The sequence below is a fragment of the Bradyrhizobium sp. USDA 4472 genome (genome assembly GCF_054058595.1).
Genome location: NZ_JBSSAM010000001.1, coordinates 54530 through 169872 on the forward strand (window position 1 = coordinate 54530; position 115343 = coordinate 169872).

A 115343-nucleotide genomic window follows, 5' to 3' on the forward strand; every position below is an offset into this window, starting at 1 on the left:
TGAGTGCCAGGCGAAGTTCGGCGCCGCGCTTGGCGGCGGACTCGATCAGCTTCTCCGATTCCATCACATCGAGCGTGGCAATGCCCGCGGCCATCGCGAGATCGTTCTTGGAGAAGGTCGAACCGTGCACCACCGCGCGGTCCATCTGGTTGAATATCTTGTCGAAGATGCTCTTGCGCGTCAGCACGGCGCCAACAGGCACGTGGCCGCCCGAGAGCGACTTCGACAGCAGCACCATGTCGGGTTCGACGTTCCAATGCTCGACCGCGAGGAAGCGTCCGGTGCGGCCCATGCCCGTCTGGATCTCGTCGGCGACGAACAGCGTGCCGTATTTCTTGCAAAGCGCGGCCGCGCCCGGCAGGAACTCGTCGGAGGGCATGTTGACGCCCTTGCCCTGGATCGGCTCGACGACGAAGGCCGCGACCTCGCGCGAGGCCAGCGCCTTCTCGAGCGCGGCGAGATCGTTGAACGGAACCGGGGTGCAACCCGGCAGCAGCGGCTCGAAGCCGGTGCGGAAGTTCGAATCCCCTGTCAGCGACAGCGCGCCGTAGGTCAGGCCATGGTAGCCGTGGGCGCAATAGACGATGCCCGGGCGGCCGGTGGCGCCGCGGGCGAACTTGATCGCGGCCTCGACGCATTCCGCGCCGGAATTGGCGAAGAACGCCTTGTCGAGATAGGGAACATACTTCAGGAGCCGCTCGGCGAGGACGCCGGCGAGCACCGAAACATCGAACTGGACGAGATTGGGCAGATCAGCGTCGAGCACGCTTTTCAACGCGTCCCGCATCACCGGATGATTGCGCCCGATCGCGAACACGCCAAAACCGGACAGCAGGTCGAGATAGCGCGCGCCCTCGCGATCGTAGAGGTACTGCCCCTGCCCTTTCTGGAACCCGACATCGTAGCCGATGGTCTTGAGAACCCGGACGAACTGCTCGTTCAGGTACCTATTATGCAGGGTGTTGCGCTGGGCCTGACGGTCCGCGAACAACTGGGACATGTCTGGATTTGGACTGTTCATCCGCTACATACTTCGGTTGAGGGCCGCTTCGTCAACTGAAAACGGTCAGCGAACGGAAAACGCTCTGTGCGGCCTTTTGCCCTTTTTCGGACCATCTTCGCAAGCACAGCTTTAGACCATGTTGCACTGCCGAGGAACACTCATGCGTTTGGCTATTTACACCGGACTAATACTGGCAGGCGGTTACACCGGCCTGACACCAGCGCTCGCGGCCGATCCTACCGGCGACTGGCGGGTCGCGGACGGCGTCGCCAATATCCGAGTCGCCCAATGCAATGGCAGCATGTGGGGCGCCGTTTCCTGGGAAAAGAAACCCGGCGGCCGCGACGAGAACAATCCGGATGTCTCAAAAAAGAACAGGCCTACGCTAGGCATGGCGACCCTGATCAACATGAAGAAAGTGGGCGGCGCCGAGCAGTGGGAAGGTCAGGTCTACAACGCCAAGGATGGCCAGATGTATAGTGCGACCATCACGCCTGTCGGCGCTGACCAGCTCGAGATCAAGGGCTGCGTGCTGGGCTTCCTGTGCGGCGGCGAGACCTGGACCCGCGTCGGTCCCCCGATTCCCTCGAGCCCCGCCAACGCCATGGCAAAGGGCGGGCCAAAAACCACGGGGGCGGCGCCGAAGGCCGCGTCGGGCGCCGCAGCACCTGCACCGATGACAGCGGCTCCAAAGAGTGCCGCCGCGGCCAAGCCCGGTCAGAAAGGTGCCCCCGATCCCGTCGGCGACATCTGCCTACTCCCTGAGATTGCGGGGTTTGCCCATTAGGGCCGGCTGAAACAGCAGCACTGCGGCAAGCGTCGTCACCAGCGAGAGTGCGAGCAGCTTGCCCATGCTGGACGTGCCCGGATGGCTCGACAGCCACAGGCTGCCGAATGCGGTCGCCGTCGTCAGTGCGCTGAAAAAGATCGCGCGCGTCAGGCTGGTCTGAAGCAGGTTTGTCCTGCCGGACCGCCACGCCACGACATAATAGATCTTGAACGCGACACCGACGCCGAGCAGCAGCGGAAACGCGACGATGTTGGCGAAGTTGAGCGGCAGGCCGATCAGCACGCAGATCTCGAGCGTGACCGCGCCTGCAACCAGCAACGGCACCAGCGTCATCGCAACGTCGACCAGGCGGCGCAGGGTGATCCACAGCAGGAGGCTGATCACCAGCAGCGCGTAGATGCCGGCATGGATGAACGCTCGCACTACGGTGTCACCGGATTTCAGGATGGAGACCGGTCCGCCGATCGCTGTCGGCTCCGCCTCGAGCACGGCCGCCGCGAACTTGCGCAGCGTGTCGTTGTCGTTGGGATCGCCCTTCGGCTGAGCTTCGACGCGGATGATGCCATCCTTGCTCTTCCAGGCGCTGACGAGATCGGGCGGCAGTGACTTCAGGGTGACAGGCTCGGCCTGCATCGCCTTCCTGAGCTGGTCGAACACGATCTTCATCGGCGTCACGAACACGTCCTGCGCCTTGTTGCGGGTCGATTCGTCGGCATTGGCGAGCTTTTCGAGCGCGTCCGCTAGGCGGCGCGAGGCGACCGCGCCAGGGCCCTTTGCGTCACCTGCCGTGCGGCGCAGATTGTCGACCGAGGATTTCAGTGAATCGACGTTCTCCTGATCCGACGGCGCCGCGTCGATCTGATCCGGATTGAGCGCGGGGTTCAGGATCTTGGCGCCCTGCGCGATCAGCTTCAGCTTCGGCTGCTGGTCCTCCGGCACGAAACTGTCGAGCGACATCACCCGCAGCACCTCCGGCACCTTCTCGAGCTTCGCTTCGACCTGCTTGGCCTGCTCTTCAGACGTGGTCATCACGTTGACCGCATTGGCGCCGGTGTTGGGATCCTTGCGCAGGTCGAGGAAGGTCGCGATCGACTCGGCGTTCGGGTTGCGCAGGTTCATCGGGTTGAAGTCGAACTTCATGAAGTAGAGCAGTGGCAGGCCGGCGACCGCGAGCAGCAGCGTGCCACCAACGACCAGCACGCGGTGCTTCTCCAGGAAGTGATCGAGCGGCGCGAGGAATGCGTAGCCGACCGGCTCCTTTTCGCCGGGCGGGTTCAGCAGCTTCAGCATTGCCGGCAGGACGGTGATTGAGGAGATGAACGCCACCAGCATGCCGACGCCGGCGATTTGCCCGAGCTCGGCGATGCCCTTGTAGTCGGTCGGGATGAAGCAGAGGAAGCCGGCCGCGGTGGCCATCGCGGCGAGCGACAGCGGGATTGCGGAGCGTCTGGCGGCAAGCACCAGCGCCTTGCCGAGATCATTGACCTTGTAACGCTCCGAGCGGTAGCGGACGCTGTATTGGATGCCGAAATCGACGCCGAGGCCGACGAACAGCACCGCGAACGCGATCGACAGCAGATTGAGTGAGCCGACCATCATCAGGCCGACGGCAGTGGTGACCGCCAGGCCGACGAAGAGATTGACGAATACGGCGAAGATGATCTTCGCTGAATGCAGCGCCAGCCACAGGATGAACAGCACGACCACAACGGTGCCGATGCCGTTGACGACGGCGCCCTCCTGGACGGTCGCGTATTCCTCGTTGGCAATCGGAACTGGACCGGTCAGCCGCACACGCGCGTGGTACTTGGTCGCGAAATCGAGATCCGCCGCCGCCTTGCGGATCGCGTCAGTGGCGTCCTTGCCGGGCTCAAGCGCGTTGTAGTCAAGGATCGGCTTGAATTCGATGAAGGCCCGCTTGTCCGAATCCTGCAGCGGCTGGTCGCTGACGAGTTCACGCCAGGAGAAGGTCGCGTTGCCCTTGTTGAGCACGGTCTCGACCGTCTGCGAGATCAGGTTGAACGGCCGCTCGGTGCTATCGAGCTTGACCTGACCACGCTTGACGCCGGCGAGCCCGGTCTCCAGCGCACCGGTCAGGCCGCGGATCGACGGATCGCCGGCCATGATCTCGATCAGGGGCGCCGCGGATTCGAACTGGCCGGTGATCTTGCCGACTTCTTCGGTCGGAAGAAACAGCAGGCCGTTCTTCTCGAAGAACTCGCCGGTGCCGAGTTGCTGAATGGCGACGAAATTGGCCTTGTCGTCCTTCAGCCTGGCATACAGCGCGTCCGCCGCCGCCGTCGTCAGCTCCGGCGTCGCGCCTTCAACGACCGCCAGGATCGTCGCATCGCGGTCGAAGGCACGGTCGAACTGCTGGTCGCGCTGACGCCAGTCGAGTTTCTGCGAGATCAGGGAATTAATGTCGGTATTGATGGCGAAGTGCCGGGACGTGTAATAGCCCGCCCCCACCGCCAGCAGGAGCCCGAGAACGACGACGAGAGAGGCAAACCGGGTACAGGCCCTGACGATGGCAACGACTACGCTTTGCAGCACTTCTTTTCTTTCTGCGGTTAACAGCTTGCCGGAAACGCCCGCTCTTTAGCGGAGTTCCCAGGCGAAACCTATTGCCGTTTGGGTCGTTCTCGCACGAACAAGGTTCGAGGCAGACGGCGAAGGACCATGGCAAAAAGCATGGGGGACAGCGGTATAGCCGCCGAGTTGAGGCGGTAAAGTGACGAAGGGGTGAGCACAGTCATCGCCGACTTGCTCACCCGGACGACCGCATTATAATACCCGCGCCCGGTCCCGCCCGAACCTGCGGGTCACCCACACTTCCCTTATTGCCGATTTTTTGACACAAAGTGCTGCGCCTGCATGCATCGGAACCCACGGGTGGGCCACCTGCCGAGGTCGCGAAACATTGGTGCGGATATTGCAGCACGCGCCCTATCAGAGTGCCCCGGGACAATTGAGCGGATTGGTGCAATTTGCGTGATGGACGTCCAATGGAAGTTTATCTGGCGCAGCCGCGAGGCTTTTGCGCGGGCGTGGTGCGCGCCATCGAGATCGTGGAGCGCGCGCTGGAGAAATACGGCCCGCCGGTCTATGTGCGCCACGAGATCGTGCACAACAAATACGTCGTCGAGAGCCTGAAGAACAAGGGCGCGATCTTCGTCGAGGAGCTGTCCGAGGTTCCGCCGAAGGCCGTGACGGTATTCAGTGCTCACGGCGTCGCCCGCAGTGTCGAGGAAGAGGCCGCCGCGCGCGACCTTCCGGTGCTCAATGCCACCTGCCCGCTGGTCACGAAAGTTCACAATCAGGGGAAGCGCTACATCACCAAGGGCCGTACCCTGATCCTGATCGGCCATGCCGGCCACCCCGAGGTCGAGGGCACGATGGGCCAGGTTCCCGGGCCCGTTCTGCTGGTCCAGAGCGTCGACGAGGCCCGGGCCCTGGCGCTGCCGGCGGATACGCCAGTGGCCTACATCACCCAGACCACCCTGTCGGTCGACGACACCAGGGATATTATCGGCGCCCTCCAGGCCAGATTTACAGATATTCAAGGCCCGGACATCCGGGATATCTGCTATGCGACACAGAACCGCCAATCTGCGGTAAGGGACTTGAGCAAGCTGGTTGACGTGATCTTGGTGGTGGGCGCCGCCAACAGCTCGAACTCGAACCGGCTCCGCGAGATCGGCACTGAGGCCGGTGTCGCGAGTTATCTGATCGCCGATGGAAGCGAGCTCAATCCCGAGTGGTTGAATGGTGCCAGGTCGGTCGGCCTCACGGCCGGCGCCTCGGCGCCCGAGGTGCTGGTTGATGACGTGATCGAAGCGCTGCGGCGGATCGGACCGGTGACGGTTTCGGTGCTCCCCGGCCGCGAGGAAAACATCGAATTCCGGCTTCCGGCCGAACTGGCTGCAAGCTGACCTACCCGAATTTGAAGCCCAGAAAGAAACGTGTAATGGCAATCCCCTTCTTCAAGGAAATGCGTATCGGCGGCTATTTGCTCAAGCAGAAACTGCTTGGCCGCAAACGCTATCCGCTCGTGCTGATGCTGGAACCCTTGTTCCGCTGCAACCTCGCCTGCGTCGGCTGCGGCAAGATCGATTATCCGGATGCGATCCTCAACCGCCGCATGACCGCCCAGGAGTGCTGGGACGCGGCCGACGAGTGGCGGCGCCCCGATGGTGGCGATTCCCGGCGGCGAGCCGCTGATCCACAAGGAGATCGGCGAGATCGTGCGCGGCCTCGTCGCGCGCAAGAAGTTCGTGTCGCTCTGCACCAACGCGCTGCTGCTCGAGAAGAAGCTCGACCTGTTCGAGCCCTCGCCATACCTGTTCTTCTCCGTCCATCTCGACGGCCTCAAGGACCATCACGACAAGGCCGTGTCGCAGCAGGGCGTGTTCGACCGCGCCGTCTCCGCGATCAAGGCGGCGAAGGCCCGCGGCTTCACCGTCAACGTCAACGCCACCATCTTCGACGGCCATCCGGCCGAGGAGATCGCGAAATTCCTCGACCTCACCGTCGAGCTCGGCGTCGGTGTCTCGATGTCGCCCGGCTATGCCTATGAGCGCGCGCCGGACCAGGAGCACTTCCTCAACCGCGCCAAGACCAAGAAGCTGTTTCGCGACGTCTTCGCGCTGGGCAAGGGCAAGAAGTGGAATTTCATGCACTCCGGCCTGTTCCTCGACTTCCTCGCCGGCAACCAGGAATACGAGTGCACGCCGTGGGGCATGCCCGCGCGCAACATCTTCGGCTGGCAGAAGCCCTGCTACCTGCTCGGTGAAGGCTACGCCAAAACCTTCAAGGAGCTGATGGACACCACCGACTGGGAGACCTACGGCACCGGCAAGTACGAGAAGTGCGCCGACTGTATGGCCCATTGCGGCTACGAGCCGACGGCAGCGACCGCAGCCCTCAACAACCCGATCAAGGCTATGTGGGTGTCGCTGCGCGGCATCAAGACCACTGGCCCGATGGCGCCGGAGATCGACATGTCGAAGCAGCGCCCGGCGCAGTACATCTTCTCGGAGCAGGTCCAGAAGAAGCTCTCCGAGATCCGCAAGGACGAGGCCGAAGCCGCCGCGGCGAAGGCCGCGCGGAAGGCTTCGACGGCCGCGTAAGGGCGTCAGCCGGCGAAAACGAACAAGGCCCGGTCGCCGATGGCGATCGGGCCTTTTCTTTTGTTCGGCGCGAGGGTCCGCCAGGACGGAACGATACGCGAAGCGATGCCCCTCGCCTCCTCGCACTTATGCGAGATGTGAAAAACAACCCCATGCACAGTAGAAGCGTGGTTGCTCGCCGCCGCGAACGTTTTCCAATCGTTCTGTTCTCGCATGGCGGAGGAACAATCAAAGCGGGGGGCACAGTGCGGATCGGTTCACATTCAAGCTGCCCGGCGGCACTGCGCAGACCACATGGTGCGTATGCCGCCCGCCTATGACGACGATCGCGCAGCTCAAAACAAAAGGCCCGATCGCACCGCGACCGGACCTTTTGTATTGTTCAGCTCGAAGACGCCCTTCAGGCCGCTTCAGCGGCGAGCGCCTCGCTGCCCACGAGCTCCGTCCCGATCAGAAAATCGCGGCAGCCGCGCAAGGAACGCAGCGCGCGGTTGAAGTCGATGCCGGTGGAGACCAGGGCATGCAGCGTCGCGGGATTGCGCACGATGCCGCGCAGGACGGCGGCAAGGTCGATCTGGCCGTTCGGCTTGATGGCTGCGCGGGCGATGGCCGGCAGCGCACGGTGGGCGGGGTCGCTGATGACGCGGACCGCGGCAAACGGCAGGCCGGCCTCGGCGGCGTAGGCAGCCGCGATGTGGCTTTCCATGTCGACGGCGAAGGCGCCGGTCTCGGAATGCAGCGCCGCCTTGCACGATGAACCGGTGACCACTTCCTCGGCACCGGCGAGGCTGCCGCGCACCACGCGGCGGCGGCCGGATGTCAGCTTCTCGATGAGGTCGTCGCTGAGCCACAGGCCGGCGCCCCAGCGGTCATCACCCGAGAGCACCTCAGTCGCCACCACGACGTCGCCGGAGCGCAAGCTCGGGTCGAGCCCGCCGGCCACGCCGAACGAGATCACGCCGCGAATCGAATCAGGATCCACCACCGTCAGCAGCGCCCGCAACTGGGCCGGGCTGCTCGACGAGCAAATGACGGCCATGCCGGGCCCTGCAGCAATGCGGGCCTCCTGCACCAGTCCGGTCACAATCAATATCGGGCGCGGATCAATGGCTTGACCCGCGGTCACATAGTCCCCCGTCCCCGTCGTCACATCCCGACCCCTACCACCCTGCTGTTGGTGTTCCGCAAGTTCCGATATCGCGCCAGCGCCCACAGCGGGAAGAACTTCGGGTAACCATGATACCGCAGATAGAACACGCGGGGAAAGCCTGTGGCGGTGTAACGCTGTTCATCCCACAGTCCTTTTTCGTTCTGTGTTGCAATCAGGTACTCCACCCCGCGGGCGACGGCCGGGTGATCAACCTCGCCTGCAGCCATCAGGGCAAGCAAGGCCCATGCCGTTTGCGAGGCGGTCGACGGGGCCGGCTCCCATCCCTGGTAGTCCAGCCGGTAGCTGACGGCGTCCTCGCCCCAGCCCCCGTCCTTGTTCTGGATCGAGGCCAGCCAGCCGGCCGCCTTGCGCATCATCGGGTCGCTGTGGGGAACTCCGGCCATGTTCAGCGCACAGAGCACCGACCAGGTTCCATAGATGAAGTTCATGCCCCAGCGGCCGTACCAGGACCCCTCGGGGTGCTGGGTCTTGCGCAGATAGGCAACGCCATCGGCGACCTGCTTGCTGGTCTTCTCGGTCTTGCCGAGTTGGGCCAGCATCGAGATGCAGCGCCCGGTGACGTCCTCAGTCGGGGGATCGAGCAACGCGCCGTGGTCCGAGAACGGGATGTTGTTGAGGTAGTATTCGAGGTTGTTGACGTCGAAGGCCGCCCAGCCGCCGTCGTCGCTCTGCATGCCCTCGATCCACTCGCGGCCGCGCTCGATCGCGGCATCATAGCCGGCGACGCCGTGCTCGCGGCGCATGCGGTCCATCGACATCACCACCACGGCGGTGTCGTCGAGATCGGGATAATGCGCATTGTTGTACTGGAACGCCCAGCCGCCGGGACGCACGTCGGGCCGCTTCACCGCCCAGTCGCCCTTCACCTCGAGCTCCTGCTTCGGGATCAGCCAGTCCAGGCCCTGCTTGGCGGCAGGCAACGCCTTGTCGCCGCCGGCCTCCAACAGCGCATGCGCGGTCAGCGTCGTGTCCCACACCGGGGAGACGCAGGGCTGGCAATAGGCCTCATCGCCCTTGACGACGAGCAGCTTGTCGATGCCCCGGCGCGTGATCGCGCGGGGCGGGAAGTTCTCGTCCTTGCCGAGCGCATCGTACATCATGACGATGTTGGCCATGGGCGGATAGATCGCACCCATCCCGTCCTCGCCGTTGAGCCGCTCCTCGGTAAAGGCAAGCGCGGCATCGATCGCGCGCTTACGCAGGCGCTTCGGAAACATCGGCTCGATCACGCGCAGGATGCCGTCGAGCGCGCGGAACAGCACGAACCAGGCCATGCTCTGGTGCGGCGCCTTGGCGGTCATCCCGATCGAGCACGGATCCTGCAGGAACAACTCGTCGATGCCGACGCCCTTGGGATTCTTCGCGCGCGGCTTCAGCGCGGCGATCACCATCAGCGGCACCATGGTGGTGCGCGCCCAATAAGAGATCTTGTTGAGATGGAACGGCGACCAGAACGGCAGCAGCACGATCTCGATCGGCAGCACCGGCACCGCGCGCCAGGTCACGACGCCGAAGGTTGCGAGCAGGAAGCGGGTGAAGACGTTGCTGTTGACGGCACCGCCGCGCGCATGGATCGCCTGCCGCGCACGCACCATGTGCGGGGCATCCACGGAATCGCCGATCATCTTCAGCGCGAAATAAGCCTTCACGCTGGCGCTCATGTCGAACTCGCCGTCATGCACCAGCGGCCAGCCGCCATGAGCACCCTGAACGCGGCGCAGATAATTGCCGATCTTGGCCTCGAGCGCGGTGTCGACCGGCTCGGCGAGATAATGGCGCAGCAGGATATATTCGGCCGGAATGGTGCAGTCGGCCTCGAGCTCGAATACCCAATGGCCGTCGGGTTGCTGGAAAGCGAGGACGCCTTGCGTGGCTGACGCAATGCTCGATTCCAAAGCTTCGCGGCTGGTCGCGTTCACGGAATCCATGTCGCTCGATTGCTCCTGGCGTCGATTGAAAATGACCGGGACATTGCCCGTCAGGGCCGCTTTGCGGCCAGAACCAGATCGGCAGCGCGATCACCCGATCGGACCGATCCCTCGATGGTTGCAGGCAATCCCGTAGCAGTCCAATCGCCGGCAAGGAACAGGTTTTTCAGCGCGGTGACCGGCCCTGGACGCAGGGCATTCTGCGCCGGCGTTGCCGCAAATGTGGCACGGCGCTCCCGCACGATCTGCCATGGGGGCAGCTCGCCGGAGACGCCGCCCGCCGCGCAGACGTCATTCCAGATCGCCTGCGCGAGTTCCTCGCGCGGCATATCGACGAGACGGTCGCCATTGCTGATGGTGACCGACAGCCGGTTGGGGAACGCGAACAGCCATTCCACCACGCCGCCGATCACGCCCAGGATCGGTGCCGAACCCGGCGGCGGCTCAAAGCGGAAATGCGCATTGACGATGGCGCGGAATTCGGTCGGCGCAGTCAGGCCCGGCAGCAGGCTCGTCGCCGCGCGGGGCGGCACCGCCATCACGATCACATCGCCCGCGGCAAGCTGGACCACGTCCTCGCCGCCGAAATTGAGCGCGCTGACGTTGCCGTCGGTGGTGACGAAGGAGCGCAGCTCATGACCGAGCTGAACGGTGTGCCCGCGCTCAGTCAGGAATTTCACGGCCGGTTCGATCAAAACGGTGCTCAGGCCATCGCGCGCGATCAGCGGACGGCAGGCCTGCCCGCCCGCGAGCAGCGTCTCGCGCACGATCGCGCCGGCAAGCCCGGCCGAGCCCTCGGGCGGATCGACGTTGAGCGCGGCGAGCAGCAGCGGCTGCACCAGGCGATGATAGAGCGTGCCTTCGCAAGGAATGGACTTGCCGACCGGCGTCTGCTCCGACGCCCAAATCAGCGGCGCCAGCTTGAGATAATCGGTCAGACCCGTGTCAGGGACGCGGCGGCTCTCGTCGAGCACCCAGGCAGGCCAGCGGCCATTGCCGAGATCGATCTGCCAGCGCTGTCCGGTCTTGACGTCGACGAAGGGAAACTGCGCACTGTCAGGCCCGACCAGGCCCGCCTCGGTGCCGATCGCGCGCGCATAGGCCCGGGCGTGGCTGTTGCCCGACAGCAGCAGATGATTGCCGTTGTCGATCATGAGATTGGTGGCGCCGTCGAAATAGGAGCGGCAGCGGCCGCCGGCCTGGTGCGTCGCCTCGTGCACGGCGACCCTGTAGCCGGCATTGCCGAGCCGCACAGCGGCGGAGAGGCCGGAAATGCCGGCGCCAATGATGTGAGCTGTGTTTTGCATCAGATGACAGCGTAACGGAGCAGGATCGCGAAGCGCGTGACCTTCGACACACGCACCGGCTCGCGCGGTGCGTTGAAGCCGCGCGCGATCAGGAGGTCCAGAATGGAATGGTAGTATTTCGACATGATCCTCGGCGCGCGCACCGCGCGGCGCCTGTTGCGGTTCATGATCTCGTCCGACTTCTCGAAATGCGCCTTCGCGCGCTGCGTCAGCGGCAGGCAGACTTTCGGCAGCGCGCGCTCGGCGATCACGCGGTTCGGATCGTTTGAGGTGATGCCGGCATGCAGCAACGCCTCGCGCGGCAGATAGAGGCGGCCGAGCGTCGCATCCTCGTCGATGTCGCGCAGGATATTGGTGAGCTGGAGCGCGCGGCCGAGATGGTGAGCGAGTTGGATGCCGTCATCCTCGGGCAGGCCGAATACCCGCACCGACAAACGTCCCACGGCGCTGGCGACGCGATCGCAGTAGAGGTCGAGCGTCGCCATGTCGGGCGCGCGGATATCCTGCGGCACGTCCATCTCCATGCCGTCGACGATGGCGAGAAAATCCTCGCGCTTCAGCCCGAAGGTCTTCACCGACGCGACATAGTCCTTCAGCCGCGGCGGCGGATTGCCCCGGTAGAGCGCGTCGATGTCGTTGCGCCATTGCTGAAGCGCGGCGAGCCGCACCTCGCGCGGACCGTCGGAATCGGCGATGTCGTCGACCTGGCGGCAGAAGCTGTAGATCTGGAACATCGCCTCGCGCTGGTTGCGCGGCAGGATGCGCATCGCAGCGTAGAAGGAACTGTTCGATGCGGACGAGCCATAATCGGCGCCGGGCGCGGTCGCCTCAAGCGTCATGGGCAGCCCCCGGATTGGAGAGGGCCTTGCGGCCGATCGCGCGGCGGCCGACTTCGCCGATCATGCCGGCGAGGCTGAACATGAGCAGTTCGAACTTGTTCAGATGCACGCGCTCGCGCAGGGGATCGCGTACCTTCAACAGGCGCACGATACGATCGGCGTAGGCCTGGATCACCGCGACATCGAGCCCGAGGCGGGCATCCCGGATCTCCGCAGCCAGCGACCTGCCCTCGTTGAGCAATGCTTCGTTGCGCACGGCGAGGCCATGAAGGCAGGCCAGCATCGCCGGCGGCGATTGTGCAAGCCCGAGTTGCTCGACCGTGGCGCCGTGTGCTGCCAGCGCATCGCGCGGCAGATAGACGCGATTGAGCTCGCGGAAATCCTTGCCGCAATCCTGGAGGTGGTTGTTGATCTGCAGGCCCGCGCACAGCGCATCCGACGCGGCCCAGGTCGAGGTCGCCTCGCCATGAACGTCGAGCATGAAGCGGCCGACCGGCATGGCCGAATAGCGGCAATAGTGGATGACCTCGTCCCAGGTCTCGTAGCGCAGCTTGCTCACGTCCATGCGGAAGGCGATGAGCACGTCGAGCGCATGGCGCGGCGCCATGCCTCGATCGGCCAGCGCGCGCCTCAGCGCGACGGCCTCGGCCTGGGTATCGCCCTTGCCGAGCAGTTCCGCCTCGAGCAGGTCGAGATAACGAAGTTTCTCCTCGGCCGGCAGGCTCGCGTGGTCGGCGATGTCGTCGGCGGTGCGGACGAAATTGTAATAGGCCAGGATCAGGGCGCGATGACGCGGGTGAATGATCCAGGACGCGACGGGAAAATTCTCGTCGCGGTCACCCTTGCCGGATCGCAATTCGCTCGCAGAGGTCATCGAGGGCTGATCAACAATCGTTTGGACAGGAAGGGCTTGTTCGCGCGCGCGGGTTCATGCCGGCGCTGCCGCGGCCCCCATATAGGGGAATACGGCCGCAAAACCAATCCTGTCTCGCGATGGCAGCCCCGCGGATCCGGCCTGAAAAAGGCGGCCCCTGGGGGCCGCCTTTGTGGGCCAGTGGCCGAGCTTATTGGTTGTGGTTCTTCAGGACCTGGTCGCAGGCCTGCGAGATCTTGGCCCGATTCTCCTTGAGGCAGGCCAGGACAGTGAAATCGCCCTGATCAATAACCGGACGGCAGAACTTCTGCACATCGCGCGTGCAGGCCTTCTGCTCGGCTTCGGTGCCACGGCCGCCCTGCTGGGCGAACGCAGCCGTGGACAGGGTTGCCGACAGCACGGTGAGAGCGACGAAAAGCTTACGCATTGTATTCCTTCATTCTAACGGCAGAATCGCACCAATCCCGCACAGCACAGGGCAGACGACGGGAACGGATTGTTCTGATGGCAAGTTACCGCGGGATGAGAGCGGCACCGGAGAAGGCCACAAGCGCTGGTAAATGCGGCCAAATTGGCGCCGCGCGTACCAAATCAGGTCTTCCCCCGATCTTCATTGGCAGAGGTAAGGGTTTGATACTACGTCGAAATTCTGAGGCACGGCGTTTTACGGCAGACCTGTTGCAGAGCTGCATCTGTCAGATCGGCCATTCCGGCCGGAAACACATGGAAACAGAGGGGATCCAGGCACGGACCGTTGCAAGACCGCTCGGCCCAGCCTCTTGAACCTGACCCCGCCTCACAACACTAAACGTTCGATGTGGCGAGACGATCTGCGATGAAGCAGGCGTCGTTCCAAAACGGGATATTGATGATGAAATTCTTTGGGCGATCTGAACTGGCAATCAAGGCGGCCGGCATTGGCGCGGCGCTGCTCTTCTCAGTTGCGGCAAGCCACGCTCAGTCGTCCGGTCCCTTCGCCGGTTTCGACGGGGCATGGACCGGCACCGGCACGGTGTCGCTGTCCGATGGCTCGACCGAGCGCATCCGCTGCAAGGCGGACTACAAGGTCGCCGGCACCGGCCTCAACCTCAAGCAGGCGCTGCACTGCGCATCCGACAGCTACAAGTTCGACCTCACCAGCGACGTGACCAGCCAGGGCGAGCGGATCTCCGGCAACTGGAGCGAGTCCAACCGCAACATCTTCGGCAATCTGCAAGGGACCGCCGGCGGCGGCCAGATCGACGTGTTCGTCGAGGCCAACGGCTTTGCCGCCAATCTGTCGCTGCGCACCAACGGCTCCAAGCAGACCGTGCAGATCTCGTCCAAGGGCGAGATCCGCGGCGTCAACATCACCATGACGAGGGGCTGATCGTCCTCTCTTCCTCGAAAGAAAAAAGCCCCGGCTCTCGCGAACCGGGGCTTTTTGCTGCCGGGAATTTGTTGACCTCGCTCAGATCGCCGGCTTGTCGGGGCCGTGAAGCCTGGCGTGCAGATTGATCAGCCACATCGCGGTCGGCCGCAGGATGAAGAGGTCGGCGACAAGCGCCGCCACCATCGAGAAGGCGCTGAGCCAGCCGAACAGCCGCAGCGACGGCAGGTCCGAGAACACGGTGACGACGAGGCCGCAGGCCAGCACCACCGTGGTCAGGATCAGCGCCGGGCCGACCAGCACGGTCGCGCGCTCCACCGCCAGCGCCGAGCCGACGCCGGGTTTGCTCTCCAATCGCAGACGATTGAGGAAGTGGATGGTGGCGGAGAGGCCCAGGCCGAACGAGACCGTGAGCGCGACGACGCTGGCAAATTGCAGGCCCTCGCCCATCGCCCACAGCACCGTCCCCGACATCACCACCGGGAAGATACCCGGCAGGATGCAGGCGAACATCACCACCCAGGAGCGGAAGGCGAGGCCAATGAAGAGCGCGACCAGCGCGAATTCCACGGTGAGGCCGCGGTTCAGCTTCTCGATCATGCCGGCCGAGTTCCGAGCGGCAATGGCGGCGAGACCGGTGACGGCGATCTCGTAGCCGGGATGCTTCTTGCGGACCGAGTCGAGCTCGGAATCGAGCTTGTCGACGATCGGCAGGAGCTGGCTGGAATCCTTGTCCGGCACGCGACCGGCCACGACCACCGCATCCTGCTGAGCATCGATGAACCGGCGCACCAGATGCTCGGGGATGACGTTCACATATTCCTTGAGCGTCGCGACGTCATCGCTGCCGGCCTTCTCCGCCAGCCAGCGGCGCAGCGTCTCCAGCGACCAGACGTTGCCGACGCCCGCCGCCTTCTCCACGGTCGCGTGCACGTCGGCGATGGTCTGCAGCGTCTCCGGCGAGTAGAGCGTTTCACCCTTGGGGAACTGGATCAGGACGTTGACCGGATTGGCGCCCGTCAGCTTGGCATCGAGCCGGTTGCTGGCGGCAACCGCCTGGCGCTTGTCCGGCACCTGATCGGCGAGCCGGTAGCGCGGCTGCAGATTGGCATAGACAACACCCAGGCCGGCGACGAACAGCAGTGCGATCAGGCTGAACAGGCCGGGCCGGCCGACCATGCGCACCGCGATCCAGTAGCAGAAATTGCGCAGCGCCTGCACGCCCGCATCCGCGCTCTGGAACTTGACCGCAAAGACCTTTTCGTTGCGCACGAACAACACGCCGAACACCGGCACCAGAGACAGCACCGTGATCAGCGCGATGATGGTGGCCGCCAGGCCCGCCTCGCCGAACTTACGGATCAGGTCGGAATCCGAGAATTGCAGCGCGATGAAGGAAATGCCGGCGGTGCCATGCGTCAGCACGCAGGCCGGGCCCACCACCAGCACGGCATTCTTGAACGCGGTGAATTTGTCCTGGCCCGCGATCAGCCGGTCACGGGCGGCGAAGGTCAGCTGCATCGAGTCCGAGAAGCTGATCACCATGATGAGCGGCGTCATCACGTTCAGGAACATGTTGAGATTGAAATTGGCCCAGCCGAGCGCGCCGAGTGCGATCAGGATCGCGATCATCGGCGGGAACGCCGCCACCACCATGAAGGAGATCTTGCGGAAGAAGATGATCGCGATGATGCAGCCGGCGAGAATGCCGAGGATGTTGTAGGTGAGGCCGTCGCGCTCGACCGCGTTTCGGATCTCGAGCTGCATCACCGGTACGCCGGAGAGCTGCACGCTGAGCCCGGTGTCACCGAGATCCTCCTTCATCAGCGCACGGATGTCGCCGACGACCTTGCCGAGCTTGCTGGAGGCGACCACCTCCGGATCGAGCGAGAGCACGATCAGCGCCAGCGTGCCGTCCTCCGACAACAGTTTGCCGCGGATGATCTCGTTGTTCTTGACGGTTTCGATGAACTGATCATAGGCCGCGCCCTCGGGCAGTTCGGCCGGGAACAGCGCGGCCGGCAGCTTGCCCGGCGCCGGCGCCTGGCGAGCCGAGAACAGCGAGACCAGACCGCGGGTACCCTCGACCAGCTGCATGTCGGTGACGAAATCGCGCAGCTTCTCGAGGTTGTTCCGCGCCAGCAGAGTCTTGCCCTCGACCACGACGAGGACGTCGAATTCCTCGGCCGGGAACTTCTTCGTCACCTCTTCGTACTGCTTGAATTCCGGGGTGTTGGAGCGGAACAGCTGCGACAGCGAATCGTCGATCTTGATGCGATGGATACCGAACACCGCGCCGACGATCAGCGCGAGCAGGATGATGCAGGAGACGATCGGCGCCCGGACCGCAATCAGGCCGAGACGCTCCAGCCCGAAGGCGATGGAGGAGGCAGGCCCCTGCTCGACCTTGTCGACATGAACCTCATTCTCGCGGTGCTTTTCGAGCATGCCTTGTCCAATTCCTCAATCGGCTCGGTCTATGAGCTTAGTGCGCGCGCCCTGCGAACGGCTTGAAAACGCCATACCAATCGGAGGCTTGCCAATGGGAGGCTTGCCCTTTGAAAATGCGCGGAAAATCGCCGGCAGCGGTTTAGCAGGTCAATCACCCTTCTCGCAAGCACGCCGGGAGGACTCCAGATCAATCAAGATGCGGCGATTTGCCGGAATTCCCGTTATTGCGGCAGAGCTGTGCCAATTCCACGCGGTCGGCGGTCGGCGCTTTCGTCCTTGAGCGCCACGCCTGTGACCTGGCGCGCCAATCCCTCGCGGACGAGCCAGGCGAGCTTGAGCGCGGCCTCGTCGTAGCTCAAACCGGCCTTGTGGATATTTGACACGCAATTGCGCTCCGCATCGGTCAGGCCGGGCTTCGGCGCAAAGGTCAGATAGGCCCCGAGGCTGTCGGGGGCGGACAGGCCCGGCCGCTCGCCGATCAGCATCACAACCATGCGGGCCCCGAGAATGGCCCCGATCTGATCACCGAGCGCGACTCGCGCGCCTGAGGCGACGACGGCATGGCCAATCGCGACGGCCTCGCCTTCCCCAAGCAGCGGCAGCAGGGTTTGCAGCAGCGCGACCGCATGGGCATGAACCGCGGCGGCCGACAATCCGTCGCCGATCACGATCGCAAGCTGGCACGGCGCGGCGGCAGCATGGGCCAACGCCGCGGCGGAGCCGGCATCGAGCTGCCGTCCCAGATCCGGCCGGCGCAGATAGTCCCTGCGATCGGCGACCCGGCTGCTGGCCTCGGTGACATCGAGACCAAGCGCCCTCACCGCGGCCGCCAGGCGCCGCGAATCGAAGGCGGCATGCACGGCATCGCGGGCGCGGGCATGGGCCAGCGTGAAATCGAGCAGCGGTCCGGTCGGCAGGCTTGCGCCGCTTCGCCCGAGCGCGACGCGCGCCGGCGTGAACGATCTGAGGTCGACGGTCGGGCGCGCCGGAACGGGCTTGTCGCTCATTCGGCGGGAACGGACGCTTCGCGCAGCCGGATCGAATAGTTCGATGCGTTCTGCTTGCCGCTGGAGGCCGCGCGGGCAAAGGTGATCAGATGATGCGCGATCAAGGTACAGCCGATCAGCCCCTCGATGTCGCCGCGCTTGAGGCGCCCCAGCGCAAACTTCCAGAACACGCGCCTGTAGTCGCCGCGCACGCCGACCTTCCAGAAGATGTTGCGCAGCATGACGAGGCCACGCCGGATGTTGGCCCAGGTCTTCATTTCCTCCGGCACCGGCGTCTTGAGGCGATGCACATAGACGTGGTCGCATTGATACTGGAAGCGCGCATAGACCTTCTCGGGCTCATAAGCCACGCCCATGGCGTGCTTCCAGGATGCGACGACCTCGTCATAGGGCAACAGGAAATCGACGTTGGAATCGCGGCCCTCGTCATCGATCAGGCGCCCTTCCCGCGCCAGCCGGTCCCATAGCGGGGTCTTCGGCAGCGCCTGAAGCAGGTTGATGGTGAGCAGCGGGATCCGCGATTCCTCGACAAAGGCGAGCAGCGCCTCCGAGGTGTTGGGCTTGTCGGTATCGAGCCCCATGATGATGCCCGACACCACCTCCATGCCGTAGGAGTTGATGGTGCGCACGCCCTCCAGGATCGGGACCATCATGTTGTGGTCCTTGTGCATGGCCTTCAGCGCGTCGGGGTCCGGCGTCTCGATGCCGCAGAAGATGGTGATGAAATAGGCCTCGCGCATCTTCTTGAGGATCTCGGGACGCTTGGCGATATTGAGCGTCGCCTCGCAGGCAAGCCGCATCACATAGCCGGTCTTCTTCTGCCATTCGATCAGATGCGGCAGCAGGTCCATCGCCGCCTTGCGGTTGCCGATGAAATTATCATCGACGAAATAGACAGTGTCGGTCATGCCGCATTCGCGCAAGCGATTGAGCTCGGCGATGATCTGTTCGGGTGTCTTGATGCGCGGGTTGCGGCCATAGAGGCCGGGGATGTCGCAGAACTCGCACTCATACGGGCAGCCGCTGGAATACTGGATGCTGCCGAGGAAGTAGCGCTTCACATCGGCGAGCTCGTAGGCCGGGATCGGAAACTCCGTCATCGGCACGCGCTCTCTGGTCGTCAGCACCACTTGGCGCTCGGGGCGTGCCGTGTCGCGCGCCAAAATCTCGATGAGCTGGTTGGTGGCGTCGCCGAGCTCGCCGACATGGAGATAATCGAACGACGGATAATAGTCCGGGCAGGCGCTGACCGACGGGCCGCCGAGCGCAACGGGCAGGCCGAACTCGTGGGCGCGGCGACAGATGTCGTTCATCTGCTGGCGCTGGATGTGCATGCCGCTGACGAAGACGGCCTCCGCCCATTCGAACTCTTCCTTGGTCGCGCTGCGGAGATTTTCGTCCACGAATTTGACTTGCCATTCCTTCGGCAGGTAGGCCGCGAGCAGCAGCAGGCCCTGCGGCGGCATGAAGGCGCGGACGCCGTCGGTCAGCGGATAGGCGTGCTCGAAGGTGCCGAATGACGAGGTGTAACGCGGAAAGACACAGAGAATATGCCGACTTGTTCCGTTGCTTTCAGCGCGCATCGAACTTCCCCCAACCACGTTCTACGAACGGTACTGACGAGGTCTCCAGAAACAGAGCGTAACGCTGCGGCCGGAATTCCTCAATATTGTGGCACCGAACTAATTCGTGAGACGCGCCAATGGTTTCTCCGGTTCACGCCGGCAGGAGGATGTTTTCGCGGATTTTCACGCTAGGCGATCAGCCGTGACGCAAAATCAGGCAACAGGCCTGCGTCACCGGCAAGCCGGAAATCGGCCCCGGCAATGCCGGTCTCAATCAGCCAGTCGTCGAACTCCGGCGCACGTGCCGCACCGAAGATGTCGCGCACATAGAGCGCATCGTGGAAGGAGGTCGACTGGTAGTTCAGCATGACGTCGTCGGCGCCGGGCACGCCCATGATGAAGGTGACGCCGGCAGCAGCGAGCAGCGTCAGGAGATTGTCCATGTCGTCCTGGTCCGCCTCGGCATGGTTGGTGTAGCAGATGTCGACGCCCAACGGCAGGCCGAGCAGCTTGCCGCAGAAATGATCCTCCAGTCCCGCCCGGATGATCTCCTTGCCGTCGTAGAGATATTCGGGGCCGATGAAGCCGACCACGCTGTTGACCAGCAGCGGGGCAAAGGCGCGGGCCACCGCATAGGCGCGCGCCTCGCAGGTCTGCTGGTCGACGCCGTGATGGGCATTGGCCGACAATGCCGAGCCCTGGCCGGTTTCGAAATACATGACGTTCTCACCGACCGTGCCGCGCTTCTGCGACAGCCCGGCTTCGCGCGCCTCCTTCAGCAAAGCGAGGCCGATGCCGAAGCTGCGGTTGGCGGCCTCGGTGCCGGCGATCGACTGGAAGACGAGGTCGACCGGCACGCCCTGCCCGATCAGCGACATCGTCGTCGTGACATGGGTCAGCACGCATCCTTGCGTCGGGATTTTCAGCCGGGCGATGATCTCGTCCAGCAGCCGCAGCAGTCGCGCGATTCCAGCCGGATCGTCGCTCGCCGGGTTGATGCCGATGCAGGCATCGCCGGCGCCAAGCAGCAGGCCGTCGAGGATCGAGGCGGTGATGCCCCTCGCATCGTCGAACGGATGGTTCGGCTGCAGCCGCGTGCTCATCCGGCCTTTCAGGCCGATGGTGTTGCGGAAGGCCGTCGTGACCTCGCATTTGCGCGCCGCCAGGATCAGGTCCTGGTTGCGCATCAGTTTCGACACTGCAGCCGCCATCTCCGGCGTGATGCCCGGCGCGAGCTTGCGCAAAGTCTCCGGCCTGGCGGCGTCCGAGAGCAGCCAGTCGCGGAAGGCTCCGACCGTCAGCGAAGAGACCTGCGCAAACGCCTCGCTGTCATGGCTGTCGATCACCAGCCGGGTGACCTCGTCGGTCTCATAGGGAATGACGGCCTCGTTGAGGAATTGACTTAAGGGGACGTCCGCGAGCGCCATCCGCGCCGCGATCATCTGCTCGGCGCTGCCGGCGGCAATGCCGGCCAGCCGGTCGCCGGAGCGCGGAGGCGTCGCCTTGGCGAGGAGGTCGCGGAGGTCGGGGAAAGTGTAGGTCGTGGCGGCGATGGCGTGGCGATAGACCAAAGGCCCCTCCGGGTACTGTCGGCCAGTGACCGAATCCAGGCGATCCTGAGGCTATGCCTTCGGATCAAGACGCTGAAATATCTTACCTTCCTTTGAGCGAGGGCGAAACGGGCCGATGGTCGCGTTAACGCTGCGTCCATCTTCATTCTGCATAGTTTTGCATCAATTTTAGACGATCGCGCACACCGGCCGCTCCAGGCCATTCGAGCCCCGAACATCATGCAAAACGACCGATCTGAGAACGCCGCCGCCCTGACAGGCCGTCTCTCGCTCGCAACCAAGCTCTACGCGATCTTCGCGCTGTTCGCCCTGCTCACGGCCGCGATCGCGATGCTGTCCGACTACAACAGCCGCCGCAGCACCGAGCTGACCAGCGCGATCGAGACGGCGAATGCGGCCGCGCTGAACGTCGAGCGCGTCAATTCGCTGGTCTACGCGGTCGTGATGGAATCGCGCGGCGTCTACATGTCGACCGAGCCGGCCGTCGTGAAGAAATACGGCGACGGCCTGCTCAAGTTCAACGAGCGGATTTTGAGCGTGGTGAAAGGCTGGGAGAGCATCGTCAGGGCGGACGACGCCGAGCAGTTCGCCACCTTCAAAAAGCGCATCGAGCAGTTCGTCGAATTCCGCAGGGAGCTGGTGCGCCGCGCCGTCGAGATCAATGCGGCCGCGGGTCGCGAATGGGGCGACAACGACGCCAACCGCGCCGTGCGCTCGGCACTGAACAAGGATCTCGAAGCGCTGTCCAAGGTCTATGCCGAGCGCGCCCGGCAGATCGCGCTTCAGACCGAGACCAACCGCATGCTGTCCTTCGTGTTGACCTGCCTCGCCGGCGTGGCGCTGGCGCTGGTCGTGATCGGCATCATCATCATCGCCCGCTCGATCGCCCGGCCGCTCGCTGCGATCACCGCGACCATCAAGCAGGTCGCCGACGGCGCCGAGAATGTCGTGGTGCCGCACTCCGGCCGCGCCGACGAAATCGGCGCACTGGCCCGCGCCATCGAAGTGTTCCAGGACGCGATGGGCCGCAACCGCAACCTCGCCGCGCAGGTCTCGCAGGATTCGGCGGCGCGCGAAGAGCGCGCGCGCCACATCGAGCAATCCGTCGACGAATTTCGCGGCGCGATCGGCGCGATCATGCGCGGCCTCAGCGACAATGCCGGTGTGATGCGCGAGACCGCGCAGACCATCACGCGCGTCACGGCCGACGCGAACAGCCGCGCCGGCACCGCCGCAAGCGCGACCGAGCAGGCCTACCACAACGTCACGGCCGTGGCAGGCGCGGCCGAGGAGCTGTCGGCCTCGGTCGAGGAGATCGGCCGCCAGGTCCGACAGAGCGCGAGCGCCGTCGAGCAGACCGGCCAGCGCACCGAGAAATCGATCGCCGAAATCGAGAGCCTTGCCGCTGCCACGCAACGCATCGACGGCGTGCTGACCCTCATTCAGACCATCGCCGAGCAGACCAATCTGCTCGCGCTCAACGCCACCATCGAGGCCGCCCGCGCCGGCGATGCGGGCCGCGGCTTTGCCGTCGTCGCGCACGAAGTGAAGGCGCTGGCCGGACAGACGGCGAAGGCGACCGCCGACATCAGCGAGAACGTCGCGATGATCCAGTCCTCCACCCGCAACGCCGTCGATGCCGTGCGCGAGATCGGCGGCGCGGTGCGCGAGATCAACGAGGTCACCTCGGCGATCGCAGGCGCCGTCGGCCAGCAGGACCAGGCCACGCGCGAGATCTCCTCCAACGCGCAAAGCGCAGCCCAAGGCAACGAGACGCTGGTCGCCAACATCACCTCGCTGCGCGATGCCATCGGCGAGACCGACACGGCGGCAACTTCGGTGCTGACGGCGGCGAGCAGCCTGACCGCAACGGCGGATACGCTGTCGCGCGAAGTGGAGAAATTCTTCCAGAACCTGCGCTCGGACAGCCGGATCGCCAGGGCAGGATAGTCCTCCAGTTCGCCGCCTGGCAAAGCGACGCGTCGGGCAAAACACCGGCGCGAGACAGCTCAGCGCTCCAGTCCCGGCTGGTCGACGAATATGCGGACACGGCCGACGCCCTCGACTTCACGATACCGGCGCAACTCCGTCTGGAGATCGGGGTCGGACTTGGCCCAGCCCAACCAATCGAATGGGACCGAACTCTGCAGCAAGGTGTCCACGAGAATGACATCCGGGCGGCCGTTCCGCACGTCCGCCAACACCTGCCGCCGCTCGAAGTTCATGATGTCGTTCAGCTTCGATCGCTCTGCCGCCGTCGTCTCTGGGCTGCTCCGGGCCAAAAGTGCGCCGGCCGTCAGCACCTGTGCGCACGAACCGCCAACCCATGTGCCATGGATTTGGCGGACGAGCGGATGCCCAAGGGCGAGGTGATCAGTCAACGTGAGCAGCCGGGGATGCTTTGCAAGCGTCTGCATACGCTGCTCCAGCGGCGGAAACTCGGGCAGCGACAGGCACAGGCAGAACCCGATGAGCGCAACACCGGCGAAGCCGCCGATCCTGACGGACATCGGCAACGTCCTCGTGCGAACATGCAGCAATGGCGCAGCAATCGCAAACACGCAAAGTGCGTAGAGCGTGTATGTCCAGCCCTTGCCCTGAAGAACGAAGCTCGCGGCTCCGCCAATGGCCGCCGCCAGCCAGGGGGTTGCGTCGCCGCCGAACTTGAAATCCCGCGGGGCCACCTGACGCAGAAACGCGATGGAAGCAACGATCACGACGACGGGGAAAGGAAGCAGGCCGGCCAAATCCCTCCTCATCGTGACATAGGTGGCGGCGACCATCGGTGCAAAGTCGAACAGATAACCGGGAAAGACGAAGACGAGCACCCCGGCGTAGCCGACGACGATCGCGGCGGCTGCACAGGCTTCAGGCGTGAACAACGGCCTGAGAGAACGCCGGTGGATGATGCCGAGGATAGTCGGCAGGCCGACCACCAAAGCAAGCTGCGGCTTGATGCTCATCGCGAGCCCTGCACTCAGGCCCGCCAGGATCGCAACCGGTCCGGGGGCAAGGCCGCGCCAGCGAATCGCCGTGATGGCGACAAAGGGGGTCAGTGCGACGACAGCAATGTGCTCTCGCTGTCCGAATACGGCGTTCGGAAGGACTGCCAACAGAAAAGCGAGCAAGCACGTCCAAAGGCTCCGCTCTCCACCCTCCAGCTTTGCAGCCGCAGCGGCGCGGTCGATGATGACAAGCGCGCCGGCAATCTCGATGATCACGAGAACTGCCACGATGATCTCAGGTGCAATGCCCGTCAATCGCCCGAGAAAAGCCGCCGGCGTGTAGAGATAGATCGAGAGCGGCGGATTCAGTTCGAAGAGGTCGACGCCCGGATGGCGGCCATCCAGGATCTCCTCTCCCTCGGACAGCAAGCAACTCAAATCCGGGTTGAGAATGGCCGGCCACTGAACAAGCAATGCCGAGACGAGAATCGCGGCCACGAGAATCCAACGCGTTTGATTTATGCCGTCACCGCCTTCCGGGCCAGCTCTGGGCGGGATGGCCCTCTCAGACGTCGGCAAAATTCTCTCCTCGGGTGGAAGCCTCCTGCTCTCTTTCAGCTCGCCCAAACCGGCAGGAATGCAGGTCCTGCCACTCTCAATCAATAGTCGTTACTATTGTACTACAATGATCTGAAGCGCCGTTTCATCGCCAAGGCGCAGGGCTTACCGCCTCACACACGGCCTCAAAGCACCGAGGGGGGAGGCCGCCGTCAAAGGCTTCGGCATCGCCACAGAAGTTCGCTGCCTTCAAAGTGATCGTCGAAGCCCTGCCTCGCACCGCGCGAAGAAAACGCGGGTAGCCCGCTCGAGCATGGTCGGCAACGAAAAGCCCCGGCACGAGGGCCGAGGCTTGCGATGCAGTCCGCGTACATCCGGCGAACCAATCGTTGAGCGGAAGACTAGCCGCGAATTTTGAACAGATGATGACGGAGTCCTGGCGCCAGCAAGATGTCGCGATTGGGGCGAGCCCAATCGCGCAATCGCGTCGCAATGGATCAATCGCAAAGCTAACGAAATCAGAGCAGCACGGAGATGACGGCAATCAAGCCGATCGCCGTCAGCCCCCACGCCAGTGAATGCAAAGCCCATGGCCGCATCGTTGCACTCCTTCGCATCTCCTGCCCATGACAGGAAACGCTCCGGCGCGGTGCATTGTTTGAGCCAGATCAATAGCCGAGAATGAGCAGGGATGCAGCGGCTACGGTGAAAGCACCGGCCGCGACGAGAACGACGCGTATGATCAACTCGCTGCCCATGCCCGAAGTTAACTTATGATAGGCAGCGAGTCTGTGCAGTTTGTGCCAGAATGGTCATTGAACCATTTGTGCGGCGCGGCGGGTTCGTCCGCGTCAGGACCAGGGCGAACCCATCGGCCTATTTCGGCAGGCGCGAACGTTCAGCCAACCGGCCCAGGAGTCCACTCGTCGCCGGACAGCGGTGTGACCGCGACGTCGGGAATGACCCCACGCTCCATGCTCGGATCGAAATGGCGCATCGTCCGCTCGTTCAGATCGATGATGCGGCCGGGCTTGAGCGGCCCCACATCGTTGATCTTGACGATGACCTTCTTGCCGACGGCCTCGACGAGCGCAAATTTCGGTCGCGCGCCGAATTGGACGCCGCCAAATTTCCGGCGCAAGCTCGTCTTGATCGCGGCGGTCCACACCGAGGGATCGTAGCGTTCGCCCGAGGCGGTTCTCGGACCACCCTCCTCCTTGCCGGGCTTGAATGGATTATAGGTGGATGCTGCGCCAACGATCACCTTTCCGCAGGCTGCATCGACGACGGCGCTTGAATGAACCCCACTTGCTTCACTACGGGTAACGGAACTGACAAGCACGACCAGGGCGCCGCAAACTGCGGCGCTCGAGCGGAACACCATCATATCTCCTTTGATTTTTCGTCCGGTTCCCGATGCCGCAGAACATGGCCAAGCGAACGCATCAGCGTTTTCGACTTGCGCCAGTCTCTTGCGGATTTCGCGCCAACCCCTGGCGGCGGAACCGTTGCGAGAACCTGAGCGGTCCCCGCATTCTGTTTTCGTTGTCGCCGTCTAAAACAGGGATTGCGTCAGCAACATGACCTCGGAGGTCGTGGGTTCTCGATCCCCGGAGTCTTACGCGCATTCAGCGGGGAGATTGATTGCGCAACGTCCGTGAAATCAGCGATGGCGCGGAACTCCGGAACATTTGCATCGGCTTGTTTTGGGTTGCTGGCGGGTTAGCCGCGGCGCTTCAACGCGAAGCCGAGACTGATCCAGCCCGCGCCCGCCATGATCAGATCGATGCCGAGGAACAGGCCGAGGATGTAGACGCTGTTGACCGGCCAGCGCGCCACGATCAACAGACCGAGCAGCAGCGTGATGGCGCCCGACAGGGCCACCCACACCCACGGGCTCTCGCGCTTCATGCTGAAGGCGAGAAACAGCCTGATCGCGCCGGATGCGATCAGCGATGCGCCCAGGAACAGCGTCAGCAAAACTGCCGCGAGCAGCGGGTTGTCGAAAGTGAGAATGCCGGCGACGACATAGAGCACGCCGAGCAATACCCAGATCAGGAACTTGCCCCAGCTCTTCATCTGGAAGGCGCCGATGATCTCGGCGGCACCCGCGACAATCATCATCGCGCCGACCACGATGACGCTTGCCACCGTCGCCATCACCACGCTGCCGAGCGCGACGAAGCCGGCGATGAGGTAGACGACGCCAAGCGCAACGATCCAGCCCCATTTGGCATGCAGTGCTGCAATGCCGGAGCCGAGGCCTGAAGGATGAGACGTATCGGACGCACTTGTCATGGCGGCTACTCCTGCATGCGAAGCCCCAGAGCGCATCTCAGAATAGCACAGCGCCGGGACCACGGCCAGCAGAGCAGCCCTGCCGACCGTCACGCTTGACGCAGATCAAGCGCCCGACCGCTCCATGTCGAGCTCGGCCTTGAGGTTGTCGAGATCGCGATAGATCGAGGCGACCGCCAGCACACGGCCGTCCTTGCGGTATTTCAGCAGGCAATCCCGGTCCTTGATGCTGCCCTCGATCGCGATGTCGTCAAAGCTCTCGGCATGGCCGACATAGTTGATCGGCACGTCGTAATGCTGGCTCCAGAAGAACGGCACCGCGTCGAAGCGCTCGCGCTTGCCCATCATGTTGCGCGCCGCGGTCTGGCCCTGCCGCTCGGCGACGACCCAGTGCTCGACCCGGATGGTCTGCCGCGAATGCGGATCGGGCCAGCGTGCGATGTCGCCCGCCGCAAAGATTCCGGCGACGCTGGTTTCGAGAAATTCGCTGACGCTGACGCCGCGGTCAGCCGCAAGGCCTGCCTGCTCGGCCAGCGCGAGGCGCGGCTTGACGCCGATGCCGACCACGACAAGATCGGCATCGATCACGCCGCCGCTCTTCAGCGTGGCGATGGTGCCGTCGAGTTTTTCCACGGTGTCCTTTAGGTGGAAAATCACGCCGTTCTCCTCGTGCAGCCCGCGCACGAAGTCGCCCATGTCAGGACCGAGCACTTTCTGCATCGGCCGCTCTTCCGGCGCCACCACATGCACCTCGATCTTGCGCGCCCGCAGCGACGCAGCGACCTCGAGGCCAATAAAACTCGCGCCGATCACCAGCACGCGCGTGGCGCTGCTCGCGGCCTTGATGATGGCGCGGCTGTCGGCGACGGAACGCAAGGTATGTACATGCGGCTGGTCTGCGCCGGGGATCCGGAGCTTCACCGGTTCTGCGCCGGTTGCGAGCAGCAGCCGATCGAACGGCAGCTTGTCGCCGTTGCCGAGCCTCACGCTGCGCGTTTTCGGATCGATCGCCGAGACTTCCGTGTTCAGCCTGAGATCGATGCCTGCGTCTTGATAATATTCCTCCCCACGCAGCGGCAGCCAATCCTCCGGCGCGTTGCCGGCGAGATAGTCCTTGGAAAGGTTGGGTCTGTCGACCGGCATCGCACCATCATTGCTGAGCATGGTGATGCCGCCGGCAAATCCCTCGCGACGAAGCGTTTCGGCTGCAGCGAAACCGGCGGCGCCGCCGCCGACGATGATGAATTTGTCCGGTGTCGGCGTGCCGCAATGAACGGTCGACGTCCCCGCACGCTTGCGCTGGACGATGATCCTGTCGTGATCGCGCGTGACGTCCCATACTGCCAACGCGTTCAGCGCCGGCGGACGCGTGGCCTCGCCCGACCGCAAGGAGAAGCAGGCGTGATGCCAGGGACAGCGGATGGTGTCGCCGACCACAAGCCCTTCGGCGAGCGGTCCATGGTAATGGCTGCAGGACGGCTCGATCGCGAAGATCTCGCTGCCGGCTTGGACCAGGAGGACGTCTTCCTCACCGACATGGCCAAGCAATTTGCCGTCCTTGAAATCGGAAAGCCCAACGCCCTTGGTCAGGTCCGGCCCGCTTGGCTTCTGGTCCTCGGTCATGGTCATCTCCCCGGCAGCGCAACACGCAGCTCAGGATTTGGACGGCGCCCGCGACGAAAAGTTCCCGCAATTGCGAAAATCAGGATCTGGCGGTGGCTTTCCGGACATCCAGCACGGCCTGCGCCCATTCGGCCGGCCGCTCCTGCGGCAGATTGTGACCGGCGCCTGCGAAGACCCGCCGCTCGAAGACGCCTTCAAACTTGCGCGCGTGATGCGCAGTTCCGGGATTGACGCCGTCGCTGTCGCCGTCGATCGCGATCGTGGGAACGCGGACCGGCGGCTGCGCAGCGAGCTTCGCCTCGATCGCCCCATAGGCGGGATCGCCTTCGACCAGCGCATAGCGGTGGCGATAGGAGTGAATCACGACGTCGACGAAATCCGGATTGTCGAACGACACCGCGCTCTTCTCGAATGTGGCGTCGTCGAATTGCCACGTCGGCGAACCACATCGCCCAGAGCTGGCGGGCGAAACCGCGGCGATTTTGCTGCAGCGCGCGGCGGCCGCGCTCATTGTGGAACAGATATTGGTACCACAGCGCCGCCTCCTCCGTCGGCGAGGCCGGCTCCATCGAACGGGCAATGTTTTGGATGTTGTAGGAATTGCCGGTAACGAGCCCGACGACGCGCTCGGGATGCAGCACCGAGATCACGCAGGCCGCGCGCCCGCCCCAGTCGTAACCGCCGACAACTGCACGATCGATGCGAAGCGCATCCATGAAGGCCAGGAGATCGGCGCCAAGCGCCGCCTGCTCACCTGAGCGCGGCGTCTCCGCGAAGCGAAAGCGCGTCGGGCCGTAGCCGCGCAGCCACGGCACCAGCACCCGCGCGCCGGCTTGCGCGATCAGCGGCGCCGTCTCGGCATAGGCGTTCACGTCATAGGGAAAGCCGTGCCCCATGATGCAGGGCCAGCCATCCGGTGCGCCGTAATCGAGATAGGCGATATCGAGGATGTCCGTGGTGATGGATTTCTGCTGCATGGCGGATACCTCCCGCTCATGCGGGCCACAAGAGCGCCGCTATTTCTGCGGACCGGACAAAGTGATGTGGCGCTCGGCGCGGAAGACGTTGCTGTAGAGATTGGCGATCCACTGCCGGCCGATCTCGGTCTTGTTGAGATAGCCGATCTCGGTCTGGATGTGCGGTGCGACGCTGTTCCAGTAGAATTGCGGATAGCGGTTCACGATGTCCGCGGGCGAGTCATAGCCGAGTTGGCGGTTCATGCCGACCTCCTCGAACTCGTAATAGAGTGCGTTGGCCTTGCGCAGATAGTTGGGATCGCCGAGCTGCCCGATGAAGTCGGCGGCGCGCAGGATCGAGGCCTCGTCGTCGTATTCCTGGCCCTGGCGCGCCGGGAAGCGCGTCCCTTCGATGGCGCGGGCGACGCGCTCGGAGTCGATGCCGCCGATCGGCGGCAGCCGGCGCCGCACAAAGAGCTTCGAGCGATCGACGTGATACATCATCAGGCTCGCATCCGAGGCCCCCCGCGGCAGCGACACCTTGGTCCCGGCCTCATCGATGATGAAGCCGTCTTCGTCATCCTCAGGAAACAAACCGCGGACGTAGCCGATATCGTGAGCAAGGCAGGCGATGAGGATATGGAGGTAATCCTCCGCCGCAAGGTGGGCATGGAGATTGCGTCCGGTCAGAATGGCCTGAGCGGCCAGCGTCACCAGCATGGTGTGTTCGATGTTGTGGTACAGCGCGTCGCTGTTGCCGATACATTCCATCGCGGTTCGCGTCGACCCTTCCAGCACCCTGGCGGAGGATTCGTCGTACCTGCGACGCATGAACGAACCCAGCATCTTCTCCAGGGTCTCAGCCGCCAGTCTCGGTAACGTCATCATGGATGCAGCCCCGTCTGTCGGTGGTGTCCCACGCCAACTCCCGACCTCTCGTCCAATTGTCGCCTTCGACGCAGGCCGAGCATAGCCCAATCTGGGGCGGCTGACCAAATGCCCGAGCAAAAATACGCAAATATGATCCTGCCCGCCGCGCAGCATCACGGTTGCGGACACAGTCCGACGCACCCCACGGCCATGCCATGCGAGGACCTCCCCGGTCCGGCCATTGGCCGGCCGTTCACCTTGCGAGAAGAGCCGGGACTCTGCCGCGGCCGGACCAGGACGCCGCCACCGCGCAGCGGGCCACAGCGTCAATTCCCTCGCGCCAAGCGCGCGAGCATCCCGTCGAAAGCGAGCTTGATCCTGTGGATGTACCGGTCCTTGTAAGGAAATTCCGGATTCTGGTCGTGCACGAGCATGGAGGCGTTGACCTCGAACACGACGAGATGGTCGTTCGTGTCGAGCCCGCAATCGATGCCGAAATAATCGAGGCCGATGCAATCGCGAATGACTCGCAACGCCTGATAATGGGACGGGCCGAAGATCTGCTCGGGCGCGCGAAGAAATTGCTCCTCCTCGTCCTGCATCCAGGTGTGATGGCCCATCTCGGTCGCATCCCGATGAAGCTTCCAGTGGTCTCCAACGGCGAGATGATAGGGCAGGATCTCATTGCCGACGAACAAGAACCTGTACTTGCGGAAGAAGCCGTCGGCGGAGCGATAGTCGATATAGTCGATCACGTAGCGATCATGGTCGGCATGAGCCGCGAGAAACGCGGTCAGCACCGCGGCGTCATCGAGCTTCTCGAAAACGTCGCCGCCATGCATGCCGGCCTGACGCGCCAGCACCGGGAAGACGAGCTCGAGCCCGCCCGCAAGCTCCTTGCCGGCCGTGACGCGGATGGTGCGTGGCACGCGGCAGCCTGCGACGTCTGCGAGTGCCAGCGCCGTGGCATCGCGCGTGGTATTCTGGATTTTTGCGGGATCGTTGACGACGGGTTTTCCGAGGCTTCGCGCGATCGTGATGGCGAGAGGAAGCAGTTCAGCGCCCTGATCGGCGTCGGAGAGGAGATTGATGACGACATCAGCCTCGCGCGCCAACAGCGCGATATCCGGCTGGCTAGCTGATAACAGCGACAGGATATTGGTCTGGTAGGCGCAGTCCTTGAAGAGAAATTCGACCGGCGTGTTGCCGACGAAGGGCGCAAACAAGGCCAGCGCCCGAAACGCCGGCGGCGATTGAGTTGCTTGCCGGCGCAGGATCGGATGCACGTGTGCGGCGTGGGCGTAAGCGGCCCGTGCCGCCTCCAACTCGCCGCGCGCCTGACGGATCGCTCCGACCCAGTAGAAATTCTGGGCCTGTTCGGGCGCGAGCGCGACCGCTCGCTCGAACTGTGCCACCGCCTCGCCGGTCTCGCCGAGCTCGAAGCAGAGCTTGCCGAGCTGGCTGCGCAGATCGGCATCCTCGGGCGTCTCCTCGAGCAATTCGAGCAGAAGCGTTTTCGCGATTCCGAACTGCCGCGTCGTCACCAGTGCCTGGACCAGATTCGTGCGCGAAGGGCGATGGCCTGGATTGCGCCGCAGCGCTTCCAGGTAAAGCGAGATCGCGTCCTGCGTCCGGCCGCCGCGCTGGTGTACGATGCCGAGGTTGCACCAGCAGGCAACGAGATGCGGCGCGATGCGCAAGGCCGCCTTGTAGTTCTCGGCGGCGGAGCCGATATCGTCGCAGAGCATGAAGGCATTGGCGAGTGCTGCATGCAACTCGGCGACGCCGTCGACCGCGACGCCGATCGACACCGTCGCCGCCAGCGCGAGCCCGGCCTGAAACGCAGCAATCGCGGGCTTGATCTCGCCGCGCCGGTAGTGCTCGCGCCCGGCGCGCAGCAGCTCGGCCATGCCCGGCGAGCCGGTGGGCGGCAGCTCATGAGCCATCGACACCGACGTCATGCGCTCTCCGAAGATGACGCCGTGAAGATGACACCGTGCAGATTGATCGCCGGCGCGATCCCGTAATGATTGCCGCCGAAGGCGCGCATGCGGTGCTGCAATTCGTCCCGGGAAATATCCAGCGGGATGTCGCAGGCGTCCTTGTATCTGCGGCGGGTGTTGGTGCGGCCGCTCCACGGCAGCGCACAGCGCGGCGTCAGTGCGGTCTCGCGCGCCAGCGGCTCGGCCCATATTTCGAACAGTTGCAGCAGGTGCGCATAAGCGAGCTCGCCGAGCCCCATGAGGGTGCTGGCCGGCGGAATCGGAAACGACACGACGTCGAGGATCGTACCGGAATCGACCCGCTCCGCCATGGCGTGAAAGGTCACGCCGAAGCTGTCTGCGCGGTCATAGAGCGCGAAATGGGCCGGGGCCCAGCCCGGATAGCTCGGCGGCCCCGGATGAAAATTGAAGGCGCCATGGCCGAAGCGCGCGAGCAGGTCCGATGGCACGATGACGCCGGAAGCAAAGGCGACCAATCGGGCATCGCGAAGGGCCGCGGCGTCGATCTTGCGAAGCTCCGCGATGCTCGAGGCCGGCCAGATCGTCAGGTTCGGCCTGAAGCTGCGCAAGATCCGCGACAGTGCCACCTGCTCGGCGGCGTCCGTCAGCAATGCAAGTCCCTCGACCATGGGTTCGGCTTCAGCATCGTTGAAAGTGAGCCAATATGTCGCGGGGCAGCGTTAATAGCGTGTTAATGAACCTGCGTTCGGCACATCCAGGAAACACGGAGAAACAAATTTCCCTCAGCTGTACGCATTCGTTCACAAAACGGGAGCGGTGAAACCACGTTCACTCCACCAGCAACACGTCCACGGCGACGCCGAGCTTCTGTTTGGGCGAGCCGACGATGATGCCGTCGACCGGCGACACATCGGAGAAGTCCCGGCCGACCGCCAGCGTGATGTGGTCATTGGCGACCAGGAGATCGTTGGTCGGATCGAAATCGATCCAGCCGAGATCGGCGCCGCACCACAGCGACACCCAGGCATGGGTCGCGTCGGCGCCCTGCAAACGCGGCTGGCCCGGCGGCGGAATGGTGCGCAGATAGCCGCTGACATAGGCCGCCGGCAGGCCGAGCCCGCGAAGTCCTGCGATCATGACGTGCGCAAAATCCTGGCAGACGCCGTGACGCTTGTCGAACACTTCGTGGAGCGGCGTCGAGATCACCGTGGCCTTGGGGTCGTAGCGAAACTCCGTGCGGATCCGATGCATGAGATTGACGGCGCCGACGAGGATGCCGACACCGGGCGCAAAGCTCTCGGCGGCATAGGCACTGACGGGACGCAGCACCGGCACCAGCGGGCTCGCAAAGACATAGCCGACCGGCGAGGCCGGCCCGAGGCTGGTCGCCTCAAACGCGACGTCCCGGATGCTCTCCCAGGACGGGCTGACGGCATCGCGCGCCGGCGGCTTGCGCGCAACGCAGACACGAGAACGTGAATCGATGCGCAAATTGCGATGCGCAGCCTCGATCACCACGCTCTCCGTCAGCGAGCCGAAGAAGTCGCGGCGGACATGGCGCTCGGACGGACGCGGACGGATCTCGAGCTTGTACGAGATCAAGTCCTGACCGTGACCGCTCTTCGGCTCGAGCCGCAGCGTGCAGCGCGCGAAGCTGACCGGGCTCTCATACTCGTAAGTGGTGACATGCCTGATGTCGTAGATCACGCCAGCCCCGTCAGCTTTTCCGGCCGGCTCGCATTAGGGCCGTGCGGGAAATAATGCAGCCCGATCGCCTCGGCGAGGCTGAGTAGATCCTGCTCCAGCGCGAACAGCGTCTTGGCCTCGAGCTTCTCGGCCTCGGCAGTGGCCAGCATCGCCTGCACCGCCACCGCGAGCCGCTGCGGCTTTTCGATCAGACCGTGCTCCTTCAGGCTCGGCAATGCCGCGATGTGCTCGTTCAGGGTCGCGACCTGGAATGCGACCGAGCGCGGATTGTAGCTGTCGAGCACCGCGAGGTCGCGAACCGGCGCCAGGATGGGCGCCAGCAAATAGCGCGAGCGATAGGTGATCTGGGAATCCACCAGTGTCAGCAGGATGTCGAGATCCTCGTCGCAGGCCTCGTCATAAGCAAACTGCCGGGCAAAACGCGTGGTGTTGATGGCGCGCTCGGTGCGGCGGCCGATATCGAGGAAGCGCCAACCGGCGGCGCGGTTCATGTTCTCCTGTGCGAGGCCCGCGAAGCTCGCAAGCTCCTGCAAGGTCAACTCGGCCGCGCTCAGCACGCTGTCGTCGTCCTCGACCTCGTAGGCAAGGCGCTCGGCCATCTCGGTGATGACCTGCCAGGCATCGGGCGACAGCCGCTCGCGCAAGGAGGTCGCCGTGCGCAATGCCGCGCGTACCAGCGACAGTGCCGAGCCGAACCGCGCCTCGCTCTGCAACGCTTCGGCGACGATCCGCCCCGGTGCGGCGCGCGAGGTCTGCGAGATCGCGCCCCAGGTCACCAGCAGGCGCTGGATGCGCTCGGCCGATTGCAGCGAGGCGGAGGTGCCCTTGTTGGGGCCGCTCGGCGAGCCCAGGGCGCGCACGAGACGCAAGGTTGCCTCCGCACGCTCGAGATAGCGGCCGAGCCAGAACAGATTGTCGGCGGCCCGGCTCGGCAACACGCCGGCGATCCGGCGGATGCGCACCTTGTCGGTCGCCGGCAGCAGGGACGCGGTCGCCACCTTCTTGTCCGAGACCACCCAGACGTCGGCAGCGCGCGCGCCGTCGCCCATCGACACCGCACGTGCATCCGGCCGCTCGGCGATCCGGCAGAAACCGCCGGGCATGATCGCCCAGCCGTCGGGCGTCGCGGCGGCAAACACGCGCAGCACGAAGGGGCGTGGCGTGAGCTGACCCTGCTCCCAGATCGGCATGGTGGAGAGCCGCACCACCTCCTGGCCGACATAATCCATACCGCGCGCGCTGATGGCATCGATCAGGCGCCGGTGTCCGGCCGCGTCGAGCTCGCTCGCCAGCACCGGGCCGCTCGTATCGAAGCCGGGCACGCCGCGCCGATAAGCGCCTTCGATCGCGACCTCGTCGAGCCGGGACAACACCTCGTCGCGCGCCGATTTCTGGCCGCACCACCAGGTCGCGATGTGCGGCATCTTCAGCTCTTCGCCGAGCAGGCGACGGCTGAGCGCCGGCAGGAAGCCGAGCAGCGCCCTCGCCTCCAGGACGCCCGAGCCCGGCATGTTGGCGACGACGACGCCGTCCTTGCGCAGCACGTCGATCAGGCCGGGCACGCCGAGATGCGAGGAGGCATCGAGCTCGAGCGGATCGAGCGAATTGGAGTCGACGCGGCGAAGGAGGACGTCGAGCCGCTTCAACCCTGCGACGGTACGGATGTGGATGCGATTGTCGCTCACGGCGAGATCGTCACCCTCGACCAGCAGGAAGCCGAGATAGCGCGCCAACGTCGCGTGCTCGAAATAGGTCTCGCTGAAACTGCCGGGCGTGAGCACGCCGATGCGCGGCTCGTCGCGATCCGCGCGCGCGCGAAGTGAATCGCGAAACGCCTCGAAGAACGGCGCGACGCGCGGCACGTTCATCGACTGGTAGAGATCGGAGAAGGCGCGCGAGAGAACCAGGCGGTTCTCCAGCGCGTAGCCCGCGCCTGACGGCGCCTGCGTGCGATCGCCGAGCACCCACCAGCGGCCATCAGGGCCGCGGCCGACATCGGCGGCATAGAGCGAGAGATAACGCCCGCCGGGCGGCGGCACGCCGCAGACGGGCCGGAGGAATTCGGGGCTGCCGGCGATCGCGCCCGCGGGCAGCGCGCCTTCCGCCACCAGCCGCCCCTCTCCATAGATGTCGCGCAGCACGAGCTCCAAGAGCTCGGCCCGCTGGGTGATGCCGGCAGAGAGCTGCGTCCAGTCGGCTTCGTCAATCAGCAGGGGCAGATGGCTGATCGCCCAGGGCCGGTCGGCGCTGTCGCCTGGCGCGCGGTAGGTGACGCCCGCCTCCCGCAGGTGACGATCGGCCATGCCGAAGCGCCGCTCGACCTCGTCGGGCGCGAGCGTGCCGAAAGCATCGAAGAACCGGCTCCAGACCGCGCGCGGGGCGCCGTCAGGCCCGAGAAATTCGTCGGGAATGCCGGGCAGGCGGCTGTAATCGCGGACCCACTGCGCAAGGCGGCGCTGGCCTTCACGCTGTCCTTGTGCCTGACCCGCCTTGTCCTGTTCGGCCGCGCCCTCGCCCATGCGCCTCTCCCTGCCCCACCCCCATACTCATTGCAGGAGCGGTGTCCGCAAGTCGAGGGTCAGCGGAAATTCATTTGTGCGTTCCTCGGGCGGCGGCTGCATCGGGCCGGGCGTATGGCCGTGGTCCTGGAAGCGCGCCAGCCGCCGCGCCTCGGCCTCGTACGTGTTGACGGGCTTGGTGTCGTAGTTGCGACCGCCGGGATGGGCAACGTGGTAGACGCAGCCGCCGAGCGAGCGGCCGTTCCAGGTGTCGATCAGGTCGAACGTCAGGGGCGCGTGGACCGGGATGGTCGGATGCAGGCCGGAGGCCGGCTGCCAGGCCTTGAAGCGGACGCCCGCCACGGCTTCGCCTGAGCGGCCGGTCGAGGTCATCGGCAGGCGGCGGCCGTTGCAGGCCACGACGTGGCGGCCCTCCACAAAACCCTCCGCCTTGACCTGAAGCCGCTCGACCGAGCTATCGACGTAGCGCACGGTGCCGCCGGCCGCCCCTTCCTCGCCGAGCACATGCCAGGGCTCCAGGGCCTGGCGCAATTCCAGCGTCACGCCACCATGGTGGATGCGGCCAAAGGCGGGAAAGCGAAATTCGAGCTGGGCCAGATACCATTCCGGCTCGAACGGATAACCTGATGTCTTGAGTTCGGAGAGCACGTTCTGGAAATCTTCCCAGATGAAATGTGGCAACATGAAGCGATCATGCAGCGCGGTGCCCCAGCGCACGAACTTGCCTTGTTGCGGCTCGCGCCAGAATTTTGCGATCAGCGCGCGGATCAAGAGTTGCTGCGCCAGTGACATGCGCGGGTCCGGCGGCATTTCGAGCGCGCGGAATTCGACGAGGCCGAGCCGCCCGGTGGGACCGTCAGGCGAATAGAGCTTGTCGATGCAGATCTCGGCGCGATGGGTGTTACCGGTGATGTCGACGAGCAGATGCCGGAACAGCCGGTCCACCAGCCATAGCGGCGCCTGATGGCCCGGCGGCGGCACATGCGAGAGCGCGATCTCGAGCTCGTAGATGCTGTCATGGCGAGCTTCGTCGATGCGCGGCGCCTGGCTGGTCGGGCCGATGAAGAGGCCGGAGAAGAAATAGGACAGCGACGGATGCCGCTGCCAGTACAGCACGAGGCTCTTCAGCAGATCGGGGCGGCGCAGGAACGGCGAATCCTGCGGGCTCGAGCCGCCGATCACGACGTGATTGCCGCCGCCGGTGCCGGTATGGCGGCCGTCGACGAGGAAGCGATTGGCGCCGAGACGCACCTTGCCGGCGTCCTCGTAGAGGCCGGAGGTGATCTCGACCGCCTCGCGCCAGCACTGCGCCGGCTGGATGTTGACCTCGATGACACCAGGGTCGGGCGTCACCTTGATCACCTCGATGCGCGGATCGAATGGCGGGGCATAGCCTTCGACATGGACCTGGAGCCGCATCTCCTCGGCGGTGGCCTCGACCGCCGCGACCAGTTCGAGATAATCCTCGATGCGCTCGACCGGTGGCATGAACGCGCAGATCACGCCGTCGCGAACCTCGATGGACAGCGCGGTCCGGACGGGAATCGACGTGTTGAGCTGCTCGGGCGCGACCCGCGGCGGCGCTTTCGGGCGCTCGGGGAGCGTGAACACCGGAAGCTTGCCGCGCGCCTCCATCGGGTCCTGCTCGACGACATAGGGATATTGATTGGGCGGCACGTAGCCGAGCGAGCCGATCGGCAGGCGCAGACCGAGCGGGGAATCGCCCGGCGACAGGAACAGGTGACCGCGCCGGAGTTGCCAGCGCTCGCTGCGCCAGCGCGGCGGCGCATTCCAGCGCTGCACGGGCAGCACGAAGCCGCGTGGCGCGCGGAGGCCCTGATTGAACACCCGCGCCATGCGCGCACGCGCTTCGGGATCGGACAATTGCGAGTTGGAGGGATCGACGTTGAGCGGAAGCTCGGCTTCCTTCTGAAGCCAGTAGACCGTGTCCTCGTAGGCTGGGATGATGTAGCCGGGATCGAGCCCCAGACGCGCGGCCATACCTTCCATGAAATCCTCGGCGTCCTCGGTCTGGGCCCGCCTGGGATTTTCGATCTTCGCGATCAGGTCGGCATTCTTCCAGATCGGCGCGCCGTCCTTGCGCCAGTAGAGGCCGAAGGCCCAGCGCGGCAGGCTCTCGCCCGGATACCACTTGCCCTGCCCGTAATGCAGCAGACCGCCCGGCGCAAAGCGCGTGCGCAGGCGGCGGATCAGTTCGTCGCCAAGGGCGCGCTTGGTCGGGCCCACAGCTTCCGTGTTCCATTCCGCCGCTTCGAGATCATCCACGGACACGAAAGTCGGCTCGCCGCCCATGGTGAGCCGCACGTCTTGCGCCGCGAGATCGCCATCGACCTGCTCGCCGAGATCGTTGAGTCGCGCCCACGACTCGTCGGAGAACGGTTTTGTGATGCGCGGCGCCTCGCGGATACGTCGCACGCTCATGTCGAAGGCGAACTCGACTTCGGCAAAACTGGCAGCGCCGGAGATTGGCGCGGCAGAGCGATAATGCGGCGTGGCGGCAACGGGGATGTGCCCCTCGCCTGCCAACATGCCTGATGTCGCATCGAAGCCGATCCAGCCCGCGCCCGGCAGGTAAACCTCGGCCCAGGCGTGCAGATCGGTGAAGTCGTTCTCGACCTCGGGCGGTCCCTCGATCGGGTCGATGTCGGGGCGGATCTGGACCAGATAGCCGGAGACGAAACGGGCGGCGAGACCGAGATGACGGAAGGTCTGGATCAACAGCCAGGCGGAGTCGCGGCATGATCCGGCGCAGGAGGTCAGCGTCTCCTCCGGCGTCTGCACGCCAGGCTCCATGCGGATGATGTAGTTGATCTTCTTCTGCAGTTCGCGATTGAGCTCGACCAGGAAGTTGACCGTGTTCGGCGCCTCGCGCGGAATCGAGGCCAGATATTTGGCGAACGCTGGATCGGGCTTGATGGTCTCGAGATACGGCGCCAGCTCGCTCTTGAGATCCCGGGGATATTCGAACGGAAAGCTGTCGGCGTAGGGCTCGACGAAGAAATCGAACGGATTGACCGTCGTCATCTGCGCCGTGAAGTCGACCTCGAATTTCAGCTCGGTGGTCTTTTCCGGGAAGACGTAGCGGGCGAGCCAGTTACCTTGCGGATCCTGCTGCCAGTTCACGAAATGATTTGATGGCGTGACCTTGAGCGAATAGCTCAGGATTGGCGTCCGCGTGTGCGGCGCCGGCCGCAGGCGTATGGTTTGCGGTCCCAGATCGATCGGGCGGTCGTATTTGTAGTGCGTGACGTGATGCAGTGCGACGTAGATCGACACGGGGTGCGGTGCTCCAGCAGCTTTTTTGAGCAGAACACCTGATGTGACCTCGATCAAGCACTAACAACGGGCAGTGCGTGCCTACGGCACGGGCGAGTGGTGAGTAGCGCACGGCGAATTGCCGAAGACTTGCTCTATTCGCTACTCCCTGTTGGCCATTCGCCCCTCTCACATGGTCGCCCCTAACACCCAGGGCGCGAACTCGGCGCCGCCGAAATCGAAGCTTTCGCTCTTGGTCCGCTGTCCCGAGGCGGTCTTCAGGATGAGATCGAAGATGCGCTGGCCGCACTCCTGGACGGTCTCCTCGCCCTCGAGGATGGTGCCGCAATTGACGTCCATGTCCTCTTCCATGCGCTTGTACATGGGCGTGTTGGTGGCAAGCTTGATCGAGGGCGCCGGCTTGCAGCCGAACACGCTGCCGCGGCCGGTGGTGAAGCAGACGAGATTGGCGCCGCCGGCGACCTGGCCGGTTGCGGCGACCGGATCGTAGCCGGGCGTGTCCATGAACACGAAGCCGCGCTTCGTCACCGGCTCGGCGTAGCGCAGCACGTCGACGAGATTGGTGGTGCCCGCCTTCGCCATCGCGCCGAGCGACTTCTCCAGGATGGTGGTGAGACCGCCGGCCTTGTTGCCGGGGCTCGGATTGGCGTTCATCTCGGCGCCTTCGCGCTCAGTGTATTCGTCCCACCAGCGCATCAGATCGACGAGCTTCTCGCCGACCTCGCGGCTGACCGCGCGGCGCGTCAAGAGATGCTCGGCGCCGTAGGTCTCCGGCGTTTCCGACAGAATGACGGTACCGCCGTGACGCACGATGAGATCGCTCGCCGCACCCAGCGCCGGATTGGCCGACACGCCGGAATAACCGTCCGAACCGCCGCATTGCAGCGCCACGGTGAGCTCGCTCACCGGCACGGGCTCGCGCTTCACCTTATTGGAGTCGGCGAGCGCCTCGCGCACGAAGGCGATGCCGGCTTCCACCGTCTTGCGGGTGCCGCCGACCTCCTGGATGTCCATCGCGCGCAGGCGGCCGGCGAGCTTCTGCTCTTCCATCAGCCCGCCGATCTGGTTCACCTCGCAACCGAGGCCGAGCACGATGACGTGGGAGAAATTGACGTGCCGCGCATAGCCGCCGAGCGTGCGGCGGAGCAGCGCGAGCGGCTCGTTCTGCGTCATGCCGCAGCCGGTCTTGTGGGTCAGCGCGACCACGCCGTCGACGTTGGGGAATTCGGCCAGCGGATTGTCGCCGGTGAAGGGATTCTTCTTGAAGACGTCGGCGACGAGGCCCGCGACGTGCGCGCTGCAATTCACGGAGGTGAGGATGCCGATGTAATTGCGCGTGGCGACGCGGCCGTCAGGACGGCGGATGCCCTCGAAGGTCGCCGGCAGGTCGAAGTTCGGCGTCGGCTTGACGTCGGCGCAATAGGCATAGTCCTTGGCGAAATCGCCCATGCCGATGTTCTGCACATGCACGTGCTGGCCCGGCGCGATGGGCGCGGTCGCAAAGCCGATGATCTGGCCGTAGCGGATGACAGGCTCGCCGACGGCGAACGGCTTGATCGCAACCTTGTGGCCGGAGGGAATGCGCTCGACAGTGGTCACGCCGTCGGCGACGACCGTCCCCGGCGGCAGGCTCGCGCGCGCAATCAGCACGCCATCATCGGGATGGAGGCGGATGACGGGGCTGATGGTCATGGGAGTCTCCTTGGGCGAATAGTGAGTGGCGAGTTCCGAATGGAAAAGGGGAGTAGCGCTATTCGCTACTCCCCATTCGCCATTCGCAAGTTTCCTAGGCCTTGCCGGCCGAATCCTTGCGGGTCGCGTTGACCTGCATCTTGGCGTAGGTGGTCATCAGGCCAACCTCGTTCGAGAGCGTCACCAGCTTGAAACCCATGTTGATGGCTCGCGCAGCACCTTCGGCGCCGCTGCAATGGATGCCCGCATTGAGGCCGCGCTTGCCGCACTCCCTAATGATCTTCTCGTAGATCGCGAGGATCTCGGGCTCGGTGCGATCGAGCTTCGGCTCGAGGCCGTAGGAGAAACCGAGATCGGACGGCCCGATATAGACGCCGTCGATGCCCTCGACGTCGAAGATCGCTTCCATGTTCTCGACAGCCGTCTTCGTCTCCATCATCGGCAGCAGGATGGTGTCGGCGTTCGCGGTCTTCTGATAAGAGCCTGCGGTGCCGTACATGCCGGCGCGGATCGGGCCGTTTGAGCGGACGCCCTGCGGCGGATATTTGGAATAGGAAACGAGGTTCCTGGCTTCCTGCGCCGTGTTGACCATCGGGCAGATCACGCCATAGGCGCCGCCGTCGAGAACCTTGCCGATGATGCCGGGCTCGTTCCAGGGCACGCGGACCATCGGGGTCACGGGATGCTTGTCCATGGCCTGGAAGCACTGCACCATCGACAGATAATCCTGCACGCCATGCTGCATGTCGACCGTGACGCTGTCGAAGCCGCATTGCGCGATCATCTCAGCCGAGAAGCCGGAGGGTATAGCCAGCCACGCATTGACGACGGCCTTGCCCGACTTCCAGATTTCCTTGACCTTATTCGCCACGTTGCCTTCCTTCTTCGTTCGTTTGGGACCGTGTTCTTGGACGGTGTTATTGGACCTTCGTCCCGCACTGGGCGCCGCCACAGCACGATCTCGCTGTTACCGCGAACCGGGCCGCCGCGCTACGCTCGCAATGACGCAAGACCTATGCGGTCGCGCTTTAGCTGACGGCCCCGCGAGGTGCGGTCACTATCGCCGCCCCGGTGCCGTCCGGCAAGAGAATGCTGCCCTGGTGCGGTCTATCGGGGTTTTTTCCACTCGGGATTGCGGGGAATCAGCGCCTTTGACCGAAAAACACCGGCGATGTCCTTGGCTGGCGTCGCCCGGCCGCGCGTATGCGCTTTCACTCCTCGGCACCAGTCCCGTCGCCGCCTAGTCCCGCCAGACTTTCTTCGAGCTCTCCAAGCATCTCCTGCAACTCGGCGAGCTTGCGCGCGCCAAAACGCTGCGTGATTTCGGCATAGATCGCCTCGGAGGACGGCGCGACCGACGCCATCAGCTTGACGCCTTCCCTGGAGATCGAGACCATGCTGCGGCGCTGATCCGTCTTTGCCGTCCTGCGCTCGATCAGATTGCGCGCCTCGAGATCGCGCAGGATCCGCGACAGGCTCGGCCCGAGGAGAAACGCGGTACGCGCAAGTTCCGTCACCTCGGCGGCCTCGATGGCGGCAAGCGCGCGCAGGATGCGCCACTGCTGCTCGGTCAGACCGTGCTCGCGCAGATTGGGACGAAATTGCCGCATCACCGCTTCGCGTGCCCTGAGCAAGGACATCGGCAGCGAGCGCGAGAAATCGCGCATCGGCACTTGTCGCGCCGCAGATGCGTCGCCGTTGGCGGGGTCAGCGGGTCTTTTCACCATGACGCCCTTTCAGACCGCGAAACGTTTGCAGTGCAGCAAAGTTCGAATTGTGTTTGACCCATTCACTTAACATGTTAAGCATCTCCCGGCACCGCGACATAGGTCGATCATCAATGGCGCTTTCCAAAGACGATATCCAGGCTTCCGCGAACCGTCTGCACCAGGCGGAAAAGACCCGCGTGCAGATCCGGCAGCTCTCGCAGGACTTCCCTGACATTACCATCGCCGATGCCTACGCGATTCAGAAGGCGTGGGTCGATATCAAGGTTGCCGAGGGACGCCGCGTCAAAGGCCACAAGATCGGCCTGACCTCGAAGGCGATGCAGAGCGCGCTTGACATCAACGAGCCTGACTCCGGCGTGCTGCTCGACGACATGTTCTTCGCCGATGGCGGCCTCGTCCCGAGCGAGCGCTTCATCGCCACCCGCGTCGAGGCTGAGCTTGCCTTCGTCATGAGCAAGCGGCTCGAAGGACCCGATTGCACCATGTTCGATGTGCTCAACGCCACCGACTTCGTGGTGCCGGCGCTCGAGATCCTGGACACGCGCATCGAGCGCGTCGACCCCGACACCAAAGCCACGCGCAAGATCCATGATACCATCGCAGACAATGCCGCGAATGCCGGCATCGTGCTCGGCGGCCGGCCGATCGGGCCGCTGCAGGCGGATCTGCGCTGGATCGGTGCGCTCTGCTTCAAGAACGGTCAGCTGGAAGAGACCGGCCTTGCGGCCGGCGTGCTCAACCATCCCGCCACATCGGTGGCCTGGCTCGCGAACAAGATCGCGCCGCTCGGGCTTGCGCTGGAGCCCGGCCAGATCGTGCTCGCCGGCTCCTTCATCCGTCCGATCGAGACCCGCAGGGGCGACACAATTCAAGCCGATTATGGCGCCTACGGCTCGGTCAGCTGCTACTTCGCTTAGAAAGCAATAAGACGACACGGGGAATGAAACCGCCATGCCGCATTTCACGATCGAATATTCGGCCAATCTCGACAGCCGCCTCGACATCGGCGCCGTCTGCGAAGTCGTGCGCAAGGCCGCGGTCGAGACGGGCATCTTCCCGCTCGGCGGCATCCGCGTCCGCGCCATCAAATGCGAGCATTATGCGATCGCCGACGCCGGGCAGGACTACGGTTTCCTGGACATGGTGCTGCGCATCGGCGAGGGGCGCGATCTTCCGACCCGCCAGAAAGCGGGGGAGCACGTCTTCCAGGCGCTCTCGAAGCATCTTGATCCTGTCTTCACCGCCGGCAAGTTCGCCCTGTCGTTCGACATGCAGATCAACGACAAGGACACCAGCTGGAAGCGCAACAACATCCACGACGCCCTGAAAGTGGAGACAGCCCATGGATAAGCCAACACCCAAAGCCGACATGTTCCAGGCCAATCGCGACCGCGCAGCGCCGCTGCTGAAGAAGCTGCAGGCGGACGGGATCGATCACATGATCGACGGCAAGATCGTCCCTTCGATCTCGGGCGAGAGGTTCGAGACGAAATCGCCGGTGGATGGTGCAACGCTCGCGAGCGTCGCCCGGGGCAACGCCGAGGATATCGATCGCGCGGCCACCGCCGCCGCGCTCGCGTTCAAATCCTGGCGGGACATGGGCCCCGCGATGCGGAAGAAGCTGCTGCATCGCGTCGCGGACGCGATCGAGGACAACGCCGAAGACATCGCCGTGCTCGAATGCATCGACACCGGGCAGGCCTATCGCTTCATGGCCAAGGCCGCGATTCGGGCGGCCGAGAATTTCCGCTTCTTCGCCGACAAATGCGCCGAGGCGCGCGATGGCCTCAGTACGCCGAGCGACGAGCATTGGAACATCTCGACGCGCGTCCCGATCGGCCCGGTCGGCGTGATCACGCCCTGGAACACGCCGTTCATGCTCTCAACCTGGAAGATCGCTCCCGCGCTCGCAGCCGGCTGCACGGTGGTGCACAAGCCGGCCGAATGGTCGCCCGTGACGGCCGCTGTTCTGGCAAAGCTCGCCAAGGACGCCGGCGTGCCCGACGGTGTGCTCAACACCGTGCACGGCTTCGGCGAAGAAGCCGGCAAGGCGCTGACCGAACATCCCGCCATCAAGGCGATCGGCTTCGTCGGCGAGAGCGCGACGGGCTCCGCCATCATGGTCCAGGGCGCGCCGACCCTGAAACGCGTTCATTTCGAGCTCGGCGGCAAGAACCCGGTGATCGTGTTCGACGATGCCGATCTCGACCGCGCGCTCGATGCCGTCGTGTTCATGATCTACTCGCTCAATGGCGAGCGCTGCACCTCCTCGAGCCGGCTGCTGGTCCAGCAGACCATCGCCGAAAAATTCGTGGCGAAGCTGACGGCGCGCGTAAAGGCGCTGAAGGTCGGCCATCCCCTGGATCCCGCGACCGAGATCGGACCCTTGATCCACGAGAGGCATCTGGCAAAGGTCTGCTCCTACTTCGACGTCGCGCGCCAGGATGGCGCCACCATCGCGGTCGGCGGCAAGGCCTATGACGGCCCGGGCGGCGGCCACTATGTCGAGCCGACGCTGGTCACAGGTGCGCACGGCAAGATGCGCGTGGCACAGGAGGAGGTGTTCGGCCCCTTCCTGACCGTGCTGCCCTTCAAGGACGAAGCAGAAGCGATCGAGATCGCCAACGACATTCGTTATGGTCTCACCGGCTATGTCTGGACCGACAATGTCGGCCGCGCGCTGCGCGTCGCCGACGCGCTGGAGGCCGGCATGATCTGGCTGAACTCGGAAAACGTCCGCCATCTGCCGACGCCGTTCGGCGGCATGAAGGCCTCGGGCATCGGCCGCGACGGCGGCGACTACTCGTTCGACTTCTACATGGAGACCAAGCATGTCTCGCTGGCGCGGGGCACGCACAAGATCCAGAAACTGGGACTCTGACGCTCGTCGTTCCGAGGGGAAACGCAAATGCCCGTACCGCAACATATCTTCGAGCCGCCGTTCAACATCATCCGCTCCAGCCACGTCGTGCTCGGCGTCACCGACCTGAAGTTGAGCCGCGCGTTCTACGAGACGGTCGTCGGCCTGCATGTCGAGGATTCCGACGATGACGTCGTTTACCTGCGCGCGGCCGAAGAGCATCAGCACCACTCGCTGGTGCTGCGCAAGGCGGCGGTGCCGGCCTGTAACCGGCTCGGCTTCAAGGTCGGCAATGACGGCGATCTCGACAAGGCGGCAAAGTTTCTCTCCGAGAACGGTCTTGGCTACGCTTTCGTCGATCAGCCGTTCCAGGGCCGCACGCTGCAATTCACCGACCCCTTCGGCTTCGAGATCGAGCTCTATGCGGCGATGGAGCGCCGACCGCATCTGCTGCGCCGCTTCGATCTCTACCGGGGATGCCACCCGCAGCGGCTCGATCATTTCAACGTGTTTGCGGCCGAGGTGCAGGACACCGTCGAGTTCTACGCGCGGCTCGGCTTCCGCCTCACCGAATACGCCGAAGAGGACGGACCGAATGGCCGCATCGCGGCGGCCTGGATGCATCGCAAGGGCAATGTCCACGATTTTGCGATCACCAACGGCAAGGGCCCGCGGCTGCATCATTTCGCCTACTGGACGCCGACAGCGATGAACATCATTCATCTCTGCGACGTCATGGCCTCCGCAGGTTTCGTCAAGAACATCGAGCGCGGCCCCGGCCGTCACGGCATCTCGAACGCATTCTTCCTTTACGTCCGCGATCCTGATGGACATCGGCTGGAGCTCTACACCAGCGATTACTTTACCGGAGATCACGACCACGAACCGCTGCGCTGGTCGCTGCGCGATCCGCGCCGCCAGACGCTGTGGGGCGCGCCGGCGCCGCGCTCCTGGTTCGAGCAGGGCTCGCCGTTCCCGGGCCAGGCCGTGCGCGAGCCGAAATTCGTGGCCGACGTGCTGGTGGCGGATTGAGCCATGAAACTCCCTCGCCTCGCCACCTACTCGGTCAAGGGTGAAACCCGTTACGGCGCCGTCTTGGAGGGCGGCATTGTCGATCTCTCGGCGCGCTATGCGAAAGACTATCCGACGCTGCGCGAGATCATCGCGGCCGGCAAGCTGGTGAGCCTTGCCGAGGAAGCCGCCGGCCGCACGCCGGTTCACGCGCTCAGCGAGATCACCTGGCTGCCGCCGGTGCCCGCACCGGAAAAGATCATCTGCATCGGCGTCAACTATCCTGACCGCAATGCCGAGTACAAGGACGGCCAGGACGCGCCGAAATATCCGAGCATGTTCATGCGGGGGCCACGCTCCTTCGTCGGCCACGACACGCCACTGGTGCGTCCGCACGCTTCGGCGCAGCTCGACTACGAGGGCGAGATCGTGCTGGTGATCGGCAAGGAGGGCCGGCACATCAAGGAAAGCGCCGCGCTCGATCACATCGCCGCACTGACGCTCTGCAACGAAGGCTCGGTGCGCGACTGGCTGCGCCACGCCAAATTCAACGTCACGCAGGGCAAGAATTTCGATTCCAGCGGCAGCCTCGGGCCATGGCTGGTGCCTTACACCAGGGAAGCCCAGCTTGCCGATATCCGCCTGACCACGCATGTCAACGGCGAACTGAGGCAGGACGACCGCACCAGCCGGCTGATGTTTCCGTTCCGCTATCTCATCAGCTATATCTCGACCTTCGCGACGCTCGTGCCCGGCGACATCATCGTCACGGGCACGCCGACCGGCGCCGGTGCGCGGTTCGATCCGCCGCGCTATCTGAAGCCCGGAGATGTGATCGAGGTCGCAGCGGAAGGCATCGGCATCTTGCGCAACGGTGTCGTCGACGAAGCCTGAACAAGATTGGAATGATGCAATGACCACCCTCACCGGCGGCGAAGCGATCGTAAGCGGGCTCGTCGCCCACGGTGTCGACACCGTGTTCGGCCTGCCCGGCGCACAGGTCTACGGCCTGTTCGACGCCTTCCACCAAGCCCGGCTCAAGGTCATCGGCGCGCGGCACGAGCAGGCCTGCGGCTACATGGCGTTCGGCTATGCCCGTTCGAGCGGCAAGCCAGGCGTATTCAGCGTGGTGCCCGGCCCCGGCGTGCTCAATGCGAGCGCGGCGCTGCTCACCGCCTTCGGCTGCAACGAGCCGGTGCTGTGCGTCACCGGCCAGGTGCCGACGCAATTTCTCGGCAAGGGGCGCGGCCATCTGCACGAGATGCCGGATCAGCTCGCCACCTTGCGCAGCTATGTGAAATGGGCTGACCGTATCGAACATCCGGCTAACGCGCCGACCACCGTGGCACGAGCCTTCCAGGAGATGACCTCAGGCCGGCGCGGCCCCGCCTCGGTCGAGATGCCCTGGGACATTTTTACGCAGCGCGCCGACACCGCCGCAGCGCAGGTGCTGGAGCCACTGCCCGCGCCGCAACCCGACCCTGACATGATCAAGCAGGCCGCCGCGCTCATCGAAGGCAGCAAGGCGCCGATGATCTTCGTCGGCAGCGGCGCGATCGAGGCGCGCGAGGAAATCCTCGAGCTGGCCGAAATGATCGATGCACCCGTGGTCGCCTTCCGCAGCGGCCGCGGCATCGTCTCCAATGCGCACGAGCTTGGCCTGACCATGGCCGCCGCCTACAAGCTGTGGCCGAAGACGGACCTGATGATCGGCATCGGCACGCGGCTGGAGTTGCCGACCATGTCGCGCTGGCCATACCAGCCCGACGGCCTCAAGAGCATCCGCATCGACATCGATCCCGTCGAGATGCGGCGCTACCCGTCGAACACCGCGATCGTCGCTGACGCCAAGGCCGCAACCGCCGATCTCGCCGCCGCCGTCAGCAAGGCGGGCTACAGCAAGGCGTCGAGCCGCCGCGCCGCGATCCGCGAGGCCAGTGCGGCCGCGCTGGCAGAGATCCAGCGCGTCCAGCCGCAGATGGCTTATCTCAACATTTTGCGTGAGGTGCTGCCGGCGAGCGCAATCGTCACAGACGAATTGTCCCAGTTCGGCTTCGCCTCCTGGTACGGCTTTCCGATCTACCAGCCGCGTACCTTCATCACCTCGGGCTATCAGGGCACGCTCGGCTCGGGCTTCCCGACCGCGCTCGGCGCCAAGGTCGCCAATCCTGACAAGCCCGTGGTGGCGATCACCGGCGATGGCGGCTTCATGTTCGGCGTGCAGGAACTCGCCACCGCCGTGCAGTTCAACATCGGCGTGGTGACGCTGGTGTTCAACAACAACGCCTATGGCAATGTCCGCCGCGACCAGCGCGAACGCTTCGACGGCCGCGTGGTGGCGTCGGATCTGGTCAATCCCGACTTCGTGAAGTTGGCGGAATCCTTTGGTGTCGCCTCCGCGCGCGTCACCGCGCCGGATCAGTTCAAGGCGGCGATGGAGAAGGCGCTCGCGCATGGCGGCCCCTATCTGATCTCGGTCGAGGTGACGAGAGATTCGGAAGTCAGCCCGTGGGCGTTCATTCACCCGCCGAAGCCGTAGACGGAGACATCGGCTTTCCGGGACTCTTCCCTTCTCCCCTCGCGGGAGCCGGAAATCAGCGCGTCCGGCGGAACGTCAGATTGATCCTGATGCGCCCGAGCAGCGGGTGCTCGCCCTCCGCGAGCGGCGCCACGCCGTGAAAGGCGAGCCTGCTAGGCCCGCCCCAGACCACGACGTCACCATGAACAAGCCGAAAACGGCGCGGCTTGTCGGCGCGCGCCAGGCCGCCGAACAGGAAGGTCGCGGGCAGGCCGAGCGAGACCGAGACGATCGGTGCCGAGAAATCCAGCTCGTCCTTGTCCTGATGCAGCGACAGCCGCGTGCCGGGCTCGTAGCGATTGACCAGGCAGGCATCGGGCGCAAAGCTTTGGAAGCCACCCTGCTCCGCGGCGCGGCGGGCGAGATCGCGCAGCACTTGCGGCATCGCCGGCCACGGCGCGCCGGTGCGCGGATCGATGGGATCATAGCGATAGCCGGTGTGATCGGTGATCCAGCCGCGCTCGCCGCAATTGGTCATGGCGACCGACATCTGGTAGCCGCCGGGCGTCGTCATGCGGCGGAACGGCGACTGCGCCACGATGGCGCGCACTGCTTCGATCAGCTCGCTTTCGATCGGCCTGACGAAGCCGCGCAGCAGCACGGCGCCGACGGCGAATTCCTCGCGCGACGGCTGGGCCTCGGCAACGCTATCGAACAGATCAGCCGTCAATCGCGGCGCTCATTTGGCATCGTGAAAGATCACACCCAGCGTGTGGCGCTGACCGGACCTGATCCGGCTGACGCCATGGCGCAGATTAACGCGATATGTGCCGCGCGTCCCCTGCACCGGACGGTGATGCACAGCGAAAGCAACCGCATCGCCCTGTGCCAGCGGAACCACCTCGGCGCGCGACTGCATGCGCGGGCGCTGCTCGGTCAGCACGAACTCGCCGCCGGTGAAATCGCGGCCGGGCTCGGACAGGAGAATCGCGACCTGAAGCGGGAACACGTGCTCGCCATAGAGATCCTGATGCAGGCAATTGTAGTCGCCAGCCTCGTATTGCAGCAGCAGCGGCGTCGGCCGCGGCTGCCCCGCCTCGTGGCAGCGCTTCAGGAAGGTCGCATGCGCCGTGGGATAGCGGATGTCGATCCCCATTGCCTCATTCCAGCTGTTAGCGACGCCTTGCAGATGAGCGTAGAGCGCCGGGCGCAGTTGGGCGATGATATCGGGCAGCGGATAGGAGAAGTATTTGTATTCTCCGCGGCCAAAACCGTGGCGCCCCATGACGATGCGGCTGCGGAAGTGCTCGTCGTCGGGATAGAGGGCGGAGATGGCGCGGCACTGGTCGGGCGTGAGCAGGCCCTTCAACACGGCGCAGCCGTGGGAATCGAGTTCGGCGGCGATTTGGGGCCAGTCGAGGGCCTCGACATGGGAGGCGAGGTCAGGAAGCGAAAGTTGAGCTGATTTACGTGCGGTCATTGTCATGGCAATCACCTTCGCAGCCGGACGTTCGCTCCGCCACCCGATTTCCGATGAGTCCCTCTCCGTCATCGCGAGCGGAGCGAAGCAATCCGGAGTCCCACCGCGGAACCGGTCTGGATCGCTTCGCGCGCAATGACGGAGGAGAGAGCTGCGGCGCGCGCCACCACGGCGGAGAGAGATCAGCCCCTCACCGGCAGCGTCACCACGTCGTAGCCATGCCTGATCGTCCTCTTCAGCACGGGATCCTCAAGCTCGAAATCGAAGCGCTCGGCCGGGCGGATGCCGCCCTTGGCGGCGAAGGTGCCGCCGAACATGGCGCAGCCGTCGGGGAATTTTCCGTCCTCGAAGCCTCGCGCGATCAGGTCGGCGACCGGCAGCATCGCGTCCAGCGTGCCCTCCTGGTAGAGCACGCGCACGCCGTTGATCGTGGCGTAGGAGCGCAGGATCAGCTTGTCCCAATGGCCGATGACGTCTTCGAGCTCCCACAGCGTGGAGGCGATCGGCTTGTCGCACATCTGCTTGGAGACAGTCACGCTGTAGGCCTCGACCTTGCGGTCGGTGTGGTCGGAGCCGCACCCGACGAAGATACGGCCCTGCCAGCCGATCAGCACGAACTCGACTTCGCCGGAAGAATTTCCGCCGGTGCATTCGATGCTGTCTTCCTGGGTCAGCCGCCGCGCCGAGGCGCGGTAGTAGATCGGGGTGGAGGCCGGCGGGGCGATACCCATCTCCTGCAGTTCGGCGATGTGCTTGTCGCGCGCAACGGGATCGCGGCCGGTCCAGCCGGCGATGACCATCTGATCGATCGCCAGCGTCAGCGGCGTGGTGGTATCCTCTGCGTCGACGGTGAAAGTGAGGTCAAACACGGATGACGGCCTCCATGCCCGCAGCCAGCTCCAAGATGCGGCGATCGGAGCCACCCGCGCCTGCAAGCATCAGGCCGACGGGCACCTCGCCCTCGCGATGCGCCGGCAGCGAGATGGCGCAGCCGTCGATCATGTTGATCAGGGTGCAATTGCGCAGCGCGCGCATGTTTTGGGTGGTGAAGGCCTTGTCGTCGGCGAGATCAGCGATCTTCGGCGGAGTGTTGGCGGTGGTCGGCAGCACCAGCCCGTCAAAGACTGCGATGCGGGCGTTGACCCGCGCAATCAACGAGCGGCGCTCGTTGAGGAGATCGATGTAGTCGGCCGCGCTCTGCGCCTCGCCGCGCATGATGCGCACGGACACGCGGGGGTCGTAGACGTCGCCCTTGGAGGTGATGAGGTAGCGATGCCAGGCGAAGCTTTCGGAGGCCGCAAAGCCGCCCTTGGCGTTCATCGGGCCGATGTCGTGGAACTCCGGCATCTCGATCCGCTCGATGATGGCGCCGTGATCGGCGAGCGACTTCAGCGCGCGCTCGAACGTCTCGGAAACCGCTGAATCGAGATCCTCGAGCGCGATGGTGGTCGGCACCGCCAGCCGCATTCCCTTCACCGGGCGCGGCTTCAACGCTGTGATCGCCTCGTTCGCGAGCACCGCATCGAGAATGGCGCAGCAGCTGACCGATCGCGCCAGGGGTCCTATGCTGTCGAGCGAGAACGACAGCGGCACGGAACCGTCCAGCGGCACGCGGCGCTGCGTCGGCTTGTAGCCGACGATGCCGTTATAGGCGGCGGGAATGCGGCAGGAGCCGCCGGTGTCGGTGCCGAGCGCGCCGTGCGCCATGCCATCCAGCACGGAGACGGCGGCGCCGGAGGACGAGCCACCGGGCACGTGGCCCTCGGCCCGGTTCCAGGCGCCTTTGGGTGTGCCATAGTGCGGATTGATGCCGATGCCGGAATAGGCGAACTCGGTCATGTTGGTGCGGCCGATCACGACGAAGCCGGCCTTGCGCAACCGCGCCACCGTGGCGGCGTCCTGCTCGGCCGGCGGGGAATCGTCGAGCGCGCGGGACCCGGCGCGGGTCACCTGGCCCTTGATGTCGAACAGATCCTTGATCGAGACCGGGATACCGGCATAGCGCGACGGCGCGGCCTTGGCCTTGCGCAGGGCATCCATCGCATCGGCCGTCGCGAGCGCAGCATCCTTGTCGACATGGATGAAGGTGCGCTGCCCCTCGCCGGCCGGATCGGCGATCCTGGCGATGCAGGCCTCGACCAGCTTGCGCGAGGTGGTACGGCCGCTTTCGAGGTCGTCGGCCAATGTAGCGAGGGTCGGGGCATTCGGCATGTCTGGTTCGCCTGCGTCGGGCGCGGCCACAACGTCGCCGCGCTATTTCAATCCAAAATAGGCGCGCCGCAGCGCCTCGTTGTCGGTCATCTCGGCAACGCTGCCGGAGAAGCGAATGCGCCCGCCTTCCAGAACAAATACGCGCGTTGCCACCTCAAGGAAACCGATATTCTGCTCGGCGATCAAAAGCGCGATGCCGCGCCCCTGCAGGCCGTTCAGAATGCGGATGACCTCCTTGACGAACAGGGGCGACAGCCCGGCCGAGGGCTCGTCCATGACGAGAAGCTTCGGCTCGGCCGCGAGCGCCTTGGCGATCCCGAGCATCTTGCGCTGTCCGCCCGACAGGCTGGAGGCCGCGTCGCGACGCTTGTCGCGCAGCACAGGAAACAGACCGTAGAGCTCGTCGAGTCGCCGGCGGGGATTGGCATGTCCCAGCGCCTGAGCCCCGACCAGGATATTCTCCTCGATCGACAGGTCGGGAAACACCGCGAGCTCCGACATGTAGGTCATGCCGAGCTTCATGCGGTCACTGGAGCGCATATGCGCGATATTCTGCCCGGCCAGCGCGATGCTGCCGTGACGGGCCTCGACCAGGCCGACCAGCGATTTCAGGAACGTGGTCTTGCCGGCACCATTGGCGCCGAGCAGCAGCACCGTCTCGCCCGCTTTGACATCGAGATCGACGCCCCACAGCACCTGCATGGTGCCGTAGCCCGCATCGACGCCTTCTGCGTGAAGAAGAGGCGTTGAGTCAGGCGGCATGCTCGCCTCCCAAAAACACCTCGATCACCTGCGGTTCCTTCACGGCCGCAGCGAGCTTGCCTTCGAAGATCTCCTTGCCGGCATTGAGAACGATGACCCGATCGGTGATGTGCTCGATGAACCCCATCAGATGCTCGACGACGATGATCGACATGCCGCTTGCGGCAAGCTGCTTGATCCGCTCGGCAATCCAGTCGAGCTCGGCGGGATTGAGCCCGGCTGCGAGCTCGTCGAGCAGCAGCAGGCGTGGTCGCGTGGCCAACGCGCGAACCAGATCCAGCATCTTCTGCTGCGCGCTGTTGAGATCGGCGGCCGGCCGATCCGCGACGGCGGCCAGCCGATATTCGTCAAGCAGCGCGTCGAGCCCCGGCGGCGTTCCTCCGATGTGCCCGTAGGCCAAGGCCACCCTGACGTTCTCGCGTACGGTCAGCGACATGAACGGCTTCGGCACCTGGAAAGTCCGGTTGATACCGCGATGGACAAGTTTGTGGGACGCAGTGCCGCCGATGGAGACGTCGTCGAACACGACGTCTCCGCCATCAGGTGCGTAGAGGCCTGATATCACGTTGATGGCCGTAGTCTTTCCCGACCCGTTCGGACCGACCAGCCCCAACACTTCACCTGGCGCGGCATGAAAGCTCAAGCCGTCGAGTGCGACGAAGCCGCCAAAGCGTTTCACCAGCTTGCGGACGCTGAGAATGGGTTTCGTATCAGGGGACATTCCAGCCCCTCCGCGTCGCCAGCGAGACCAGGCCCGCCGGCAGGAACAACACCAACCCCATGATGAGGAGACCGTAGATGAGCTGGAAATATTGCGGGGTCGTGAACCCGATCAGGTTGTAGACGCCGTACAGGATCAGGACGCCGATGATCGGACCGGAGATCGTCGCAACACCGCCGAACAGCGCGAAGACGATCGCGAAGATGCTGAAATCGCCGCTGAAGACGTTGTCGGGATAAAACACGGAGACGTACCAGGCATAAATGCCGCCCGCGAGCCCCGCCACCAGGGCCGACGCGAGCCATGCGGCGATGCGCATCTTGACGACGTTGACCCCGGACATCGACGCGCTCACCGCGTCTTCGCGGACGGCCTGCAGTGCCAGCCCGAAGCTCGAGTTCTTCAGGAAGACGACGCCGCCCACCGTCAGCGCCAGCACGACCAGGGCCGCATAGTAGGCGTATGTCGGGTTGAACGTGCCCGTCAGCGACACGCCGTACGGCCCCTTGGTGATGCCCTCCAATGCGGGATTGGCGACAAGATGCAGCACGGCCAGTGACGCAGCGAGATTGGCAATGGCGAAATAGGCACCGGACAGCCGCAGCAATGGCGTCAGCAAGAGGCCGAGCAGGACGGCGACCAGCCCCGACGCCAGCACCGCCACGATCGCCGGCGACTGGTAGTGCATCACCAGCACCGCAAATCCGTAAGCACCGGCCCCGAAGAAGCCGACGTAGCCGAAGGGCAGATAGCCGGTGAAGCCGTAGATGATGTTGACGCCCTGCGCGAGGATCAGGAACGTGACGAAATTGAACAGCAGCAGATGATTCTGGTAGAGGCCCGGCAGGATCGCGAACGCGGCGATCAACGGCACCAGGATGAGCAGCACATGCTTGACGGCACTAGGCAACGCGCACCCGCCTTCCAAGCAGGCCGCTCGGACGTAGCAAGAGGATCAGAATCAGCAGCACGTAGGGCAGAAGGTCGGCCCACGAGCTGAGATAGGTCTGCACCATCATGTAGCAGACGCCGTAGACGACGCCACCAAGCGCAGTGCCGAGCGGATTGCCGAGCGAGCCCAGCACGACGATCGCAAACGACGTCACGGTCGCGTCAGCACCGAAAGCCGGCGTGACCGAACCGAACATGAACGGCGCAAACACGCCCGCAACCGCAGCAAGCCCAAGTCCGATTCCGAAGGCCGCGGCCGAGACGCGATCGACGTCGATGCCCGAGGCCAGCGCCTCGTCGCGTCGCGACATCACGGCGCGCGTCAAGGTGCCGAGCCGCGTGCGATAGAGATAAACGTAGACAAGGCCGATCGCGACCAGGCTGGTTGCCGCCGCGATCACCCAGGGCGCAGGAAACCCCTGACCGAGGATGCGAATGGGGCCGCTCGCCCCAGGCTTGCCGCCGAACAGCTGCGCCTGGATGGTCGAGAAAACCGTGCCGAGCAGCCGGCTCTGGATCGAGCGCTCGCTGGTGCCTGCGAAAATCGTGGTGATGGCTTCGACCACCTGCGAGAGGCCGAAAAACAGGATGATCGACAGCATTTCCGGATTTGCGGATCCCTGCAGGCGCGGCACCAGCACCCAATAGAGCAGCGTGCCGACCAGCAGAAACAAGACGAATGCCAGCGGCACCGCGAACAGCGGGTCTATCCCCGCCAGGGTGACGACGCCCAGCGCCACGAAGGCGCCGAGCATCAACACGTCGCCATGCGCAAGATTGACGATGCGCATGACGCCGAAGACGAGATTGAGTCCCATACCGACCAGGCTGAAATACAGCCCGAACAGCACGCCGGCGACCAACGCGTAGGTCAACATCGCAAGCCGGCTCCCGGGTTTCGCGCAGCAGGTTTGTCCGTCATGGCCGCGGATAGACCGGCTTTCCGGTCGCCGTCTCGTGAGGATAGATCGAGATGAACTTGATGTGGCCGTGATCGCCAAGCTCGAGCTGGCCGAGCGGCGTGAGTTCGCCGATCTGGCCGCCCATCTCGTCGAGCGCGAAGGTCCCGTCCAGCGTCTTCAGCTGATTGGACAGGCTGAAGGCGGCTTTGCGCAGCTCCAGCTGATCGAGGCTGGTCGCGACCGACAGGGTCTTTTCGATCACCAGAGCCGTCGTATATCCGGCGACCGAGTTGAAGCCGAACTCGACCTTGCCGTCGGTATATGTCTTGTCCCAGGCCGCCTTGTACTCGTCCATGTTCATCCCGAAGTTCACCGGATATTTCAGCTCCTGCGGCGGGACGTAGGTGAAGACGTGCTCGAGACCCTTCTCGCCGACGTTCTTTTCGAGCAGCTCCGTCTCCAGACCCGCATAGATAGAGAACAGCATCTTGAAGTTGACGCCGACGTCCTGGACGTTGCGAAGGAACGCGATGTCGTTCGGCGCATAGCCGAAGTGAATCACAGCATCCGGATTCGTATTGGCGATGTTGTTGATGATGACGGTGTAGTTGGTCGTCTCGGTCGGAACGCCCTGATCGTAGACGATCTCGATCGGCGCGCCCGAGTCCTTGACGAATTTGCGGAAGGCATTCGCCTGCGTGCCCGTGAACTCGTTGGTCGCGTAGAGAATCGCGATCTTCTTGATGCCGAGGCCGGGCCCATCATGCGAAACGAAATCGGCGACGGGCTTCGGCCAGATGGTCGACACCGGATCGGCCATCAAGGCGATGTACGGATTGTCCTTGGAGAAGAAGCTGGCGCCGGTGCCGGTCTGATTGAACAGGAACATCTTGTGGTCGCGGGCAATCGCAACCGCAGGCGCGGTCAGCACCGAGCCGGAATCGGCGACCAGAAGATCAACCTTATCCTGGGTGATCAGCTGATTATACAACGTGGCCGCGGTCGCCGTGTTGCTCTGGTCGTCATAGGCAACGAGCTTGATCGGGATCTTCTTGTCGAACGCCTTCACAAACACGCCGCCCTCGGCGTTCTTCTGGTCGACCCACAGCTTCAGTCCGTAGTGAACAGGCATCGAGATGGAGGCATAGCGCCCGCTCGACGCGTAAAGCGTGCCGATCTTGATCTCGGCCGGCGCGTCCGCAGCAAGGGCCGGCGCAGCGAAGGTCAGACCTGCAATCAGCGCAACGCCCAGTGTTCTCAACATGGAATCCTCCCGATCTCTTCTTGTCTCGGCATCAATGTACCGTGCGGCCCTACTGACACACAAGCATGCCAACCGCAATTGTGCGCATGGTGGAATACATGGCTTGCAGATCTCAGTGCTGGACCGTTGACGCGCGACAGTCAATTGGCGCATCAAGATTGAAACGGGGCGAGCATCAGGCTTTCGCCTTTGGGAGGAGCCGCCGAGATGGCCGAACCGCAGCGCGCGCGACCGAAACCGACGCCGGAAACCCAGCATTTCTGGGAGGGCACGAAAGCCGGCGAATTGCGCCTGCAACGCTGCGACGCCTGCGCGCATGTCTATTTCCCGCCGCGTCCGTTCTGCCCGTCCTGCGCTTGGCGCAAGGTCTCCGTCTTCCAGGCCAGCGGCAAGGGTTTCCTCTACAGCTACGTGATCAACCATCGCCCCGCCGCACCCGGCTTCACGCCGCCTTACGCGATCGCCGTGGTCGAGCTCGCCGAGGGGCCGCGCATGATGAGCAACATCATCGACTGTCCGCAGACGCCTGAGGCACTCGAGCTCGACATGAAGCTCGAGGTCGCCTTCGAGGCGCTCGACGACAAGATCACGCTCCCCGTGTTCCGTCCGGCGAAGGGCTAGATCATGCGCAAGAACCAGGTTGCCGTCGTCGGTGCGGCCGAGACCACCGAGCTCGGCGTGATCCCCAACATGTCGCAGCTCCAGCTTCACGCGGACGCGGCGCTCAACGCCGTCGCCGATGCCGGGTTGAAGCTGTCGGACATCGACGGTTTCGCCACAGCCGTCGAGACGCCGCAGCAGGTCTGCCACTATCTCGGCATCAAGCCGACCTGGGTGGACGGCACTTCTGTCGGCGGCTGCTCCTTCATGCTGCACGTTCGCCATGCGGCTGCGGCGATCGAGGCCGGCCTGTGCAAGACCGTGCTGATCACGCATGCCGAGAGCGGCAAGTCGATGATCGGCAAGGCGCCACGCTCGATCCCGGCCGACAGCCTGCAGGGCCAGTTCGAGGCCCCCTACGGTGTCTACGGGCCGCCCAGCATGTTCCCGATCCCCGTGCTGCGTTTCATGAAGACCTACGGCATCACCCATGAGCAGCTTGCCTCGGTCGCGGTGGTGCAGCGTGAATGGGCCGCGAGAAATCCGCGCGCGACGATGAAGGACCCGATCACGGTCGCCGACGTCCTCAACTCGCGCATGATCGCCTATCCGTTCCGCCTGCTGCAGTGCTGCCTCGTCACTGACGGCGGCGGCGCGCTGATCCTGACCTCGGCCGACCGTGCCAAGGATTTTCCGCGCAAGCCCGTCTACATCATGGGCACCGGCGAGAGCGTGGAAACGCCGATGGTGAGCCAGATGGAGACGTTCAACTCCTCGCGTGCGTTCAAGACTGCAGGGCCGCTCGCCTTCAAGGAGGCCGGCATCGCGCACAGGGACGTCGATCACCTCATGATCTACGACGCTTTTGCACATCTGCCGTTGTTCGGCCTCGGCGATCTCGGCTTCATGCCATACGAGGAGACGGGCAGATTCATCGCGGATGGCAACACGCGGCCGGGAGCTGAGCTTCCGCTCAACACCAATGGCGGCGGATTGAGCTACATGCATTCCGGCATGTACGGCATGTACGCGCTCCAGGAGAGCGTGCGCCAGATGCGCGGCATCGCGCCGGCGCAGGTCCCTGGCGCGAAGATTTCGGTGTGCCACGGCGTTGGCGGCATGTTCGCCGCATCAGGCACGATCGTGTTCACGAACGAGAGGTAACCCCACATGAGCAAATCACTGCAGGACAAGGTCATCATCGTCACCGGCGCAGGCCGGGGCATCGGCCGCGAGATCGCGCTGCTCTGTGCGGCTGAGGGCGCCAAGGTCGTCGTCAACGATCCCGGGGGCGCCGCCGACGGCGCCGGCTCGAGCGCGACACCTGCCGAGGAGGTGGTCGAGGAGATCAAGAAGCGCGGCGGCGTCGCAGTGCCCAACTTCGAGTCGGTGGCGGAAGCCGTGCCCGCCAGCAAGATCGTGAAGACCGCGACCGATCATTTCGGCCGGCTCGACGGCGTCGTCAACAATGCCGGCATCCTGCGCGACATGATCTTTCACAAGATGAGCGTGGAAGCGTTCGAGGCCGTCATCAAGGTGCATCTGATGGGCTCGTTCTATGTCAGCCATGCCGCCGCGCGTATCTTCCGCGAGCAGGAGAGCGGCTCCTTCGTGCACTTCACCTCGACCTCCGGTCTGATCGGCAATTTCGGTCAGGCCAATTACGCCGCCGCCAAGCTCGGCATCATCGGCCTGTCCAAGTCGATTGCGCTCGACATGGGCCGCTTCAACGTGCGCTCGAACTGCGTCTCGCCGTTCGCCTGGACCCGTATGATCGGCACCATCCCGACCGAGACCGAGGCGGAGAAGGCGCGGGTCGAGAAGATCAAGCAGATGGGACCCGAAAAGATCGCGCCGATCTGCGCCTACCTGCTCTCCGATGCCGCCAAGGATGTCTCCGGGCAGATCTTCGGTGCGCGCATGAACGAACTGTTCCTGTTCAGCCAGAACCGTCCGCTGCGCTCGGTGCATCGTAGCGAAGGCTGGACGCCGCAGACGATCGCGGAACATGGTATGCCGGCGCTGAAGGGCTCGTTCTACAAGCTGGATCGCTCGGCGGATATCTTCCCCTGGGATCCGGTTTGAGGTTGCGCGAATAGTGAGCAGCGAATGGCGAACAGGGTTCTATTCGCTGCTCGCCATTCGCAAACTCGCTCCTTACCCCGTATTCCGCAAGCCTGCCGATATGCCGTTGATCGTGAGCTGAATCCCGCGCAGCACCTGCTCGTCCGGGTTCTGCGCGCGGTGCTCCCGCAAGAGCTCGACCTGCACGTGGTTGAGCGGGTCGAGATAGGGGAAACGGTGGCGCACGGAGCGCTCGAGCAACGGATTGCCCTGCAGCAGCCGGTCCTGCCCCATGATGTCGAGCAATGTCTCGATGCAGGAATGCCATTCCCTGCGGATGCGGCCGAAGATCTTTTCGCGCAGCGCCTCGTCCGGCACCAGCTCGGCATAGCGCGAGGCGATCGCAATCGAGCTTTTCGCAAGCACCATGTCCATGTTCGACAGCAGCATGCGGAAGAACGGCCATTCCTTGTAGAGCTCTTTCAGGAACGGCATGCCCTGTTGCGGATGCTCCGCGATCCATTGCTCGACCGCGCTGCCGAAGCCATACCAGCCCGGCAGCATCAGGCGGCACTGCGCCCAGGAGAACACCCAGGGGATCGCGCGAAGGTCCTCGATCGCGCGCGTCTTCTTGCGGGAGGCCGGACGGCTGCCGATGTTGAGCGTCGCGATCTCGTTGATCACGGTCGAAGCCCAGAAATATTCGACAAACCCGTCGGTCTCGTAGACGAGGCCGCGATAAGCCTTGAAAGCGAGGTTCGACAGCTCGTCCATCGCCGTCAGATATTCGCGACGCGGCGCGCTCTGGCGCGGCTGGAGCAGACTGGCATCCAGTGTCGCGGCCGCCAGGATTTCGAGATTGTTGCGGCCGACTTCCGCGTTGGAATATTTCGACGAGATGATCTCGCCCTGCTCGGTGATTCGGATCTGGCCGTTTACCGCCCCGCCCGGCTGCGCGACGATGGCATCGTAGCTCGGCCCTCCGCCGCGGCCGACCGAACCGCCGCGGCCGTGGAAAAGACGCAGCCGCACGTGGTGACGCTCGAACACGTCGACGAGGCCGATCTCGGCCTTGTAGAGTTCCCAACCCGAGGTGACGAAGCCGCCATCCTTGTTCGAGTCGGAATAGCCGAGCATGACTTCCTGCACGCTGCCGCGGCTGTCGACGAGGCGGCGGTAATCATGCAGCGACAGCATGCGGTCCATGATGCCTGATGACGCCTGCAAATCCTCGATGGTCTCGAACAGCGGCACGATGTTGATGGCGCTCCGCCCTGAGGGATGGACGAGGCCGACCTCCTTCAGCAGCACCGCCACTTCGAGCATGTCCGACATGCTCTTGCACATCGAGATGATGCATTGGGGAATGGCATCCGAGCCGAACATCGCATGCGCTTCCGCGGCGGCATGGAAGACGTTGAGCTCGCCCATGGTCTCGTCGCTGTATTTGACGAACGGCGAGACCAACGCACGCGTCGAGCGCAGTTCGTTGGTGAGCAGCGAGATGCGAGCATCCTCGCCGAGCGCAAGATAGGACATGCCGGGATTGGCGGCGTCAATCAGCTCGGCGATGGTTCGTTCGTGCACGGCCGAATTCTGGCGGATGTCGAGCCGCGCCAGATGGAAGCCGAAACAATCCACCGCGCGGCGCAGCAACCGCAGCCGGCCGCGCGCAATGACGCGGGCGTTGTTCGAGATCAGCGAGCGGTGCAGCACATCCAGATCCGCCTGCAACTCCTTGACGCTGCCATAGGGCGCGCCCTTGCCGACGGGGCGGCGGGTGATCTCGACCTCGAGCTTTTCGGCCGTGGCGGTCAGGCGCGCATAGATTCCTGATACCGCGAGGCGATAGGGCTCGCCGCTCCGGTGCGGCGAGGTATCGGGCGAGCGCTCCGCCAGGTTCCGCAGCTCCCCGGAGACGTCGGCGAGATGGGCCGCAATCGACAGTTCCGAGCCGAGCACGTGCAGCTCGTTCAGATAAAACTGCATCACCCGGCTCGACTGAAGCCGCAGCGTGCCGCGCATCACGTCGGCGGTAACGAAGGGATTGCCGTCGCGATCGCCGCCGATCCAGCTGCCCATGCGCAGGAAAGAGGCGAGCTCGCCCGCGGCCTGCTCGCCGCCCTCCTCCAGCCGGTCTTCAAGCGCGTTGACCAGCCGCGGCACCTCGCGAAGGAAGGTATAATCGTAGAACGACAGGCCATTGGCGACCTCGTCGAGCACGGTGAGCTTGGTCCGGCGCAGCAGATTTGTCTGCCACAGCGTCAGCACCTCGCGGCGAAGCTGCTCGTCGCTGGCGGCGGCCTCATCCGCAGTCAAGGCGACGCGCTCGCGGCGGTCGAGCAACGCGGCGATCTCCATCTCGCGGTCCATCGTGCTCTTGCGGCGGACTTCGGTCGGATGCGCGGTCAGCACCGGGCTGACGAGGGCGCTCTTGAAGAAGCTGCGCAACGTATCCGCACCGATGCCCGCGGCCTTGGCATTGGCTAATGTCGACGCCAGGACACCGGAGCCGTTGGTGGCGCTGCGGGCCCGCATCTGCCGGATGTTGTTCTGATCCTCGGCGATGTTGGCGAGGTGGGAAAAATAGCTGAACGCGCGGACGATCCGCACCGTCTCCGACGTCGACATGCTGTCGAGTATCTGCTCGAGCTCGCGGCGGGCCACCCGGTCCTCGTCGCGGTGGAACCGAATCGAGGTCTGTCGGATGCGCTCGACCAAATCGAACACATCCGCCCCCTCCTGGTCGCGCACCGTATCGCCCAGGATGCGTCCGAGCAGGCGAATGTCGTCGCGCAGGCGGGCATCCGCCTCCAGCGCCTGAACATCCTCAGGCCGGTTCGGTCGTACATCGGCGGCGTCAGATGGCACGGTCTGGAGGGACAAGGCTCGCTCCCCTTTTAGAGCTCCCAATGGCTCCTCGGTCCGGAGTGTGCGATATTTTTCTACCGCAGTGCAAGATGAAGTTGGGGGCGACGCGGCAACGTTCGCCGGTCAAGAGACAATTGCCGACCGGCGCAGACACACGTTATCGCTCTCGCGGCGCGCGCCCGAAGCTTTGCTGGGGCGCAGGGAAGGCCGGGCGCCGGCTGGCACCCAGGGTCCGCACGCGAGGAACGCACGCGGGGTGGCGACAGGTGACGCCCGGACATCCGGCTTATGCCGCGCTCTCCCCCGGGAGCGCTGCACGACGATCGCGAAACGTCCCTTTGACGTGCCGGAATGGTTGCGATTTAACGAAACGACGATTTCGATCAATCAGAAGATTTACATGCCCGTCCAACGACCTCCATGGGGCGTGTTTTGCCTGTCGGGCAACGCGAGGGATTTGGTGTGCACCCAAGACTGCGGGCCTCCGCCGCCGCGGGTACGCGCAGGACGGGTTGAGCCCTGCGAAACCCATGGTGCTTCGTTATCGGCAGCGGGTTTGATGGTTCGCTAACGCCCTGCCATCGAGCTTCGTCATCGCGGATGGAGTGAGGGGTTTCGCAAGAGCTCAACCGATCATACGAACTCGCGGGCCGGAAACGCTCAGATTGCTTTGCGCGGGTCGGAGATGCGCCGGAAAGTTCTATCGATCCTTTGACATGAATCAAGTGAACCGATCGGAACGTGCTCATTTTGCGGCTTGCTGTTGGGGGCCACTGACCCAGGGAGATCATCGATGTTGAAGATCGTAGTGGCTGGAACAACTGCAATTTTCCTCACTGCATCCCCGATTGCCCTCGCGCAAAACGCGCAGACCTCTGCTCCCGCATCACCGGAACGGTTGAATGCGGCAGATCGGAATAACCTGGCGGAGATGAGGATTGATCTGGTCAAGGCCGCGCTGCAACTGACACCTGACCAGGAAAAGCTTTGGCCCCCTGTGGAGAGCGCCATTCGTGCGAGATCGGAGGATCGGAAGGCACGTCTTGCAAAAATCGGAGAAACAGTGGGCAGGCGGGCCGACCAAAATTCTGTCGAAGTGATGCGCAACCGTGACCCCATCGCCTTTTTGCAGCGCCGATCGGAAGCATTGGCTCAACGATCGGCCGATTTGGATAAACTCGCCGAGGCGTGGCAGCCGCTCTACAAAACGTTCAACTCCGAACAGAGGCAGCGCATGGCGGCCCTCGCGGTCCTTGTACTTCACGACATGAGCGACGCCGTGGAACGGCGTCGTGCGCTCGCTGAGGACGAGGACTGAAGCAAAGCCGTCCCTCTTCTAGACCGAATTCAGTTTGCCGCGTGTGCATCGACGGGAATGCAGCAGCGGGGCGATGTCAGCTTCGGGGTCGCAAGCCGACGAGGCACCCGACGCGCGCGACTTCCGCTCCGCTGCCCTGGGTCGACGTGCACCGATCCGCGCCTCACGCCGGCACGATCACCTTGCCGATCGGCCAGAGCGCGATGCCGGCGAGCTTCAGATGGGCCCAGGCGAAGGGAAGGCCGATAATGGTGATCGCAAAGAGGACGGCCGTAAGGAGATGGCCGAGCGCCAGCCACCAGCCGGCCAGCACGAACCAGATGATGTTGCCGATCACCCCGAGGGCACCGGTGCCGATATCGCTCATGCCGGTGACCTCCTCGCGGTTGACCGCCCGCGAGCCGAACGGCAACAGCGTGTAAATGGCGATGTTGAACGCCGCCCGCGCCCAGGGCAGGCCGATGATGGTGATCGCCATGATGACCGACGCCACCAGCCAGCCGAATGCCATCCAGGCACCGCCAACGAGAATCCAGATGATGTTGAGCAGGATGGAAACCGGGGACATGTGATCATCCGGAGGTCAATGATCCCGTCTATATACCCGCGAAATCCGCCACTGCGAAGACGAGAACGTCCTCAAATTTTTCGCCCCGCCTGCTCCCAATAGGGATCGCGCAGGCGGCGCTTGAAGATCTTTCCGGAGTCTTCGCGCGGCAGTCCGGTGCGGATCTCGATATGCTTCGGCACCTTGTAGTCGGCGAGCGAGCTCTTCAGCCGCGCACGGATCCCTGCGGCATCCAGCGTGACCCCTGGTTGCGGCTCGACCACCGCCATCAGCGCTTCGCCGAACTCGGCGTCCGGGATGCCGAACACGGCGCAATCATGCACGCCTGGTATGGCATGCAGCACGGACTCGATCTCGGCCGGATAGATGTTGACGCCGCCCGAGATCACCATGTCGCGCTTGCGGTCGCAGATGAAGACGTAGCCGTCTTCGTCGATATAGCCGACGTCGCCTGATGTGATGAAGCCATCGCGGTCGATCTCGGCGCGCTTCTCCGGCTTGTTGTGATAGGTGAAGTCGGCCATGGCAGGCATTCGCGAATAGATCTCGCCGATTTCGCCGACGCCGAGCACGCGGCCGTCCTCGCCGATGAAGCGCAGCTCGGCGCCGGGAGAGACCTTGCCGACCGTGCCCGGCTTCTTCAGCGCGTCGTCCGAGGTTGCGAAGGTGACGGCGCTGGATTCGGTCGAGCCGTAGAATTCGTAGATCACCGGGCCCCACCATTCGATCATGGCGCGCTTGACGTCGGCCGGACAAGGCGCTGCGGCATGAATGATGTGGCGGAGTGAGGAGACGTCGTATGCCTTGCGCACCTCCTCCGGCAGCTTCATCAGGCGGATGAACATGGTCGGCACCATGAAGATGGTGTCGATTGCGTATCGCTCGATCAGTTGCAGGAACTCTTCGGCTTCGAAACGCGGCATCAGGACCAGGACACCGCCGAGCTTGCCTGCGCGAATGCCGAACGAGTTCGGTGCCGAATGATAGAGCGGGCCCGGCAGGATCGCACGGGCGCCGGGCTTCAGCCCATAGATCATTGCGCGCATGCGCTCGCCGGCGGCCTGCTGCTCCGGAGTCGGTACGTTGCGACGCACGCCTTTGGGATGGCCTGTCGTCCCCGACGTATAGATCATGTTCATGGGCTGCGCCACGACCGGGCCGTCATAGGGGTCGAATTGCGCGAGCCATGTCTCAAACTCGATCGCAAAATCTGGCGTCTTCAAATGATCCGGATCGATCTTGTAGCTGGAGAGGATCTCCAGCGGCGTCGGCACGCTGAGCACGGTCATGCCCTTCGGAATCGCATCGCGCAAGGCGTGCAGCATGTCGGCGTGTCCGATCAGCACCGACGTGCCGGTGTCATTGAGGATGTAGTTGATCTCCTCCGGCTTGAAATGCCAGTTGATCGGAACGCCGTAGGCACCGAGCCGCATGGCGGCATAGGCGGCCTCCAGGAACGCAATGTCGTTGCGCATCAGCATGCAGACGCAATCGCCTTGGCTGACGCCGATTTCGGCAAGACCCGATGCGATCCGATCGGCGCGTTCGGCGACCTCGGCGTGGGAACGGCGGCGGTCGCCGGAGACGATGCCGAGGAATTTGGACGTTTCGCTCATTTTTGTTGTCCGATCTTTCGTCGGTTAAACTGTCGTTACTACCACGCTCGTCATTCCGGGATGCGCGAGGGCGCAGGCCCGCAATCCATACTCCCGATCGTGATTATGGATTCCGGGCTCGATGCTGCGCATCGCCCCGGAATGACGGGAGGTTAATCCACATACTTCGCCGCGCGCTTCTCGAGATTGGAGCGCACCGCTTCGGTCTGGTTCGCACTGCCGATCAGCTTCTGTTGCTCGACGGATTCAGCGAGCAGCGCGGGACCGGGATCGACCGACAGGTTGTTGAGCAGCCGCTTCGCCGCCCGGATTGCATCGGGGCTTTTTTCCGCGATCTCGCGCGCGACCTCGAGGGCTACAGCCCGTGGGTCATCGCAGATGCGCGTAGCAAGGCCGTAGTTCATCGCCTCCTGCGCGGAGAAGATGCGACCGCTGTAGGTGAGATCGCGCAGGATATCGTCGCGCACCAGCGAGGCCAGGATCGGCGTGCCCGCCATGTCAGGCACGAGGCCCCATTTGATTTCCATGATCGACATTCGCGCATCGGGTGCGACAAAACGCATGTCGGCGCCGAGCGAGAGCTGAAAGCCTCCGCCGAAGGCAACGCCGTGCACGGCGGCGATCACGGGAACCGGAAGCTGGCGCCATCCCCATACCGCGGCTTGCGGAAAGTTCGCCTGGCCGTGCGTGCGCTTGGTGAGATCGCGATTTTCGCCACCCGGAATTCCGTTGCCGCCCTTCTCCTTCATGGCGGCAAAACGCCTCATGTCGAGACCGGCGCAGAACGCGCGCCCCTCGCCCGAGAGCACGACGGCGCGCAGGCCTTTTTCCGTCGAAAGCCGCTCGGTTGCCGCAACCAGAGCCTCAAACATGGCCTGATCGAGCGCATTCATCTTGTCCGCGCGCACCAGGCGCACGTCGGCGACGCCTTCCGAGATCGAGATCGAAACGCGCTCTTCCATGGATGAAATCTCCCCTGTTCTTGTTCGGTGCCGCTTTACAGAAAGCCGACGGCCGGATTTAGTCAATCGACCAATTAACTGACAATCCGTACGGGAGAAACAGCCATGTTCAAGGAAAATCTTCTGGCTGGGCGGCGCATTCTCGTGACCGGCGGCGGGACCGGCCTCGGCAAATCGATGGCGGCACGCTTCCTCCAGCTCGGCGCAGAGGTGCACATCTGCGGCCGGCGCAAGATCGTCTGCGACGAGACCGCAATCGAGCTGATGGATCAGTACGGCGGCCGCGTCACCAGCCACGGCGTCGACATCCGCAACGCGCTCGCGGTCGAGGAGATGGTCGAGACCATCTTTCGCGACGCGCCGCTGACCGATCTCGTCAACAATGCCGCCGGCAATTTCATCTCGCGCACGGAAGAGCTCTCGCCGCGCGGCTTCGACGCGGTCGCCAACATCGTCATGCACGGCACGTTCTATGTGACGCATGCGGTCGGCAAGCGCTGGATCGCGCTGAAGCAACCCGGCAACGTGGTGTCGATCACCGTGACCTGGGTGCGCAACGGCTCGCCTTACGTGGTGCCGTCGGCGATGAGCAAGTCGGCGATCCACGCCATGACGATGTCGCTCGCGACCGAATGGGGCCGCTACGGCATCCGGCTCAACACGATCGCGCCGGGCGAGATCCCGACCGAAGGCATGAGCAAGCGGATCAAGCCCGGCGACGAAGCCGGCGCGCGCACCAAGGCGATGAATCCGATGGGCCGCGTCGGCAGCATGGAGGAGCTGCAGAACCTGGCTACATTCCTGATCTCCGGCGGCTGCGACTGGATCAATGGCGAGACCATCGCCATGGACGGCGCGCAGGCGCTCGCCATGGGCGGCAATTTCTACCAGCTCCGCGACTGGGGCGACGACGATTGGAAAACCGCGCGCGAAAGCATCATGGCGCAGAACGAGAAGGACCGGGCGAAGCGCGGGTGACCACGTCGTCCCGGCGAAGGCCGGGACGACGTGCTGAGAGAGCTTCCGCACCTTGTCTTCACCTGCAGATGACGTCACACTCCCAAGCCTAAAACAAATCGCCATGGGAGAAACATGTCCGCATCACCGAAACTGGCTGACCTCGCCGACATGGTGCGCGAGCGCGCGATGAGCCGCGGCGATGCCATCGCCTACGAGTTCGAGGGCCGCGTCACCAGCTTTGCCGAGTTCGACGTCAACACCAACAAGGTCGCGAACGCGCTTCTCGCGACGGGCGTGAAAAAGGGCGACCGCATCGCCTATCTCGGCAAGAACAGCGATCTCTATTTCGAGCTGCTGATGGGCGCGATGAAGGCGGGCGTGGTGATGGCGCCGGTGAACTGGCGGCTCGCAGGCCCCGAGGTCGCCTTTATCGTCGCCGATTGCAACGCACCTGTGCTGTTCGTCGGGCCGGAGTTCATCACGCAAATTCGCCAGATCAGGGATCAGTTTCCGGGCGTGCGCACGGTCATCACCACCGAAGGCGGCGCAGCGGAATGGCAGGATTTTACCGCGTGGCGCGAGGCACAGAGCGGCAAGGATCCCAAGGTGCCGATCGACACCAAGGACATCGCGATCCAGCTCTACACGTCGGGCACGACGGGCAAGCCGAAGGGCGCGATGCTGAGCCATGCGAACTTCCTCAACCTGGTGCAGACGGGCAATGCAGAGGACAAGCCGGAGTGGAACCGGTGGTCGACCGACGACGTGTCGCTGGTGGCGATGCCGATCTTCCATATCGGCGGCTCCGGCTGGGGCGTGATGGGACTCTATCACGGCGCCCGCGGCGTGATCGCGCGCGAGTTCGATCCCTCCAAGGTACTGGATTTCTTCGAACAGTCGGGCATCACAAAACTGTTCATGGTGCCGGCAGCGATGCAGTTCGTGGTGCGGCAACCGCGCGCCAAGACCGTCGATTTCTCCAGGCTGAAATACATGCTGTATGGCGCCTCACCGATTCCGGCGGCGCTGCTGAAGGAATGCATCGAGGTCTTCAAATGCGGCTTCGTGCAGATGTACGGCATGACCGAGACCACCGGCACCATCGTCGCGCTGCCGCCGGAGGATCACGTTGAGGGGCTGGAGCGGATGCGCTCGGCCGGCAAGGCGCTACCGGGCGTCGAGATCGCCATCCTCGATGCCGACGGCAAGCCGTTGCCGCCTCGCCAGGTCGGCGAGATCGCGACGCGCTCGGGCTCGAACATGGCCGGCTACTGGAACCTGCCGGAGGCGACCGCTTCGACGCTCCGCAGCGACGGCTGGCTGCGCACGGGCGATGCCGGTTACATGGACGAAGACGGCTATCTCTACATCCACGACCGCATCAAGGATATGATCATCTCCGGCGGCGAGAACATCTATCCCGCCGAGGTCGAGAGCGCGCTGTGCGATCACCCTGATATCGCCGAAGCCGCCGTGATCGGCGTCCCCGACGAGAAATGGGGCGAAGCCGTGAAGGCAGTCGTGGTGATGAAGCCGGGCAAAGAGGCGGCCGCCAGCGACATCATCAACTTCACCCGCGAACGTATTGCAGGGTTCAAGACGCCGAAGAGCGTGGAGTTCTTACCGGCATTGCCGCGCAATCCGTCAGGCAAGATCTTGCGGCGGCAGTTGCGTGAGCCGTATTGGGCGGGGAAGGATCGACGAGTGAATTGAGACGCCGGTGCCGTAGGGTGGGTTAGCCGTAGGCGTAACCCACCTCTTTTCTTTCACGGTGGCGGAAGTGGTGGATTACGCCTTCGACTAATGCCACCCTACGAGAGCGGTGGCCGCCTCAATGCTTCCCCGGCCCCATATACCCGAACAGGAACCCCGCCACCTTGCGCATCTGGATCTCTTCGCTGCCTTCCGTGATCCGGTAGCGGCGGTGGTGCCGATAAATGTGCTCGAACGGCTTGTGGCGTGAGTAGCCCATGCCGCCGTGAACCTGCATGGCGCGGTCGGCGGATTCGCAGCAGAGGCGGTTTGCCCAGTAATTGCACATCGAGACGCGGTCGGAGAGCGTGCGCTCGATCTGCTCCTCGTTGAGCTGGTCCATCTCCCAGGCGGTCTTGCGGATCAACAAGCGCAGCATCTCCGCTTGCGTGGCGAGTTCGACCAGCGGGAACTGGATTGCCTGGTTCTCGGCGAGAGCTTTGCCGAACGGCTTTCGTTCGCGCGCGTACTTGACGCTCTCGTTGATGCAATAGACCGCTGCGCCCAGCGAGCTCGCGGCCTGGCGGATGCGGTTCTGGTGGACGAAACACTGTGCCAGTGACAGGCCCCGGCCGACTTCGCCGAACTGCGCATCCTCGGGCACGAACACATCCGTAAAGCTCACGCGCGGATGGTCGGTCGGCATGTTGAAGGTCCACATATACTCTTCGACCTTCACGCCGTGGCTTTTGGCCGGCACCAGGAAGCAGGTGATGCCGCGGGCATCGCCGTCATTGCCTGACGTGCGTGCGAACAGCGCGCAATGCGTGGCGACATGCATGCCCGTCGTCCACATCTTCTCGCCGTTGATGATCCAGCCCTTGACGTTGTCTCTGACAGCCGGCACCGCGCGCGTTTCCATGTGGGTGGCATCGGAGCCGTGATGCGGCTCGGTGAGGCCGAAGGTGATGCGGTACTTGCCCTTGATCGAGCCGTCGATCATCGCCTTCTGGTCGTCGCTTCCATAGCGGTCCAGCATGGTGACGACGGGGAAGTTGCCGACGATGGAGTGCTCGTTCTGGAGGTCGTTGTGCAGGCCGAGGCCCTTCGCGGCAAAGTGCTCGCGGATCACCGCCATCCAGAGGTTGGAGCCGTCCCTGCCACCATATTGCTTCGGCACCGGAAAGCGAAGATGGCCGGCCCTATCCGCAAGATCCTTGGCCTTGCGCAGCAGCGCCTCCCACTCGTGACGCGGCAGACCGCCATTCTCGAAATCGGTGCGCGCCCACTCGCGGCGATGGTCGAAGAAGCGGATGTTGTCGTCCGCCTCTTCCAGCGGCTTGATCTCGCGTTCGATGAAACGGTCGAGCTCTCCCAGATAGGCGACGAGATCGGCAGGCAATGAGAAATCCACAGGTTCTCTCCCGGATTGATTTTGTCGTTTTGCGTTAAGGCGCTGGCGCGATTTTGCTTCGCACGATTAAGGTGAGAAGAGCACGTTCAAGTCAAGCAAGCCGAGGCCTGAAGCAGGTGCAAGGCGCACCCGCGCAATTCGATGGTGTTGCCGCGGTGACGGGCGTTAGTATCACGCCGATATTCCTTCACGAGAAGCTGCGGGAGCGCGCGATGGATCTGAAATTCTCGAAGGTGGAACGCAAGGGACCGATCACGATCGTCACGCTGTCGCGACCGGAGGTCTACAACGCGCTGCACATCGACGCACATTTCGAGCTCAACAAGGTGTTCGACGATTTCGCCGCGGACCCTGCGCAATGGGTCGCGGTCGTCACCGGCGCCGGCGACAAGGCGTTCTGCGCCGGCAACGATCTGAAGTGGCAGGCGGCGGGCGGCAAGCGCGGCTGGGACAAAGGCGGCTTCGCCGGCCTCACTGCGCGCTTCGACTGCGACAAGCCGATCATCGCCGCGGTGAACGGCGTCGCCATGGGCGGCGGTTTCGAGATCGCGCTCGCCTGCGACCTGATCATCGCCTCGGAGAATGCGACCTTCGCGCTGCCCGAGCCGCGCGTCGGCCTTGCCGCGCTCGCCGGCGGCCTGCACCGGCTGCCGCGGCAGATCGGACTGAAACGCGCCATGGGCATGATCCTCACCGCGCGCCACGTCAGCGCGGCGGAGGGAAAAGAGCTCGGTTTCATCAACGAGGTGGTGCCGCAGGGCGAGGCGCTCGCAGGCGCACTGCGCTGGGCCGAGATGATCACCAGGAACTCGCCGATGTCGATCCGGGCATCCAAGCAGGCGATCCAGAAGGGGCTCGGCGTGTCGCTGGAGCAGGCGATCGAGGAGCAGCGGGAATATCCCGCAGTGAAGGCGATGGTGGCCTCGCAGGACTACATCGAAGGCCCGAAGGCGTTCTCCGAAAAGCGGCCGCCGAATTGGGTGGGGAAGTAGAAGGTCTCGCCACCGTCATTGCGAGGAGCCCTTGCGACGAAGCAATCCAGACCACCTCCATGGACACGACTCTGGATTGGTTGCTGCGCTCGCAATGACGGGGAAAGCTATCCACCTCGCCCCAGCTCCCGCTTGTACGACGCGTAGTTCGGCTGGTCGACCGCGAGCTTGTCCATCGTCGTTGCCCATAGATGCTCAGCGAGTCCGGGCGTCGCGAGATCAAGCTCGCCCTTGGCGATGCGCTCCGCAAGCGTGCGATTGAGCTCTGTCACCGCACCCTCTGTGCCGAGCAGCGCGCGCAGGCGCTCCACTTCCCTCGCGTCGCTCTGCGCCTCCAGCGTCAACTGCCGCGTCACGAGGTCGAGGATGTTGATGGCAACACGCAGCTTGAAGGCCTGATGGCCCGAGATCAGCGGCGTGATGTCGTTGCGGAGGAAATCGGCGACCGCCTTGGTCAGCTCGATCGGTGTCGGTTCGTCCTGCATCCCTAACCTCCCCGCGGCGCGAGCAGCCGCAGCAGATCGATCTCGGTCTCCGACGCGCGGCGGCCGATCATGGCGCGCTCCATGGAATGGTCGGGCCCTTCGCGAAACCGCTGCATCATGCCGCCGCACATGATGCCCCAGCGCAGCGTGCCCATCACTTCCCAGAAATTCACACGCGACGGATCGACCTTGCCGCCCGCCGCCTCGTAGCCGGCGAACAGCTCTTCGCGCGAGCCAAAGCCGCCAACCGGCTTGTCGATCTCGCCGAAACGCCAGGAGTTGACGCAGACCCAGCCGAGATCCTCCATGGGATCGCCGAGATGGGCGAGCTCCCAGTCGAGCACGGCGCGCAACCCCTCGGCGCCGATGATGAGATTGCCGTTGCGGAAATCGCCATGCACCAAAGTCGTATCGGCCGAGGGGCCGGGATCGTGGACGCGCAGCCAGCGCAACGCCAGCTCAAACACGGGCTTTGGCCAATTCAGGCTGCGATAGTCGCGATCGAACTCGGAGATTTCCTGGGTCGCAGACCGGCTGCGCAGTTCGGGCAATTTGTCCTGTGGCAGTTTGTGCAGGCAAGCGAGCACACCACCGATCTGCCGCGCCAGCAGCGGCCTCGCCGCCGCGAACGCATCGTCGCGAAGAATCTTGCGTGCGATGGTCTCACCCTCGACCCGCTGCATGATGAAACCCGTGCCGAGATCCTCCTCCGGCACCAGCACATGCATCACGCGCGGCGACGGCACGCCCGCCTCGAAGGCCAGCTGCATCAACTGGGCCTCGGCGGCGAGCCCAGCCGCGCGCGTCGGCGCCGCGCCATATCCCTTGGGCGAGCGGCGCAGGATCGCGCCGATAGGTCCGCCGGGATGCACGATATCGAAGCGCCATGTCTCCTGACTGGCGCCGCCCGACAGCCTTGCGGCGTCGGTGACGCCGGTCGCACCGGGACACCAGCGCTGCACGCTGCGGGTAAGCTCCGCCTCGATCATTTGCCCTTGAACTGCGCGGGCCGCTTTTCCAGGAACGCGCCGACGCCCTCGCGAAAGTCCTGCGTATCGCCGGCGCGCAGCTGGCACTGGAATTCGAGATTGAGCTGGTCCTCGAAGGAATTTTCCGGGCTGTCCCAATAGAGCTTGCGGATCAGCGACAGCGCCACCGTGGGTCCACTGGCGAGATCACGCGCAAGCTTGATCGCCTCCTCCATCAGCACTCCGTCATCGTAGACGCGGTTGACGAGGCCCCATTCCAGCGCCTTCTCGGCCGGCAGGCGCTCGCCCATCAGCGACAGCTCGACCGAGCGCGCCCTGCCGATCAGGCGCGGCAAGATCCAGGTCGAACCGCAATCCGGCACGAGGCCGATGCGGCGGAAGGCCTGCAGGAAATAGGACGAGCGTGCGCACAAGACCATGTCGCCGAGCAGCGCGAAGCTCATGCCGGCGCCGGCGGCCGGGCCGTTGACAGCCGTCACGATCGGGCAATGCAGGTTGCGGACGCGACGCAGGAATGGATGAAAGCCGGTCTCGAGCGTCAGGCCGGCCTTGGTCTTTTTCGACTGGTTGTTGCGCCCTTGCAGATTCGCGCCGGTGCAGAACGCACGGCCGGCGCCCGTGAGCACGACGCAGCGCACATCGTCCTTCTTCTCTTCAATCGTATCGAGCGCCTCGGCGAGACCGCCCAGCATGTCCATGGAGACCGCGTTCATCACCTCCTGATGGTCGAGCTTCAGGATCGCGACCGAACCATCGAATTCGAGCGTGACGTGTTTGAACTGCATCGTTTCCTCGTCGGTTGCGGCCGCGCCGTGTTTCGCAGACCGGAATTTGGTTTTGCCGGAGTGCATATTTGATTTTTGGCGCAGTCTTGTCCATGGTGATCGGAGCATGGCAAGCAATCTTGCGCGCAGCGGCTGATGCTCCGCATGCCCAGTTGTCTTGCCAAACACAGGAAACGCGCCATGAACCTTTTCGACCTTACCGGACGCGTCGCCGTGATCACCGGCGGCAATGGCGGGATCGGGCTCGGCATCGCACAGGCGCTGGCGGGCCAGGGCTGCAACGTCTCGATCTGGGGCCGCAATGCCGACAAGAACAAGGCTGCTGCCGCGAGCCTCGCAGGACTATCGGGCAAGGTCGACAGCCGCATCTGCGACGTCACCGATCCTGCGTCGGTCAATGCCGCGATGACGGCGACCCTCGACATTTTCGGTCGGGTCGACGGGTGCTTCGCCAATGCCGGTATCGGTGGTGGTGGCAGGCGCTCCTTCATCGAGCGCACAGAGGAAGAATGGCGCACGATGTTTGCGACCAATCTCGACGGCGTGTTCCACGCGTTCCAGGCCGCCGCAAAACACATGACCGACCGCGCCAATGCGGGCGACCCCTTCGGCCGGCTGGTCGCGACATCGAGCCTCGCCTCGATCTTCGGCACTGCGCGCAACGAGCATTATGCCGCGACCAAGGCCGCCATCAATGCGTTGGTTCGCGCGCTCGGCGTCGAGCTGGCGCGTCACGGCGTCACCGCAAACGCGATCCTGCCCGGCTGGATCAAGAGCGACATGACCGCCGGCATCATGGCCAACGAAAAATTCGTAGCCAATGTGATGCCGCGGATCCCGATGCGCCGTTTCGGCGAGGCCAGCGATTTCGGCGGCATCGCCGTGTATCTGATGAGCAAGGCGTCATCGTATCACACCGCGGATACGTTCGTGATCGACGGCGGCTATACGGCGTTTTGAACCACAAAAGCTGAATTGAGGGAGGAAGAACCATGTTCTCGCACATCATGATCGGCACCAACGACCTCGACAAGGCCAAGTCATTCTACGACAGCCTGCTCAGCACGCTCGAAGTGCGGCCGGCGCGGGTTGACGGCCACCGCATCTTCTACTTCACCAAGACCGGCACATTCTCGGTGACCAAGCCGATCAACGGCGAGCCGGCGACATGCGCGAATGGCGGCACGATCGGCTTTGCCGCCAACTCGCCCGAGCAGGTCGACAGGTGGCACGCCGCCGGCGTGGCAGCCGGCGGAACGCCGATCGAAAATCCGCCGGGCATCCGCGAGAGTGCGGGGATCAAGCTCTATCTCGCATATCTGCGCGATCTCGACGGCAACAAGATCTGCGCAATGCATCGGATACCGAACTGATTTCCGCCAAATCCGCCGCTGTCATGCCCCGCGAAGGCGGGGCATCCAGCACGCCGCGGCTTCTCGATTCGACTACCACTGTCTCCGGAATACTGGATCGCCCGGTCTTCGCCGGGCGATGACAGCGCAGTGTGCGGGGTGCGCCTGCCACCACCATTCAAACAACATTTCAAACGCCCTCGCGATATTCCATCGCGTGGCATGGCCTCGCGTAAAAAAAACGCGCTCGCACTTTCGCGGCGCGGCGACTATTCTCCCGGCCAACACGATCTCAGCGCCCCCGGGAGGAACAATGACAAAGCACACCTACATTCCCCGCACGACCAACTACACGCTCAATCCCGGCGACGAGCTCAACGACCTCCGCATGTCGGATCAGGTCCGCCCGCTCTACGACCACGTCAGGAAATTCATCCGCGAGACCGTCGAGCCGATGTCGATCGAATTCGCCAAGGCCGGCGAAGGCAAGCAGGATCGCTGGAGCTTTACGCCGAAGCAGCTCGAAGTGCTCGAGGTCGCCAAGAACAAGGCCAAGAAGGAAGGTCTCTGGAATTTCTTCCTGCCCGATGACGAGACCGGCCAGGGCCTGAAAAACCTCGACTACGCCTATATCGCCGCCGAGCTCGGCAAGAGCCCGCTGGCATCCGAGACCATGAACTGCTCGGCGCCCGACACCGGCAACATGGAGGTGCTGGAGCGCGTCGGCACCAAGGAGCAGAAGGAGAAGTGGCTGAAGCCGCTGATGAACGGCGAGATCCGCTCGGCCTATGTCATGACCGAGCCGAACGTCGCCTCCTCCGACGCCAAGAACATTTCGACGACGGCGAAGCTCGTCGGCGACGAATGGGTCATCAACGGCGAGAAATATTACATCTCGGGCGTCGGCGATCCGCGCTGCAAGATCCTCATCGTGATGGTGAAGACCAATCCGGACGCGGCGCCGAGCAAGCAGCAGTCGCAGATCCTGGTGCCGCGCGACACGCCCGGCGTCGAGGTGCTCGGGCCCATGTATGTATTCGGCCAGGACCACGCCCCTCGCGGCCACATGCACATGCGGTTCAACAATGTGCGCGTGCCGAAGGAGAATATGCTGCTCGGCGAAGGCCGCGGCTTCGAGATCTCGCAACTCCGCCTCGGCCCGGGTCGCATCCACCATTGCATGCGTACCATCGGCAAGGCCGAGAAGGCGCTGGATTTGATGGTGCAGCGAGGCCTCACGCGCGAGGCCTTCGGCAAGAAGATCGCCCATCTCGGCGGCAACATGCAGATCATCGCGCAAGCCCGCTGCGAGATCGAGGCGATGCGGCTGATGGTGCTGAAGGCCGCCAAGGCGATGGACGTCCTCGGCAACAAGGAAGCCCGCGTCTGGGTCTCCATGGTCAAGGCCATGGTGCCGGAGCGCGCCTGCAAGATCATCGACCAGTCGATCCAGATGCACGGCGCCACCGGCATCTCGCACTGGACCCCGCTGGCCGAAATGTACCAGGACGTCCGTCACCTGCGCTTCGCCGACGGTCCGGACGAGGTGCACTGGATGGTCGTCGGCCGCCACGAGCTGAGCATGGCGTAGTCGCCTTCTTCCCCGTCTCCCCGCCTGCGGAGGGCGCGCGGGGAGACGCGAAAGAAAGCACCGCGCTACGTCGCCGGCGCGATCTTGTCCTGGGTCTTCGTCTCGAAATCGCTGGCGTCGTGGCGCTCGTGCAGCTGGCTGGCGGGATCGCCGGAGACGCGGTTGACCATGCGGCCACGTTTCACCGCTGGACGCTTGGCGATCTGGTCGGTCCAGCGCTGCACGTTCTTGTAGTCCTGCACGGAGAGGAATTCACCGGCGCCATAGACCAGCCCCTTGGCAAGGGCGCCGTACCATGGCCACACCGCCATGTCGGCGATCGTATAGTCCTTGCCCGCGAGATATTCGTTGTCGGCGAGGCGCCGGTCGAGCACGTCGAGCTGGCGCTTGACCTCCATCGCGAAGCGATCGATGGCGTATTCGATCTTGAACGGCGCGTAGGCGTAGAAATGACCGAAACCGCCACCGAGATAAGGGGCGCTCCCCATCTGCCAGAACAGCCAGGACATCGCCTCGGTGCGGGCCTTGATCTCCTTCGGCAGGAAAGCACCGAATTTTTCGGCAAGGTAGAACAGGATCGAGCCGGATTCGAAAATCCTGACAGGTTCGGGGCCGGAACGGTCCATCAGCGCCGGAATTTTCGAGTTCGGGTTGATCTCGACAAAGCCGCTGCCGAACTGCTCGCCGTTGCCGATCTTGATCAGCCAAGCGTCGTATTCGGCGCCCTTGTGGCCCAGCGCCAGCAGCTCCTCCAGCATCACCGTGACTTTCACCCCGTTCGGCGTCGCCAGCGAATAAAGCTGGAAGGGGTGCTTGCCGACCGGCAGTTCCTTGTCATGGGTGGCGCCGGCGATCGGGCGGTTGATGCTGGCGAACTGACCGCCATTCTCCTTGTTCCAGGTCCAGACCTTGGGCGGCACGTAAGGGGCGTCGGTCATGCAAAGGGGCTCCGGCGGAAAGATGCGCGTGCATTAATTAGCCTGCGTATGGCGGATGGCAAGCCCTGGCCGCTCTGCGTCCGGCGCGGGCCTCAGGCCCGTGTCATGCAGTCCAGCCTGTCACCAGCCTGCGCTGCTGATGATCCGCCCCATGGTTGTCCAGGACGCAACGCCTGCGCGCAAGATGCTCGCCCAAATCCGGCGTGGCATCACGGGTAACGAAGGGCTGGCGCAGAACGGCGCTCTGAAGGCAAAACGAGAAGAGAAACGCGAAGGCTGCGGGGAGAGAACCATGAAATCGCCGATCTGCGACATGCTGGGCATCGAGTTCCCGCTGCTCGCCTTCAGCCATTGCCGCGATGTCGTTGCGGCCGTCAGCCGCGCCGGCGGATTCGGTGTACTCGGTGCGACCGCGCACACGCCTGACACGCTCGAGCGCGAACTGAAATGGATCGACGACCATGTCGACGGCAAGCCCTATGGCATCGACGTGCTGATCCCGGAAAACATCTCGACATCAGGCCAGAAGAACGTCACCTGGAAGAGTCTCGAGGCGCGCGTGCCGGCGGAGCACCGCAAATACACCAGCGATCTCCTGAAGAAGTACGATATCGAGCTCACCAGGACCGATGTGGACGACAACCAGCCGCAACCGTTCGACGCGGAGACCGCGCTGGAGCTGCTCAAAATCTCCTTCAATCATCCGATCCGGCTCATCGCCAATGCGCTCGGCGTGCCGCCCAAGGCCATGATCGAGATGGGCAGGACGCACAACGTGCCGGTCGCAGCGCTCGTCGGCGCCAAGGAGCATGCGCTGCGCCAGGTCGCGGCCGGTGTCGATATCCTTGTCGTGCAGGGTACAGAGGCCGGCGGCCATTGCGGCGAGGTCTCGACGATGGTGCTGGTGCCGGAAGTGATCAAGGCCATCAAGCCGATCCGCGATGTGCCGGTGCTGGCGGCCGGCGGCATCATGACGGGCCGGCAGATGGCGGCCTGCATGGCGATGGGCGCCGCCGGCGCCTGGACCGGCTCGGTGTGGCTGGCGACCGTCGAGTCCGAGACCTCCGAGATCTTTCGCGAGAAGATGATTGCAGCGTCCTCGCGGGATGCGATCCGCTCGAAGGGCCGCACCGGCAAGCCGGCACGGCAGCTCCGTTCAGTCTGGACTGATGCTTGGGACCGTGCGCCGGAAAGTCCGGGCGCGCTGCCAATGCCGCTGCAGAGCATCATCAGCCGTGACGCCTTCAGCTCGATCGACCGCGCCGCGGCGGCCGGCAACGCCAAGGCGCGCGACCTCGTCAGCTATTTTGTCGGCCAGGGGGTCGGCCTGATCGACAGCGTGAAATCGGCCGGCGCCGTGGTGCAGGAGTTCAAGGAAGAATTCGCCGAAGCCGTCGAGCACATGAATGCGCTGGTGGCGGAATAGTCCCGTTGCGAGCGAAGCGAAGCAATCCGGACTAGCTGCGCGGATACATTTCTGGATTGCTTCGCTTCGTTCGCAATGACGAAACAACTAGGACGTGAATTGAGGCCATGACCGACAAGACCACCATTCCAGAACACCGCATTCCCGTCATCGTCGGCATCGGCGAGATCGTCGACCGCCCCAAGGAGATCACGGAGGGCCTGGAGCCGCTTGACCTGCTCGAACAGGCCTTGCGGCGCGCCGAGGCTGACGCCGGCGCAAAGCTGCTCAGCGAGGTGCAATCGCTCGACGTCGTCAACTTTCTGAGCTGGCGCTATCGCGATCCGGAGAAGCTCTTGGCGCAGCGGCTCGGCGTCTCGCCGGCCCATTGCCATTACGGGCCGGTCGGCGGCGAGAGCCCGATCCGCTTCATTCATGAAGCCGCAAAGCGCATCGCACGCGGCGAATGCGCGGTCGCGGCGGTGTGCGGCGCCGAGGCGCAATCAACGGCGACGAAAGCCGATCGTGCCGGCGTCAAGCTGCCATGGACGCCGTTCGCGCATGATGTTCCGGAGCCCAAGCGCGGCGCGGCGTTCCAGAAGCCGCTCGCCGTGAGACTCGGCGTGTTCCGCCCGGTCACGGTCTATCCGTTCTACGAGGCGGCCTCCTCCGCGCATTGGGGCCAGACGCCGCGTGAGGCGATGGCGGAATCGGGAACGCTGTGGTCGCGCTATTCCGAAGTCGCCGCGCAAAATCCCAACGCCTGGCTGAAGCGGCGCTATGCGCCGGACGAGATCACGACACCGACCGCGGACAACCGGCTGATCGCCTGGCCCTACAACAAGCTGATGGTCGCCAATCCCAGCGTCAACATGGGCGGCGCGCTGCTGCTCACCAGCCTTGCCAAAGCGCGCGCACTCGGTATCGCCGAAGACAAGCTGGTCTATCCGCTCGGCGGCGCCTCGGCGGAGGAGCCGCGCGATTATCTGTTGCGCGACCAGTTCTACGAAAGCCATCCGCAGAACGCCGTGCTGAAGACGGTGATGGATCTCGCCGGCGGCGATGGCAAAAAATTCGACGCGATCGAGCTCTACAGCTGCTTTCCTTGCGTACCAAAGATGGCGCGCCGGACGCTGGGCCTCGGCATCGATGTGCAGCCGACCGTGAACGGCGGCCTCACCTTCTTTGGCGCGCCGCTCAACACCTACATGACCCATGCAGCCTGCGCGATGGTGCGGCGTGTGCGCGGGGGCGCAAAGCTCGGCCTGCTCTACGGTCAGGGCGGTTTTGTTACCAAGCACCATGCTTTGGTGCTGACGAAGCTGCAGCCCCGCGACGTGCTGGCGCAAGAGACGAGCGTGCAGGCAGAGGCCGATCGCAACAAGCGCGCCGTGCCGGAGTTCGTCACGGAGGCCTCAGGCCGGGGCAAGGTCGAGAGCTTTACGGTGCTCTATGGCCGTGGCGGCGATGTCGAGCACGGCGTGGTGATGCTGCGCACCGAAGATGACCGGCGTACGCTGGCGCGGATTCCGGCGGGCGAGAGCGCGACGCTGGCCCACCTGCTCAACATGGATCGCACGCCCGTAGGCTCGCTCGGCGAGATTACGATGGCAGCGGACGGCGTGCCGGGGTGGCGGGTGGCGTGATCGCTCTCGTGTCACGGACGTGGTGCGGCATGCAATGCCGCTCCGCAGAGCCGGGACCCAGAAGGCTACACGCTTCCGCAAAGGGAGATCGGCCCCGGCTCAGCAGCGCACGACTACGTGTTGCGTAGCGTCCGGAGCACGAGACCTCAGCCCTTCGGCGCCTGCTTCTCCGACGCCGTGGCTGGCTTGCCGCCCGCACCGACCACACGCACCGGATCGCCGTCGGACAGACCATCCGGCGGGGCCGTGATGACGCGGTCATCCGGCGCTATGCCCGAGGCCAGCTCAATCTCCTTGCCGAGATCGCGGGCGATGGTCACCGTCTTGAACTTGACCTTGTCGTCAGCAGCGACGGTTGCGACACGCAGGCCGCTGCCGTTGAAGATCAGGGCGCTGGCGGGAATGCTGAGCGGCGCGGAATCGCGCTGGAGGCTCAGCTTCACGCTGGCGTAGCCACCGGGCATCAGCTCTCCGCTCGAATTGTCGAGGCCGAGCTGCATCCGCGTGGTGCCTGACGCCACGTCCACGGCCTGCGAGGAGGCCTCCACCGTCGCCAGGAATGTCCGGTTCGGATATTCCGGCAGCGAGATGGTGGCCTTGGCGCCGATCTTGATCGCCGGCACGTAGTTCTGGGGCACGTTGACGTAGACGCGCAGCTTGGTGATGTCGGACACCACGAACATCGCCGGTCCCGAGCCGCCGCCGGCATTGATCAGCGCGCCGACATCGGTGTCACGCGAGGTCACCACACCGTCGAACGGCACCGTGATCTTCTTGTAGCCCGCCAACGCTTCGAGCCGCTCGACATTGGCCTGCCCGGACTTGACCGCGGCGTTCTTGTTGGAGAGATCGGCGCTGCGCTCGTCGATCTCCTGCGCGGAGACGAAGTTGGAGGCGACCAGGGTCTTGCGCCGGTTCAGCGTGGCCTCCGAGAGCCTGGCGCTGGCCTGCAGGCTGGCGAGGTCGGCGCGGGCCTGCAAGAGCTGCTGGTCGAGGTCGGGCGCCTCGATCTCGGCGATCACCTGCCCGGCCTTGACGCGGGCGCCGATGTCGGCGCTCCAGCTTTTGAGATAGCCGGAGACACGGGCGAAGATCGGGGCACGGGAATAGGCCTCGAGCCGGCCCGGCAGGTCGATGGTGGAATTGAGCGCCTTGGCATTGGGCAAGGTCACTGCAACGCTGGGAACGGCCTGGTCGTCGGTCCATTCCTTCAGCTTGGAGTCCTGGTCCTCGCGGGCCCGGATACCGGTGCCGACCACGAGGCCTGCCGCAATCAGCGCCACCACGCTGAAAATGCCCAGTTTCCGGTGCGACACCGGGGAGCGAGTTTCAGTGGGCGACATGCGGACTCTCCAATGGGGCGGCGGCTTTGGCGCCTTGCTTCTTGTGTACCATACTGAACACCACGGGAACAAACATGAGCGTGGCGAAAGTCGCAAAGATCAGGCCGCCGATGACCGCGCGGCCAAGTGGTGCATTCTGCTCGCCGCCCTCGCCCAGCCCCAACGCCATCGGCGCCATGCCGATGATCATGGCGAGCGCGGTCATCAGCACGGGCCGGAACCGGACGAAGCCGGCTTCCAGCGCGGCCGCGACCGGGTCACCGAGCTCCTCATAGCGCTCGCGGGCGAACGAGATCACCAGCACACTGTTGGCGGTGGCCACGCCCATACACATGATGGCGCCTGTCAACGCGGGCACCGACAGCGTTGTCTGAGTCGTGAACAGCATCCAGACGATGCCGGCGAGCGCAGCGGGCAGCGCAGTGATGATCACGAACGGATCGGACCAGGATTGGAAGTTGACGACGATCAGGAAATAGATCAGCACGACGGCGCCAAGCAGGCCGAACAACAGGCCCGTGAAAGCGCTGTTCATGGTCTGCACCTGGCCGAGCAGCACCACGGACGAGCCCTTCGGCACCTCCTTGGCGGTGTCGGCGATCACCCGGCGAATATCAGCGGCGACCGCGCCGAGATCGCGCCCCGAGGTGGTCGCAAAGATCTGCACCATCGATTGGATGTCGTATTGCGAGACGACCGCACTCGAGGTCGCACGCTTGATGTCGGCGATACCGCCGAGGATCGGCGACTGCGACGCGCCGGCCGCGGTGATCGGCAGCGTCTGCAACGCGCTGAGCGAATCGATCTGATATTGCGGCGTCTGCATCACGATCGAATAGGACACGCCGTTATCAGGGTTGAGGTAGTAGGTCGGCGCGACCTGCGAGGAGCCTGCGAGATTGACGACGAGACTGTTGGTGACGTCGCGCTCGGTCAGGCCGACATATTGCGCGCGGGTGCGATCGACGTCGATGTTGAAGGTCGGCAGATTCGGCGATTGCTGGATGCGTGCATCGGCAACGCCCGGGATCCGGCGAACCTTGGCGAGCAGCTTGTTGGCGTAGGCAAAATTACCTTCGAGATTGGCGCCGCGGACCTGCAGGTCGATCGGCGCCGGCGCGCCGAAATTCAGGATCTGGCTGACGATGTCAGCCGGCAGGAAGGCGAAGCTGACGCCCGGGAACAGCCGTGGCAGCTGCTCGCGCAGCACCTTCACGTGCTCTTCGGTCGGCTTGTGGCCTTCCCTGAGCTTGATCTGGATATCGCCGTCCTGCGGACCGATCACGCCGGTGTTGTTGTAGGTCATGTTGATGCCGGAGATCGGCATGCCGATGTTGTCGGTCAGCGTCTCGATCTCGCCCGGAATCAGCTTGCGGATCGCCTTCTGCACATCCGCGAGCTGATTGGCCGTCTCCTCGACTCGGGTGCCGACCTGGGTCCGGACATGCATCAGGATGTTGCCGGCGTCGACGGCGGGGAAGAAATTGCGCCCAAGGAACGGCACCAGCGCGAAAGACGCACCGACCACGCAGAGGAATCCGATCACGAACACCGCGCGATGGGCCAGCGCCATGCCCAGCAGGCCACGGTAACCGCCGCGGATGCGCTCGAACCGCGCCTCGAAACCGCGCTGGAACCAGACCAGGGGATTGCGCGACTTCGGCGGTTCGCCCTCATGATGAACGTGCGCTTGCAGCAGATAGTTCGCCATGGTCGGCACCAGCGTGCGCGACAGGATGAATGACCAGATCATCGCGAACATCACGGCTTCCGCCATCGGCACGAACAGGAAGCGCGCGACACCGGTAAGGAAGAACATCGGCACGAACACGATGCAGATACAGAGCAGCGAGACGAAGGCCGGCGTCACGATCTGGTTGGCGCCGTCCAGGATCGACTGCTCGACCGGCTTGCCCTGCTCGAGATGGTAATTGATGTTCTCGATGGTCACCGTTGCGTCGTCGACGAGGATGCCGACCGCGAGCGCTAATCCGCCGAGCGTCATGATGTTCAGCGTCTCGCCGATCGCCGACAGCATGACGATGGCACCCAGCACAGACAGCGGGATCGAGACCGCGATGATGAGTGTCGAGCGCCAGCTGCCGAGGAAAAGCAGGATCATGACGCTGGTGAGCAGCGCCGCAATCACGCCTTCGAAGGCGACGCCCTCGATCGCACCGCGCACGAACACCGACTGGTCGCCGATGAAGCCGATCTTCAGCGCGTCCGGCAGCTGATCCTTGACGTCGATCACCTTCTGCTTGATGCCGGCGATGATATCAAGCGTCGAGGTCGCGCCCGCCTTCAGCACCATCATCAGCACCGAGCGGTTGCCGTCGACATGGACGATGTTGGTCTGCGGCGGATTGCCGTCGCGCACCGTGGCGACGTCACGGACATAGACCATCGCACCGTTGACGGTTTTGATCGGTAGATTGCCGAGCTCGTCGATCTTCAGCGGCGAGTTGTTGAGCTGGATGTTGTACTCGAAGCTGCCGATCTTCTGGGTACCGACCGGCGTGATCAGGTTCTGGGCTGCGAGCGCATTGGCGACATCCTGGCCGGATAGCCCGCGGGCCTGCAGCGCGGTCGGGTCGAGATCGATCTGGATCTGGCGCTGCTTGCCGCCGAACGGGTACGGGATCGCGGCGCCCGGCACGGTGACCAGTGGCGTGCGCAGATTGTTGATGCCGATATCGGCGAGGTTCTGCTCGGTGAGTCCGTCGCCCGACAGCGCCACCTGGATGATCGGCACGGTCGAGGCGGAGTAGTTCAGGATCAGCGGCGGAGTCGCGCCCGGCGGCATCTGCTTGATCAGCGTCTGCGAGATCGCCGTGACCTGCGCGTTGGCGGTGCGGATGTCGACATTGGGCTGGAAGAAGATCTTGATGATGCCAAAGCCGTTATAGGAATTGGCGGTGATGTGCTCGATGTCGTTGACGGTCGTGGTCAGCGCGCGCTGGAACGGCGTGGTGATGCGGCCGGACATCTGATCGGGCGGCAGGCCGGTGTATTGCCAGACCACACCGATCACGGGAATCCGGATGTCCGGAAAGATATCGGTCGGCGTGCGCAGCGCCGCCAGCGGTCCGATGATCAGAAGCAGCAGCGCGAGCACGACAAACGTGTAGGGCCGGCTCAGGGCAATACGGACCAGAGCAATCATGCGCCAGGCAATTCCGGGTCGAGCAAGGATGTGGGATCCGCCCCCACGGGGATCCCTTTTTCCCCTTTACCCGAGCGCCGCCGGAAACGCCAATCTCGGCCAGCCTGCCTGCATTCACTTCCGTGCTACCGCGGTGCGAAATCGACATCGCAGCTATGCGGCCACCCAACCTATTGGGGGTATGGAACCCAAGTGATGAACAGGCGCCTGAGAAGGCCCGCCCTCAACGCATGAGCCTAAGCGCATCGGAGAAAAACTCCGGACCGCCGAAATTTCCGGACTTTAACGCAAGCAACATGCTGCCTGCATCGGCGCCGACTGCGCGCAAAACCGGTACGCCCGCCGCGATTTCCACCCCCACGAGAAATCCAGGAATTCTCAACCGGTCGACGACGGCGCCAGATGTCTCCCCGCCGGCGACGACCAAGCGTCGTACGCCCGACCTCACAAGGCCTTCTGCAAGATCCGCCATCGCCTGCTCGATGGCGTGACCGGCTGCGTCGCGGCCGTGGCGCGCCTGGACCGCCGCGACGGCCTGAGGCGTGGCGCTCGATGCAATCAGCACGGGGCCCTGAGCCAAGCGCTCCTTCGCCCAGTCCAGCGCGCGCTGCGCCTCATGCGCGCCCGCAAGAATACGGTCAGGCTCGAGACGGAGCACCGGCATGACGCGTTCGGCGTTGGCGATCTGCTGCAGGGTGGCCTGCGAGCAGCTTCCGGCGAGACATGCCACGGCTCCGCCGGCGGCGGCCCCCTGCTCGCCGGCTGTGGCGGCCGACTTGACCTTGCCGCTGGACACCAGCGCTCGCGCCAGCCCAAGGCCGATGCCGGAGGCGCCGACCGACAGCCGGTGCTCGGCGGCGACAAGGCCGATGGTCTCGAGGTCACGGTCGAACACGGCATCGATGATCGCAGCGCCGATGCCCTTGCCTGACAATTCAGCAAGCCGGGTCCGTACGGCCTCCGCGCCACGCGCGAGGGTCGCGAGTTCGACGAGACCGATCGGCGTCTTGCTCTGGCGCGCCAGCACGCGCACCAGGTTGGAATCGTGCATCGGATTGAGCGGATGGTCTTTCAGCGGGCTCTCGTTCAGCGGCACGGCGCCGACGAAGAGATTACCCTGATAGACGGTTCGGCCCGTCTCGGGAAAAGCTGGCGTCACCAGCACGACGGCCTCGCCGCAATCTGCGCGCAGCGCGTCCATCACCGGCCCGATATTGCCCGCATCGGTGGAATCGAAGGTCGAGCAGATCTTGAACAACACATGGCTCGCTCCGCGACCGCGCAGCCATTTTTCTGCCGCACGCGAGCGCGACACCGCGAGCGCCGGCTCGATCGACCGGCTCTTCAGCGACACCACGACGGCATCGACCTCGGGCAGCTTCAGATCGTCGGCGGGCACGCCGATGGTCTGCACCGTGCGGAGGCCGGCGCGCGTCAGCGTGTTGGCGAGATCGGAGGCGCCGGTATAGTCGTCGGCGATGCAGCCCAACGCAAGGGTCATGGCTTCACTCCCGCATAGGGCCTGAACCAGGCGAGACCATCGGTGGTCTTGCCGCGCGGATTGTATTCGCAGCCGACGAAGCCGGCATAGCCGAGCCGGTCGAGCTCTGCGAACAGGAACGGATAGTTCAGCTCCTCGCCATCAGGCTCGTTGCGCGAGGGAATGCTGGCGACCTGGATGTGGCCGATGATCGGCATCATCTCGCGCAGCCGCATCGTGACGTCGCCATGGATGATCCCGCAGTGATAGATGTCGAACTGCAGCTTCAGGTTCGGCAGCCGCAGCTCCTGGATCAAATCGCGCGCGAAGCCGAAATCGTTGAGAAAGTAACCCGGCACATTGCGCGCGTTGATCGGCTCCAGCACGATGTCGATGCCATGCGGCGCAAAGAACTCCGCGGCCCAGGCCACCGATTTGTAGAAGGCCTCGATCGCAACGCGCTCGTTACGGTTGGCGATGCCCGCCATCAAATGCAGCCGCTTCACGCCGGTGGCTTTGGCATAAGGCAGAGCCGTCTCCAGGCTCGCCTTGAGATCGTTGAAGCGCGCCGGCAACGAAGCGAAGCCTTTCTCGCCGGCGTCCCAGTCGCCTGGCGGCAGATTGAACAATGCCTGGGTCAGGCCGTTGCGCTTGAGCCGCTCGCCGACAGCTTCGACCGGATGCTCATAGGGAAACAGATATTCGACCGCGGTGAAGCCGGCCTGTGCGGCGGCATCGAAGCGATCGAGGAACGGCACCTCGGTGAACATCATCGAGAGATTGGCGGCGAAACGGGGCATTGGAGATCCTCTTTACCTGTCGCCGGGAAGCTTCACACCGGTGACCTGCGCATACATCCGCGCCACCGAGGCGTCGTCGTCGCGCCCCATGCCGGCGGCCGATGTCATCAGGAACATCTGCAGCGCTGCGGCCGAGACGGGAACCGGAAATCTGGCGCTGCGCGCCATGTCCTGGATGATGCCGAGATCCTTCACGAAAATTTCGACCGCACTGCGCGGCGTGTAATCGCCCTCGAGTACGTGCGGCATGCGGTTCTCGAACATCCAGGAATTGCCGGCGGACGCGGTGATCACCTCGTAAACCTTGCGGATATCGAGGCCCTGCTTGGCCGCGAACGCCATCGCTTCACTGGCAGCCGCGATGTGCACGCCGGCCAGCAGCTGGTTGATCATCTTGAACGCAGCGCCCTGGCCCGCGGTATCGCCGAGCTCGTAAAGTTTCGCGGCCATCGCATCGAGCGCCGGACGCGCTTTGGCGAAGGCAGCAGCGCTGCCGGATGCGAGAATTGTCAGCTCACCCTGCGCGGCGCGCTGCGCGCCGCCGGAGATCGGCGCATCCAGGTAATGCCGGCCGGTCGCCTCGAGCTGCTTGGCGAGGCGCCGCGCCACGTCGGGATCCATGGTGGCGGAGGAGATGAAGACGCCATCCTTCGGCAGGGTCTCCGCGATACCATCCCGGCCGAACAGGATTGCTTCGGTCTGGGCGGCATTGACGACGACGCTGACCACGATGTCGGCGCCCTTGGCCGCCTCGGCCGGCGTTGTCGCGCCGGCGCCGCCATCCTTCACGAAACGCGCGACCGCATCGGCCGAAACGTCGCAGCCCGTGACGGCGTGGCCGGCGCGCTTCAGCGAGGTCGCCATGCCGTATCCCATCGAGCCGAGCCCGATGACCGCGATGCGCTGGTTTTGTGACGTGGAGGCAGACATGCAACTAACCCTTGCGAACGTTTCCCGACAAGCCGGCCTTTGCGGCGGCTCGTGACCTCGAATAACACGCCTTGGCCGCGCTGCCAAAGCGTGAGACAAACAGGCATGACGGCCATGAGAACTGAAACGAGCAACGAGACAAGGCTGCGCGAGGACATCTGCCGGTTCGGACGGTCCCTGTTCGAGCGCGGGCTGACCCCGGGCTCTTCAGGCAATATCAGCGTCCGCCTGGATGGCGGCGGCTGGCTGGTGACGCCGACCAACGCCTCGCTCGGATTCCTCGATCCCGCCAAGCTGTCACGACTGGATGAGCAGGGCCGGCTGGTTTCGGGCGATGCGCCGACCAAGGAAGTTCCGCTCCACACCGCGCTCTACGACACGCGCGCAAGCGCGCGGGCGATCGTACATCTGCATTCGACACACTCGGTCGCGCTTTCGATGCTGCCCGAGATCGACCCGCGCGCCGCGCTGCCGCCGATGACGGCCTATTATTTGATGAAGTGCGGCGCCACCGCACTCGTGCCGTATTACCGCCCCGGCGATCCTGCGGTCGCCGATGCCATCAAGGGGCTCGCCGGCAGATATTCATCGGTGCTGCTCGCCAATCACGGTCCGGTCGTCGCCGGTGACACGCTGGAAGCGGCCGTGTTCGCGACCGAGGAGCTCGAGGAGACGGCGAAGCTGTATCTGCTGTTGCGCGGGACGAACCCACGTTATCTGTCGCCGGAGCAGGTGGCGGATCTGGTGAAAGTGTTCGGAGTGGCGCTGCCGGAGCATGGACACGAGCAATAGCCCGGCTCCCTCCTCGTTGCGAGCGCAGCGAAGCCATGACGGAGGCAGCTCGCGTCTAGCTACAGCCCCAGATACGCCTTGCGCACGTCGGGATTGCCCTTGATCTCTGCCGATGGTCCCTGCATCAGCACACGACCGGTTTGCAGGATGTAGGCGCGGTCGGCGATCTCCAGACACTCGGCCATGCGCTGCTCGACGATCAGCACGGTCATGCCGGTGTCCCGGATCAGCTTCACCGCCTGAAAAATCTCATCGACGAGCTTCGGCATGATGCCCTGCGAGGGCTCATCCAGCATCAACAGCCTCGGGCGCGTCATCAGCGCGCGGCCGATCGCGAGCATCTGCTGCTCACCGCCTGAGAGCGTCTCGGCGCGCTGATCGAGACGTTCGGACAGGCGCGGGAACAGCCTGAAAACGAGATCGAGCGGCCCCTCGCGGTTCGCGTCTGCGCGATAGAGATAGCTGCCGAGGCGAAGATTGTCGCGCACCGACAGGCGCGGGAACAGGCGGCGATTCTCCGGCACATAGGCGATGCCGCTGGCGGTGATGTGGTGCTGCGCCATGCCGTTGAGCCGCTTGCCGTCGAAGGTCACAGTGCCCGAGCGCGGACGCTCGGCGCCGGCGATCGATTTGAGCAGCGTCGACTTGCCGGCCCCGTTGGCGCCGGCGACACAAACGATCTCGCCCTTGGTGACCTCGATACTGACCGCGGAGATCGCGACCAGGCCCTGATAGGCCGTCGTGACTTCATGCACCGACAGCATGACGATCTCCCAGATATGCCTTGATCACCTTGGGATCGCGGACGACGTCGGCGGGCTTTCCCTCGACCAGCACCTTGCCGAGGTCGAGCACGATGGCGCGATCGACCAGCGGCATCACGATCTCCATGACATGCTCGACCATCAGAACCGTGATGCCGGCATCGCGCACCTTGCGCACCAGTGCCACGCCGGTCTGCGCCTCGGTCGGCGTCAGGCCGGTGAGGACTTCGTCGAGCAGCAGCAGCTTCGGTTCGGTCGCGAGCGCACGGGCCACTTCGAGGCGACGCTTCTCGGCGGGCACGAGATCGCTCGCAAGCACGTGGGCGCGCGCGGCAAGGCCGGTGAACTCCAGCACCTCATGCGCCTTGCGGCGGGCTTCGCGCATCACGGTGTTGCGCACGAGCGCACCGACGATGACGTTGTCGATCACTGTCATCGTCTCAAAGCTCTTGACCACCTGGAACGTGCGGCCGACGCCACGCTGGCAGCGCTCGGCTGCCGGCAGTCTCGTGACGTCTTCGCCGTCGAACCAGATTGATCCCTGCGTCGGCGGCAACACACCGGCGATGAGATTGAACAGCGTCGATTTTCCGGCGCCGTTGGGGCCGATCAGGCCAACGATCTCGCCGCGGCCGACCGAGATCGAGACGTCGCTGTTGGCAACGAGGCCGCCAAAGCGCTGCCAGACGCCGCGGGTTTCAAGGAGCGCGGTCATCGCGTGGCCCCTTTCGCTTTCGAGCGGGAGAACAGGCTCACGAGCCCCTGCGGCAGAGCCAGCGAGATGGCCACGATCAGCGCGCCATAGACGATGAGATCGACGCCGCGGCCGGAGCCGCCGATGTAGGATCGCGTCAGCTCCGTCATCGGGATCAGGATGGCGGCCCCCAACACCGGCCCCCAGAGGGTGCCGATGCCGCCGAGCACGGCCGGCAGCGCCATCAGCAGCGAGAACTGGAAGCCCATCACGCTTTCAGGGTCGATGTAGGCGAGGAACTGCGCGTAGAAGGCTCCGCCGATGGCCACGAGGAACGCGGACACGGCAGCCGCGCCCATCTTGGAGTTGAAGACGACGACACCCAGGCTCTCAGCCGCTTCCGGATTGTCCTTCACCGCGCGCCACCAAAAGCCCCATTTGGAGTCCTCCAGCCACCAGGTGACGAACCAGGCGAGGCAGCACAGCGCCAGTGCAAAATAGAAATACGGCAGCTTGCTGCGCATGAACTGGAATTTCAGCCAGCTGTCGCCACGCACGGGAATGGTGATGCCCATCGCAGCCCCCGCCCATTCCCAGTTCTGGAACAGCAGCAGCCCGATCTCGGCGATGACGATGGTCGCGATCACGAAGTAATGGCCGCGCAGGCGGAAAAAGGGATAGCCCAGCCCCATCGCGATGACCGCCGCAATGACGCCGCCGGCGAGCATGCCGAACCACGGCAGCACGCCGAACTTCGTGTACAGCAACTCGGTGGCGTAGGCGCCGATGCCGAAATAGAGCGCGTGCCCCAGCGAGATCTGCCCGCAATAGCCGGACAGGATATTCCAGCTCTGCGACAACGCCGCATACATCAGGGTCAGGATCAGGATGTTCTGGATGTACACGTCCTTGACGAATAACGGCGCGAGCGCTGCGAGCCCGGCCAGGACCGCGGCGATGAGGAGGTCGCGGCGGCGCCGCGCGGCAAAATGCTTGTCCATCACATCTGTCCGAACAGGCCGCGCGGCCGGATGAATACGACGAGAAGGTACACGGCATAGATGCCGACCGATTTCAGCGAAGGCGGCAGCACCAGCGCCGTGGTCGCTTCGACGAGACCCACGACGATGCCCCCGGCAAAAGCACCGAACACGCTGCCGAATCCGCCCAACGCCACCGTGACATAGGCGATCAGCGCAAAGGACGCGCCGACATCGGGGTAGATATAGAAGAAGCTTGCCATGATCGCTCCGGCAAGGCCGACCAGCGCGGCACCGAGCCCCCAGCCGAGCGCGAACACGCGATTCTTGTCGATGCCGACGAGCGCCACCGCGCCGGGATCTTCACGCGTGGCCTCAAGGGCGCGACCGAAATCGGTGCGATTGATGAAGAAGTAGAGCCCGGCAAAGGCCAAAATCGAGACCAGCGCGCCCATCAGCTGCGGCTCGGGCAGGAAGATGCCGGCGACCGAGATCGTCTTACCGCCGAGCCACGACTGCGGAATGCTGCGGTAATCCGGCGTGAAGAAGAACTGCGCCAGCCCGCGCATCACGATCGCAAGGCCGAAGGTGGAGAAGATCTGCACCATGCCGGCATTGGCCTTGGCCCGCATCGCGAAGCGCACGACCAGCAGATAGACCACGGCGCCGAGCACGAAGAGCGCAGCCGCAACCAGCGGCGCCGACAGCAAGGGATCAATGGCGAAGAACGTGAACAGGAAGAAAGACACGTACATCGCGATCATCAGGAACTCGCCATGGGCGAAGTTGACGACGTCCATCAGGCCGAAGATCAACGCGAGACCGACCGCGATCAGTCCGTAGAGCAGGCCCATCAGCAGGCCGCTTGCGAGACTCTGGATAATGGCTTGGGCTGTCAAATGTCCGTCCCCCGAGATGCGCTCAGAATGAGTGCCGAAGCTACCTCCGCCGTCATTGCGCGGATGCGACGAAGCAATCCAGAGTGTCCGCGCGGATATATTTCTGGATTGCTTCGCTTCGCTCGCAATGACGGCGCAATGAGGCAGCTCGACTGGCCGCCAAGGTGCGCGGTCACTGTTCCGCTTACCTCATCGGCCAGATCGCCTCCGCGATCGCGGCCTGCGGCGGGAAGATGGTGACGAACTTGCCGCCGACATATTGCAGCAGTACCGGGTCGGCGTCGTTGTTCTGGCCCATCTCGTCGAACTTCACGCGCTTCCACGGCATGATGGTCTGCTCGCCCGGAATGTCGGTCGCAGCCAGTGCATCGCGGATCTTCTCGCCGTCGGTCGACTTGGCGCGGTTGATCGCATCAGCGAGGATGATCAGGCCCATGAACTGACGCGAGGTGAGGTCGTTCAAATCCTTCCCCGACTTCGCCTTGAACATGTCGTTGACCTTGCCGACCATCGGGCGCTTCTGGGCGAGGTCGAGCGAGAACGTGCCGCGCGAGATCACGCCTTCGAGCTTGTCGCCGACGGCGTCATAGAGCGCCTTCTCGGAGAAGCCGGCATCCTGCGCCACGATCGCGTTTGGCTTATAGCCGAGTTCGGCCATGGTCTTGACCAGAAGAATGCCGTCGGTGGTGTAGCTCGAGGGCATCAACACGTCGGCGTTGGCGGTCTTGAGCTGCTGCACCTCGGCCGATAGCGACGGCGAGTTGGCGCGGTACTTGATGTCGGAGACGATCTTGTAGCCGCGCTCGCCGGCGATCTTGGCTTGGGCGTTGCCGGAGTCGGTTCCGAAGATGGTGTCCTCGTGGAACAGCGACAGCGTCTCGATCTTGGTCCCCTTCTTCTTCATGGCGTCGAAGAAGTCGAACATCGCGGCCGAGTACATCTCGTCATGCGGCGCGGCGCGGAAGTAATATTTGAGACCGCGGCGATGCAGGCTGGGTGAGGAATTATCGGCCGAGACGAACGGGATCTGGTAGCGCTCGCAGATCTGGCTGACGGTGACCGCGACGGCGCTCTGATAGGTACCGATGATGGCGCAGACCTTCTCCTGCGTGATCAGGCGCTCGGCTTCCGCACGGCCCTTCTGCGGATCGGCCTGGTGATCGGCGAACACGAGACGAACCTTGGCGCCGCCGAGGCCCGGCAGGCCCTCGCCCTTCGCCAGCGGCAGATCGAAATCACTGTCCTTGTTGATGACCTCGAGCGCGGTTTCGTAGGCCTTCTGGGCATCGACGCCCTGCTGCGCGCTGCCGCCGGAGAAAGGATAGATCACGCCGATCACGACTTCAGAGGTCTGGGCTCTTGCGGCAATCGGCACCAGCGCAGCAGTGGCGGTGGCACCGAGCAGAACGTCGCGGCGAGAGATCGTCATGGCAGAGTCCCCTGTTACGTATTTTGCGCGTATCGAATGAAGCGATTGATCGAGAGCGTAAAGCCCGAAGAAGCAGCAAACACTGCCTGCTAAATCACGGCCATGTTCCTGTTCTTCAGATCCGTCACCAGCATGAGGCCGGGCGAATGCGTGATTGCGAATGGTACCTTGGCGGCGTTGATCACTGATTGCGGCGTCACGCCGCAGGCCCAGAATACCGGGATCTCGTCATCGCCGACAGCCACGGGATCACCATAGTCGGGCTTGGCGATGTCCTTGATGCCGATCAGATGCGGGTGGCCGAGATGCACGGGCGCGCCGTGAACGGCGGGATAGCGCGAGGTGATCTGCACCGCGCGGATCGCATCGGCCGGCTTGAACGGACGCATCGAGACGACCATGGGGCCGGCAAATGGTCCTGAAGCGCTGCAGGCAATGTTGGTGCGGTACATCGGCACACGCACGTTCTGCTCGATGTGACGGATCGGCATGCCCTCGTCCAGCAACGCCTCCTCGAATGAGAACGAGCAGCCGAGCACGAAGGTGACGAGGTCGTCGCGCCAGTGCTTCCTCACGTCGGCCGGCTCATCGACGACTTCGCCGTCGCGCCAGACGCGGTAGCGTGGCACATCGGTGCGAATGTCGAGATCGGCCCCGAGCGCAGGGATGTGCGGGCTCCCGACATCGGACATGCCGATGATCGGGCACGGCTTCGGATTGAGCTGGCAGAAGCGGTGGAAGGCGCTGGCGTAGTCCGCCGGCAGGATCGCCAGATTGCCCTGGACGAAGCCCGGAGCCACCCCCGCGGTGGAACCAACCTCGCCACCGCGATAGGCGAGCCGCGCCCGGCGGCTCGGGAGTGTGTCGGCCGTTTCACTTTGCTGCGCTGCCACAAAAACAGTCATGCGATCGACCTGCCTATGAACTCGACAAGCCTAGCCAACATCAAGCATACTATAAAGTCTAATCGTCCTTTTTAATCGATATCGATAAAGTTGTTTTATCGATCGGGAAAATCCTTCCAATGCTGGACTTCAGATCGATCGAAACATTCCTTTGGGTCGTGAAGCTCGGCAGCTTCCGTGGCGCCGCCGCGCGGCTCAATACGACCCAACCGGCGATCTCCCAGCGCATCGCCCAGCTCGAGCGCGAGATGGGTGTGAAGCTCCTGAACCGCGATCATCGCGTGGCCTCTCCCACTCCGAGCGGCCGGCAGATGATGGTCTATGCCGAGAAGCTGATCGGCCTGCGCGCTCAGATGATGGCCGAGATCGGCGATCGCTCGGCGATGCGCGGCGTCATGCGCCTCGGCGTCGCCGAGACCATCGTGCACACCTGGCTGCCGCAGCTGGTGAAGGGCATGAACGAGGTCTATCCGAACCTGTCGCTGGAGATCGAGGTCGACATCACACCGAACCTCACCGCGCGCCTGCTCGCGCAGGAGATCGAGTTGGCCTTCGTGGTCGGACCGCTGTCGGCCTCGGGCGTGCACAACCGCCTGCTCGCCGATTATCCGATCGGCTTTCTCGCCAGCCCGTCTCTCGGGCTCGGCCACGGTCCTGTAACGCCGGCGGATCTCGCGCGGTTTCCGATCATCACCTTTCCGCGCAAGACCAGGCCTTACGAGGTCGTGCGCGAGGTATTCGACCGGCCGGACTTGCCGCCGATCCGGCTGCACGCTTCCGCATCCCTTGCGACCGTGATCCACATGGCGGTGGAAGGACTCGGCATCGCCGTGATCCCCGACGCCATCGTCGAGAAAGAACTCGCCGACGGACGGCTGCAATTGCTCGACACCGATCTGGAAATTGCGCCACTGACATTCACCGCAAGCTGGCTGGCCTCGCCTGATGTCGTGGCGGTGGAGCGCGTCGCCGAGCTTGCCTGTCAGATTGCGCAGAGCAGCCTCGCGGTTGACGCGCCCGCGCTGGCGCGTCATTGAAAAAGGCGCCGGACAAGAGAGAGAACGACCGCATGAGCCGAGCCGCGAGCAACCTGCAAATCGATTCCGCCCGCCTCTGGGGATCCATCCACGAGACCGCGCAATTCGGCGCGACGGCCAAAGGCGGCGTGCGGCGGCTGACGCTGAGCAGCGAAGACAAGCAGGTTCGCGACTGGTTCCGCAAGGCCTGCGAGGACGCCGGCCTCGAAGTGCACACCGACGCGCTCGGCTCGCAATTCGCCCTGCGCAAGGGCCGGGACATGTCGAAGCTGCCCGTCGGCATCGGCTCGCATCTCGACACCCAGCCGACCGGCGGCAAGTATGATGGCATTCTGGGAACGCTCGGCGCGCTCGAAGTGATCCGCACACTCAACGACGCCGGCATCGAGACCGAAGCGCCGATCTGCATCGTCAACTGGACCAACGAGGAAGGCTCGCGCTTCGCGCCGGCGATGATGGCCTCCGCCGCTTACGTCGGCGATTTCACCACCGACGACATCCTCTCGCGCAAGGACATCGAGGGCACCTCCGTCGGCCAGGCGCTGGACAGCATCGGCTATCGCGGCGACAAGCCGGTCGGCTTCCAGAAGCTCGGCTGTTTTGTCGAACTCCACATTGAGCAAGGCCCGATCCTGGAGGCCGAGGGCAAGACCATCGGCGTTGTCGATTCCGGTCAGGGCGTGCTGTGGTACGACGGAAAGATTTCCGGCTTCGAAAGCCATGCGGGCTCGACCCCGATGCCGCTGCGGCGCGATGCGCTGGCGACGCTGTCCGAGATCGTCCTGGCGATGGAAGCCATCGCCAGGACGCACGGGCCGAACGCGGTCGGCACCATCGGCGAGGCCGTGATCGCAAATCCCTCGCGCAATGTCATTCCCGGCGAGATCGCCTTCACGATGGATTGCCGCAGCGCGGACGGCGCGATCATGGATGCACTCGATCGCGACCTGCGCGCGGCCATCGCCGAGATCGCCGCACGCCGCAAGGTCGACGTCAACATCGATCTCGTGTGGCGCAAGCCGCCGACGCATTTCGATCCCAAGCTGATCGCAGCCGTCGAGAACGCCGCGAAGACGCTCGGCTACTCCTCCCGTCGCATCACCTCCGGGGCCGGCCACGACGCCTGCAATCTCAACACCATCATGCCGGCCGCCATGGTGTTCGTGCCCTGCAAGGACGGCATCAGCCATAACGAGCTGGAGGATGCGACGCACGGCGACTGCGCCGCGGGAACCAACGTGCTGATGCACACCGTGCTGGCGATCGCCGGCGTCGTATCCTGATTGGAGACAGACATGCGCGGAGTTTTCGTCGACGCCAACGAAGCGCTCGCCGCGATCATGGAAAGGCTGGAGAAGCCAGGCGATCCCAAGGTGCGGATCCACAGGGACCCTGACATCAAGCCCGAGCAATATCCTGAGATTCTCGACGGTGCGGAGATCGCGATCGTCGACCACACCGCGCTGCCGACCGAAGTCGCCAGGAAGTGCACGGGCCTCAAGCACGTGGTGTTCCTCGGCACCGGCGCGCGCAGCTACATGAATCCGGAGGAGCTCGCAGAGCTCGGCATTTCCGTGCATCTGATCAAGGGCTATGGCGACACGGCGGTGGCCGAATCCGCGATTGCGCTGATGTGGGCCTCGGCCCGCGTCATCGCCATGATGGACCGCGAGATGCGCACCGGGAACTGGCTGCGCGAGGACGGCATGCAGCTCACCGGCAAGACGCTCGGCCTGATCGGCTTCGGCGGCATCGCCGCCGAGGTCGCGCGCATCGCATCCGGCAGCGGCATGAAGGTGATCGCCTGGAACCGCTCGCCGAAGAGCCATCCGGGCGTCGAATTCACTGATCTCGACACATTGCTGGCGAAGAGCGACGTGGTTTCGTTGCATCTGCTGCTCAACGACGAGACGCGCGGCATGATCACCCGCGAAACAATCGCGAAAATGAAGCCGGGCGTCGTTTTCATCAACACTGCACGCGGCGCCATCGTCGACGAGCAGGCCATGATCGACGCGCTGAAATCAGGCCACATCCGCCATGCCGGCCTTGACGTCTTCAACATCGAGCCGCTGCCGGCAGACCATCCGCTGACCAGGATTCCGAACGTGACGCTGTCGGCGCATTCCGCCTTCCGCACGCCGGAAGCCAGCGAAAACCTGATTGAGGCGGCATGGGTTCATTGTCGCCGGATCGTGAAAGGATAAGAGCAACAACAATGGCCGACTATCGCACCATCAAGGCAGAGCCGCTCACCGACGTTGTCCGCGCCATCGTCAAAGCGGGCGGTTCGACGGACCGCGAGGCCGAGCTCGTGTCTACCAATCTCGTCGAGGCCAATCTCAAAGGACATGACTCCCATGGCGTCGGCATGATCCCGCGCTATGTCCAGAGCGTCGTCAATGGCGGCCTCGCGGTGAACCAGCACGTCAGGATCGTGCTCGACACCGGCCCGCTTCTCACCCTCGATGGCCTCACCGGCTATGGCCAGGTGATCGGCCACGAAGCGATGGTGTTGGCGGCCGAGCGCGCCAAGCGCAACGGCGTGTGCCTCGTCGGCCTTTCGAACGCGCACCATATCGGCCGCATCGGCCATTGGGCCGAACAATGCATCGACCAGGGCCTCGTCTCGATCCACTTCGTCAACGTGATCTCGCGCCCGATCGTGGCGCCCTGGGGCGGCAGCGATGCGCGCCACGGCACCAACCCGTTCTGCGTCGGCATCCCGCGCCGGGGCAAGGAGCCGATCGTGCTCGACTTCGCCACCAGCAGGATCGCGCAGGGCAAGACCCGAGTCGCCCACAACAAGGGCGTCGAGCTCGAGCCCGGCACCATCATCGACAATGAAGGCAAGCCCACCGTCAATCCACGCTACACCGTCATTCCGCCGCACGGTGCCATCCTGCCGTTCGGCGAGCACAAGGGTTCCGGGCTTGCGCTGGTGTGCGAAATCCTCGGCGGAGCACTCTCCGGCGGACAGGTGGTCAAGGGGCCGTCCGACGGCAAGTACAACGTCCTCAACGGCATGCTCTCGATCGTCATCGATCCGGACAAGCTCGGCACGGGCGAGAACCTCGCGCGCGAAGTCGAGAGTTTTGTTGCCTGGCACACCGGCTCGCCGCCCGGCCCCGGCGTCGACAAGGTGAAGATCGCCGGCGAAACCCGAGCGCGAGACCAAGACGAAGCGCCTTGCCGAAGGCATTCCGGTCGACCCGACGACCTGGCAGGAAATTCTGGAAGCTGGAAAGAAGTTCGGGCTGGACCAGGCGACGATCGAAGAGATCGCGGGGTGAACGGAAAGCCAGCGGCGCTCCTCTTCCCTTCTCCCCGTGAGGGAGAAGGTGGCGCGAAGCGCCGGATGAGGGGTTCTCTCGACAACGAATAGCTTCTCGATCGAGAGGTCTGTCTGCGCCGAGAGAGACCCCTCACCCGTCTCGCCGCTATCGCGGCGCGCCACCCTTTCCCACAAGGGGAGAGGGTGAAAGATGCACTTAATCCACCATATCCGCCACCGCCCTGCCGCAAGCCGTGGTGTCGGCGTTGCCGCCGAGATCCCTGGTGCGCAGCGTGCGCTCAGCGAGCGTGCGCTCGATCGCTTCGACGATCGACCTGCCGGCTTCCTTCTCGCCGAGATGATCGAGCATCATCGCGCCCGACCAGATCGCGCCGATCGGGTTGGCGATGCCCTGCCCTGCAATGTCCGGGGCAGAGCCGTGCACCGGCTCGAACACCGACGGGAAATTCCCTTCGGGATTGATATTGCCCGACGGCGCAATGCCGATCGTACCGGTGCAGGCCGGGCCGAGGTCGGAGAGGATGTCACCGAACAGATTGGAGCCGACGACGACATCGAACCAGTCGGGATGCAACACGAAGTTCGCGGTGAGAATATCGATGTGGTACTTGTCCCACTTCACGCCCGGAAACGTCTTCGCCATCGCCTCCACGCGCTCGTCCCAATAGGGCATGGTGATGGAGATGCCGTTCGACTTCGTCGCCGAGGTCAGATGCTTCTTCGGCCGCGACTGGGCGAGCTCGAACGCGAATTTCAGGATGCGGTCGACACCGGTGCGGGTCATCACCGTCTGCTGCGTGACGAATTCGCGGTCGGTGTCGGGGAACATGCGGCCGCCGACCGAGGAATATTCACCTTCGGTGTTCTCGCGCACCACCCAGAAATCGATGTCGCCGGGCTTGCGGTTCGCCAGCGGCGACGGCACGCCGGGCATCAGGCGCACCGGGCGCAAATTCACATACTGGTCGAACTCGCGGCGGAACTTGATCAGCGAGCCCCACAGCGAGACGTGGTCCGGAATTTTCGCGGGCCAGCCGACCGCGCCGAAATAGATCGCATCGTGCTTGCCGATTCTCTCCTTCCAATCGTCCGGCATCATCTGGCCGTGCTTCTCGTAATAGTCCCAGGACGAGAAGTCGAAATGATCGAAATGCAGGGACACCCCGTGCTTCTTCGCCGCCGCCTCCAAAACGCGCATGCCTTCCGGCACCACTTCCTTGCCGATGCCGTCACCGGGAATGACCGCGATCCGGTACTGTTTCTTGCTCATCGAGAACGTCCTTGGTTGGTCCGGCAGCCGCCGCCGTTTGATTGCACTGCAATGGACCAAAGTCGGCAGCAGTGCAACGCTGCACTGCAATGTTGACCATGGCGTAACCGAGCGCCTACTGATTTCATTCTGGTCCCATCCTGCGAGTAGCCCTCATGGATCTGCATCTGCGTGGCAAGCGCGTCCTGATCACAGGCGCGTCCAAGGGCATTGGCGCCGCCGCCGCCGAGGCGTTTGCCGAGGAAGGCGCAAACCTCCTGCTCGCCGCCCGCAGCGGCGACCAGCTCGAGGCGCTGGCCGACCGTCTGCGCTCGGCGCACCAGATCGACGCGACGACCACCGTCGTTGATTTGCGCGAGGTCGATGACCTCGCGCGGCTCGCCAGGGAAGCCTCCGACATCGACGTGCTCGTCAACAATGCCGGCGACATCCCCGGCGGCTCGATCGACAAGATCGACGAGACGACCTGGCGGCACGCGTGGGAATTGAAAGTGTTCGGCTACATCAACCTCACGCGGCAGATTTACGCGCAGATGAAAGCGAAGGGCGGCGGCGTCATCGTCAACGACATTGGTGCCGCCGGCGAAAAGTTCGACGCGAATTACATCTGCGGCAGCACCGGCAACGCCGCGTTGATGGCTTTCACCCGCGCGCTCGGCGGCAAGAGCCTCACCGACAACATCCGCGTGGTCGGCATCAACCCCGGTCCCGTCGGCACCGACCGTCACGTCACGCTGCTGAAGACGCGGGCCAAGCACCAGTTCGGCGACGAGAACCGCTACAAGGAATTCCAGAAAGGCCTGCCGCTCGGCCGCCCCGCGCATGCGCGCGAGATCGGCGACCTCATGGCCTTCCTCGCGTCGGATCGTGCTGGTTACACGTCGGGCGTGATCTACACGGTGGACGGCGGCATCAGTGCCGGCTGGAGTTAGATTGTGTTGCTGCGAACCAAGCGCCGCTTAGGAGTAAAATAGTTGTCTCAGGACCTGATCCGCGAAACCGCCTGCACGGTCGTCGACATCTTGCGCTCCGGCGACGTCTCACCACTCGAGCTATTGGATGTGGTGGAGAAGCGTGTCACGGAGGTCGATGGCAAGGTCAACGCACTGCCGACGCTGTGCTTCGATCGCGCGCGCGACAGCGCCAAGGCGCTGATGCGGAAGCCGGCAGGTGCCCGGGGGTTGCTCGCCGGCCTGCCGGTGCCGATCAAGGACCTGACCGATGTCGCCGGCGTGCTGAATACGCAGGGCTCGCCGATCTTCAAAGACAACGTTTCCGCGACATCCGACCTCATGGTCGAGAACCTCGAAGCCAATGGCGCGGTCGTCTACGCCAAATCCAACACGCCGGAATTCGGCGCCGGCGCCAACACCTTCAACGAAGTGTTCGGCGCGACGCTCAATCCCTGGGATATTTCGAAGTCGGCGGCCGGCTCCTCCGGTGGCGCGGCGGTGGCGCTTGCGACCGGCATGGCCTGGCTTGCACAGGGCTCCGACATGGGCGGCTCCCTGCGCAGTCCCGCCGCCTTCTGCGGAATCGTCGGCATGCGGCCGAGCATCGGCCGGGTCGCCCATACGCCCAAATCGGGCATCGACCGCAATCTCGGCGTCGTCGGCCCGATGGCACGCAACGTCGAGGACCTTGCGCTGCTGCTCGATGCCATGAGCGGCGACTATGCGGACGATCCGCTGTCGCTGCCGGCGCCGACCACCTCGTTCCTGTCCGCGGCGCAGTCGGGCAGGAAGCCGAAGCGCATCGCCTATTCACCCGATCTCGGCATCACCCCCGTCGATCCTGAGGTCAAAGCGATCACCCGCAAGGCGGCCGAACGTTTCGCAGAGGCCGGCGCGATCGTCGAGGAGGCACATCCGGACTGGCGCGAGGCGCATGAATGCTTCCACGTGCTGCGGGCCTTCGATTTCGCGATCACCAAGGCCAATCTGCTGCGCACCAAGCGCGACCTGCTCAAGCCCGAGGTGATCTGGAATATCGAGGAAGGCCTCAAGCTCACGGTCGAGCAGCTCGCACGCGCCGAAGCCCAGCGCGTCGGCATGACCGCGCGCGCGATCGAGTTCTTCAAGACGTATGATCTGCTGTTGACGCCAACGACGATCGTGCCGCCGTTCCCGATCGAGAACCGCTATGTCGCGGAATGTGCCGGCAAGAGGTTCGAGAACTACGTCGAATGGCTCGGAATCGTCTACGCCATCACGCTGGCCTGTTGCCCGTCGCTTTCGCTGCCCTGCGGCTTCACGGCTTCCGGCCTGCCGGTCGGCGTGCAGGTCGTCGGCGCGCCACGCGCGGACGCGCAGGTGATCGCCGGCGCGAAAGTGCTGGAGGACATTTTGGGTCTGCGCGGCACGACGCCGATCGATCCGCGGGTGAAGACGTAACTGCTCTCGGGTCCGGACGCGCGCGCTCACCTCGCGAGCGTCGCCTCCAGGCTCCGGCTGTAGCGCGACATCGCGAAGCAGAAGACGAAATAGATGGCGGCCACGAAGATATAGACTTCGACCGAAAACTGCTGCCAGGCCGGATCGATGATCGCGGTCTTGGCTGTCGTCAGAAGGTCGAAGATGCCGATGATCAACACGAGGCTGGTGTCCTTGAAGAAGGCAATGAAGGTGTTGACCAGCGGTGGGATGACGTGGCGGATCGCCTGCGGGAGCACGACCAGCCGGTGCTTGCGCCAATAAGACAGCCCCAGCGCATCGGCGGCCTCATATTGCCCACGCGGCACGGCCTGGAGTCCGCCGCGGATCACTTCCGCCAGATAAGCGCCGGCGAACAGGATGATCGCGATCTGCGCGCGCAGCAGCTTGTCGATGTTGAATCCGGCCGGCATGAACAACGGGAACATCACGCTCGCCATGAACAGCAGGCTGACCAGGGGCACGCCGCGGATCAGCTCGACATACAGCACCGAGAGCGAGCGGATCGCCGGCAGCTTTGAGCGCCGGCCGAGTGCAACCAGGATGCCGAGGGGGAAACCAAATGCCAGCCCTGATGTCGCCAGGATCAGCGTCACGGGCAAGCCACCCCAGCGGTCCTGCGAGACAAAGGAGAGCCCGAACACGCCGCCCCACATCAGCACGCTGATCAGAGCGAGCGCACCGACCCAGACGTAACCGAGCTCGCGCCGCCATAGCGCGCGGCGGGTTGAGAGAAAGTACAACGCGATGAACAGCAGCACCGACAGCCCAGGCCGCCATTGCTCGTCGAACGGATAGGTCCCGAACAGGATGAAGCGGTATTTCTCCGGGATGATGGCCCAGCAGGCGCCGAGACCGCGCACGGCCTTGCAGGCGCTGGAATCATTGGCGGGCGTGAGCCAGACCGCGTTGGCAATGCCCCACTGCACGAAGCTGATCACGCCTTTGGCCAGCACCGCCAGCAGAACGACCGTGAGGATGCCGTTCGGAATCGACGAGAACAGATTGGCGCGCAACCAGCGCAGCACCGGATTGCCGATCTGCGGGCGTCGGGCGGCACGCGGCACGTCGGGGATGTCAGCGATCGCGCTCATGCTCAGCGCTCCGCCAGCGCGATGCGCGCATTGTACCAGTTCATGAAGAAGCTGATGCCAAGGCTGATGGTGAGGAAGACAGCCATGATCAGCGTGATCGCCTCGATCGCCTGCCCGGTCTGGTTCAGCGTGGTGTTGGCGATCGACACCACGTCCTGGTAGCCGATCGCGACCGCGAGCGAGGAGTTCTTGGTCAGATTGAGATACTGGCTCGTCATCGGCGGCACGATCACCCGCAAAGCCTGCGGCAGGATGATCTGCCGCAGCATGAAGCTGCGGCGCAGGCCGAGCGCGCTGGCGGCATCCCACTGCCCGCGCGGTACGGATTGAATGCCGCTGCGCACGATCTCGGCGATGAAGGCCGAGGTGTAGGTCACGAGCGCGATCAGCAGTGCGAAGTATTCCGGCGCGAGCGTAAGCCCGCCGACGAAGTTGAAGCCGCGCAGGTGCGGCCATTCGATTGTCCAGGACACGCCGAGCAGCAGCGACACCGCCGCCGGCAGCGCGACAATGAAGCCGAGCGCAAAGGGCCAGGCCGGCCGGGGCCTGCCATCGCGCATCTGCTGCGCAAGCAGCCGGCGCCGAACGACATAAAACGCGACGGAGCCCAGCACGGCCGCGCCGAGGACCCGGAGTTGCGGCGAGCCAACCGGGATCGCCGGCAGGATCAAGCCGCGATTGGAGAGGAACACCCCCTCGACAGGCCGCCACGCCGCACGCGCCGCCGGCAGCGCCTGCATCAGCACGTACCAGAACAGCAGCTGCAGCAGCAGCGGGATGTCGCGCAGCACTTCCACGTAGACGGCGGCGAGCCGCGACAGCAGCCAGTTGGCCGAGAGCCGGGAAATTCCGATCAGCGTGCCCAGAATGGTCGCAAGCACGATACCGATCACGGCGACACGCAGCGTGTTGGCGACGCCGACGACGAAGGCCCAGAGGTAGCTGTCTCTGGGATTGTACGCGAGCAGGCTGTCGGCAATCGGCATCCCCGCCTCGCGGCCAAGGAAGGCGAAGCCGGTGGTGATGCGACGGGCCGAGAGATTGGTGACGGTGTTGGACCAGAGGAAAACGATGACCGCGACGGCGATGCCGACCACCAGCACCTGCCAGAACAGGCCCTTCAATTCATTCGGCCCGAGCGCGCCGAAAAAGCTGCGGCGCGGCGGCGGCCTCGGATCGTCTGATGTCACGGCACAAAAATCCTTCCTGAAACAGCGATTTTGGCGGCGCACGTCAACTGTTGCACCAATCCTTAAATCGTGCAACAAATGTTTCATGGCCGTGTCAGCGAAATCCTCGCCTTTGAGCGAACTGCGCATTGCGTTGCCATCGCTGCCCCTGCGCTTGCAGGAGGTCGGGCGCTTCGTCGCGGCCAACGATTACGACGCCACCACGCGGTCGATGCGGGATCTCGCGGCGGAAGCCGGCGCCGATCCGGCCGCGTTCACGCGCTTGGCCAAGGCGATCGGCTATTCCGGCTGGGACGAATTGCGGGCCGCGCTGACCGAGGCACGACGGCCGTCGCAGATCTCACCCTTCTCGCTCCGCGCCAAGGATCGTCGTCACGGTCCGAATTCCGATGTCGCGCTCGTCACCGACAAGCTCGAGGCCGAAGCCGCCGGCCTGCCGCGCATCTCCGCCCACGCGATTGCGGACGCGGCTCGTGCGCTGCATCATGCAAAACGGATCTGGATCACCGGCTATCGGAGCTGTCGCAGCGTCGCGGAATTGCTCAATTACGAGCTCCGGCTGTTTCGCCCCGAACAGGTGCAGATCGTCGGCGCCTCGGGCCCTGACGATCTCGATCTCGGCTCGTTCCGTCCCGGCGAGGCCGTGATCGTCATCGGCTTTACCCCCTATACCAATGCCAGCGTCCGGGTCGCACAGGCCGCCTATCGTGCCGGCGCGAGGCTGATCGCGATCGCTGACAGCGTTGCCGCGCCCATGGCCGAAGGCGCCGAGCACGTGCTGCTGTTCGAGGCGGCCTCCTCGCCCGGCTTCTTTCCCAGCCTCACCGGCGCGCTCGCAATCGCGCAGTCGCTTGCCGCGGTCGTGTTCTCGCTCGGCGGCGCAGCCGCCAAGAAGCGCTTGGAGGACACCGAGGCACGGCTCGCCGCAGCCTCCACCTACGTCTCAGAGAAAGGTTGATCCATGAGCACCCGCACCAGCCGCGTGCTGCATCGCTCGTTGCGTGAGACGCCCCCCAGGGCTATCGGCGGCGAAGGAATCTATCTCTTTGCCGAGGACGGACGCCGCGTGATCGACGCTTCCGGTGGCGCGGCGGTCTCCTGTCTCGGCCATCAGCATCCCCGCGTGATCGCGGCCATGGCGAAGCAGGCCTCGACGCTCGCTTATGCGCACACCGCCTTCTTCTCCTCCGAGCCGGCCGAGGCGCTGGCCGAGACGCTGGTCGGTCATGAGCCCGGCGGGCTCGCCTACGCCTATTTCGTCAGCGGCGGATCGGAAGCGATCGAAGCCAGCATCAAGCTGGCGCGGCAATATTTCCTCGAGCGCGGAGAGCCGCAACGGCAGCATTTCATCGCGCGGCGGCAGAGCTATCACGGCAACACGCTCGGCGCGCTCGCCGCCGGCGGCAACGCCTGGCGCCGCGCGCCCTATGCGCCGCTGCTCTCGGCCGCCTTCAACCATGTAACGCCCGCCTTTGCCTATCACGAGAAGCACGACGGTGAATCCGATACGCAGTTCGCGGCGCGGCTGGCCGCGGAGCTGGAGGCCGAGTTCCAGCGTCTCGGCCCAGACACCGTTGCGGCGTTCCTCGCCGAGCCAGTCGTTGGCGCCACGGCCGGCGCCGTGACCGCGCCCGATGGTTACTTCAAGGCGGTGCGCGAGATCTGCGACCGGCATGGTGCGCTGCTCATCCTCGACGAGGTCATGTGCGGCATGGGCCGCACCGGCACGATGCATGCCTGGGAGCAGGAGGGCGTCGCGCCCGATATCCAGGCGATCGCCAAGGGGCTCGGCGGCGGCTATCAACCGATCGGCGCGATGCTCGCGAGCAGAGAGATCATCGATACCATCCGCTCTGGCTCCGGCGCCTTCCAGCACGGCCACACTTACCTCGCACATCCCCTGGCCTGCGCAGCTGCGCTCGCCGTGCAGGACGTGATCCGGGAGGACAAGCTGCTTGAGCAAGTGAAGAAGCACGGCAAGTTGCTCGAGCGACGGCTCACCGAGCGCTTCGGCAATCACCGCCATGTCGGAGACATCAGGGGCCGCGGCCTGTTCTGGGCGATCGAGCTGGTCGCCGACCGCGCCACCCGTGCTTCGTTCGATCCGGCGCTCAAGTTGAACCAGAAGATCAAGGCGGAGGCCTTTGCCATTGGGCTCGGCTGCTATCCCGGCGGGGGCACCGCGGACGGCGTCCGCGGCGACCATGTGCTGCTGGCACCGCCCTATATCGCGTCGGCAGACGAGATCGATCGGATCGTCGACAAGCTCGGCACGGCCGTCGACATCGTGTTGGGTCGTGTCAATCACTGAGGGGAGAGTAGCATGATGAGGAAACTGGTTATTGCAGCCGGCGCGCTCGCGGCATCGACCGTGATCGCGTCAGCGGCGACGCTCGATCAGGTCAAGAGCCGCGGCACGCTGGTATGCGGCGTCAGCGCCGGCTTTGCCGGTTTCTCGGCGCCGGATTCACAAGGCAACTACAAGGGCCTCGACGTCGATTACTGCCGCGCCCTCGCGGCCGGCGTGTTGGGGGATCCGGACAAGGTGCGCTACGTCTCGCTGACCGCGCAGAACCGCTTCACGGCGCTGCAATCGGGCGAGATCGACGTGCTCTACCGCAACTCCACGCAGACATACCTGCGCGGCGTGACGCTGGGCCTGCGCCAGGGTCCGATCAACTTCTATGATGGCCAGGGCTTTGTCGTGAAGAAGGACCTCGGCGTGAAGGAGCTGAAGGACCTCAAGGGCGCGACCGTCTGCGTCGCGCAGGGCACCACGCACGAAGTCACGCTCGGCGATTACGGCCGCGCCAACGGCATCGACTGGAAGCCGCTGGTGTTCGACCGCGTCGATACCATGTACCAGACCTTCTTCGGCGGCCGCTGCGATGCCATGACGCAGGACGCGTCCGCGCTCGCCGGTGCCGTCACCACCGCGGCGCCGAACCCGGCCGATTACGTCGTGCTGCCGCAGACCATCAGCAAGGAGCCGCTCGGCCCCTTCACCCGCAACGGCGACGAGGTCTGGAGCGATATCATCACCTGGCTGCATTACGGCCTGATCGAGGCCGAAGAGCTCGGCGTCACCCAGGCCAATGTCGACGAGATGGCGAAGTCGCAGACACCCGCGATCCAGCGTCTGCTCGGCGCTTCCGGCGATCTCGGCTCCCGGCTTGGCCTCGACAACAAATGGCTGGTCACGGCAATCAAGGCGACCGGCAATTACGGCGAGATCTATGAGCGCAATGTCGGCAAGGCGAGCCCGCTCAAGCTCGAGCGCGGCCTCAATGGCCTCTGGAGCAAGGGCGGCTTGATGTACGCCATTCCGTTCAAGTAAACGTCTCCGTGTCCGACGCGCGGATGCGCAAAGCCCGGACCAGCGGCCACAAGGTGCCCCTCTGCAGCGCAAGACTTCGCATTGCGCTGCGTCCGGGGCACGAGACCTGTCAGGTAATCACCTTCAATGACGACGTCCCCTCGCATCGCCCTGATCCACGCCCTCAAGCATTCCATCGCCCCGATCGAGGCGGCGTTCGCACGGGCGTGGCCGGAGGCGCGGCTGATGAACCTGCTTGACGACAGCCTCTCGGCCGATCTGGCCCGCGACGGCAAGCTCGACGATGCCATGACCGATCGCTTCCTCGCGCTCGGTGACTATGCCGCAGCGACCGGAGCGAATGGCATCCTCTTCACATGCTCGGCCTTCGGCCCCTGCATCGAGGCCGTTGCGCGGGCGCATGCGCCGATGCCGGTGCTGAAACCGAACGAGGCGATGATCGAACGTGCCGTGACGATGGGCAAAAGGATCGGCCTGCTCTCGACCTTCCCGCCGACGCTGGCGTCGATGCCGCCTGAGTTTCCGGCCTCCGTCCAGATCGTGCCGAAGCTTGCCGAGGGCGCGCTGGCGGCGCTCGACCGCGGCGACCGCGCCACGCATGACCGACTGATTGTCGAGGCGTCAAAAGACCTGCGCGATTGCGACGTCATTGCGCTGGCCCAGTTCAGCATCGCATCATCAGCGCCGCTGGTCGCGGAGGCCACCGGCCGCCCGGTCGTGACGACGCCGGACAGCGCGGTCGAGAAGCTGATGAAGCTGCTGAAAGCGAAGGCCTAGGCGCCGGCCTTTTTCTGACGCCGCGCGTGCTTGATCGCGACTGCGAGAGCAGCCTTCGTCTCGTTCACAAAATCCTCGACCAATTCCTCGCGCGAGGCATGCGCCGCCTCGCCGGTGAACAGGCCCTGCTCGGCCAGCATCACCACGCCGTGCAGCGCCGCCCAGATCTTGAGTGCCTGCCGTTCGCGCAAATAGGCGACCGCCGGCGCTTCCAGAGCTTCAATCACGAGCGCGAACGTCTCGCGCGTCGCCTCATGCAGCTCGCTGCCCTTGGCCGCGCAGGACACGGTGCGGGACGCAAACATCAAGCGGTAGACGCCGTTGCGACGCAGACCGAAGTCGAGCGTTGCCTGCGCCAATCGCGACAGTTTCGATTGCTTCGACGGCTTCGCCATTGCGTCGCGCAGCATCGCGGTGAACTGCCGGAACGCCTCCGCGGTCACCGCGGCAAGCAGTGCCTCGCGATCGGCGAAATGACGGTACGGCGCCGGCTGCGAGACTCCGAGCTGCTTTGCCAGCGCTTTGATGCTGATCGCTTCCGCCCCGCCCTGCTCCGCCTCGCGCAATGCGGCCTTGATCAGGGCGTCGCGGAGATCGCCGTGGTGGTAGGTGTTCTCGGGCTTACGAGCGAGATGTGACCGCATGTTACGGCGGAGCCTATAAGTTTGCACTTGACAGGGAAAGCCTGTCGATAATGTAATAGCATATAACTTAAAACAGACGGCAAATGCCGCAGAGAAGAGGAATGCGCCGCCCTTCGGGCCACGCGCATACGACCGAGGGAGCCGCAATGGCAGAGCGACTGAAAGTTCGCGTCGATCCCGACAAATGCCAAGGCCACGCCCGCTGCAAGGCGCTGGCGCCTGAATTGTTCGAGCTCGACGAATACGGCAATGCCCACGAGGCCGGAGACGGCACGGTTCCGCCAGGGCTCGAAGACAAGGCCTGGCTTGCCAAATCCAACTGCCCGGAAATCGCGATCGATGTGATCGAGGAGTAGCGCGGCGCCCGCGTCCTCGCGTGCCTTCACCGAACACCAGCCCCAAGGAATTCGGAGGGATTCTAGAGATGTCCGACGTCAGCCAGCCTGCCGCCCATCCGCCCGTGACCGACTGGGTCAACGATTTCGACCACACCGACCCGCAATGGACCGACGATCCCTTCCCGATCTGGGAGGAGCTGCGCGCCGCGAGCCCGGTCGTGCATACCGAGCGCTTTCTCGGCTGCTATATGCCGACGACGTATGAAGCGGTGCGCGAAATCGCCAACGACACCGAGCATTTTTCGTCGCGCCGCATCATCGTCCGCAACGTCCGGCCCGAAATCGCGCGAAACGCGGCACCGCCGATCACTTCCGATCCGCCCGTGCACAAACCGGCCAAGCAATTGCTGCTGCCGCCTTTCACGCCGGACGCGATGAAGAAACTGGAACCGCGGATGCGCGCGATCTGCAACGAGCTGATCGACGGCTTCATCGCCGATGGCAAGGTCGACGCCGCCGCGCGCTATAGCAAATACATCCCGGTTCAGGCCATCGCGCACATGCTCGGCATTCCCGAGAGCGACAGCGACCTCTTCATCAACTGGATCCACATGATCCTGGAGCTCGGCATCAAGGACGAGAACATGCTGCTGCAGGCCGTGCAGGAGATGAGCGACTATTTCAGGGGCCATATCGAGGAGCGCAGATCGAAGCCGACCGACGATCTCATCTCTTATCTGATGAATGCCAAGGACCGGGATGGCCAGCCGCTGGAAGAGTCGCATGTGCTGGGCTCGCTACGGCTGCTCCTGATCGCCGGCATCGACACCACCTGGAGCGCGATCGGCTCCTCGCTGTGGCATCTCGCCCGCACGCCTGTAGACCGCGAGCGGCTGATCGCCGAGCCGGAACTGATTCCCACCGCCGTGGAGGAGCTGCTGCGCGCCTATTCGCCGGTGACGATGGCCCGCGAAGTGGTCAAGGACACCACGGTGTCAGGCTGTCCGGTCAAGGCAGGCAACATGGTGCTGCTGTCCTTCCCGGCCGCCAACCGGGACCCAAAAATGTTTCCGGATGCCGACAAGGTCGTGATCGATCGCCGCGAGAACCGCCATGCCGCCTTCGGCCTCGGCATCCACCGCTGCGTCGGTTCCAACCTCGCGCGGATGGAGATGCAGGTCGCGTTGGAGGAATGGCTGAAGCGGATCCCGGATTTCCGGCTTGATCCGGCAGGCACGGTGACCTGGTCGCAGGGTACCGTGCGAGGCCCCCGCCAGTTGCCATTTCTGCTGGGAAAGGCGATGTAGGCCTTTCCCGGGACCAACGCAGAGAGGCCGGACGTGACAGAGCTAGCGACCCAACCGGCCTCCGACCATATCGATATTGCCGACGCCAAGCGGCGGATCAAGGCGATCTTCATCGGCTCGATCGGCAATCTCGTCGAGTGGTACGACTTCTACGCCTATACGGCGTTCGCGCTGTATTTCGCCCCGGCCTTCTTCCCCGGCAACGATCCCGTGGTGCAGCAATTGAACGCCGCCGTGGTCTTCGCCGCAACCTTCCTGATGCGACCGCTGGGCGGCTGGTTCTTCGGCTACCTCGCCGACCATTTCGGCCGACGCATCTCGCTGACATTGTCAGTGGTGTTCATGTGCTTCGGCTCGCTGATCATCGCGCTGACGCCGACCTATGCAACGATCGGCTTTGCCGCGCCGGTGATCCTGGCGCTCGCCCGCGTCATCGAGGGCCTCAGCCTCGGCGGCGAATACGGCGCCAGCGCCACGTATCTCAGCGAGGTCGCCGATCCCAGGCATCGCGGCTTTTATTCGAGCTTCCAGTACGTCACGCTGATCGGCGGCCAGCTCACCGCGATCATCGTGCTGCTGCTCCTGCAAAAGGTCTTCCTCACGCCCGAGGAGCTGAAGGCCTGGGGCTGGCGCATCCCGTTCGCGATCGGCGCGGCGCTCGCGATATTCGCAGCCGTGATGCGCCGCGGCCTGCATGAGACCGAGGCGTTCGAGGAAGCCAAGAAGGTCGTGAAGCCGACGGGCTCCCTCACCAATCTGTTGCGTTATCCGCGCGAGCTGTTGCTCGTGGTCGGCCTGACCGCCGGCGGCACCGCGGCGTTCTACACCTTCACCACCTACATGCAGACCTTCGTCAAGCTCTCGGTCGGCCTGACCGAGGACCAGACCACCTTCGTGATCTTCGGCACGCTGATCTTCGCGACCATCCTGCAACCTGTCTACGGCGCGATCTCCGACAAGATCGGCCGCAAGCCGCTCTTGATCTTCTTCGGCGTCGCCGGCACGCTAGCAACCGTACCGCTGCTGATGACGCTGAAAGAGACCAAGTCGCCATTCACAGCGTTCATCCTGATCTGCTGCGCCTGGCTGTTCGTTGCCGGCTACACCTCCATCAACGCGGTGGTGAAGGCAGAGCTGTTCCCGACCAATGTCCGCGCTCTCGGCGTCGGTTTGCCCTATGCGATCACCGTCTCGCTCTTCGGCGGCACGGCGCCTGCGATCGCGCTCTATTTCAAGACCATGGGACACGAGCAGTGGTTCTACTACTATCTCGCCGGAATCATCTTCCTGTCGCTGATCATCTATTCCACCATGCGGGACACCAAGCACGCCTCCGCGATGCACCGCCACGAATAGCCCGTTCACGAGTAGCCCATTCACGAGTTGAATATGGCCGACGAGACGCCATCCGACAGCAAGCTGACGCGCACCAAGGAGAAATGGGCGCGCGAGGGCCGCTTCCTCACCGGCAGGATCACCCGACCCGAGGACCAGCGGCTACCGCCCGGCCAGCATCTGACAAAAGACTGGCCGGTGCTCGATCTCGGTGTCCTGCCGCCGGTCTCGCGCGAGCGCTGGCGGCTCGACGTCTACGGCGCGATCGAGCAGCCTTTGTTCTGGACTTTTGCCGAGTTTGCCGAGCAGAAGCAGGATCAATTCACCTCCGACATCCATTGCGTCACGACATGGTCGCGCTACGACAATGAATGGGAGGGGCTCGCCACGCGCGAGCTGCTGGCGACCTGTCGGCCGCGCGACGATGCGCGCTTCGTCGTGCTGCATTGCTATGACGGCTACACCACCAACCTCGCGCTGGAGGATTTCGCTGCCGAGGACGCGCTGCTTGCCCATAGCTGGTCCGGCCAGAAGCTGTCGGACGAGCATGGCGGCCCTGTCAGGCTCGTCGTGCCGCATCTCTATTTCTGGAAGAGCGCGAAGTGGCTCCAGGCGATCGAATTCGTGACCGACGACGCACCGGGCTTCTGGGAAGTCCGCGGCTACCATAACCGCGGCGATCCCTGGGCCGAACAGCGCTACTCGAGCGATTAGGTTCAAGCAAACACGGGGAAGGTCCATGCCGACGGAACGCTTTCAATTCACCGGCGAAGCGGGCCATCAGCTCGCGGCCGCGCTGGAGCTGCCGGACGGCGAGCCCGCGGCCTATGCGCTGTTCGCGCACTGTTTCACCTGCGGCAAGGACACGCTGGCAGCCAAGCGCATCTCGGTCGCGCTTGCCGCCAGGGGCATCGCGGTGCTGCGTTTCGACTTCACGGGTTTAGGCTCGAGTGAAGGTGATTTTGCCAATTCGACATTCTCCTCGAATGTCGCCGACCTCGTGCGCGCCGCCGA

General features: G+C 64.3%; 96 protein-coding genes and 2 pseudogenes (2 of these 98 running past the window's edge). 39 read left to right on the forward strand and 59 right to left on the reverse strand.

Annotation, left to right across the window (positions count from 1 at the left end; all coding sequences use genetic code 11):
- Nucleotides 1-1021, reverse strand: partial view of an aminobacteriohopanetriol synthase HpnO gene (gene hpnO, locus ACVWZ4_RS00295; protein WP_456702562.1) — the 5' portion only. The gene continues 371 nt to the left of window position 1, outside the view; 1021 of the gene's 1392 nt are visible here — the first part of the coding sequence; its start codon is at nucleotides 1019-1021; its stop codon lies off the left edge, out of view.
- Nucleotides 1022-1163: 142 nt separating this feature from the next.
- Between hpnO and ACVWZ4_RS00300 the strand changes: the two genes are divergently transcribed.
- Entirely contained in the window at nucleotides 1164-1790 is a 627-nt protein-coding gene (locus ACVWZ4_RS00300; protein ID WP_456702561.1) for a DUF2147 domain-containing protein, read from the forward strand.
- On the opposite strand, the gene hpnN is transcribed toward ACVWZ4_RS00300, so the two are convergent.
- Nucleotides 1758-4346 (reverse strand): hopanoid transporter HpnN, encoded by a 2589-nt coding sequence (hpnN, locus tag ACVWZ4_RS00305; protein WP_456702560.1) that lies wholly within the window; start codon nucleotides 4344-4346, stop codon nucleotides 1758-1760. The two genes, ACVWZ4_RS00300 and hpnN, sit on opposite strands and share 33 nt — an antisense overlap.
- 452 nt (nucleotides 4347-4798) lie before the next feature.
- On the opposite strand from hpnN, the gene ispH reads away from it, so the two are divergent.
- On the forward strand, nucleotides 4799-5725 hold the full coding sequence (ispH, locus tag ACVWZ4_RS00310) for a 4-hydroxy-3-methylbut-2-enyl diphosphate reductase (RefSeq protein WP_456739603.1): 927 nt from the start codon (nucleotides 4799-4801) through the stop codon (nucleotides 5723-5725).
- A 35-nt stretch (nucleotides 5726-5760) separates the two neighbouring features.
- Nucleotides 5761-6922, forward strand: a pseudogene (hpnH, locus tag ACVWZ4_RS00315) (adenosyl-hopene transferase HpnH).
- 400 nt (nucleotides 6923-7322) lie between these two features.
- Here the strand turns inward: hpnH and ACVWZ4_RS00320 are convergent.
- The 6 genes from ACVWZ4_RS00320 to ACVWZ4_RS00345 form a co-directional block, all read right to left on the reverse strand.
- Nucleotides 7323-8072, reverse strand: a complete 750-nt coding sequence (locus ACVWZ4_RS00320) for a phosphorylase (RefSeq protein ID WP_456734522.1) — start codon at nucleotides 8070-8072, stop codon at nucleotides 7323-7325.
- The gene (gene shc / locus ACVWZ4_RS00325; protein WP_456739604.1) at nucleotides 8069-10021 is read right to left on the reverse strand and encodes a squalene--hopene cyclase; all 1953 of its coding nucleotides are present in this window, start codon (nucleotides 10019-10021) and stop codon (nucleotides 8069-8071) included. The genes ACVWZ4_RS00320 and shc overlap by 4 nt, the downstream gene beginning before the upstream one ends.
- 50 nt (nucleotides 10022-10071) lie before the next feature.
- Nucleotides 10072-11328: a hydroxysqualene dehydroxylase HpnE gene (gene hpnE / locus ACVWZ4_RS00330; protein ID WP_456702555.1), complete on the reverse strand. Its 1257-nt coding sequence runs from the start codon at nucleotides 11326-11328 to the stop codon at nucleotides 10072-10074.
- Nucleotides 11328-12167, reverse strand: coding sequence for a presqualene diphosphate synthase HpnD (hpnD, locus tag ACVWZ4_RS00335; RefSeq protein WP_456702554.1), 840 nt, complete (start codon nucleotides 12165-12167; stop codon nucleotides 11328-11330). Before hpnD ends, hpnE begins: the two co-directional genes overlap by 1 nt.
- Nucleotides 12157-13041 (reverse strand): squalene synthase HpnC, encoded by an 885-nt coding sequence (hpnC, locus tag ACVWZ4_RS00340; protein ID WP_456702553.1) that lies wholly within the window; start codon nucleotides 13039-13041, stop codon nucleotides 12157-12159. Before hpnC ends, hpnD begins: the two co-directional genes overlap by 11 nt.
- Nucleotides 13042-13231: 190 nt before the next feature.
- Nucleotides 13232-13468, reverse strand: coding sequence for a cysteine rich repeat-containing protein (locus ACVWZ4_RS00345; protein ID WP_456702552.1), 237 nt, complete (start codon nucleotides 13466-13468; stop codon nucleotides 13232-13234).
- A 444-nt stretch (nucleotides 13469-13912) separates the two neighbouring features.
- On the opposite strand from ACVWZ4_RS00345, the gene ACVWZ4_RS00350 reads away from it, so the two are divergent.
- Nucleotides 13913-14410 carry a hypothetical protein gene (locus ACVWZ4_RS00350; protein ID WP_456705219.1) on the forward strand — a complete coding sequence of 166 codons (498 nt, stop codon included), beginning with the start codon at nucleotides 13913-13915 and terminating at the stop codon, nucleotides 14408-14410.
- 81 nt (nucleotides 14411-14491) lie between these two features.
- On the opposite strand, the gene ACVWZ4_RS00355 is transcribed toward ACVWZ4_RS00350, so the two are convergent.
- The 4 genes from ACVWZ4_RS00355 to ACVWZ4_RS00370 all read right to left on the reverse strand — a co-directional run bounded on the left by ACVWZ4_RS00355 (nucleotide 14492) and on the right by ACVWZ4_RS00370 (nucleotide 21004).
- The gene (locus tag ACVWZ4_RS00355; RefSeq protein WP_456702551.1) at nucleotides 14492-16858 is read right to left on the reverse strand and encodes an efflux RND transporter permease subunit; all 2367 of its coding nucleotides are present in this window, start codon (nucleotides 16856-16858) and stop codon (nucleotides 14492-14494) included.
- 224 nt (nucleotides 16859-17082) lie between these two features.
- Nucleotides 17083-17868: an ethanolamine ammonia-lyase subunit EutC gene (gene eutC, locus ACVWZ4_RS00360; protein ID WP_456702550.1), complete on the reverse strand. Its 786-nt coding sequence runs from the start codon at nucleotides 17866-17868 to the stop codon at nucleotides 17083-17085.
- Nucleotides 17865-19451, reverse strand: a complete 1587-nt coding sequence (locus ACVWZ4_RS00365) for a B12-binding domain-containing radical SAM protein (protein ID WP_456702549.1) — start codon at nucleotides 19449-19451, stop codon at nucleotides 17865-17867. The genes eutC and ACVWZ4_RS00365 overlap by 4 nt, the downstream gene beginning before the upstream one ends.
- Nucleotides 19452-19621: 170 nt before the next feature.
- Nucleotides 19622-21004, reverse strand: a complete 1383-nt coding sequence (locus ACVWZ4_RS00370; RefSeq protein WP_456738130.1) for an ethanolamine ammonia-lyase subunit EutB — start codon at nucleotides 21002-21004, stop codon at nucleotides 19622-19624.
- 219 nt (nucleotides 21005-21223) lie between these two features.
- On the opposite strand from ACVWZ4_RS00370, the gene ACVWZ4_RS00375 reads away from it, so the two are divergent.
- The gene (locus ACVWZ4_RS00375) at nucleotides 21224-22954 is read left to right on the forward strand and encodes a methyl-accepting chemotaxis protein (protein ID WP_456702548.1); all 1731 of its coding nucleotides are present in this window, start codon (nucleotides 21224-21226) and stop codon (nucleotides 22952-22954) included.
- 59 nt (nucleotides 22955-23013) lie between these two features.
- On the opposite strand, the gene ACVWZ4_RS00380 is transcribed toward ACVWZ4_RS00375, so the two are convergent.
- From ACVWZ4_RS00380 to hpaR, 14 genes and pseudogenes are all read right to left on the reverse strand, one after another.
- Complete coding sequence (locus ACVWZ4_RS00380) at nucleotides 23014-24447, reverse strand: hypothetical protein (RefSeq protein ID WP_456738128.1); 1434 nt, start codon at nucleotides 24445-24447, stop codon at nucleotides 23014-23016.
- 958 nt (nucleotides 24448-25405) lie between these two features.
- Entirely contained in the window at nucleotides 25406-25894 is a 489-nt protein-coding gene (locus ACVWZ4_RS00385; protein WP_456739605.1) for a septal ring lytic transglycosylase RlpA family protein, read from the reverse strand.
- Nucleotides 25895-26229: 335 nt separating this feature from the next.
- Nucleotides 26230-26805, reverse strand: a complete 576-nt coding sequence (locus tag ACVWZ4_RS00390) for an HdeD family acid-resistance protein (protein WP_456702545.1) — start codon at nucleotides 26803-26805, stop codon at nucleotides 26230-26232.
- Between the two features lie 105 nt (nucleotides 26806-26910).
- Complete coding sequence (locus tag ACVWZ4_RS00395) at nucleotides 26911-28428, reverse strand: FAD-dependent oxidoreductase (protein ID WP_456739606.1); 1518 nt, start codon at nucleotides 28426-28428, stop codon at nucleotides 26911-26913.
- 79 nt (nucleotides 28429-28507) lie between these two features.
- Nucleotides 28508-29405 (reverse strand): annotated as a pseudogene (locus ACVWZ4_RS00400) (alpha/beta fold hydrolase).
- A 39-nt stretch (nucleotides 29406-29444) separates the two neighbouring features.
- Nucleotides 29445-30272, reverse strand: coding sequence for an HD domain-containing protein (locus ACVWZ4_RS00405; RefSeq protein WP_456702542.1), 828 nt, complete (start codon nucleotides 30270-30272; stop codon nucleotides 29445-29447).
- Between the two features lie 308 nt (nucleotides 30273-30580).
- Complete coding sequence (locus ACVWZ4_RS00410; protein ID WP_456739608.1) at nucleotides 30581-32215, reverse strand: tetratricopeptide repeat protein; 1635 nt, start codon at nucleotides 32213-32215, stop codon at nucleotides 30581-30583.
- Nucleotides 32212-32886: a formyltransferase family protein gene (locus tag ACVWZ4_RS00415; RefSeq protein ID WP_456739609.1), complete on the reverse strand. Its 675-nt coding sequence runs from the start codon at nucleotides 32884-32886 to the stop codon at nucleotides 32212-32214. Before ACVWZ4_RS00415 ends, ACVWZ4_RS00410 begins: the two co-directional genes overlap by 4 nt.
- A gap of 160 nt (nucleotides 32887-33046) precedes the next feature.
- Nucleotides 33047-33925 (reverse strand): transglutaminase family protein, encoded by an 879-nt coding sequence (locus tag ACVWZ4_RS00420; RefSeq protein WP_456738122.1) that lies wholly within the window; start codon nucleotides 33923-33925, stop codon nucleotides 33047-33049.
- Nucleotides 33922-36444: a circularly permuted type 2 ATP-grasp protein gene (locus ACVWZ4_RS00425; RefSeq protein WP_456739610.1), complete on the reverse strand. Its 2523-nt coding sequence runs from the start codon at nucleotides 36442-36444 to the stop codon at nucleotides 33922-33924. The genes ACVWZ4_RS00420 and ACVWZ4_RS00425 overlap by 4 nt, the downstream gene beginning before the upstream one ends.
- A 27-nt stretch (nucleotides 36445-36471) precedes the next feature.
- Nucleotides 36472-39741 (reverse strand): transglutaminase family protein, encoded by a 3270-nt coding sequence (locus tag ACVWZ4_RS00430; RefSeq protein WP_456789940.1) that lies wholly within the window; start codon nucleotides 39739-39741, stop codon nucleotides 36472-36474.
- A 168-nt stretch (nucleotides 39742-39909) separates the two neighbouring features.
- On the reverse strand, nucleotides 39910-41433 hold the full coding sequence (locus ACVWZ4_RS00435) for a UxaA family hydrolase (protein WP_456702536.1): 1524 nt from the start codon (nucleotides 41431-41433) through the stop codon (nucleotides 39910-39912).
- 94 nt (nucleotides 41434-41527) lie between these two features.
- Complete coding sequence (locus ACVWZ4_RS00440) at nucleotides 41528-42304, reverse strand: HpcH/HpaI aldolase family protein (RefSeq protein ID WP_456702535.1); 777 nt, start codon at nucleotides 42302-42304, stop codon at nucleotides 41528-41530.
- A 340-nt stretch (nucleotides 42305-42644) separates the two neighbouring features.
- On the reverse strand, nucleotides 42645-43160 hold the full coding sequence (gene hpaR, locus ACVWZ4_RS00445) for a homoprotocatechuate degradation operon regulator HpaR (RefSeq protein ID WP_456702534.1): 516 nt from the start codon (nucleotides 43158-43160) through the stop codon (nucleotides 42645-42647).
- Nucleotides 43161-43273: 113 nt separating this feature from the next.
- On the opposite strand from hpaR, the gene hpaH reads away from it, so the two are divergent.
- The 6 genes from hpaH to ACVWZ4_RS00475 are packed head-to-tail and all read left to right on the forward strand — an operon-like array spanning nucleotide 43274 to nucleotide 49573.
- The gene (gene hpaH / locus ACVWZ4_RS00450; RefSeq protein ID WP_456739612.1) at nucleotides 43274-44080 is read left to right on the forward strand and encodes a 2-oxo-hept-4-ene-1,7-dioate hydratase; all 807 of its coding nucleotides are present in this window, start codon (nucleotides 43274-43276) and stop codon (nucleotides 44078-44080) included.
- Nucleotides 44081-44114: 34 nt separating this feature from the next.
- The gene (locus ACVWZ4_RS00455; protein ID WP_456702532.1) at nucleotides 44115-44513 is read left to right on the forward strand and encodes a 5-carboxymethyl-2-hydroxymuconate isomerase; all 399 of its coding nucleotides are present in this window, start codon (nucleotides 44115-44117) and stop codon (nucleotides 44511-44513) included.
- Nucleotides 44506-46044 (forward strand): 5-carboxymethyl-2-hydroxymuconate semialdehyde dehydrogenase, encoded by a 1539-nt coding sequence (hpaE, locus tag ACVWZ4_RS00460; protein WP_456738119.1) that lies wholly within the window; start codon nucleotides 44506-44508, stop codon nucleotides 46042-46044. The genes ACVWZ4_RS00455 and hpaE overlap by 8 nt, the downstream gene beginning before the upstream one ends.
- A 27-nt stretch (nucleotides 46045-46071) precedes the next feature.
- On the forward strand, nucleotides 46072-47055 hold the full coding sequence (hpaD, locus tag ACVWZ4_RS00465; RefSeq protein WP_456738118.1) for a 3,4-dihydroxyphenylacetate 2,3-dioxygenase: 984 nt from the start codon (nucleotides 46072-46074) through the stop codon (nucleotides 47053-47055).
- A gap of 3 nt (nucleotides 47056-47058) precedes the next feature.
- Nucleotides 47059-47928 carry a fumarylacetoacetate hydrolase family protein gene (locus ACVWZ4_RS00470; protein WP_456702529.1) on the forward strand — a complete coding sequence of 290 codons (870 nt, stop codon included), beginning with the start codon at nucleotides 47059-47061 and terminating at the stop codon, nucleotides 47926-47928.
- A gap of 19 nt (nucleotides 47929-47947) precedes the next feature.
- A complete protein-coding gene (locus ACVWZ4_RS00475; protein ID WP_456739613.1) occupies nucleotides 47948-49573 on the forward strand; it encodes a thiamine pyrophosphate-dependent enzyme in 1626 nt (541 codons plus the stop codon).
- 55 nt (nucleotides 49574-49628) lie between these two features.
- Here the strand turns inward: ACVWZ4_RS00475 and alkB are convergent, their stop codons facing one another.
- The 9 genes from alkB to ACVWZ4_RS00520 all read right to left on the reverse strand — a co-directional run bounded on the left by alkB (nucleotide 49629) and on the right by ACVWZ4_RS00520 (nucleotide 57843).
- Nucleotides 49629-50282 carry a DNA oxidative demethylase AlkB gene (gene alkB, locus ACVWZ4_RS00480; RefSeq protein ID WP_456739614.1) on the reverse strand — a complete coding sequence of 218 codons (654 nt, stop codon included), beginning with the start codon at nucleotides 50280-50282 and terminating at the stop codon, nucleotides 49629-49631.
- A gap of 9 nt (nucleotides 50283-50291) precedes the next feature.
- Nucleotides 50292-51038, reverse strand: a complete 747-nt coding sequence (locus tag ACVWZ4_RS00485) for a 2OG-Fe(II) oxygenase (protein ID WP_456738488.1) — start codon at nucleotides 51036-51038, stop codon at nucleotides 50292-50294.
- A gap of 176 nt (nucleotides 51039-51214) precedes the next feature.
- The gene (locus tag ACVWZ4_RS00490) at nucleotides 51215-51901 is read right to left on the reverse strand and encodes a DUF2848 domain-containing protein (RefSeq protein ID WP_456739616.1); all 687 of its coding nucleotides are present in this window, start codon (nucleotides 51899-51901) and stop codon (nucleotides 51215-51217) included.
- Entirely contained in the window at nucleotides 51894-53243 is a 1350-nt protein-coding gene (locus tag ACVWZ4_RS00495) for an amidase (protein WP_456738113.1), read from the reverse strand. The genes ACVWZ4_RS00490 and ACVWZ4_RS00495 overlap by 8 nt, the downstream gene beginning before the upstream one ends.
- A 42-nt stretch (nucleotides 53244-53285) precedes the next feature.
- Entirely contained in the window at nucleotides 53286-54005 is a 720-nt protein-coding gene (locus ACVWZ4_RS00500; protein ID WP_456738112.1) for an ABC transporter ATP-binding protein, read from the reverse strand.
- Nucleotides 53995-54726, reverse strand: coding sequence for an ABC transporter ATP-binding protein (locus tag ACVWZ4_RS00505; protein WP_456702522.1), 732 nt, complete (start codon nucleotides 54724-54726; stop codon nucleotides 53995-53997). Before ACVWZ4_RS00505 ends, ACVWZ4_RS00500 begins: the two co-directional genes overlap by 11 nt.
- Nucleotides 54716-55636 (reverse strand): branched-chain amino acid ABC transporter permease, encoded by a 921-nt coding sequence (locus tag ACVWZ4_RS00510; protein WP_456702521.1) that lies wholly within the window; start codon nucleotides 55634-55636, stop codon nucleotides 54716-54718. The genes ACVWZ4_RS00505 and ACVWZ4_RS00510 overlap by 11 nt, the downstream gene beginning before the upstream one ends.
- Nucleotides 55629-56555, reverse strand: coding sequence for a branched-chain amino acid ABC transporter permease (locus ACVWZ4_RS00515; RefSeq protein WP_456739617.1), 927 nt, complete (start codon nucleotides 56553-56555; stop codon nucleotides 55629-55631). The genes ACVWZ4_RS00510 and ACVWZ4_RS00515 overlap by 8 nt, the downstream gene beginning before the upstream one ends.
- 40 nt (nucleotides 56556-56595) lie before the next feature.
- Entirely contained in the window at nucleotides 56596-57843 is a 1248-nt protein-coding gene (locus ACVWZ4_RS00520) for an amino acid ABC transporter substrate-binding protein (RefSeq protein ID WP_456739618.1), read from the reverse strand.
- Between the two features lie 207 nt (nucleotides 57844-58050).
- On the opposite strand from ACVWZ4_RS00520, the gene ACVWZ4_RS00525 reads away from it, so the two are divergent.
- The 3 genes from ACVWZ4_RS00525 to ACVWZ4_RS00535 are packed head-to-tail and all read left to right on the forward strand — an operon-like array spanning nucleotide 58051 to nucleotide 60528.
- Nucleotides 58051-58464: a Zn-ribbon domain-containing OB-fold protein gene (locus tag ACVWZ4_RS00525; protein WP_456739619.1), complete on the forward strand. Its 414-nt coding sequence runs from the start codon at nucleotides 58051-58053 to the stop codon at nucleotides 58462-58464.
- Between the two features lie 3 nt (nucleotides 58465-58467).
- Nucleotides 58468-59607 (forward strand): thiolase C-terminal domain-containing protein, encoded by a 1140-nt coding sequence (locus ACVWZ4_RS00530; RefSeq protein ID WP_456702517.1) that lies wholly within the window; start codon nucleotides 58468-58470, stop codon nucleotides 59605-59607.
- Between the two features lie 6 nt (nucleotides 59608-59613).
- A complete protein-coding gene (locus ACVWZ4_RS00535; protein ID WP_456702516.1) occupies nucleotides 59614-60528 on the forward strand; it encodes an SDR family oxidoreductase in 915 nt (304 codons plus the stop codon).
- Between the two features lie 72 nt (nucleotides 60529-60600).
- Here the strand turns inward: ACVWZ4_RS00535 and ppc are convergent, their stop codons facing one another.
- Nucleotides 60601-63393: a phosphoenolpyruvate carboxylase gene (gene ppc, locus ACVWZ4_RS00540; protein ID WP_456702515.1), complete on the reverse strand. Its 2793-nt coding sequence runs from the start codon at nucleotides 63391-63393 to the stop codon at nucleotides 60601-60603.
- 778 nt (nucleotides 63394-64171) lie between these two features.
- On the opposite strand from ppc, the gene ACVWZ4_RS00545 reads away from it, so the two are divergent.
- Nucleotides 64172-64696: a Spy/CpxP family protein refolding chaperone gene (locus ACVWZ4_RS00545; RefSeq protein ID WP_456702514.1), complete on the forward strand. Its 525-nt coding sequence runs from the start codon at nucleotides 64172-64174 to the stop codon at nucleotides 64694-64696.
- 163 nt (nucleotides 64697-64859) lie between these two features.
- Here ACVWZ4_RS00545 and ACVWZ4_RS00550 read toward each other — a convergent pair whose 3' ends face one another.
- From ACVWZ4_RS00550 to ACVWZ4_RS00560, 3 genes are all read right to left on the reverse strand, one after another.
- The gene (locus ACVWZ4_RS00550; RefSeq protein ID WP_456739620.1) at nucleotides 64860-65264 is read right to left on the reverse strand and encodes a YccF domain-containing protein; all 405 of its coding nucleotides are present in this window, start codon (nucleotides 65262-65264) and stop codon (nucleotides 64860-64862) included.
- Nucleotides 65265-65335: 71 nt separating this feature from the next.
- Nucleotides 65336-66880: an acyl-CoA synthetase gene (locus ACVWZ4_RS00555; protein ID WP_456739621.1), complete on the reverse strand. Its 1545-nt coding sequence runs from the start codon at nucleotides 66878-66880 to the stop codon at nucleotides 65336-65338.
- A gap of 152 nt (nucleotides 66881-67032) precedes the next feature.
- Nucleotides 67033-67842, reverse strand: coding sequence for a crotonase/enoyl-CoA hydratase family protein (locus ACVWZ4_RS00560; RefSeq protein ID WP_456739622.1), 810 nt, complete (start codon nucleotides 67840-67842; stop codon nucleotides 67033-67035).
- A gap of 105 nt (nucleotides 67843-67947) precedes the next feature.
- On the opposite strand from ACVWZ4_RS00560, the gene ACVWZ4_RS00565 reads away from it, so the two are divergent.
- Nucleotides 67948-68820, forward strand: a complete 873-nt coding sequence (locus ACVWZ4_RS00565; protein WP_456702510.1) for an SDR family oxidoreductase — start codon at nucleotides 67948-67950, stop codon at nucleotides 68818-68820.
- Between the two features lie 114 nt (nucleotides 68821-68934).
- Nucleotides 68935-70515, forward strand: a complete 1581-nt coding sequence (locus ACVWZ4_RS00570; protein WP_456739623.1) for a fatty acid--CoA ligase — start codon at nucleotides 68935-68937, stop codon at nucleotides 70513-70515.
- Between the two features lie 118 nt (nucleotides 70516-70633).
- On the opposite strand, the gene ACVWZ4_RS00575 is transcribed toward ACVWZ4_RS00570, so the two are convergent.
- Nucleotides 70634-71908, reverse strand: coding sequence for an acyl-CoA dehydrogenase family protein (locus tag ACVWZ4_RS00575; protein WP_456739624.1), 1275 nt, complete (start codon nucleotides 71906-71908; stop codon nucleotides 70634-70636).
- Nucleotides 71909-72120: 212 nt separating this feature from the next.
- Here ACVWZ4_RS00575 and ACVWZ4_RS00580 point away from each other — a divergent pair, with 212 nt between their 5' ends.
- A complete protein-coding gene (locus ACVWZ4_RS00580) occupies nucleotides 72121-72900 on the forward strand; it encodes an enoyl-CoA hydratase-related protein (protein WP_456739625.1) in 780 nt (259 codons plus the stop codon).
- A 107-nt stretch (nucleotides 72901-73007) separates the two neighbouring features.
- On the opposite strand, the gene ACVWZ4_RS00585 is transcribed toward ACVWZ4_RS00580, so the two are convergent.
- The 3 genes from ACVWZ4_RS00585 to ACVWZ4_RS00595 are packed head-to-tail and all read right to left on the reverse strand — an operon-like array spanning nucleotide 73008 to nucleotide 75159.
- On the reverse strand, nucleotides 73008-73385 hold the full coding sequence (locus ACVWZ4_RS00585) for a DUF6285 domain-containing protein (RefSeq protein ID WP_456738102.1): 378 nt from the start codon (nucleotides 73383-73385) through the stop codon (nucleotides 73008-73010).
- 2 nt (nucleotides 73386-73387) lie between these two features.
- On the reverse strand, nucleotides 73388-74374 hold the full coding sequence (locus ACVWZ4_RS00590; protein ID WP_456739626.1) for a phosphotransferase family protein: 987 nt from the start codon (nucleotides 74372-74374) through the stop codon (nucleotides 73388-73390).
- Nucleotides 74371-75159, reverse strand: coding sequence for an enoyl-CoA hydratase/isomerase (locus ACVWZ4_RS00595; RefSeq protein WP_456739627.1), 789 nt, complete (start codon nucleotides 75157-75159; stop codon nucleotides 74371-74373). The genes ACVWZ4_RS00590 and ACVWZ4_RS00595 overlap by 4 nt, the downstream gene beginning before the upstream one ends.
- 180 nt (nucleotides 75160-75339) lie before the next feature.
- Here ACVWZ4_RS00595 and ACVWZ4_RS00600 point away from each other — a divergent pair, with 180 nt between their 5' ends.
- The 3 genes from ACVWZ4_RS00600 to ACVWZ4_RS00610 all read left to right on the forward strand — a co-directional run bounded on the left by ACVWZ4_RS00600 (nucleotide 75340) and on the right by ACVWZ4_RS00610 (nucleotide 78102).
- The gene (locus ACVWZ4_RS00600) at nucleotides 75340-76119 is read left to right on the forward strand and encodes an SDR family NAD(P)-dependent oxidoreductase (protein WP_456739628.1); all 780 of its coding nucleotides are present in this window, start codon (nucleotides 75340-75342) and stop codon (nucleotides 76117-76119) included.
- A 32-nt stretch (nucleotides 76120-76151) separates the two neighbouring features.
- Nucleotides 76152-76532: a VOC family protein gene (locus ACVWZ4_RS00605; RefSeq protein WP_456702502.1), complete on the forward strand. Its 381-nt coding sequence runs from the start codon at nucleotides 76152-76154 to the stop codon at nucleotides 76530-76532.
- 292 nt (nucleotides 76533-76824) lie between these two features.
- Nucleotides 76825-78102 carry an acyl-CoA dehydrogenase family protein gene (locus tag ACVWZ4_RS00610; RefSeq protein WP_456738098.1) on the forward strand — a complete coding sequence of 426 codons (1278 nt, stop codon included), beginning with the start codon at nucleotides 76825-76827 and terminating at the stop codon, nucleotides 78100-78102.
- 65 nt (nucleotides 78103-78167) lie between these two features.
- Here the strand turns inward: ACVWZ4_RS00610 and yghU are convergent, their stop codons facing one another.
- Nucleotides 78168-79040, reverse strand: coding sequence for a glutathione-dependent disulfide-bond oxidoreductase (gene yghU, locus ACVWZ4_RS00615; protein WP_456702500.1), 873 nt, complete (start codon nucleotides 79038-79040; stop codon nucleotides 78168-78170).
- Nucleotides 79041-79332: 292 nt separating this feature from the next.
- On the opposite strand from yghU, the gene ACVWZ4_RS00620 reads away from it, so the two are divergent.
- Nucleotides 79333-80466 (forward strand): nitronate monooxygenase, encoded by a 1134-nt coding sequence (locus tag ACVWZ4_RS00620; RefSeq protein ID WP_456739629.1) that lies wholly within the window; start codon nucleotides 79333-79335, stop codon nucleotides 80464-80466.
- A gap of 107 nt (nucleotides 80467-80573) precedes the next feature.
- Nucleotides 80574-82091, forward strand: coding sequence for an acetyl-CoA acetyltransferase (locus ACVWZ4_RS00625; RefSeq protein WP_456739630.1), 1518 nt, complete (start codon nucleotides 80574-80576; stop codon nucleotides 82089-82091).
- A 146-nt stretch (nucleotides 82092-82237) separates the two neighbouring features.
- Here ACVWZ4_RS00625 and ACVWZ4_RS00630 read toward each other — a convergent pair whose 3' ends face one another.
- The 5 genes from ACVWZ4_RS00630 to ltnD all read right to left on the reverse strand — a co-directional run bounded on the left by ACVWZ4_RS00630 (nucleotide 82238) and on the right by ltnD (nucleotide 89810).
- Nucleotides 82238-83434 (reverse strand): efflux RND transporter periplasmic adaptor subunit, encoded by a 1197-nt coding sequence (locus tag ACVWZ4_RS00630; protein ID WP_456702497.1) that lies wholly within the window; start codon nucleotides 83432-83434, stop codon nucleotides 82238-82240.
- The gene (locus ACVWZ4_RS00635) at nucleotides 83421-86600 is read right to left on the reverse strand and encodes an efflux RND transporter permease subunit (RefSeq protein ID WP_456739631.1); all 3180 of its coding nucleotides are present in this window, start codon (nucleotides 86598-86600) and stop codon (nucleotides 83421-83423) included. The genes ACVWZ4_RS00630 and ACVWZ4_RS00635 overlap by 14 nt, the downstream gene beginning before the upstream one ends.
- Nucleotides 86601-86823: 223 nt before the next feature.
- Nucleotides 86824-88101, reverse strand: a complete 1278-nt coding sequence (gene otnK / locus ACVWZ4_RS00640) for a 3-oxo-tetronate kinase (RefSeq protein ID WP_456739632.1) — start codon at nucleotides 88099-88101, stop codon at nucleotides 86824-86826.
- Complete coding sequence (otnI, locus tag ACVWZ4_RS00645) at nucleotides 88098-88880, reverse strand: 2-oxo-tetronate isomerase (protein ID WP_456702494.1); 783 nt, start codon at nucleotides 88878-88880, stop codon at nucleotides 88098-88100. The genes otnK and otnI overlap by 4 nt, the downstream gene beginning before the upstream one ends.
- A 12-nt stretch (nucleotides 88881-88892) precedes the next feature.
- Complete coding sequence (gene ltnD / locus ACVWZ4_RS00650) at nucleotides 88893-89810, reverse strand: L-threonate dehydrogenase (RefSeq protein WP_456739633.1); 918 nt, start codon at nucleotides 89808-89810, stop codon at nucleotides 88893-88895.
- Between the two features lie 105 nt (nucleotides 89811-89915).
- Between ltnD and otnC the strand changes: the two genes are divergently transcribed.
- Nucleotides 89916-90602, forward strand: coding sequence for a 3-oxo-tetronate 4-phosphate decarboxylase (gene otnC, locus ACVWZ4_RS00655; RefSeq protein ID WP_456739634.1), 687 nt, complete (start codon nucleotides 89916-89918; stop codon nucleotides 90600-90602).
- A 59-nt stretch (nucleotides 90603-90661) separates the two neighbouring features.
- Here otnC and ACVWZ4_RS00660 read toward each other — a convergent pair whose 3' ends face one another.
- The 6 genes from ACVWZ4_RS00660 to ACVWZ4_RS00685 form a co-directional block, all read right to left on the reverse strand.
- A complete protein-coding gene (locus ACVWZ4_RS00660; protein WP_456739635.1) occupies nucleotides 90662-91366 on the reverse strand; it encodes an ABC transporter ATP-binding protein in 705 nt (234 codons plus the stop codon).
- Complete coding sequence (locus ACVWZ4_RS00665; RefSeq protein WP_456739636.1) at nucleotides 91350-92081, reverse strand: ABC transporter ATP-binding protein; 732 nt, start codon at nucleotides 92079-92081, stop codon at nucleotides 91350-91352. The genes ACVWZ4_RS00660 and ACVWZ4_RS00665 overlap by 17 nt, the downstream gene beginning before the upstream one ends.
- A complete protein-coding gene (locus tag ACVWZ4_RS00670) occupies nucleotides 92078-93061 on the reverse strand; it encodes a branched-chain amino acid ABC transporter permease (RefSeq protein ID WP_456702490.1) in 984 nt (327 codons plus the stop codon). Before ACVWZ4_RS00670 ends, ACVWZ4_RS00665 begins: the two co-directional genes overlap by 4 nt.
- On the reverse strand, nucleotides 93061-93939 hold the full coding sequence (locus ACVWZ4_RS00675) for a branched-chain amino acid ABC transporter permease (RefSeq protein WP_456702489.1): 879 nt from the start codon (nucleotides 93937-93939) through the stop codon (nucleotides 93061-93063). Before ACVWZ4_RS00675 ends, ACVWZ4_RS00670 begins: the two co-directional genes overlap by 1 nt.
- 184 nt (nucleotides 93940-94123) lie before the next feature.
- A complete protein-coding gene (locus tag ACVWZ4_RS00680) occupies nucleotides 94124-95368 on the reverse strand; it encodes an ABC transporter substrate-binding protein (RefSeq protein WP_456738092.1) in 1245 nt (414 codons plus the stop codon).
- A gap of 89 nt (nucleotides 95369-95457) precedes the next feature.
- On the reverse strand, nucleotides 95458-96273 hold the full coding sequence (locus tag ACVWZ4_RS00685; RefSeq protein WP_456739637.1) for a putative hydro-lyase: 816 nt from the start codon (nucleotides 96271-96273) through the stop codon (nucleotides 95458-95460).
- A 119-nt stretch (nucleotides 96274-96392) separates the two neighbouring features.
- Here ACVWZ4_RS00685 and ACVWZ4_RS00690 point away from each other — a divergent pair, with 119 nt between their 5' ends.
- From ACVWZ4_RS00690 to ACVWZ4_RS00705, 4 genes are read left to right on the forward strand one after another with little or no spacing between them, the layout of a single operon-like run.
- Nucleotides 96393-97310, forward strand: coding sequence for a LysR family transcriptional regulator (locus tag ACVWZ4_RS00690; protein WP_456702486.1), 918 nt, complete (start codon nucleotides 96393-96395; stop codon nucleotides 97308-97310).
- A gap of 32 nt (nucleotides 97311-97342) precedes the next feature.
- A complete protein-coding gene (locus ACVWZ4_RS00695) occupies nucleotides 97343-98593 on the forward strand; it encodes an allantoate amidohydrolase (protein WP_456739638.1) in 1251 nt (416 codons plus the stop codon).
- A gap of 12 nt (nucleotides 98594-98605) precedes the next feature.
- The gene (locus ACVWZ4_RS00700; protein WP_456739639.1) at nucleotides 98606-99517 is read left to right on the forward strand and encodes an NAD(P)-dependent oxidoreductase; all 912 of its coding nucleotides are present in this window, start codon (nucleotides 98606-98608) and stop codon (nucleotides 99515-99517) included.
- A gap of 11 nt (nucleotides 99518-99528) precedes the next feature.
- Nucleotides 99529-100695: a malate/lactate/ureidoglycolate dehydrogenase gene (locus tag ACVWZ4_RS00705; RefSeq protein WP_456789943.1), complete on the forward strand. Its 1167-nt coding sequence runs from the start codon at nucleotides 99529-99531 to the stop codon at nucleotides 100693-100695.
- A gap of 106 nt (nucleotides 100696-100801) precedes the next feature.
- Here ACVWZ4_RS00705 and ACVWZ4_RS00710 read toward each other — a convergent pair whose 3' ends face one another.
- Complete coding sequence (locus ACVWZ4_RS00710; RefSeq protein ID WP_456702482.1) at nucleotides 100802-101875, reverse strand: tartrate dehydrogenase; 1074 nt, start codon at nucleotides 101873-101875, stop codon at nucleotides 100802-100804.
- A 155-nt stretch (nucleotides 101876-102030) separates the two neighbouring features.
- On the opposite strand from ACVWZ4_RS00710, the gene ACVWZ4_RS00715 reads away from it, so the two are divergent.
- Together ACVWZ4_RS00715 and ACVWZ4_RS00720 are read left to right on the forward strand one after the other, a co-directional pair.
- On the forward strand, nucleotides 102031-102807 hold the full coding sequence (locus ACVWZ4_RS00715; RefSeq protein WP_456739641.1) for an SDR family oxidoreductase: 777 nt from the start codon (nucleotides 102031-102033) through the stop codon (nucleotides 102805-102807).
- 42 nt (nucleotides 102808-102849) lie between these two features.
- Nucleotides 102850-104268 (forward strand): amidase, encoded by a 1419-nt coding sequence (locus ACVWZ4_RS00720; protein WP_456739642.1) that lies wholly within the window; start codon nucleotides 102850-102852, stop codon nucleotides 104266-104268.
- Nucleotides 104269-104294: 26 nt separating this feature from the next.
- On the opposite strand, the gene ACVWZ4_RS00725 is transcribed toward ACVWZ4_RS00720, so the two are convergent.
- Nucleotides 104295-105401 (reverse strand): amino acid ABC transporter permease, encoded by a 1107-nt coding sequence (locus tag ACVWZ4_RS00725; RefSeq protein WP_456739643.1) that lies wholly within the window; start codon nucleotides 105399-105401, stop codon nucleotides 104295-104297.
- A 2-nt stretch (nucleotides 105402-105403) separates the two neighbouring features.
- Complete coding sequence (locus ACVWZ4_RS00730; protein WP_456789944.1) at nucleotides 105404-106591, reverse strand: amino acid ABC transporter permease; 1188 nt, start codon at nucleotides 106589-106591, stop codon at nucleotides 105404-105406.
- Between the two features lie 85 nt (nucleotides 106592-106676).
- Between ACVWZ4_RS00730 and ACVWZ4_RS00735 the strand changes: the two genes are divergently transcribed.
- The 4 genes from ACVWZ4_RS00735 to ACVWZ4_RS00750 all read left to right on the forward strand — a co-directional run bounded on the left by ACVWZ4_RS00735 (nucleotide 106677) and on the right by ACVWZ4_RS00750 (nucleotide 110705).
- A complete protein-coding gene (locus tag ACVWZ4_RS00735) occupies nucleotides 106677-107549 on the forward strand; it encodes a MurR/RpiR family transcriptional regulator (protein ID WP_456739645.1) in 873 nt (290 codons plus the stop codon).
- 3 nt (nucleotides 107550-107552) lie between these two features.
- Nucleotides 107553-108902 carry an aspartate aminotransferase family protein gene (locus ACVWZ4_RS00740; RefSeq protein ID WP_456739646.1) on the forward strand — a complete coding sequence of 450 codons (1350 nt, stop codon included), beginning with the start codon at nucleotides 107553-107555 and terminating at the stop codon, nucleotides 108900-108902.
- A gap of 12 nt (nucleotides 108903-108914) precedes the next feature.
- Nucleotides 108915-109928 (forward strand): amino acid ABC transporter substrate-binding protein, encoded by a 1014-nt coding sequence (locus ACVWZ4_RS00745; RefSeq protein WP_456702475.1) that lies wholly within the window; start codon nucleotides 108915-108917, stop codon nucleotides 109926-109928.
- A 126-nt stretch (nucleotides 109929-110054) separates the two neighbouring features.
- On the forward strand, nucleotides 110055-110705 hold the full coding sequence (locus tag ACVWZ4_RS00750; protein ID WP_456702474.1) for an aspartate/glutamate racemase family protein: 651 nt from the start codon (nucleotides 110055-110057) through the stop codon (nucleotides 110703-110705).
- Here the strand turns inward: ACVWZ4_RS00750 and ACVWZ4_RS00755 are convergent.
- The gene (locus tag ACVWZ4_RS00755) at nucleotides 110702-111349 is read right to left on the reverse strand and encodes a TetR/AcrR family transcriptional regulator (RefSeq protein ID WP_456702473.1); all 648 of its coding nucleotides are present in this window, start codon (nucleotides 111347-111349) and stop codon (nucleotides 110702-110704) included. The genes ACVWZ4_RS00750 and ACVWZ4_RS00755 overlap by 4 nt on opposite strands.
- A gap of 146 nt (nucleotides 111350-111495) precedes the next feature.
- Between ACVWZ4_RS00755 and ACVWZ4_RS00760 the strand changes: the two genes are divergently transcribed.
- From ACVWZ4_RS00760 to ACVWZ4_RS00780, 5 genes are all read left to right on the forward strand, one after another.
- On the forward strand, nucleotides 111496-111705 hold the full coding sequence (locus ACVWZ4_RS00760; RefSeq protein ID WP_260375419.1) for a ferredoxin: 210 nt from the start codon (nucleotides 111496-111498) through the stop codon (nucleotides 111703-111705).
- A gap of 68 nt (nucleotides 111706-111773) precedes the next feature.
- Nucleotides 111774-112994, forward strand: coding sequence for a cytochrome P450 (locus ACVWZ4_RS00765; RefSeq protein WP_456739647.1), 1221 nt, complete (start codon nucleotides 111774-111776; stop codon nucleotides 112992-112994).
- Nucleotides 112995-113027: 33 nt separating this feature from the next.
- Nucleotides 113028-114350 (forward strand): MFS transporter, encoded by a 1323-nt coding sequence (locus ACVWZ4_RS00770; protein ID WP_456702471.1) that lies wholly within the window; start codon nucleotides 113028-113030, stop codon nucleotides 114348-114350.
- Nucleotides 114351-114383: 33 nt separating this feature from the next.
- The gene (locus tag ACVWZ4_RS00775) at nucleotides 114384-115043 is read left to right on the forward strand and encodes a sulfite oxidase-like oxidoreductase (protein ID WP_456702470.1); all 660 of its coding nucleotides are present in this window, start codon (nucleotides 114384-114386) and stop codon (nucleotides 115041-115043) included.
- A 25-nt stretch (nucleotides 115044-115068) separates the two neighbouring features.
- Nucleotides 115069-115343: the 5' portion of a bifunctional alpha/beta hydrolase/OsmC family protein gene (locus tag ACVWZ4_RS00780; protein WP_456739648.1), read on the forward strand. It continues 949 nt past the right edge of the window; the window shows 275 of its 1224 coding nt (coding positions 1-275); the start codon lies at nucleotides 115069-115071; the stop codon falls past the right edge of the window.

What these genes read in the sequence shown, in the direction of transcription:
- ACVWZ4_RS00300 (WP_456702561.1), top strand. Translation starts at nt 1,164, where the DNA reads ATGCGTTTGGCTATTTACACCGGACTAATACTGGCAGGCGGTTACACC.
- ispH (WP_456739603.1), top strand. Translation starts at nt 4,799, where the DNA reads ATGGAAGTTTATCTGGCGCAGCCGCGAGGCTTTTGCGCGGGCGTGGTG.
- shc (WP_456739604.1), bottom strand. Translation starts at nt 10,021, where the DNA reads ATGGATTCCGTGAACGCGACCAGCCGCGAAGCTTTGGAATCGAGCATT.
- hpnE (WP_456702555.1), bottom strand. Translation starts at nt 11,328, where the DNA reads ATGCAAAACACAGCTCACATCATTGGCGCCGGCATTTCCGGCCTCTCC.
- hpnD (WP_456702554.1), bottom strand. Translation starts at nt 12,167, where the DNA reads ATGACGCTTGAGGCGACCGCGCCCGGCGCCGATTATGGCTCGTCCGCA.
- hpnC (WP_456702553.1), bottom strand. Translation starts at nt 13,041, where the DNA reads ATGACCTCTGCGAGCGAATTGCGATCCGGCAAGGGTGACCGCGACGAG.
- ACVWZ4_RS00345 (WP_456702552.1), bottom strand. Translation starts at nt 13,468, where the DNA reads ATGCGTAAGCTTTTCGTCGCTCTCACCGTGCTGTCGGCAACCCTGTCC.
- ACVWZ4_RS00350 (WP_456705219.1), top strand. Translation starts at nt 13,913, where the DNA reads ATGAAATTCTTTGGGCGATCTGAACTGGCAATCAAGGCGGCCGGCATT.
- ACVWZ4_RS00355 (WP_456702551.1), bottom strand. Translation starts at nt 16,858, where the DNA reads ATGCTCGAAAAGCACCGCGAGAATGAGGTTCATGTCGACAAGGTCGAG.
- eutC (WP_456702550.1), bottom strand. Translation starts at nt 17,868, where the DNA reads ATGAGCGACAAGCCCGTTCCGGCGCGCCCGACCGTCGACCTCAGATCG.
- ACVWZ4_RS00365 (WP_456702549.1), bottom strand. Translation starts at nt 19,451, where the DNA reads ATGCGCGCTGAAAGCAACGGAACAAGTCGGCATATTCTCTGTGTCTTT.
- ACVWZ4_RS00375 (WP_456702548.1), top strand. Translation starts at nt 21,224, where the DNA reads ATGCAAAACGACCGATCTGAGAACGCCGCCGCCCTGACAGGCCGTCTC.
- ACVWZ4_RS00385 (WP_456739605.1), bottom strand. Translation starts at nt 25,894, where the DNA reads ATGATGGTGTTCCGCTCGAGCGCCGCAGTTTGCGGCGCCCTGGTCGTG.
- ACVWZ4_RS00390 (WP_456702545.1), bottom strand. Translation starts at nt 26,805, where the DNA reads ATGACAAGTGCGTCCGATACGTCTCATCCTTCAGGCCTCGGCTCCGGC.
- ACVWZ4_RS00395 (WP_456739606.1), bottom strand. Translation starts at nt 28,428, where the DNA reads ATGACCGAGGACCAGAAGCCAAGCGGGCCGGACCTGACCAAGGGCGTT.
- ACVWZ4_RS00405 (WP_456702542.1), bottom strand. Translation starts at nt 30,272, where the DNA reads ATGATGACGTTACCGAGACTGGCGGCTGAGACCCTGGAGAAGATGCTG.
- ACVWZ4_RS00410 (WP_456739608.1), bottom strand. Translation starts at nt 32,215, where the DNA reads ATGACGTCGGTGTCGATGGCTCATGAGCTGCCGCCCACCGGCTCGCCG.
- ACVWZ4_RS00415 (WP_456739609.1), bottom strand. Translation starts at nt 32,886, where the DNA reads ATGGTCGAGGGACTTGCATTGCTGACGGACGCCGCCGAGCAGGTGGCA.
- ACVWZ4_RS00425 (WP_456739610.1), bottom strand. Translation starts at nt 36,444, where the DNA reads ATGGGCGAGGGCGCGGCCGAACAGGACAAGGCGGGTCAGGCACAAGGA.
- ACVWZ4_RS00435 (WP_456702536.1), bottom strand. Translation starts at nt 41,433, where the DNA reads ATGACCATCAGCCCCGTCATCCGCCTCCATCCCGATGATGGCGTGCTG.
- hpaR (WP_456702534.1), bottom strand. Translation starts at nt 43,160, where the DNA reads ATGGTGAAAAGACCCGCTGACCCCGCCAACGGCGACGCATCTGCGGCG.
- hpaH (WP_456739612.1), top strand. Translation starts at nt 43,274, where the DNA reads ATGGCGCTTTCCAAAGACGATATCCAGGCTTCCGCGAACCGTCTGCAC.
- ACVWZ4_RS00455 (WP_456702532.1), top strand. Translation starts at nt 44,115, where the DNA reads ATGCCGCATTTCACGATCGAATATTCGGCCAATCTCGACAGCCGCCTC.
- hpaE (WP_456738119.1), top strand. Translation starts at nt 44,506, where the DNA reads ATGGATAAGCCAACACCCAAAGCCGACATGTTCCAGGCCAATCGCGAC.
- hpaD (WP_456738118.1), top strand. Translation starts at nt 46,072, where the DNA reads ATGCCCGTACCGCAACATATCTTCGAGCCGCCGTTCAACATCATCCGC.
- ACVWZ4_RS00470 (WP_456702529.1), top strand. Translation starts at nt 47,059, where the DNA reads ATGAAACTCCCTCGCCTCGCCACCTACTCGGTCAAGGGTGAAACCCGT.
- ACVWZ4_RS00475 (WP_456739613.1), top strand. Translation starts at nt 47,948, where the DNA reads ATGACCACCCTCACCGGCGGCGAAGCGATCGTAAGCGGGCTCGTCGCC.
- ACVWZ4_RS00485 (WP_456738488.1), bottom strand. Translation starts at nt 51,038, where the DNA reads ATGACAATGACCGCACGTAAATCAGCTCAACTTTCGCTTCCTGACCTC.
- ACVWZ4_RS00495 (WP_456738113.1), bottom strand. Translation starts at nt 53,243, where the DNA reads ATGCCGAATGCCCCGACCCTCGCTACATTGGCCGACGACCTCGAAAGC.
- ACVWZ4_RS00500 (WP_456738112.1), bottom strand. Translation starts at nt 54,005, where the DNA reads ATGCCGCCTGACTCAACGCCTCTTCTTCACGCAGAAGGCGTCGATGCG.
- ACVWZ4_RS00505 (WP_456702522.1), bottom strand. Translation starts at nt 54,726, where the DNA reads ATGTCCCCTGATACGAAACCCATTCTCAGCGTCCGCAAGCTGGTGAAA.
- ACVWZ4_RS00515 (WP_456739617.1), bottom strand. Translation starts at nt 56,555, where the DNA reads ATGTTGACCTACGCGTTGGTCGCCGGCGTGCTGTTCGGGCTGTATTTC.
- ACVWZ4_RS00520 (WP_456739618.1), bottom strand. Translation starts at nt 57,843, where the DNA reads ATGTTGAGAACACTGGGCGTTGCGCTGATTGCAGGTCTGACCTTCGCT.
- ACVWZ4_RS00525 (WP_456739619.1), top strand. Translation starts at nt 58,051, where the DNA reads ATGGCCGAACCGCAGCGCGCGCGACCGAAACCGACGCCGGAAACCCAG.
- ACVWZ4_RS00530 (WP_456702517.1), top strand. Translation starts at nt 58,468, where the DNA reads ATGCGCAAGAACCAGGTTGCCGTCGTCGGTGCGGCCGAGACCACCGAG.
- ACVWZ4_RS00535 (WP_456702516.1), top strand. Translation starts at nt 59,614, where the DNA reads ATGAGCAAATCACTGCAGGACAAGGTCATCATCGTCACCGGCGCAGGC.
- ACVWZ4_RS00545 (WP_456702514.1), top strand. Translation starts at nt 64,172, where the DNA reads ATGTTGAAGATCGTAGTGGCTGGAACAACTGCAATTTTCCTCACTGCA.
- ACVWZ4_RS00550 (WP_456739620.1), bottom strand. Translation starts at nt 65,264, where the DNA reads ATGTCCCCGGTTTCCATCCTGCTCAACATCATCTGGATTCTCGTTGGC.
- ACVWZ4_RS00555 (WP_456739621.1), bottom strand. Translation starts at nt 66,880, where the DNA reads ATGAGCGAAACGTCCAAATTCCTCGGCATCGTCTCCGGCGACCGCCGC.
- ACVWZ4_RS00560 (WP_456739622.1), bottom strand. Translation starts at nt 67,842, where the DNA reads ATGGAAGAGCGCGTTTCGATCTCGATCTCGGAAGGCGTCGCCGACGTG.
- ACVWZ4_RS00565 (WP_456702510.1), top strand. Translation starts at nt 67,948, where the DNA reads ATGTTCAAGGAAAATCTTCTGGCTGGGCGGCGCATTCTCGTGACCGGC.
- ACVWZ4_RS00570 (WP_456739623.1), top strand. Translation starts at nt 68,935, where the DNA reads ATGTCCGCATCACCGAAACTGGCTGACCTCGCCGACATGGTGCGCGAG.
- ACVWZ4_RS00580 (WP_456739625.1), top strand. Translation starts at nt 72,121, where the DNA reads ATGGATCTGAAATTCTCGAAGGTGGAACGCAAGGGACCGATCACGATC.
- ACVWZ4_RS00585 (WP_456738102.1), bottom strand. Translation starts at nt 73,385, where the DNA reads ATGCAGGACGAACCGACACCGATCGAGCTGACCAAGGCGGTCGCCGAT.
- ACVWZ4_RS00590 (WP_456739626.1), bottom strand. Translation starts at nt 74,374, where the DNA reads ATGATCGAGGCGGAGCTTACCCGCAGCGTGCAGCGCTGGTGTCCCGGT.
- ACVWZ4_RS00595 (WP_456739627.1), bottom strand. Translation starts at nt 75,159, where the DNA reads ATGCAGTTCAAACACGTCACGCTCGAATTCGATGGTTCGGTCGCGATC.
- ACVWZ4_RS00600 (WP_456739628.1), top strand. Translation starts at nt 75,340, where the DNA reads ATGAACCTTTTCGACCTTACCGGACGCGTCGCCGTGATCACCGGCGGC.
- ACVWZ4_RS00605 (WP_456702502.1), top strand. Translation starts at nt 76,152, where the DNA reads ATGTTCTCGCACATCATGATCGGCACCAACGACCTCGACAAGGCCAAG.
- ACVWZ4_RS00610 (WP_456738098.1), top strand. Translation starts at nt 76,825, where the DNA reads ATGACAAAGCACACCTACATTCCCCGCACGACCAACTACACGCTCAAT.
- yghU (WP_456702500.1), bottom strand. Translation starts at nt 79,040, where the DNA reads ATGACCGACGCCCCTTACGTGCCGCCCAAGGTCTGGACCTGGAACAAG.
- ACVWZ4_RS00620 (WP_456739629.1), top strand. Translation starts at nt 79,333, where the DNA reads ATGAAATCGCCGATCTGCGACATGCTGGGCATCGAGTTCCCGCTGCTC.
- ACVWZ4_RS00625 (WP_456739630.1), top strand. Translation starts at nt 80,574, where the DNA reads ATGACCGACAAGACCACCATTCCAGAACACCGCATTCCCGTCATCGTC.
- ACVWZ4_RS00630 (WP_456702497.1), bottom strand. Translation starts at nt 83,434, where the DNA reads ATGTCGCCCACTGAAACTCGCTCCCCGGTGTCGCACCGGAAACTGGGC.
- ACVWZ4_RS00635 (WP_456739631.1), bottom strand. Translation starts at nt 86,600, where the DNA reads ATGATTGCTCTGGTCCGTATTGCCCTGAGCCGGCCCTACACGTTTGTC.
- otnK (WP_456739632.1), bottom strand. Translation starts at nt 88,101, where the DNA reads ATGACCCTTGCGTTGGGCTGCATCGCCGACGACTATACCGGCGCCTCC.
- otnI (WP_456702494.1), bottom strand. Translation starts at nt 88,880, where the DNA reads ATGCCCCGTTTCGCCGCCAATCTCTCGATGATGTTCACCGAGGTGCCG.
- ltnD (WP_456739633.1), bottom strand. Translation starts at nt 89,810, where the DNA reads ATGTCTGCCTCCACGTCACAAAACCAGCGCATCGCGGTCATCGGGCTC.
- otnC (WP_456739634.1), top strand. Translation starts at nt 89,916, where the DNA reads ATGACGGCCATGAGAACTGAAACGAGCAACGAGACAAGGCTGCGCGAG.
- ACVWZ4_RS00660 (WP_456739635.1), bottom strand. Translation starts at nt 91,366, where the DNA reads ATGCTGTCGGTGCATGAAGTCACGACGGCCTATCAGGGCCTGGTCGCG.
- ACVWZ4_RS00665 (WP_456739636.1), bottom strand. Translation starts at nt 92,081, where the DNA reads ATGACCGCGCTCCTTGAAACCCGCGGCGTCTGGCAGCGCTTTGGCGGC.
- ACVWZ4_RS00670 (WP_456702490.1), bottom strand. Translation starts at nt 93,061, where the DNA reads ATGGACAAGCATTTTGCCGCGCGGCGCCGCCGCGACCTCCTCATCGCC.
- ACVWZ4_RS00680 (WP_456738092.1), bottom strand. Translation starts at nt 95,368, where the DNA reads ATGACGATCTCTCGCCGCGACGTTCTGCTCGGTGCCACCGCCACTGCT.
- ACVWZ4_RS00685 (WP_456739637.1), bottom strand. Translation starts at nt 96,273, where the DNA reads ATGACTGTTTTTGTGGCAGCGCAGCAAAGTGAAACGGCCGACACACTC.
- ACVWZ4_RS00690 (WP_456702486.1), top strand. Translation starts at nt 96,393, where the DNA reads ATGCTGGACTTCAGATCGATCGAAACATTCCTTTGGGTCGTGAAGCTC.
- ACVWZ4_RS00695 (WP_456739638.1), top strand. Translation starts at nt 97,343, where the DNA reads ATGAGCCGAGCCGCGAGCAACCTGCAAATCGATTCCGCCCGCCTCTGG.
- ACVWZ4_RS00700 (WP_456739639.1), top strand. Translation starts at nt 98,606, where the DNA reads ATGCGCGGAGTTTTCGTCGACGCCAACGAAGCGCTCGCCGCGATCATG.
- ACVWZ4_RS00705 (WP_456789943.1), top strand. Translation starts at nt 99,529, where the DNA reads ATGGCCGACTATCGCACCATCAAGGCAGAGCCGCTCACCGACGTTGTC.
- ACVWZ4_RS00710 (WP_456702482.1), bottom strand. Translation starts at nt 101,875, where the DNA reads ATGAGCAAGAAACAGTACCGGATCGCGGTCATTCCCGGTGACGGCATC.
- ACVWZ4_RS00715 (WP_456739641.1), top strand. Translation starts at nt 102,031, where the DNA reads ATGGATCTGCATCTGCGTGGCAAGCGCGTCCTGATCACAGGCGCGTCC.
- ACVWZ4_RS00725 (WP_456739643.1), bottom strand. Translation starts at nt 105,401, where the DNA reads ATGAGCGCGATCGCTGACATCCCCGACGTGCCGCGTGCCGCCCGACGC.
- ACVWZ4_RS00735 (WP_456739645.1), top strand. Translation starts at nt 106,677, where the DNA reads ATGGCCGTGTCAGCGAAATCCTCGCCTTTGAGCGAACTGCGCATTGCG.
- ACVWZ4_RS00740 (WP_456739646.1), top strand. Translation starts at nt 107,553, where the DNA reads ATGAGCACCCGCACCAGCCGCGTGCTGCATCGCTCGTTGCGTGAGACG.
- ACVWZ4_RS00745 (WP_456702475.1), top strand. Translation starts at nt 108,915, where the DNA reads ATGATGAGGAAACTGGTTATTGCAGCCGGCGCGCTCGCGGCATCGACC.
- ACVWZ4_RS00750 (WP_456702474.1), top strand. Translation starts at nt 110,055, where the DNA reads ATGACGACGTCCCCTCGCATCGCCCTGATCCACGCCCTCAAGCATTCC.
- ACVWZ4_RS00755 (WP_456702473.1), bottom strand. Translation starts at nt 111,349, where the DNA reads ATGCGGTCACATCTCGCTCGTAAGCCCGAGAACACCTACCACCACGGC.
- ACVWZ4_RS00760 (WP_260375419.1), top strand. Translation starts at nt 111,496, where the DNA reads ATGGCAGAGCGACTGAAAGTTCGCGTCGATCCCGACAAATGCCAAGGC.
- ACVWZ4_RS00765 (WP_456739647.1), top strand. Translation starts at nt 111,774, where the DNA reads ATGTCCGACGTCAGCCAGCCTGCCGCCCATCCGCCCGTGACCGACTGG.
- ACVWZ4_RS00775 (WP_456702470.1), top strand. Translation starts at nt 114,384, where the DNA reads ATGGCCGACGAGACGCCATCCGACAGCAAGCTGACGCGCACCAAGGAG.